Source organism: Streptoalloteichus tenebrarius, assembly GCF_024171885.1.
In the GTDB taxonomy this organism is placed as follows: Bacteria; Actinomycetota; Actinomycetes; order Mycobacteriales; family Pseudonocardiaceae; genus Streptoalloteichus; species Streptoalloteichus tenebrarius.
The window spans coordinates 1-115,343 of record NZ_JAMTCP010000018.1 but is presented as its reverse complement, the minus strand read 5'-3'; the positions used below and the strand labels follow the sequence as shown (position 1 = coordinate 115,343).

Genomic DNA, 115,343 nt, shown 5'->3' with positions numbered 1-115,343 from the left:
CCCAGCTCTTCTACTTCGGACAGGACTTCGGGGCCGTCTACGTGGACTCGACGGCCGAGGCCCTGCCGTGGTCCCTGCTCGGCGTGGCGCTGCTGCTGCTCACCGGCTACCTGGCCCGCAAGGCGCTGTCCGCGCACGTGGGCGTGGCCACGGCGTTGCTGCGGCCGACCAGGGCGGCCGAGCTGGCGGCCAGGGCGGAGCACCTCCAGGCCAGCCGGGCCAGGGGCGTGGACGCCGCCGAGGCGGAGCGGCGACGGATCGAGCGCGACCTGCACGACGGCGCGCAGCAGCGGCTGGTGGCGCTGGCGATGGACCTGGGCAGGGCCAAGGCGAAGCTGGACAAGGACCCGGAGGGGGCGCGCGAGCTGATCGAGGAGGCGCACGTCGAGGCGAAGCAGGCCATCGCGGAGCTGCGCGACCTCGCCAGGGGCATCTACCCCGCGATCCTGACCGACCGGGGCCTGGACGCGGCGTTGTCCCCGTTGGCCGCGCGCTGCCCCGTGCCGGTGCACGTCACGGTCGAGCTGCCGCAACGCCCGCCCGCGGCGGTGGAGAGCATCGCGTACTTCACCGTGGCCGAGGCGCTGACCAACGTGGCGAAGTACGCGGAGGCCACCGCGGCGGCGGTCACCGTGCTCGGCACCGGGACCAGGGTCTACGTGGAGATCTTCGACGACGGGCGGGGCGGGGCCTCGGTGCGGCCGGGAGGGGGGCTTGCCGGGCTGGCCGACCGGGCTGCGACGATTGACGGCGTCGTGACCGTGGACAGCCCGCCGGGCGGGCCGACCAAGATCCGCGCGGAGCTGCCTTGCGTGTGGTGATCGCGGAGGACTCCGTCCTCCTGCGGGCCGGCGTCGAGAGACTGCTGGCCGACGAGGGGATCGAGACCGTCGCCGCCGTCGGCGACGGTCCCGGCCTGTTGGAGGCCGTGGACGAGCACCGACCCGACCTGGCGATCGTCGACGTGCGGATGCCGCCGACGTTCCGGGACGAGGGGCTGAGGGCGGCGCTGGAGGCCCGGCAGCGGTTCCCCGAGACCGCCGTGCTGGTGCTGTCGCAGTACGTGGAGGAGCGCTACGCCGTCGAGCTGATCGGCTCCGGCGCGTCCGGGGTGGGCTACCTGCTCAAGGAGCGGGTGGCCGACGTGGCGGACTTCGTCGACGCGGTGCAGCGGGTGGCGGACGGCGGCACGTCGATCGACCCCGAGGTGATCTCGCAGCTCCTGGGCCGGCGTCGCAACCCGCTGGACGCGTTGACCCCGCGCGAGTTGGAGGTGCTGGGGCTGATGGCCGAGGGGCGCTCCAACGCGGCGATCGCCAGGGGGCTGGTCGTCTCGGACGGCGCGGTGGAGAAGCACATCGGCAACATCTTCGCCAAGCTGGGCCTGGAGCCGACCTCCGACGAGCACCGCAGGGTGCGGGCGGTCCTCACCTACCTCAGCCACAGCTAGGACGCCCCGCGTCCCCTCTTCTCTCCCCCACACCCTCAGGTCAGCCCCCACCCGCCCTGGGGGGCGAGCCCTGCTCCAGCCTATCCGCCAACCACGGAGCGTCCAACAGCATCACGCTCCGCTGTGGATAACTCAGGCACCTGTGGATAACTCGCCCGCGCACCCCCTCGCGCGGCTCGCGATTCACCCGGCGAGGCTCACCATTCACCTCACAGGGCTCGCCACTTCACGTTGCGCCGACCCGTGTTTCGCTCGTTCGTGCAGCCAGACACCAGACCAGCACCCCCATAGGCGCTCCCGCCCCAGCACCCCACCGCTCCCGCACGCATCCAGCTTGACCTCGGCATCACACCCCGGGGTGTCACCCCCGCCGTGTCACAAGTGCGGCACCGGCCCTCTCCTCCTCACGCCCCCGGCTCCCGTCCCTGAGGCCGTCCCCTAGCCCGTTCGCGCGTCTCGGGGTGGGGCTGGCTCCACCCCGAGACCGGGGTTCGCTCCACCCTCCGAGGAGAGGCAGGCTCACCAGCGAAAACGGGCGCCAGCGGGCGTGTTTCGAGATCACTTCCTCGACAGGGTTGTGGGTGTCGAGACCCCGCCCCGAGGAGTGCGCACCGTGCTCGCCACGATCCCGAGACCCCAGCCCACCGCCGCCCGGACAACAGCCCTCCGGACGACCGCGCGCGATCCCCTGATCGACGTCCTGCGCACCGGCGCGCTGGCTCTCGTGGTGATCCAGCACTGGCTGCTGCCCGTCCTCGCCTTCGACGGCCGCGAACTCACGGCCGGCAACGCGCTGACCAGCCCGGGGTGGTGGGCGCTGACCTGGATCACCCAGGTCATGCCCCTCGTCTTCCTCGCGGGTGGCGCGGCCAACGCCCTGTCCTACCGCCGTCACCTTGCCAAGGGCGGCAACCCCGCGGAGTGGCTGTCCCGACGGGTGCGCCGGCTCGCCCTGCCGGTGCTCCCCCTGGCCGCGGTGTGGGTCCCGCTCCCCCACCTGCTGCTGGCGCTGGGCGCGCCGGAGCAGCCGGTCCGGTTGGCCGCCGGCATCGTCCCGCAGTTGCTGTGGTTCCTGGCCGCCTACCTGGGCGCGGTGGCGTTGACCCCGTGGGCCGTCCGCTGGCACGACCGGTCGGGGCTCTCGGTGCTGCTCGCCCTCTGCGGTGGCGCGCTGGTCGTCGACAGCCTCCAGTTCGGCGGCTTCCCGCCCGAGATCGGGTTCGCCAACGTCCTGCTGGTGTGGGGCGCCGTCCACCAGGTCGGTATCGCCTACGGCTCCCGGCGGGAGCCGGTCGTCCCGACGGCCCGGCAGGGCCTGCTGCTCGCCGGCGCCGGTTACGGGCTCCTGGCGCTGATGGTGGCGTTCGGCCCCTACCCGACGAGCATGATCGGACTGCCCGGGGCCGCGACGTCCAACATGAGCCCGCCCACCGCCTGCCTGCTCGCGCTGACCGTCGGCCAGCTCGGCCTCGTCGCGCTGGCGCGTCCCGCCCTGCTCGCGCTCGTTGCCCGTCGGCCCGTCGCCACCGCGCTCCGCTGGGCCGCTCCCCGCATGATGACGGTCTACCTGTGGCACATGACGGCGTTGACGCTGGTCGCCGGCGTGCTCGTGCTGGGCTTCGGTGTCGCGACGCCCACCCCGGGCAGCCTCGGCTGGGTGGTGGGGCTGGTGCCGTGGCTGGTGCTGCTGGCAATCACGCTGCGCCCGCTGTTGTCGCTGTTCGCCCGGTTCGAGCAGGAGCGCCCGTTCACGCCGGAGACCCGGACGTGGCCGGTCGCCGCCGGCGCCGGTCTGGTCGCCGCCGGCCTGCTCGGCCTGACCGTCGGGGGCTTCGCGCCGGCGACCGCGCCGGGCCTCACGGCCGAACTCGTCGAGGGTCCCCTGGTCTGGGTGGCCGCCGTGGCCGCCGGGGTGGCCCTGGTGAGCCGGCGGGCGGCCGAGCGCCGGCGCTGATCAGCGCCGGCCCTTGGCCGCCCTGCCGACCGCCCTGGCCATGTACCGCTGCGCGTCCCGCCTGGCCAGGTCCTGGCGCTTGTCGTAGGACTTCTTGCCCTTGGCCAGCGCCAGCTCGACCTTGACCTTGCCGTCCTTGAAGTACATCGACAGCGGGACCAGGCTGAGCCCGGACTCCTTGGTCTTGCCGATCAGCCGCAGGATCTCGTTGCGGTGCAGCAGCAGCTTGCGGTTGCGCCGGGGCTCGTGGTTGGTCCACGTGCCCTGGTCGTACTCGGGGATGTGCACGCCGCGCAGCCACACCTCGCCGTCGTCGACGGTGGCGAACGCGTCGACCAGGGAGGCACGCCCGGCGCGCAGGCTCTTCACCTCGGTGCCGACCAGCACGACGCCGGCCTCGTAGGTGTCCAGCACCGCGTAGTCGTGACGCGCCTTGCGGTTCGTCACGATCACCTTGTGCCCGCGTTCCCTGACCATGCCACCGACTCTACGTGCTTCGACCAGCGGTTTTCATCCCGACGCGCGACTCAGAGCCGCACGTAGAGGCGCAGCGTGACGTACCCGGTGATGGCCGAGACGACCATGGCGACCAGGATCAGGATCGGGGACACGTAGGCCACGTCCGCCATGCCCAGCTTGGGCACGATGCCCGCCTGGATGGGCGCCTCCAGCACCTTGTCGAGGAAGGTGGCCTTGCCGAGGAAGAGCCCGCCCACGGCGAGCACGGCGCCGATGAGGCCCGCGACCACCGCCTCGATGAGGAACGGGAGCTGGGTGTACCACCGTGTCGCGCCGACCAGCCGCATGATGCCGACCTCGGTCCGTCGGGTGAACGCGGAGAGCTGGATCGTGTTGGAGATCAGCAGCAGCGCGGCGAGCGCCTGGACCAGGGCGATCACGAACGTGGCGTTGCGGACGCCGGTCAGCACGCTGAACAGGCGCTTGAGGAACTCGCCCTGGTCGACGACGCGCTGCACGCCCGGCTTGCCGGAGAACTCCTGGCTGAGGGCGTCGAAGCGCTGGGTGTCCTTCAGCTTGACCCGGAACGAGGCGGGCAGCGCCTCCGGACGGGCCAGCTCGACCAGCTCGGGGTTGCCCTCGAAGATCCGCTTGAACCGGTCGTAGGCGGCGTCGCGGCTCTCGAACTCGACCGCCTCGACGTTGGAGTTGCCCTGGAGCGCCCTGCGCAGGCCCGAGCACGGGTCCTTCGCGCAGGTCTTGTCGTTCGCGCTGACGTCGTTGTTGAGGTAGACCGACACCTCGACCTTGTCCCGGTAGCGGTCGTCCATCTTGTCGATCAGCCGGACGACGAGCAGGCCACCGCCGAGCAGGCCCAGCGAGATCGCGGTCGTCAGGATCATCGCGATGGTCATCGTCACGTTCCGGCGCAGGCCGGTGATGACCTCGCTGAACACGAAACTGGCGCGCATCGGGGGAGGGTTCCTCAGGGGGTCGGGGGCGGGGGACGCTCTCGGGGGCCTCGACGTCAGCGACCGACGCCGTACACGCCGCGGCTGTCGTCGCGGATGACCTTGCCGAGCTGGAGCTCGACCACGCGGCGACGCATCGAGTCGACGATGGAGTGGTCGTGGGTGGCCATCAGCACGGTCGTGCCGGTGCGGTTGATCCGCTCCAGCAGCAGCATGATGTCCTGGCTGGTGTCGGGGTCCAGGTTTCCGGTCGGCTCGTCGGCCAGCAGCACCAGGGGCCGGTTCACGAACGCGCGGGCGATGGCCACCCGCTGCTGCTCGCCGCCGGACAGCTCGTGCGGCATCCGGTCCGCCTTGCCCTCCAGCCCGACCAGCTCCAGCACCTCGGGCACCACCTTCCTGATGGTGGGCCGGGGCTTGCCGATCACCTCGAGGGCGAAGGCGACGTTCTCGGCGACCGTCTTGTTCTGGAGGAGCCGGAAGTCCTGGAACACGCAGCCGATGCGTTGACGCAGCTTCGGCACGCGACGGCGCGGCAGCTTGGCCACGTCCCAGTCGGCGACCTCGACGACGCCCTTGGTGGGCACCTCCTCGCGCAGCAGCAGGCGCAGGAACGTGGACTTGCCGGACCCGGACGGACCGATCAAGAACACGAACTCGCCCTTGTCGACCCGCACGGAGACGTCCTGCAACGCGGGCCTCGTCGAGGTCTTGTAGACCTTGGTGACGTGTTCGAGCCGGATCACGAGGCGCGAGTCTACCTGCGACCGAACGGAGGACCCCGCCTCGCCCGTCCGAGTCAAGTTGACAGGACAGACGTCATCGCCCTGTGACCACTTCGCCGCACGCGTCCGGTCACCAGCCCGTTTCCCTCCGTCACCAAACTCACGATTGAGTGAACGGAGCGTGATCGGCGGCGCGCGGGAGGGCCGGGTCGGTCAGGCCTGGGTCTGGAGCTGGCGGCGCCAGCGGATGCCGGCCTCCAGGAAGCCGTCGATGTCCCCGTCGAGCACCGCGGTCGGGTTGCCCACCTCGTGCTCGGTGCGCAGGTCCTTGACCATCTGATAGGGGTGCAGCACGTAGGAGCGCATCTGGTTGCCCCAGCTCGACCCGCCGTCGCCCTTCAGGGCGTCGATCTTGGCCTGCTCCTCCTGGCGCTGCCGCTCCAGCAGCTTCGCCTGGAGGACGGCCATGGCGGTCGCCTTGTTCTGGAGCTGCGAGCGCTCGTTCTGGCAGGACACGACGATGCCGGTCGGGATGTGCGTGATGCGCACCGCCGAGTCGGTGGTGTTCACGCCCTGGCCGCCGGGGCCGGAGGAGCGGTAGACGTCGACGCGCAGGTCCTTCTCGTCGATGTCGACGTGGTCGGACTGCTCGACGACCGGGATCACCTCGACGCCGGCGAACGAGGTCTGGCGACGGCCCTGGTTGTCGAAGGGCGAGATGCGGACGAGCCGGTGCGTGCCCTGCTCCACGGACAGGGTGCCGTAGGCGTAGGGCGCCTTGACCCGGAACGTGGCGGACTTGATGCCGGCCTCCTCCGCGTAGGAGGTGTCGTAGACCTCCACGGGGTGGCCGTGCCGCTCGGCCCAGCGCAGGTACATGCGCATGAGCATCTCGGCGAAGTCGGCGGCGTCCACGCCACCGGCTTCGGCGCGGACCGTGACGAGCGCCTCGCGCTCGTCGTACTCGCCGGAGAGCAGCGTGCGGACCTCCAGCGAGGAGATCTCCTCGCGGAGCCGGGCCTGCTCGGCGTCGGCCTCGGCGACCATGTCGGCGTCGTCCTCGGCCTCGGCGAGCTCGTACATGACCTCGAGGTCGTCGAGGCGCTGCCGCAGCTCGGTCACCCTGCGCAGCTCGCCCTGCTTGTGGGAGAGCCGGCTGGTGACCTTCTGCGCGTTCTCCTGGTCGTCCCACAGGTCGGGGCGGGCGGCCTCGGCCTCCAGCGCCTCGACGTCAGCGCGCAGCTTCGCGAGGTCCATCACCGCCTCGACGCTGGCCAGCGTGGCGGAGAGGTCCTTGATGTCGGCGGCGACGTCCGGGTTCACAACACCCAAGGGTACGTGAGGCACGCCAGTCCTGACCGGGGGATGGCACCAACGACCGCGGGCGCGCCCCGCGCCCGTCTCCGCCGGCGCCCGGCGACCCGGTCCACCGGGCCCGCGCCCCTCACCCAGGTCAGCCCCCACCCGCCCTGGGGGGCGAGCCCCGCTCCACCCTACCGCCGATCAAGGCCGGAGCCGGCCCACCGCCCGTCGCCTGTGGAGGAATTCGGGTGACTGTGGATAGTCGTGGAAAGTCACGGAGCGTTGCCCACAGTCACCGGGAGACAGTGCGAGCGAGCAGAGACAACGCCACGAACAACCACGCACAACGCAGACAGACAGATGCGAGACACAGGACAGATTCAGACGGACAGGGATGGACACGGCCCGTCGCCCCAGGACAGTCGGGCCCGGCCTAACCAGCCCGCGAGGTCGAACACCGAGGCCCCTCCCCCAGACCAACGCGACTGACCACACCGCACCGGTCGACGTGGACTCCGAGCCCCAACCGCGCCAGGAACACTGACAGAAGGACAAAGAAAAGCTGTCAGGGCGTCACGGAGGCGAAGGCCCAGGACGGCACAGGCGACAACAAGACGCGATCGGCTCGCGTGAGCTCCTCACCAACGGTCCAATCTGGCATGTCCGCCCCAGCGGAGCGGACGCCGAGGCGCAACGGACACGAACCACGACGCGCCGGACACAACCACGAACGAAGAGCCACGCAGCCCGCGCACAGCGGAGGCCGGGCCGACCCGCGACAACGGATCGACCCGGCCTCCCGAGACCAGAACGGCCGACGACTGTCCGAAGGCGACAGTGCCGCTGCCCCTCGCGCCGGGAACCCCGGCGGAGCCGGACCCCCAGGAGAGCGGACCAGCCCCGACGGGGACCGCGTGACGCTCCCCCGCCGGGTCCGACCGGCTCACCGACGTCCGGCGCGGGCCCGCCGACTCACTTGCTGACGGCGTCCAGCAGCTTCAGCACGGCCCGGATGTGCGCCACGGTGAAGTCCGCCGCGGCCTTGGCGTACGGGTCCTCCAGCGCCTTCGCGGCGGCCTTCGCCTCGTCCAGCTTGGCGGTGTAGGCGGCCCGCGCGGAGTCCACCAGGGCCACGCGCTGCTTCGGGCTCAGGCTCCCGGCGTGCACCAGCCGCAGGATGAGCGGGCTGCGGAGCTGGTCGGGGCCCGGCTCGGCGGCCAGCCAGTTCTTGAAGGCGCGCTTGCCGGCCGCCGTGATCACGTACTGCTGGCTCGACCGCGGGCCCTGCTTGCCCAGGCGCAGCAGACCGGCGTCGGCCAGCGCGGGCAGCTCGCGGTACACCTGGCTCCTGGTGACGCTGAAGAAGCCGCCGAACCGCTCGGTGGCCGCGGCCACGAGCTGGCCGCCCGTCATCGGACCCTCGTGCAGCAGGCCCAGCAGGGCCGCAGCGGTGGCGTTCAGCGTGTTCAGCTCGGTCACCTTTCCCACGGTGCCACGGCTTTCCCCGGCTGTCCACAGTGGTCGGCCGGTGTGTCCACTGTGGTTCGACGAGGTTGCGCCAACCGGCGGACGACACGCCCACGTTCGTCGGCCACCACTTGTCGCATACGGTGTGTGCCCAGCCGACCGCGCTCCGCGTCCAACAGCTCCGGTCCCCCGCTGGTCACCGACGACCCGAGAGGGGCGGGGACCCCGGAGGGGAACGCCGCCGCGACCTCCACGGGCCGCGCCGCGTTTCCCCCCGATCGGCCCTACCGTCGGATGCGGAGTGTGACATTAACCTCACCGGGTGATTCTGCGGGCCGGGCCGCGGTGCGGGTGCTTCCGGCTGGTAGACGACCTGCCGAGACGGACCGTGGAGGTGGCGGAACGTGGCCGGTTTCCTGCTGCGCCGACTGGCCAACTACGTCGTGCTGTGCCTGGTCGCGACGTTCCTCGCCTTCACCCTGGCCTCGCTGACCTTCGACCCGCTGGCCAAGCTCAACGAGCGCAACCCGCCCCCGCCGGCGAGCGTGATCGAGGCCAAGCGCAGGGACCTGCGCCTCGACGAGCCCGTCCCCCAGCGCTTCGTCGCGTGGATGAGCGGGGTGGCGCGCGGGGACTTCGGCAACACGGCCACCGACCAGCCGATCACCGCCGAGCTGGGCCGGCGCGTGGGCGTGAGCCTGCGGCTGTTCCTGATCGGCACCCTCCTCGGCGTCACGCTCGGCGTGCTGGTGGGCGTGGTGAGCGCGGTGCGGCAGTACCGCTTCGGCGACTACTTCGCGACGCTGTTCTCGTTCCTGGTCCTGTCCACACCGGTCTTCCTGATCGGAACGTTGCTCAAGTTCGGCGCGTTGCGGCTCAACCAGGGGTTCGGCTTCACGGTCCTCTACTTCACCGGTGAGGCGGACCCGAGCTTCCAGGGCGGTTGGGCCGCCGCGCTGCTGGACCGGTTGCGGCACCTCGTGCTGCCGACGCTGGCGATCGCGCTGCACCAGATCGCCTTCTACAGCCGCTACCAACGCAGCGCGATGCTCGACGTGCTGGGCAGCGACTTCCTCCGCACCGCGCAGGCGAAGGGCCTCACGCGGCGCAGGGCGCTGTTCCGGCACGGCCTGCGCACCGCGCTGATCCCGATGGCCACCCTGTTCGCGTTCAGCTTCGGGCTCCTGATCACCGGTGGCGTGTTCACCGAGCGGATCTTCGGCTGGTTCGGCATGGGCGACTGGCTCGTCTACGGGGTGGAGCAGCAGGACACCAACATCGTCGCCACCGTCACCCTGTTCGTCGCGGTGCTGGTCCTGGTCTCCGGGTGGCTGTCCGACGTGCTCTACGCGGCGCTGGACCCCCGGGTCCGTGTCTGAGGGGCCCGAGGGAGGGGGAGGAACCTTGTCCGTGACACTCGACGACACCGACTCCGCGGGGACGTCCGGCGCGGCCGGCGGCGGACCGGTGGACGCGTCGGTGGAGCCGACCCGCGCGCTCACCAGGAGCCGCCTGGTCGTCCGCCGCTTCCTGCGCAACCGGCTGGCCCTGGTGGGGCTGGTCGTGATCGCGCTGCTCTACGTGCTGGCGTTCGCCTCCCCGATGTTCGCGCCGTGGACCCACGCGCAGCAGGACTACACGGCCTTCCTGCGGCCACCGGGCGGCAGCCACTGGTTCGGCACCACGCAGATCGGCGAGGACGTCTTCGCGCAGACCATGCGCGGCCTCCAGAAGTCGCTGACCATCGGCCTGCTCGTCGGGGTGATCTCCACGGCCATGGCCGCGCTGGTCGGCGCGACCGCCGGGTACTTCGGCGGGTGGGTGGACCGCGTTCTCATGTGGCTGGTCGACCTGCTGCTCGTGCTGCCGTCCTTCCTGATCATCTCGATCGCCAGCCCGGCCTTCCGGGGGCGGTCGTGGTTGTTGTTCGTCGTGCTGCTGGCCCTGTTCGGCTGGATGATGACCGCGCGCATCGTGCGCGGCATGACGATGACGTTGCGGGAGCGGGAGTTCGTCAAGGCCGCGCGGTTCATGGGCCAGTCGCCGCTGCGCATCATCGTGCGGCACATCGTGCCCAACATGGCCTCCCTGCTCATCATCGACGCGACGATCAACGTGGGCGCGGCGGTGCTGGCCGAGACGGGGCTGAGCTACTTCGGCTTCGGCGTGCAGCCGCCGGACGTCTCGCTGGGCACGCTCATCGCGGCCGGGACGCGGTCCGCGCTCACGTTCCCGTGGCTGTTCCTGTTCGCCGGCGGGTTCCTGGTCGTGACGGTGCTCTCGGTGAACTGGGTGGGCGACGGGCTGCGGGACGCCCTCGACCCGACCTCGACCAGGGCACGGCGGCGGGAACGGCGGCGGCGCCGGGTGGACGCCGGGCCGACCACGCCGACCACGCAGTCCGCGCCGACCACGCAGTCCGCGTCGACCGCGCCGTCCGCGTCGACCCCGTCGATCGGATCGAGCCACCGTCCACAGAGCACCGACGACGGGAGCGCCGGATGACCGCCGCCGACACCCTCCTCGACCCCGACGGGCCGGGGACGACCGGCCCCGTGCTGGAGGTCAGCGACCTCACGGTCTCCTTCCCGAGCGAGGCCGGCCGGGTGCGGGCCGTGCGCGGCCTGAGCTACCACGTGAACGCCGGCGAGGTGCTGGGCGTCGTCGGCGAGTCCGGCTCCGGCAAGTCGGTGTCGTCGATGGCGGTGATGGGCCTGTTGCCGGACACCGCCCGCGTCTCCGGCTCGATCCGGTTCCGGGGCAGGGAGCTGCTCGGCCTGTCCGACGTGGAGCTGTCCCGCGTCCGCGGCCACCAGGTCGCGATGGTGTTCCAGGACCCGCTGTCCGCGCTCACCCCGGTGTACACGGTGGGCGAGCAGGTCGCCGAGGCCGTGCTGGTGCACGGGCGTGGCCGGGTGTCGCGGGCCGAGGCGGCCCGCCGCGCGGTCGAGCTGCTCGACCTGGTCGGCATCCCCCGCGCCGCGGAGCGGGCCAGGGCGTTCCCGCACGAGTTCTCCGGCGGCATGCGGCAGCGGGTGGTGATCGCGATGGCGATCGCCAACGACCCCGACCTGATCATCGCCGACGAGCCGACCACGGCGTTGGACGTCACGGTGCAGGCGCAGGTGCTGGAGGTCCTCAAGACCGCGCAGGAGGTGACGGGCGCGGCGATCGTGCTCATCACCCACGACCTGGGCGTGGTCGCGGGCTTCGCGGACCGGCTGATGGTCATGTACGCGGGCAGGGCGGTGGAGACCGGTTCGGTCGACGAGATCTACCGGCACCCCCGCATGCCCTACACCCTGGGCCTGCTCGGGGCGCTGCCCCGGCTCGACGCGACGGGCCGGCAGCCGCTGGTGCCGATCGAGGGGCAGCCGCCCTCCCTGGTGGACCTGCCGCCGGGCTGCCCGTTCGCCCCGCGCTGCCCCATGGCGGCCCCGGAGTGCACGGCGGAGGAGCCGGCGCTGGTCCCGGTGCCCGACGCCGAGGCTGCCGCCCCGACCCCGCACCGCGCGGCGTGCGTCCGGATGGGCGAGATCGCCCGCGTCGACGCGACACCGGAGGAGGTCTACGAGGTCGAGGCCGAGGTGCCCGAGCCGGAGATCGCCCGGGTTCCCCGCGCCGAGCGCACGACCGTGCTCGACGTGCGCGACCTCGTCAAGCACTTCCCGCTCACCAGGGGGACGCTGTTCCGGCGTCGGGTGGGCACGGTGCGGGCGGTGGACGGCGTCAGCTTCGACATCCGGGAGGGCGAGACGCTGGGCCTGGTCGGCGAGTCCGGCTGCGGCAAGACCACGACGCTGCTGGAGATCCTCGGCCTTGAGCCGCCCATGGGCGGCAGCGTCACCGTCCTCGGCAAGGACGTGTCCACTTTGGACAGGAAGGCGCGCAAGGCCGTCCGGGCGGACCTCCAGGTGGTGTTCCAGGACCCGATGGCCTCGCTGGACCCCCGGATGCCGGTCGGCGACATCCTCGCCGAGCCGCTGCGGGTCCACGGCCACGACCGGCGGAGCATCGCCCGGCGGGTGCCGGAGCTGCTGCGGCTGGTGGGCCTGCGCCCCGAGCACGCCGAGCGCTACCCCGCCGAGTTCTCGGGCGGCCAGCGCCAACGGATCGGGATCGCGCGGGCGCTGGCGCTGGAACCCCGGCTGGTCGTGTTGGACGAGCCGGTGTCCGCGCTGGACGTCTCCATCCAGGCCGGCGTCATCAACCTGCTCGACGAGCTGAGGGCCGAGCTGGGCCTGGCCTACCTGTTCGTCGCCCACGACCTGTCGGTGGTGCGGCACATCGCCGACCGCGTCGCCGTGATGTACCTGGGCAGGATCGTCGAGATCGGCGCGGTGGACGCGGTCTTCGACACCCCGGGCCACCCCTACACCCAGGCCCTGTTGTCCGCGATCCCGATCCCGGACCCGGAGCGGGAGCGCCGCAGGGAACGGATCATCCTCGCCGGCGACCTGCCCAGTCCGGCCGACCCGCCGTCGGGCTGTCGCTTCCGGACCCGGTGCTTCCTGCACGCCGGGTTGTCCGAGAAGGACCGGAGGCGGTGTGTGGAGGTCGACCCGGTGCTGGAGCGGCACACCGACGCCACGGGGCCCGTCGACCACGAGGTCGCCTGTCACTTCACGACCGTCCGCCGGGTGGTCTGAACCTCACGGTGGTCTGAACGGGTAAATGATCGCCGAACCTCCTGCCGCGCCACCCGTGCCGCGCCTAGGTTGGCGCCGGCCGACCCCCCGGGGCGGGGACACCCGCGGGGCGGCGTCTGGAGAGGGAGGTTCGACAGGTGAGACGGGCACGACGTGGCCTCGTCCTGGCACTCGCCCCGCTGACGGCCGTCGTGATGGCGGTGTCCGGGTGCTCCGGGGACTCCGGCGGCGGCGAGATCAAGGGCGCCCAGGAACAACCCAAGGGCGTCAACGACATCAACCCCCGGGACCCGGGGTCCCTCAAGGACGGAGGAGACCTGCGGTGGCCGCTGGACCGGCTGCCGGACAACTTCAACCGCAACCAGGTCGACGGCACCGACGGCTACGCCAAGCGCGTCATGGACGCTCTGATGCCCCATGCGTTCCGGGCCAAGGCTGACGGCGGCGTCGCGGTGGACACCAACTACTTCGAGTCCATCGAGCTGACGTCGAAGCAGCCGCAGGTGGTCACCTACCGGATCAACCCGAAGGCGAGCTGGGACGACGGCACGCCGATCACGTGGGAGGACCTCGCCGCCCAGGCGCGGGCGCTCAGCGGCACGGACCCCGCGTTCCGGGTGGGCAGCAGCTCGGGGTACCGGGAGGTCGAGCGGGTCGAGAAGGGGCGGGACGACCGGGAGGCCAAGGTCACCTTCCGCGCTCCCTACGGCGAGTGGCGCGCGTTGTTCGCCGACCTGTACCCGAAGTCGACCAACACCGATCCCGCCGTGTTCAACCAGGGCTGGGTGGAGCGACCGGTGCTGACCGCGGGGCCGTTCCGGGTGGAGTCGGTGGACCGCACGGGGAAGACGATCATCCTGGCGCGCAACGACCGGTGGTGGGGCCCCCGGCCCCGCCTGGACCGCATCGTGTTCCGGGTGCTGGAGCGCGGCGCGCTGCCCGACGCGCTGGCCAACAAGGAGATCGACTTCTACGAGATCGGCTCCAACGTCGACCTGTTCCAGCGGGCGAAGGGCATCGCGGACGTCCAGATCCGGCAGGCGCTGCAACCGAAGTACAACCTGACGTTGTTCAACGGCGCCCCCGGTTCGGTGTTCGCCGACCCGAAACTGCGCGTGGCGGTGCAGCGCGGGATCAACCGCGAGGTGCTCACCAGGGCTCTGGTCGGGCAGATCCTGCCGGACGCCAAACCGCTGGGGAACCACGTCTTCGCCGAGGGGACGAAGGACTACCGGGACCACTCGGGCGAGGTCGGCTTCGACCCCGACCGGGCGCGGCGGGAACTCGACGAGCTGGGTTGGAAGGCGGAGGGCGACGTCCGCCGCAAGGACGGCCGCGAGCTGGCCGTGCGATTCGTGATGTCGGCCAACAACCCGTTCAACGAGCAGGTGTCCAAGCTCTACCAGGACCAGCTCCGGCAGATCGGGGTGAAGCTGGTGATCCAGCCGGTGCCCAGCTCGGAGTTCAGCAAGAACCACCTCGTCGTGGGCAACTTCGACATCGCGCCGATCGCGTGGGAGCTCTCCCCGTTCCCGATCGACGGCAACACCTCGGTCTACCGCCTCGCGAACGACGTGCAGCAGAACTACGGCAGGGTTGGCAACGACTCGATCAACCGCCTGTTCGAGGAGGCCGGCAGGGAGCTGGACGACGCCCGCCGCGCCGAGCTGGCCAACCGGATCGACGAGGAGGTCTGGCGGGCGGGGCACAGCGTCCCGCTGTACCAGGTCCCCGACGCGGTGGCGGTCAGGAGCACGCTCGCCAACACCGGGGCGTTCGGCTTCGCCGACCGTGACTACACGGCGATCGGCTTCACCGGCTGACACCGTCGGTCTCCCCCGTTCGGGTCCGGGTGCTCAGCCACCCGGACCCGATTCTTTCGGTGGTCGCCGAAAACTCCGCGGAGTGCTTGACCAGAAAAGCGGACGCCGAAACGTCGGCGCGCGAACTGTTATGTCGCCGTGCCCCGACTCCACCCCCGCTCTCCTAGAGTGACGCGGACCACTCGACCCGCCGATTTCCGTGCGGGGAAACGAGGAAAGGGGACGACGCGTGAGCCGAGCACGACACCGCTGGTCCGTCATGGTCGTCCCGCTCGTCGCGGCCGCCTTGCTGGCGAGCGCCTGCGGCGGCGGGACGGGAGAGGGCGCCACCCAGCCCCAGCAGGCCGGCCGCAACGACATCAACCCCCGGCCGGTGGCGGAGCTGAAGGACGGCGGGGAGCTGAAGCTGGCCGTCAACGGCTACCCGGTGACGTTCAACTATCTCCACGTCAACGGCAACGAGGCCGACATCTTCGACGTCGTCACGTCGCTCATGCCGACGCCGGTCCGGTTCGAGGCGGACGGCACCGCGGTGGCGGACGGGAACTACCTGGAGTCCATGGAGCTGACCTCCAGGGACCCGCAGGTGGTGACCTTCCGGCTCAACCAGAAGGCCCACTGGTCCGACGGCACGCCGATCACCTGGGAGGACTACCGCTCCCAGTGGCGGGCGATGAACAGGTCCAACCCGGAGTACCAGATCTCGGCGGCCAACGGGTACGAGGCGATCGGCTCGGTCGAGCGCGGCCGGGACGACTTCGAGGCGGTCATCACCTTCTCCCGGAAGTTCGCCGACTGGAAGTCGATCTACGAGATCCTCTACCCGAAGTCGATGACGGGCGACCCCGCCTCGTTCAACACCGGGTGGAAGGACCGCCCCCTGCTGACCGGCGGGGCCTTCCGGGTCGCCGAGGTGAATCCCGGCGCGAAGACCGTCAGCGTGGTGCGCGACGAGTCCTGGTGGGGAGACAAGCCCAAACTCGACCGCATCGTCTTCCGCACGGTGCCCAACGACGGCCAGATCGACGCGCTGGCCAACGGTGAGCTGGACGTCGTCGACATCGCCGACGACCTGAACGCCTACCAGCGGGCGACGGCGCTGTCCACGATCGACCTCCGCAGGGCGCTCGCGCCCAACTACCGGCACATCACCTTCAACGGCGCCAAGGGCGCGATCCTGGAGGACGTCGAACTCCGGCTGGCCCTCCAGAAGGCCATCGACCGCACGGTGATGACGAACGCGATGGTCGGGCAGATCAGCCCCGGCATCAAACCGCTCAACAACCACATCTACGTGGAGGGTCTGAAGCACTACAAGGACAACTCCGGTCTGGTCGCCCACGACCCCGAGGCGGCGAAACGCAAACTCGACGAGCTGGGCTGGAAACTGGAGGGCGAGGTCAGGAAGAAGGACGGCAGGGAACTGCGGATCCGCGACCTGATCCCGGCGAACAAGACCAGCAGCGAGCAGGAGGCCAAGCTGGTGCAGCAGCAGCTCGGCCAGATCGGGGTGAAGGTCGAGATCGTCTCGGTCCCGATCGGCGACTTCTTCGAGAAGCACGTGAAGAAGGGCAACTTCGACCTCACCCACTTCGCGTGGATCGGCACGCCGTTCCCCATCACCTCCTCCGGCGGGATCTACAAGCTCCAGGACCAGATGCAGCAGAACTACGGGAGGATCGGGAACGAGAAGATCAACGAGCTGTACGAGCGGGCCACCGAGGAACTCGACGAGCAGAAGGCCGCGGACCTGGCCAACCAGCTCGACGAGGAGATCTGGAAGTCGGGCCACTCGCTGGTCACCTACCAGCGCCCCGACGTCGTCGCGGTCCGCAAGGGCCTGGCGAACGTCGGCGCCCACGGCTTCCAGCGCCCCACGCCCTACTCGAAGATCGGCTATGTGAACGGCTGAGCCGCCGGCGGGTCGGGTCCGTCCTCGGATGGACCCGACCCGCCAACGCGGCCCACGTCAGCCGCCCCTTGAGGAGGAGACAGCGTGTCGACGGCACGGCCGGGAGTGGGCCAGGTGTGGCGGGTGCGGGCGGTGCGCCACGACGTCCTCGCCACGGCGCTCGTCCTCGGGGTGTGCCTGGTCGTGGGCCTGTTCTCCTGGTTGACCTTCGACGAGGCGCGCGGCGGTGTGCGACCGCTGACCGCCAGGGCGACCGGCGAGGTCCTCCGCGTCGCAGACGGCGCGGTGGACGTCACGTGGTCGCTTCCCGACGGCGGGGTCGGCGCCGCCTCGGTCCCCCTCGCGGTCGCGCCACCGCCCGCGGGCGCCCGGGTCGAGGTCGCCTACGCCCCGGACGACCCCCGCCTGGCGATCGTGCCCGGCGCGGCGGTGCTGGCCAGCATGGACCGCGGCGCGAGCGGGATCGCCTTCAGTGCCCTGGTGGCGGCCGGCGTGGTCGCCGTCGGGGCGTGGCGTCTCGTCACCCGCGCCCGGCTCCGGCGCCGACCCGCCCTGCCCGCCGTCGTGCGCCGCGTCCGGCTGCGCCGGGGCCTGATGGCGCGGTCGTGGCTGGAGACCGAGTCCGACCCCCCGCGCTGGATCCCGGTGTGCTTCGACCCCGCGCTGGTCACGATGCCCTCCCCCGCCGAGGTGCTGCTGCTCGGTGACCCGGCGCGGGACCGGCTCGTCGGGGCCAGGGTCGACGGCGTCCTCCTGCTCCCGTCCGGCCGGGTCACGTCCCGTGAGCCCCGGGGCGGTCGCACCGACTTCCCGACCCGCCCCGACGACGAGGCCCCGGCCAGGGCGGCGGTGGCGGGCCGGCTGCGCCGGCAGCTCCGGGTGGACGCCGCGCTCCTGGTGCCCGCGCCCCTCGTCGGCCTGTTCTGGGCCTATCTCGACGGCGGCGGCCTCGGGGTCTGGGTGGCGGCCACGGCCGTGGCCGCCACCGTGGCCCTGTGGTGGGCGAGCGTGCGCGGCTCCGACCCCACCTGACGGGCGCACGCGGGTGACCCCTGGAGGAGTGAGCGGCTCAGCCACCCGTCCCGCATCCGTGCGTCCCCCACACGTCAGGGCTAGTCGCGGCCACGTGGGTGACCCCCTCCTCGGGGCAATTGCCACTGCCCGTGGTGCCCGCCCCGGCTCCCCCTAGCGCCACCAGGTGCAACTCACCCGCCCAGCCCGGTGATCTCCCCGGCCCTCGCTGGCTCCGCTGCTCCGATCGCGTCAACCTCGTGGCGTCGGCGGTTTCCCTCACACGACGGCAGGCGCGAGTCGGGAGGTTGACATGCAGGTCAGGTGGTTGCAGGACAAGGTGCAGACCAAGCTCCACGACAAGATGCAGAAGAAGTGGGTGGCGCGGACCAGGGCCTGGGTCTCCGGGATGCCCCAGGGCGACGTGGGCTCCCCCGACCGGTGCATGGTGTGCGGGAAGCAGCTCAAGCGGCACCGCACCGTCGCGGGCGAGGGCAGGGTGTGCTCGCCGGAGTGCGCGCTCACGTGGGCGGAGACGCTGGAGAGCTGACCGGGGTGGATTTCGACCACGCGACGATATTCGGGACCCGCTGAGGAAAAACCACGACAAAAGCGGAGAGACCCCCACCGGAAATCGGTGGGGGTCTCTCCGTACCTGGTAGCGGGGGCAGGATTCGAACCTGCGACCTCTGGGTTATGAGCCCAGCGAGCTACCGAGCTGCTCCACCCCGCGTTGACAGGTCATACTTTACGTGGCGGTGGCGGGGAAGTGCAAATCAGATGGCCGCCAGGTGGTGTGACGCCGCACTCACCTCGTCGGGGTGGGCGTCGGCGGAGCCGCCGAGGGCGACGGCGAGGAACCGCCCCCACCCTGCGGCCGCGCCTGCTCGAACCGCTTCGTGGCCTCGTCCAACTCCTTGTACGCCTGGCCCAGGGCCGCGAAGTCCCCGGCCTGCTGCGCCTTGCGCACCTTCTCCAACGCGGCGGAGATGTCCTGCACCGCCTTGCCCAGCTCCGGGCTCACCTGCTGCCCACCCGGCGGCGGCGGCGTGCTCGTGTTCGGCGGCTGCGTCGTCGTCGTGGGCTGCTGGCCCTGCTGGCCCTGTTGGCCCGGGTTGGTCGTGGACGACCCGGCGCCCGCACCGAACACCTGCTCCAGCGCCTCGGCGAGGGTGGCCGCGTAGCCGACCTTGCCGCCGAAACTCACCAACACCCGAGCGAGCTGCGGGAAGGACGACGCCTGCTGGCTGCGTTCGATGTAGACCGGCTCGACGTAGAGCAGGCCGCCGCCGACCGGCAGCGTGAGCAGGTTGCCGTACTGCACCCTGGTCTGCTGCTGCCGGAGCAGGTTCAGCTCACTGGACACGTTGGACGAGGAGACGAACTGGGTCTGCACCTGCTGCGGACCCTTCGTCTGGGTGTCGGATGGGAGTTGCAGCACCGTGATCCGCCCGTAGTTCTCCGGGTCAGAGCTGACGGTCACATAGGCCGACATGAACTCCCGGCGCAGGCTGACCAGGGCGCTGGTGAGCTGGAACTCGACCTTGCCGGTGCGCGGGTTGCCGGCCAGCACGTAGTACGGCGGCTGCTGCGCCGGCTGCTGGCCCTGCCCGTCCACGGTCGGGTCCGACGGCACGTCCCAGAAGGACACCGTCGAGTAGAACTCCTTGGGGTTCGACACGTGGTACTTGGACAGCAGCTCGCGCTGGACCTTGAACAGGTCCTCCGGGTAGCGGAAGTGCGAGCGCAGCGAGGGGGAGATCTCGCTCGCGGGCTTCACCACGCCGGGGAAGACGCCCATCCACGCCTTCAGCACCGGGTCCCGCTCGTCGACCGCGTACATCGACACCGAGCCGTCGTAGGCGTCGACGACCGCCTTGACCGAGTTGCGGATGTAGCTGATCTGCCGGTTGGGCTGCTTGCGCACGCCGGCGAGGGTGTCGGTGGTCGCCTCGCCCAGCGGGGTCCGCTGTGCGTAGGGGTAGTTGTCCAGGGTCGTGTAGCCGTCGACGATCCAGACGATCCGGCCGTCGACGACCGCCGGGTACGGGTCGCCGTCCACGGTCAGCCACGGCGCGACCTTGCTGACCCTGTCCCTGGGGTCCCGCTCGAAGATGATCTTCGAGTTGTCCCCGATCGCGTCGGAGAACAGCAGGTTCCGCTCGCCGTAGGAGGCGGCGAAGGCCAGCCGGTTGAACCAGCCGCCGATCGGCACGCCGCCCTTGCCGGTGTAGGTGTAGCTGGTCTTCTCCGTGTCGTACTCGCGGGGGGCCTCGCCGGCCTGGGCGCCCACGATCGCGTAGTCGGTGACCAGCTCGCCGTAGTACACCCGGGGCTGGTCGACCTTGATGTCGCCCTGGCTGACCGGGTTGTCCTTGTTCTCGGTCAGCTCGCTGACGGTGAAGACCGGGTAGCCGCCCTCACCGCCCGCGTCCTTGAGCGCCGAGTTCACCGTGTTCGCCGGGGCGGCCACGAACCCGTTGCCGTGCGTGTACACCAGGTGCCGGTTGATCCAGTCCCGCTGGTTCTCGGCCAGGCCGCCGGTGTTGATCTCCCGCGCGGCGACGATGTAGTCCTGCGTCCTGCCGTTGACCGTGTACCGGTCGATGTCCAGCTTCGCGGGGAAGCCGTAGAAGTTCTTGCGCTGCTGGAGCTGCGTGAACGTCTGCGACAACGCGTTCGGGTCGAGCAGGCGCACGTTGGGGACGGTGACCTTGTCTTCCTTGATCTCCGCGAGCGAGACGTCGGACTTCCCCGCGTAGGGCTCGTAGGTCACCTTGTCCTCGGTGAGCCCGAACGCCTGACGGGTGGCGGCGATGTTGCGCTCGATCGACGCCGCCTCCTTCTCGTTGGCGTTCGGCTTGACCGAGAACTGCTCCAGCACCGCCGGCCACGCCGCGCCGACGAGGATGCTCGACAGCAGGAGCAGCACCGCCGCGATGGCGGGGAGCTGAAGGTTGCGCAGGAACGCGCCGACGAAGAAGGCGATCGCGCAGAACACGGCGATGCACAGCAGGATCAGCTTCGCCGGGAGCACCGCGTGCAGGTCGGTGTAGCTGGCTCCGGTGAACCGCTCGCTGCCGCCCGAGCTGAGCAGCTCGTAGCGGTCCAGGAAGTACGCGACGGCCTTGAGCAGCACGAACACGCCGGCGAGCACGGCGAGCTGGACTCTGGCCGGCACGGCGAGCTGCCCGCCGCCCCTGCTGCCGAACCGGATGCCGCCGAACAGGTAGTGCGCGACCAGCGCGCCGAAGAACGACACCGCGACGGCGACGAACGCCCACGACAGCAGCCAGCGGTAGAACGGGAGCTGGAAGGCGTAGAAGCCGATGTCGTGGCCGAACTCGGGGTCGGTGACGTTGAAGTCCGTCGCGTTGAGGAAGAGCTGGGTGACCTGCCACTCGCCCTGCCCCGCCACGGCGGCGACCAGACCCACCAGCAGCGGGATCCCGACGCCGAGCAGCCGCAGCCGGGAGACGACGAACGAGCGGTACCGCGACACCGGGTCGTCCGGCCCCGACACCGGCACGAAGACCGGCCGGGTGCGGTAGGCGATCACCAGGTTCAGCGCCACCAGCCCGCCGACCAGCACGCCGACCGCGGCGAACACCGCCAGCCTGGTGAAGATGATCGTGCCGAACACCGAGCGGTAGCCGACCTCGCCGAACCACAGCCAGTCGATGTAGGTGTCGAGCAGCCGCGAGCCGCTCACCAGCCCGAGCAACAGCAGGACGCCGATCACGAGCAGGATCCGGCTGCGCTTGGACAACCTCGGCAGTCCGACCGGGGGCCGCATGGCCACGGGGCACGCTCCTGGGTCGCGTTTCGGGGCTGGATGCGAACGAGGGCGCGACGAAGCGCCCCACCCGTCCGCGATGTCCAACTCTAGAGAGGCGTTCCCGGTTCCCCGACCGCCCCGTCACCTGACCATCGGTGCAACGATGGGGCATGGCCTCGCTCCCGTCGCCCGACGACCTGTCCGCCGCCCTGCCCAGCGCCGTCCGTGAGGTGGAGGACTTCGTCTCCACCTCGGGCTGGGACCAGGCTCCGCAACTGTTCGCCCTGGTCGCGACCGCCGACCTCCTGGCGCGCCAACCCGGGCTGGCCGGCCAGCTCGACCCCGACGCCCCGCTGACCCCGATCGCCCAGGACCCGCTGCCCGCCGGCGACCTGGGCGAGGCGCTGGCCGCGATCGAGTGGCCGGACATCGTGGCCGGCTGCGCGCTGTCCCAGGAGATCGTGGTGCTCCCGCCGGAGGCGGAGGCCGAGATCGCCGAGGCCGACTCGGACCTGGGCCGCATCCAGCGCCTGGCCGCCGAGCACCCGCAGCGGCAGGAGGCGCGCCTGGTGGCCGCGGTCCTGCGCAACGGCGCGGGCGCGTGCGTGCTGCGCGTGCGGGGCGGCGGCGACGAGCCCGACCAGCTCATCGAGCGGCCGGACCTCGCGCCGAACCTGGTCTCCGCCCTCTACGACACCCTGTCCTGACAGTGCTCTGAGGACCCCTGGGGCGTCCTGACGGCCGCCCGCCCGTTCCCGAGCGTTCCCGAGCGGGCGGCCAGTCCCGGCCGGCGGTCCCCCGCCGGCTCAGCAGCCGGGGACGTCGCGGCCGTTCTGGAGGTCCTGGAGGGCCTTCACGGCCTCGGCCAGCGAGGAGACCTTGACCAACCGCAGGCCGTCCGGCGTGCGGCTCTTGGCCTCCGTGCAGTTGGCGGCGGGCGTCAGGAACACCTCGGCACCCGCCTCCTTCGCGGCGGCCATCTTGAACGGGATGCCGCCGATCGCGCTGACCCTGCCCTCCGGGTCGATCTCCCCGGTGCCGGCGATCGACCGGCCGCCGGTCAGCTCGCCCGGCGTCAGCTTGTCCACGATGGCCAGCGCGAGCATCAGGCCGGCGGACGGGCCGCCCACCGCGTGCAGGCCGATCTTGATCTGGAAGGGCACGTCGGGCCGGTCCACGGGCACCAGCCCGAGCAGGCCCTCCTCGCGGTCGTCGGCCCGGCCCAGGGTCACCTGCGCGGTGTGCCTCGGCTGGTCGCCGCGCTGGAACACCACCTGCGCCCGCTGGCCGGGGCGCGTGCCCTTCAGCGCCGCCTTCACCTCGTCGGCCTTGGCCACCTTCTGGCCGTTGACCTCGAACAGCCGGTCGCCTGGCTCGATGGTCCCGTCGACGGCCCCGCCCTTGACGATCTCGCCGGCGAGCACCTTCGTCGGGTAGTTGAGGTACCGCAGCGCGGCCACCTCGGCGCTGCTCTGCGAGTCGCGGAACGCCTTGGTGTTCTCCTGGTCGATGTCCTTCTCGGACTTGTCCGGCGGGTAGAACTCCTCCCTCGGCGCCAGCGCGTACCGCCCGCTGGCCCACAGCCCGAGGGCGCCGAACATCGAGACGTCGTCGGTCACCGAGACCGTGGTCATGGTGAGCCGGCCGCCGGTCTGCTGCTCCCGCTCGCCCTCCAGTCGCACCACCTCGGTCCCGCCGTACTCCCCCAGCGTGTCGTAGGTGGGACCGGGTCCGAGGGCGACGTAGGGCACCCTGACGAACCCACCGAGCAGGCCCAGCGCCGCGACGAGCGCGAAGCTGACCACCAGCGTCCAGGTACGGCGACTCACGGTCCGAAAGCCTACGGGCCGAACGCTCCGCTCACCGCGAACCGGCGGGCGCGACCCCCGGACGCCCCGCGTACGGTGGACATATGAGCGATGTGCCGTTCGGGTTCCAGCCGCCGGACCCCGACGACCGCGAGCGCCGGGGGGACGCGGAGAAGCAGCCCGGTGGCGAGCGACCCGGCGGGTCCGGCCCCCAGGGTCTGCCGCCGGGCGGCGGGTTCCCCCCGGGATTCGGGTCGTTCCCCGGCGGCGCCGGCGCGTTCGACTTCGGCCAGTTGGGCCAGATGTTGACGCAGCTCGGGCAGATGCTGAGCCACGCGACCACCTCCGGCGGGCCGGTCAACTACGACCTGGCCAAGCAGTTGGCCGTGCAGCGGCTGGCCACAGAAGGCGCCGCGGGCGCCGGCTCGTCGGCCTCCGACCAGGCCGGCGCGGTGGCCGACTCCGTGCGCCTGGCCGAGCTGTGGCTGGACGCGGCGACGGCGTTGCCGGCCGGCGCGCGGGTCACGCAGGCGTGGACCGGCGAGGAGTGGATCAACCGGACGCTGCCGACCTGGCAACGCCTGTGCGACCCGGTCGCGCAGCGGGTCGCCGGGGCGTGGGTCGACGCGATGCCGGCCGAGGCCAAGCAGGCCGCCGGCCCGCTGCTGTCGATGCTCGGCCAGATGGGCGGTCTCGCGTTCGGCTCGCAGCTCGGCAACGCGCTGGGGCAGCTCGCCGCCGAGGTGCTGACGTCGACCGACGTGGGCCTGCCGCTGGGCGAGGAGGGCGTGGCGGCGCTGCTGCCGGGCAACATCGAGCGGTTCACCGCCGGCCTGGAGCGCCCGGCCAGCGAGGTCATGGTCTTCCTCGCCGCGCGGGAGGCCGCGCACCAGCGGCTGTTCACCCACGTGCCGTGGCTGCGGCAGCGGCTGCTGGCCACCGTCGAGGAGTACGCGCGGGGCATCCGGGTCGACACGTCGGCGCTGGAGCAGCTCGCCGGCCAGGTCGACCCGTCCAACCCGGCCTCGATCGAGGAGGCCATGCGGTCCGGGCTGCTGGAGCCGCAGACCACGCCGGAGCAGAAGGCCGCGCTGGCCCGACTGGAAACGTTGCTGGCCCTGGTCGAGGGCTGGGTGGACGTCGTCGTGGGCGACGCGGTCGGCGAGCGGCTGCCCGGCGCGGACGCGCTGCGGGAGACCCTGCGCCGCCGGCGGGCCAGCGGCGGCCCCGCCGAGCAGACCTTCGCCACGTTGGTGGGCCTTGAGCTGCGGCCGCGCCGGCTGCGGGCGGCCGCGGCGCTGTGGCGGCTGGTCGGCGACCAGCACGGCCTGGAGGCCAGGGACGGCGTCTGGGCCCACCCCGACCTGGTGCCCACCGCCGAGGACCTGGACGACCCGTTCGCCTTCTCCGAGCGGCTCGGCGCGGGCGCGAACGAGCTGGAGGACCCGCTCGCCGCACTGGAACGGGAGAAGCAGCGGCGCGAGGCCGAGGGCCGACCCGAGCCGGGCGCGTCCGACGAGCGGCCCGACGAGGGCCCGGGCGCGGACGGCCGCTGACGCCCGAACCGTCCGAACCAGAAGCCGACGACGGCCCGCCTCCTCCTGGAGGCGGGCCGTCGCGAAATCAGGAGCGGCTTCCCGAGGAGGCGCCACGGTGGACCACCGGCCCCACCGAACCCAAAGTCACGTTTTGGTCACGCCCTCCTGTTAGCCCAGGTCGCGAAGGGTCCTCCCCGCGCACGCGGGGGTGAGTCGGAACTCCGCGACCTCGGGCAGCTCGGTGGCGGGTCCTCCCCGCGCACGCGGGGGTGAGTCGGGTGCGCACGTGACGTACCGGGACCTGGATATGTCCTCCCCGCGCACGCGGGGGTGAGTCGCCCGCAAGGGAACCCGATGGTGGGAGCTGAAGGTCCTCCCCGCGCACGCGGGGGTGAGTCCGTCGCCACCTGGTCCACCTTGAAGTTCGTGATGTCCTCCCCGCGCATGCGGGGATGATTCGACAACCTTGCTTCGGGCGCTGGCCTCGGAGATTTACTCCCCCGCGCGCGGGGGTGAGTCCTGGATCCGGCCGCGGCACGTATCGCAGCTCGGGCGCTCCCGCGCATGCGGGGGGTGAGTCTCTAGGGGCTCCTACGACGTTTTCCCTGGTCGTGTCCTCCCCGCGCACGCGCGGGGTGCGTCACGAGGTGGTCAGCGATGGCGTCCTCCCCGCGCACGCGGGGTGAGTCCGTGGTCGTCGCGGTGTCCACGGGCAGGGTGAGGTGCTCCCCACGCACATGGGTGCATGATCCCCTGACCCAATTCACCGTGTATGGCCCCGCTGACTGCTCCCCACACATGTGGGGAGTGAGTCCTGTCCCCGGCTCGGCTCCTACCCCGGCCGGGGGTGCTCCGCGAGCACGCCGGGGGCGAGTCAATCACCTCGTCGATGGCCCGCCAGGAGATCTGGTGTTCCCCGCGCCCGGGGGTGAGTCGAAGATCCGCACGCGGGTACGAGGCGCACGAGTGCTCCGCGTACGCGGGAGTGAGTCCACACGCCGGGTGCGCAGCACCAGCACATGGCGGCGCTCCCCGCATAAGCGGGAGTGAGTCCCTGCCCTCGCACGGTGTATTGCCCCCTGAGTACTTTCCGCGCACGCGGGAGGTGAGTGCCCCCGCCTGATCGACCCGACCACCGGGTCCGGGTTCTCCCCGCACACGCGGGGATGAGTCTGACGGGGTAGCCAAGGTAAGGAACGCTCGCGGGTGCTTCCCGCGCGCGGGAGTGAGTCCGTGTTGGCGGATGCCGGCCCAGGCGGCATGGTGTTCCCCGCGCGGGCCGGGGGTGAATCCACACGCCGGGTTGCACGGCACCAGCACACGGCCGCGCTCCCCTGCATACACCGGGTGCCCCTCACCCTATGCACGGTGTATGGCCCGCTGAGTTCTCCCTGCGCACACGGAGCGAGTCGGACAGCTATCTCACCGCCAAGTTTCTCGGTCGGTGTTCCCCGCACCCGGGGGTGAGTCCCGCATGAGGAACTGGCTGGTGTTGATGGCTTCGTCCTCCCCGCGCAGGCGGGGGTGAGACGTGACCCTGCGGGTCGAGGTCGACGAGCAACACGTGCTCCCCGCGCAGGCGGGGTAAGTCACTGCCGGTGCCCAGCGACGGGGCGCCCCCGCGCAGGCGGGGTGTGCCCCTGACCCCTATGCACGGTGTATAGCGCCGCTGAGTGCTCCCTGCGGGCGCGGGGGTGATTCGTCATCCAGCTCCGACCTCAGTTCGGCAGCGCCGTGCTCCCCGTGGACGCGGGGGTGAGTGCCGCCATTGCAGCGCGCGGCACGCGTAGGAGCCGCTCGGGTCCTGGTGCCGCGTGGCCGTCAGCGGCCAGCGTTCCCTGGGCCGTCTTCGCAGGGCTGGGCACGGCTACGACGTGTCTCCCGGACGGCCCGGCGGTCGGTCCTCGGCGGCCGGTTTGCGGAGTCGGTCGCCGCCGACCAGTCCGGTCGGGTCTGTCAGGCCGATCAGGCTGATCAGTCTTCGGCCGTGCCGTCCGCGCACGCCGCGACGCCCGGCGCGTCTTCGGCCGGGTCGGCGTCGTCGGGGCCGTTCTCGACGTCGCCGCCGATCCCCCAGCCCGCCGCCGCCGACAGCCCCTCCAGGTAGCCGATGGCCCGTTCCGTGCGGGGGTAGTCGTGCACCAGGGCCCAGAAGTCGGGGCCGTGGCCCGGCACGAGCAGGTGGGCCAGCTCGTGCACCAGCACGTAGTCGAGGACCCAGGCCGGGACGTTCCGCAGGCGCTCGCTGACCCGGATGGTGCGGTCGGCGGGGGTGCAGGAGGCCCACCGGGTGCGCATCGGGGGCACCCAGCGGACGCTGCGCGGCACCGCACGCCCCCGGAAGTGGCGTTGGGACAGCTCCCGGCACCGCGCGAGCAACGCGGCGTCGGAGGCGCGGGCGGGCGAGCGGCGCCGGGTCTCGCTGCGCTGGAGACGCCGCAGCATCTCCGCCACCCAGTGTTCCTCCTCGGCCCTGGTCATCCGGGCCGGGATGAGCACCACCACCGTGTCGCCCTCCCGGTAGGCGCTCACGGTCCGACTCCGCCGGCGACTCCGGCGGACCTCCACCCTCGGCTCTGCCGCCGGGGTCCCGCAGCTTTCGGCCACGGCGACCACCGTAGGCGGCGACCCTGACGCGAGGGGGCCGTTCCCCACCGGTCCGGGTGAACAAGACCGCCCCGATCCCCGCCTGCCTGCGCGCATGCGGGAACGACCATGAGTGCGGAGGTAGCGTGGCCGGCAGGTGGCCCTCCGCGGAACTTCACCGGTGGGGAGAGGGGCGGCCGCGGCGGCGGCCGGAGGGATGCGCCGAGGGCGCCTGGAGGTCCCCGAGCGCGGCACGCGGTCCGTGCTCAGCCCGGCCGCACCGGCCGGGGCCCGTCTCGGAAGGGAGGCAGCCGTGGCTCAGACGTCGACATCCACCTACAACGGCTACTGCGTGAAGTGCCGCGAGAAGCGTGACTTCGAGGGAAAGGTCGAGGAGAAGAACGGCCGGCGCATGGCCAAGGGAGTGTGCCCGGTCTGCGGCACCAAGATGACACGCATCCTGGGCAAGGAGTCCTGACGCCTCGTCCACGACGCGGGGGCGGTCCGCCACGCGCGGGCCGCCCCCGCGTGCCTGTGGATAACTCGGCACTGCCTGTGGACAACCGTTTCACGATCCGTGCCGACCGGTGGGACCCTCCCCGCCATGAGCGCGAACGAGACTCGTGTCACACCGCCCCGGCGGCCCCGACTGCTGCCCGGCCTCTGCCTTCTCTGGCGTGCACCGGACACCGCCCAGGTCGGGCTGGACCCCGTTCGGGCGGCGGTCGTCAGCGGGCTCACGCCCGGCCAGGCGGACGTCCTGCGGGAGTTGGACGGCCGGCACAGCCTGGCGGAGCTGCTCCGTCGCGGCGAGGCGGGCGGCGCGTCCGCCCGCGAGGTGGTCGAGCTGCTCGCCCTGCTCGACCGGGGCGGGCTGGTCGAGGACATGGCGCCGCCGGCGCGTCCGACCCCGCCCGCGTCGCCGACCGTGCGGGCGGCCGAACCGGCGGTGCTGCCGCCCCGGCTGGCTCCGGACGCCCTCGCCTGGACCCTCCGGACAGGTCGCCCCGGGCAGCCGGCCCTGGCCGACCGGGCCAGGGCGACGGTGGTGGTGCGGGGCGACGGCCGGTTGGCGATCGCGACGGCGACACTGCTGGCGGCCGCCGGCGTCGGCCGGGTCCACGTGCTGGCCGAGGGCGACGTCCGCCCCGAGGACACCGGCTGCGGTTACCTGCCCTGCGACGTCGGGCGGGAGCGCGGCCTGGCGGCGGTCGACGCCGTGGCCAGGGCCGCGCCCGGAGTGCGGGCCGGCCGCACCCCGCCGTCCCGGCCCGCCGAGCTGGTGGTGCTGGCGGACGCGGCGGTGCCCGACCCCCGGCTCGTGCGGCGGCTCACCCTCGCCGGCGTCCCCCACCTGCTGGTCCGGGTCCGGGACGGGGCCGGGGTGGTGGGGCCGCTGGTGCTCCCTGGCAGGTCGAGCTGCCTGACCTGCCACGACCTGATCCGGACCGAGCGGGACCCCCGGTGGCCGGCGCTGGCGGCGCAGCTCGCCGGGCGCGTCCAGCCCGTCGACGTCGGCTGCGCGATGGCCACGGCCGGCCTGGCCGTGAGCCAGGCCCTGGTCGCGCTGGGCTGGCGACACGCGGGAGCCGTCCCACCCGCGACCGTCGACGGGACGCTGGAACTCGACCCGCTGCGCGGAACGGTGTTGCGGCGCTCCTGGCACCGGCACGCCGACTGCCCCTGCTGGCGGATCGGGCCGCGATGACCCCGCCCCCAGGGGAGACCCGCCAGCCCCGCCCCGACACGACGAAGCCGGGCCCGGCGTTGGGCCAGTTGGGGGAAGCAGCACGGCGCACTCATGGGTAGCGTGACGAGACAACGCCGGCGCGGCCCGGACTGTGGTGCGTCGACGTGACCGCTCAAGGGAGAATCGCCGCGTGACCGACATCCCGCGCCGGACCGTGCAGCGCACCGCCAAGCTCGCCAGCCTGCCGATCGGAGTCGCGGGACGGGTCGCGGCCGGCTGGGGCAAACGCCTGGTCGGCCGCAGCGCCGAGGAGGTGTCCGCCGAGGTCTCCGCCAAGACCGCCGAGCAGGTCTTCGCGGTCCTGGGGCAGCTCAAGGGCGGCGCGATGAAGTTCGGGCAGGCGCTGAGCGTCTTCGAGGCCGCGGTGCCCGACGAGCTGGCGGCCCCCTACCGCGAGGCGCTGACCAAGCTCCAGTCCGCCGCCCCGCCGATGCCCACCCGGGCCGTGCACCGCGTGCTCGCCGAGCAGCTCGGCCGGAGCTGGGCCCGTCGGTTCGCGGAGTTCGACGACACGCCCTCGGCGGCGGCGAGCATCGGGCAGGTGCACCGCGCGGTCTGGCACGACGGCAGGGAGGTCGCGGTCAAGGTCCAGTACCCGGGCGCCGACGAGGCGCTGCTGGCCGACCTGCGGCAGCTCCAGCGGTTCAGCCGGCTGTTCCAGGCCCTGGTGCCGGGCACCGAGGTCAAGCCGCTGCTGGAGGAGCTGCGGGAGCGGATGGTGGAGGAGCTGGACTACCGGGGCGAGGCCGACAGCCAGCGGGCCTTCGCCGCGGCCTTCGCCGACGACCCGAACGTGCGGGTGCCCCGGGTGGTGGCCAGCGCGCCCAAGGTGATGGTCACCGAGTGGGTCAGCGGCCGCCCGCTGTCGCGGATCATCCAGGACGGCGGGCGCGCCGAGCGGGACGAGGCGGGGCGGCTGCTCGCGGAGTTCCACTTCTCCTCGCCGGCCAGGGCGGGCCTGCTGCACGCCGACCCGCACCCCGGCAACTTCATGATGCTCGACGACGGCCGGCTGTGCGTGATCGACTATGGCGCGGTCGCGCGGCTGCCCGAGGGCCTGCCGCGCACGCTGGGCCTGATGGTGAAGCTCGCGTTGCGGGGCGAGTCCGCCGAGCTGCTCCAGTTGCTGCGCGACGAGCGGTTCGTCCGCCCGGGGACCGAGCTGGACCCCGAGGAGGTCCTGGCCTACCTGTCCCCGTTCGTCGACCCGATGCGGTGCGAGCGGTTCCGCTTCACGCGGCGGTGGCTCCAGTCGCAGGCCGAACGGATCGGCGACCTCCAGGGCCGGGACTTCCACACCGGGCGGTCGCTGAACCTGCCGCCCAACTACCTGATGATCCACCGGGTGACGTTCGGCGCGATCGGGATCCTGTGCCAGCTCGACGCGGAGGTGCCCGCGCGGGAGATCGTCGCCCGGTGGCAGCCCGGCTTCGCCGACGACGAGCCGGAGATCGCCGGCTGAGGCGGGCCGCTCACCACCACTCGGCGGGGAGCTTGCCCTCGATGTCGCGGACGTGCCGTCGGGCGCAGTCGGGGCAGAGCCACCAGGTTCCGGTGGGCGTGCGCTCCGCCACCCAGGTGAGCGCGGCCAGCGCGTCGTCAGGGTCGCGCCGCGCTCCGCACCGGCCGCACACCACCGCCTGATCGGTCACGCTCGCGGACGATACGCCGTTTTCCGTCCGGCACGGGGAAAGGGCCCACAACGGCGCCGGCCGGCGTCACCCGCGGTAGGTGACGCCGGCCGGTGTGGAACGGGTCAGGCCCCGACCGGGATGGCGACGGCCCGCCCGGTCCACCGGGTGGTGGACCGGGCCAGCCGCGCTCCGTCATCGGCCGGGGTCATCGGCCGGGGTCGTCGATCGGGACCGGGCGGCGGGCCAGCGGTTACTGGCCCGCCCAACGTTGCGCCTCGCGCATCCGGGTTCTGGCCATGGCTTCGTGCATCAGCATCGGGTTCGTGGCCCAGAGCACGTGGACGGTCGGTATCGCCTGGTTGCTCATGCCGCTGCCTCCTGCTCGCGCGTCTGCTCGGCCCGCACCTCACGGGCGCGGTCCTCCTTGCGCGGCCGACCCCGCGGCCGCTTGCGGGCGATGACCGCGCCGCGTTCGAAGATCTCGCCGCCCCAGACCCCCCAGGGCTCCCGGCGCGCGAGGGCGCCGGCCAGGCACTGGGCCTTGACCGGGCAGTCGGCGCAGAGCTGCTTGGCGCGCTCCAGCTCGGTCGGGGCCTCGGCGAACCAGAGGTCGGGGTTGTTCACCCGGCAGGGCAAGGCGAGCTCGTCCTCCGGCACGGCGGTCGCCAGCTCGGCCACGCCGACGGTGGACCCTCCCACGGTCGGGGCGACGGGCAGCGTTCCGCCGGTCAGCGGAACGTTGGCGGTGAACATGAAGGAGTCCTCCATTCGATCACGCGGTGGCGCGTCTCGGTATGGGTGGTGCGTTTCGGAGTGGTGCATCTCGGGTTGGTGGTGCTGTCCCCCGGCGAACCGGAGAAACACGAAGGCCGCGGATCCGGTGATCGGGTCCGCGGCCTTCGTGAGCCTGGTCGTCCTGACTAGGTCAGGGGCTTGTCTCCAGGGCGCGCGAAGGGCGACGGACAGTGACGGACGGCAGATCTGCGCCGGCGGTGGTCGGCAGCAGAACGGTGGGAACGATCGCGACGAAGCGCTGGCGGGCGGCGTACTGCTCGCTCCGCTGCGCCCAGAGCTGACCCTGTTCGATCACCTGGGGGACGTCGTTCACACCGGAAGCCCCGGGCAGCAGGTGGCCGGGGGTCAACCGCATCAGCGTGTTCACCATCGGGGCCACCTCCCTTCCCAGGGTCTCGATCTCGTCCGCGCGGGCCTTCGCGCCCGGGCCCCTGCAGGCTATTGGCAGGAGCGCGTTCGGGGCAACAGTTTTTTTCGCACTACTCACGATCCGGTGGGAAAGTACCGTTGACCAGGGCGATCACGTCCGCCCCGTAGCGGTCGAGCTTCGCCGCGCCAATCCCGGGGATGGCGACCAGGCCGGCCTCGTCGGCCGGTCGCTGCTCCGCGATCGCGGTCAGTGTCGCGTCGGTGAACACGACGTAGGCGGGCACCTTGAGCTGGCGGGCGCGCTCGGTGCGCCAGGCGCGGAGCCGCGCCAGCAGCTCCTCGTCCACGTCGGACGGGCAGTCCGCGCACCGACCCAGCTTCACCGCCATCGTGCCGACGAGCGGTCCGCCGCAGTTGCGGCACCGGCGCCGCGCCTCGTCGCGCAGACTGGCGCGGGACGCCGCCCCGTCGCGGCCCCGCCCCCGCGCGGGCAGCGCCGCCGGATGGTTGTCCGGCACGAGGCCGTAGAGGAACCGGCTGCGCCTCCGGTGCCGCCGGCCGCCCGGCGAGCGCGACAGCGCCCAGGTCAACGACAGGAACTCCCTGGCCCGGGTGACGCCGACGTACAACAGCCGGCGCTCCTCCTCCACGGCCTCGTCGTCGCCGTCGGCGTGCTGGATCGGCAGCGTCCCCTCGACCAGGCCGACGAGGAACACCGCGTCCCACTCCAGGCCCTTGGCGGCGTGCAGCGAGGCCAGGGTGACACCCTCCACGGTCGGCGGGTGCTGGGCCTCCGCCCGCATGTCCAGCTCCTGGGCGAACCGCGCCAGGTCGGCCTCGGGCAGCGCGGTCGCCAGCTCCTCGGCCAGCTCCACCAGCGCCCGCAACGACTCCCAGCGCTCCCTGGTCGCGCCGCCGGCCGGGGGACGCTCGGTCAGACCCAGCGGCTCCAACACGGCCCGCACCCGGGCGTCCAACGCCCCCTCCCCCGGAGCGCCCGCGGCCACCCGCAACGCCTGCATGGCCTGCCGCACCTCGGGCCGGGCGAAGAACCGCTCCCCGCCCCGGACCTGGTACGGGATGTCCTGCTCGGCCAACGCCTGCTCGTAGACCTCGGACTGCGCGTTGACCCGGAACAGGACGGCGATCTCGCTGGCCGGCACGCCCTCGTCGAGCAGCTTCCTGATCCGCAGCGCGACGGCCGCCGCCTCGGCCGGCTCGTCGTCGTACTCGGCGAACTCCGGTTCCGGGCCGGGCGGGCGCTGGCCGACCAGCCGCAGGCGGGCACCGGCCGGGCGGCCCCGCGCCGCGCCGATCACGCGGTTGGCCAGGGACACCACCTGCGGCGTGGACCGGTAGTCGCGTTCCAACCGCACCGTCGTCGCCTCGGGGAACCGGCGGGAGAAGTCCAGCAGCCAGCGCGGCGTCGCGCCGGCGAAGGAGTAGATGGTCTGGTTGGCGTCGCCGACGACGGTCAGGTCGTCCCGGTTGCCCAGCCACGCGTCCAGCACCCGCTGCTGGAGCGGTGTCACGTCCTGGTATTCGTCGACGACGAAACACCGGTACCGGTCGCGGAACTCGCCGGCGACGTCGGGGTGCTCCTCCAGCGCGGCGGCGGTGTGGAGCAGCAGGTCGTCGAAGTCAAGCACGCGGGAACGCATCTTGAGCTGCTCGTACGTCGCGTAGACCTGGGCGACCTGCTCGGGCGGGCCGGGGGTGTCGCGGTGCGCGCGCGCGGCGACGGCCGGGTAGTCCTCCGGCGTCACCAGCGACGCCTTCGACCACTCGATCTCGCTGGCGAGGTCGCGCAGCGACTCCGCCTCGGTCGACGCGCCCACGCGGTGCGCGGCCTGGCCGACCAGCCGCAGCTTGTGCTCCACGAGCTGCCACGGCTCGTCGTCGACCACGCGGGGCCAGAAGTAGCGGAGCTGCCGCAACGCGGCCGCGTGGAAGGTCCTGGCCTGGACGCCGTGCGCGCCGAGCGCCCGCAACCGGGTGCGCATCTCCCCCGCCGCCCGCGCGGTGAACGTGACCGCGAGCACCTGGCCGGGCGCGACGTGGCCCCGGTGCACGAGGTGGGCGATGCGGCGGGTGATGGTGCGGGTCTTGCCGGTGCCGGCGCCGGCGAGCACGCACACCGGCCCGCGCGGCGCGACCACCGCGGCCCGCTGCTCCGGATCGAGACCCTCCAGCAGCTTGTTCCCGGCGTCCATGGGGCCATCCTCGCACCAGCCCCCGACCGCCCCGGCCGACCCCCGAGATCACCGCTTCGGCAGGGGACCGCCACCTCGGGAGGCGACGCGACGCGCCCCGTGACCCGTTCTCGCTGGTCAGCCCTGTTGTCCTGGAACGGAGGGTCCCGGCAGAACTCATTCGGCCGTTGTTTTCCCCGCTTTTCCGCCCGGTCGGGCGAATCGCGGAGCCCGTTTTTGTCAGACCCCTGTGAGACGTTGGAAAAGGGGGTTCCCCCTATAACTCAGGTCTGAGGATATGCGCAGAGCAGGCGCGGACGACGTGTGCGCGATGACTGGACGTCAGGCGCAGGTCGTCCGGTCCTCGCGCATTGGCGACAACCCGCGCATGGGTGATACGGGGACTGCGTGTCGCGGACGAACGGGGCGGGACAGCGCACGGCCCGGCCTCCCTCTGGTGAGCGGGGTGAGGCCGGGCCGTGTGTGAACCTGTGACCGTGTCGACCACCGGGGCTACCCGGAGGCGTTGGCCCATCCCTCCAGCATCTGGCGGGCGATGGACGCCCGGCCCGGGAGGATGAGCCCGGGGACGGAGCCGCCCGCCGCCAGGGCGGCGCGCACCTCGTCGCGGTGCACCCAGTGGGCCTCCTCGATCTCGCCGTCCCTCGGCTGGAGCGGCGTCTCGCGCGAGGCCACCGCCGCGAAGCCCACCATGAGCGAGCGCGGGAGCGGCCACGGCTGGCTGCCGAGGTACCGCACGCCGCGCACGGCGACGCCGACCTCCTCGGCGATCTCCCGGGCGACGCACGCCTCCAGCGACTCCCCCGCCTCCACGAAACCGGCCAGCACCGAGTAGCGCTCCGCCGGCCACACCGCCTGCCGCGCCAGCAACACGTGCTCGCCGTTGACGCCCTCCTCGTCGTGGACGAGGCAGATCACGGCGGGGTCCGTCCTCGGGTACTCCTCGCGCCCACAGGCGGGGCAGTCACGGGCCCAGCCCGCCTTCACACGCCGGGTCGGCGATCCGCAGGCGGAGCAGAAACCCGCGGCGTCGTGCCAGTTGAGCAGGGCGACGGCGGCCGTGAGCAGACCGGCGTCGGTGTCGCCGAGCAGGGCCCCGACCGCCCGCAGGTCCGCCCAGGACGGGTCGTCCCGATCCGCTCGCTCGTCGACCCGCAGGGCCCAGTACACGTCGTCGCCGCTCTCCCCGAGCAGCACGGCCCTCTCGGGCGGGGTCGGGCCGAACCCCGCGGTGTCCTGGAAGGACAGGGCGTAGTCACCGCCGCCGCCCGACGACGCGCCGGGGTCGCCCCAGCCGGAGAGCGGAGCCCGCCCCTCGACGCCGCCCAGCGTGCGCACCGGCGTCCGGCCGCGCGGGTCCACCAGCACCAGCTTCGCGCCGGGCCACCGCTCGGCCAACCGCCGCGCGTCGGTCCGCACCGCCTCGTCTCTGTCCACTGTGGATCGAGAGAGCATCGGGGGACCGGCGAGCCGGAAGGGCTCGCCCCGACCCGCGCCCTCCCGTGTCGAACAGCCCCCAGGAAGGACGCTCACGGCAGCCGGACACCTCCCAGCGCGGTCAGCGGGGCGGACAACCGGTCCGCGTCGCCCACGAGGACCCCGGTCCACCGGCTCGGCGTGAACAGCCGGAGCGCGGCCTCGGCGACCTCGTCCACCGTCACCCGCTGGAGCCGGCCAGGGTGCTCCCGCAGCCACTCGGGGCCGAGCCCCATGCCGGCCAACGACATCAACATCGACGCCAGTCCCGCCTGCGAGGCCGTGGACGTGAGCAGCCCGCCGACGGCGTACCGGCGCGCGGAGTCCACTTCGGACTCCGACGGCGGGACGACGGCCATGCGGGCGATCTCGTAGCGGGTCTCCAGGAGCGCGGGCGCGGTGGCCTCGCTCGCCGTGTCCGCGTCGACCAGCACGGTCGCGCCGCCCGGCGTGAACTCCGGGTACGAGTGGGCGCTGTAGGTGTAGCCCTTGTCCTCGCGGATGTTCTCCACCAGGCGCGAGGAGAAGTAGCCGCCGAACACCAGGTTCGCGAGCTGGAGCGCCGGGTAGGCCGGGTCGGTGCGGGACACGAACGGCGCCGACAGCCGGATCTGCGACTGGACGGCGCCGGGGCGGTGCACCAGGAGCAGGTCGCCGCCGGGCACCTCGGGCAGCGGCGGCAACTCGACCGCAGAGCGGTCGGAGTTCCAGCCGTGGAACGCGGCGGCCACGGCGTCGACCGCGCGCTGCGGGTCGATGTCGCCCACGAGCACCATCGCGGACCCCCGCGGCAGGACGGCGCGCGCGTGCAGCTCGCGGACGTCCTCGGCGGTCACCCGCGCCACGTCCTCGGCCGACGGCATCTCCCTGGTGAACGGGTGGTCGCCGTACCGGTGGCGCTGCAACGCCTCCCTGGCGATGACCCTGGGCTGCGACCGCGCGACCGTGATCCGCTCGACCAGCCGCTCCCGCTCCCGCCGCACCTCGTCGTCGGGGTAGGTCGCGCCGGTCAGGACGTCCGCGAGCACGTCGAACAACACGTCCATGCCGTCGACCAGCGCGCTGCCGCCGATGCTCAGCCGCTCCGGGTCGACCACGGCGTCCAGCTCGCCGCCGACGCGCGCCAGGTCGGTGTCCACCCGCACGCGGTCACGCCGCTGGGTCCCGGTCAGCATCGTGGTGGACAACAGCTCGGCGCGGGCGGAGTGCGTGCTCTCCTCCCCGGCGAACGGGATGCGCAGCCGCAGCTCGACCATGGGCACGGCGGGGCGGTGGACCGCGAGGACCCGCAACCCGTTGGGCAGCACGGTGTCCACGGTCAGCGGCTCGGACGCGGCGCGCTGCTCGCCCAGCGGCGGCAGCGGGCGCGGCCCCTGCGTCGTGCGGCCGATCTCCTCGGCGCTGCGGTGGGTGGCGGGCGCGGTCACTCGGTACCTCCCTGGGGGACGACGGTCAGCACCGCGCGGGAGTCGGGGCGCATGGCCTTGGCGGCGGCGGCCACGTCGGCGGCGGTCACGGCGGCGATGCGCCTCGGCAGCTCGCCGATCAGCTCGGCCCTGCCGTGCAGCAGCTCCATCGCGCCGAACGCGAGGGTCCTGGACACCAGGCGGTCGTGCTCCCGGTGCAGCCCGGCCACCCAGCGCGCGGTGACCCTGGCCAGCTCGTCGGCGTCCGGGCCGTCCCCGGCCAGCCGCTCCAGCTCCTCGTCGAGGGCGGTCAGCACGCGGTCGGGCGCCACGGCCGGCGGGAAGATCGCGGTGACGGTGAAGGTGTCCGGGTCGCGGGCGTCCAGCGGGCTGAACAGGCCGCAGCCCGCCGAGACCTCGGTGACCAGGGCGTCCCGGTGCACCAGGCGCTGCTGGAGCCGGGCGGAGTCGCCGTCGCTGAGCACGGCGGCCAGCACGACGTGCGTCAGGTAGGCGTCCAGCTCGGTGACCGGGTCGGGCAGCCGGTAGCCGACGGCCAGCGCGGGCAGCGGGGCGTGCGGGTCGACGTGCTCGGCGCGCCGCTCGCCGACCGGCGGCGGTTCGGCGAAGGACGGCCGGGTCGGCACCTCGCGCGCGGGCACGTCGCCGAAGTGCCGGTGCACCAGCTCGGTCGTCGCGGCCACGTCCAGGTCGCCGGCGACGGTCAGCACGGCGTTGCCGGGGGCGTAGTAGGTGTCGAAGAAGGCCGCGCAGTCCTCGACCGTGGCCTGCTCCAGGTCGGTGAAGTCGCCGTAGCCGTTGTGGGCGTTGGCGAAGGTCCGGTAGAGCACCGGCGGGAGCAGGATCCACGGGAACCCGCCGTAGGGCCGGTTCAGCACGTTGAGCCGGATCTCCTCCTTGACCACGTCGACCTGGTTGCGGAGGTTCTCCTCGGTGATGCGCGGCGCGCGCATCCGGTCGGCCTCCAGGAACAACGCGCGTTCCAGGGCCGCCGACGGCAGCACCTCGAAGTAGTCGGTGTAGTCGGGGTGGGTGGACCCGTTGAAGCTGCCGCCGGAGCCCTGGACGTGCCGGAAGTGGGCCAGCTTCTCCAGGCTCTCGCTGCCCTGGAACATCAGGTGCTCGAACAGGTGCGCGAAGCCGGTGCGGCCCTCCGGCTCGGAGCGGAACCCGACGTCGTAGTGCACGCTGACGGCGATCACCGGCGCCGAGCGGTCCGGCGCGAGCAGGACGCGCAGCCCGTTGGGCAGGGTGAACCGGTGAAGCTGGGGTGCGGCCATGCCAGCAGCCTACGTGCGTCACCCTCGGTCAGCTCAGCAGATCGGGAACACCCTGCCGAGTGACGCGGGTGGTCAGGACCGCAGGGATCGCAGGTGGCCCGCCTGGGCCAGCGCCCCGTCGAGCGCGGCGAGGAACGCGGGGAAGTGGCCGGCGAAGCGTCGCAGGTCGTCGGCGGCGTTGGTGCCGTCGGTGTCGGTCGTTCCGGCCCCGTACCAGTAGAGGCCCGGCGTGCCGTCGGCCCCGGCGTCGAGCGAGGCGAAGGCCTCCAGCCACCGGTCGGCCTCCCCCAGCACCACCGCGTAGGGCAGCGAGCGGGAGAAGACCATCTCCCGGTCGGCGGGCGGGATCTGCTCCGGCGTGGCCGTGCGCAGGTACTCCCGCAGCCCCCTGACCTGCTCGATCAGGGCGCTGCCCCGACCGGTGCGGGCCGGCATCCAGCGGGAGCCCACGGCCAGCGCGACCCCGCCGACGATCACCGCGAGGCCGAGCAGCGCGACCTGGGTGGTCAGCGCGAGGACGACCGTGAGCGCCACGCCGGCGACGCCGATCCCCGTGCCCACCCACCACCAGCGGCTGCGCTCGGCGTCGGGGCGGCGCTGGAACCAGTGCGCGTCCACCACGTCGGCGTACAGCGCCTCGCGCACGGCGGTGAGGTCGAGGCCGGCGGCGCGGAGCTCGGACAGCAGAACGTGGTCGCGGGCGTGCTCGCCGGAGGAGGGCAGCAGCGCCTCGTACACCGCGCGCTCGTAGCGCCGGAGGTGCTCGTCGGCCGGGTTCCGGCGCACGACGCGCCAGTCCGGGGCGGAGCCGGGGATCTCCTCGATCCACACGTAGTTGCGGACGGCGAGGTCGACGACCGTGGCCGCGACGTCCACGACGTCGACGTGCTCGTCCACCACCGTGCCCACCTGGCCGGGCAGCACGCCGTCGGGCGAGGCGAACCCCACCCGGCCGGCGTCGTCGGCGACCAGCACGTCCACCGGCCCGATGTCGGTCGCCAACGCGCGCGCGTCGCGGCCCCGGGCCCACCACAGCAGGGCGACCCCGCCGAGCAGCAGCAGCGTCAACCCACCGAGGGCGGCCCCGCTGACCGGGGTGAGCGCGAAGGCCCGCGCCAGGGTGAAGGTCTCGTCGAACCGGGCGTTGGCCGGAACCGTGCCCGCCTCCATCCCCACCGCAAGGTCCATCCGGTGGCCCGCCTTGAGCCCGATCTCCTGGGCACGGGCGACCTGGCGCGATTCGATCTGCGAAAGGTCACACGCACCCGTCGAACCCGGCGGACCGGCGAGACAGGTGATCGACTTAGGCGGGTTGGGGGAGACGGCGGAGACAGTGATCTTGTCGAGATCCACGCTCCAGCCGCCCGAGACCTGCCAGCGCATCTCCTGCTTGTCGTCGACGTCGGCGACGACACCGTCCACCTTGTACCGCACCGTCGAGGTGCCTGCGTCGAGCTGGACGGTGAGCCGCTCCTCGGTGACCTCGACGCGACCCTTGCCCTCCACTGTGGCGTCGCTCACCGAGAAGACCCGGTCGAGGTCGTCGCGGACGGCTTGGCGCAACGGGACCGTACGGGTGACCGACCGCCCCACCGGGACGGTGACCTGCTCCGTCACGGTGAGCTTGCCGTCGCGTTCCAGCCGCAGTTTCACGTCGACGGCGACGGCATCGGGCAACGCCGCCGAGGTGCTGGGACCAGCATCTCCCGTCGGGGACGGTGGCGGTGGCGACAGGACGAACCCGGCCGCCGTGACAAGGACCGCCGCCGCGGCCGCACCCCAGTTTCGCAACACGGCTGCGGAGGATAACGAAGTGTTCCTATGCTCTGGGGCCGATCGCCGATCTCCGGTCCAGCCCGTCCCGTCCGGACGATCAGCGTCGTCGCGTTTCGAGGGGGAACACGCTTCATGACGCCGCCGCGCCCTTTCGGGCCACCGCACAACTCCTGGCCTCCGCCGGCGCCGGTGGCGCCGCCGCCGGTCGCCCGGCCCCTGGGGTCGCCTCCACCACCGGCCCGACGAACACCACCGCCGCGACCGCCGCTTCCACCGGCACCAGCCACGCGTCCCCCGATGCCACCACCCAACGCCGGCCCGTTGCCGCCGTCCGGCCGGCGCCCGTTCGGAGCCCCGCCAGCGGCTCCGCCCGGCCCGGTCATGCCTCCACCACGTGCGGTCATGCCACCGCCACGCCCCACCGCCGGACCCCGGCCCGGCATGCCACCGCCGCCGTTCTCCGGGCAAGGCCGCCCGGCCGGGCCCCCATGGGCGCCTGCCGGCCCCCGACCCTACGGCACCGTCATGCACAGCCCCCGGAAGTCCAACACCGGGCCGCTGGTCGCCGTCGCGCTGGTCCTCGTTGCCGTGGTCGGGGTCGGCTTCGTCGGTGTCGCCGCCTCGTTCAACAGCTCCACGCGGTTGGCGGAACCGGGCTATGACCGCTACCCCACCTCGTCGTTCACGCTGTCATTGACGCCGTCGCCCACGACGACCCCGGCATGGCCGACGACCTCGGAGGCGTCGGCGATCTCCACGCCCACGACCACCACGACGCTCTCGCCCACGCAGCGCGCCGAGCGCACCGGGGGCGGCTCCACACCCCGCACGGGCACCCAGCAGACCCAGACGAGCAAGGAACCGTCCAAGCCGAGACCCGTTCTCAAGCTCGCCGACAACCCGCTGCACAACCCCAACCTCGGAGTACCCAAGACGAACTGCTCGCTGCCCCGGTGGAACGCTGACCCTGGAGCCCAGCACACCTACTACATGGCCGTGGTGGAGTGCCTGGCCAGGGCGTGGGACCCGGTGCTCGCCGCCGCCGGCCTGCCGACCGGCGCGCCCCGCGTGTTCACGCCGACCAGCCCGTTCAACAGCCCCTGCGGCAACAACATGCCGCCAACCACGAACGCGTTTTACTGCCAGGGCAACATCTACATGACACCGCTGTACTTCGCCCAGGTCGAGCAGCGGGCCACCGACAAGCCGGACTCGTACCTCGGCACCCTCTCCCACGAGTACGGGCACCACATCCAGGAGCTCAGTGGCGTGTTGGCCGCGGAGTCGCGGCTGGCGTACGACCACGGTGTGGGCAGCCCGGCCGCTCTGGAGCTCTCGCGCCGGCGGGAGTTGCAGGCGAACTGCCTCGGCGGCATGTTCTTCGCCGGCGTCGTCGGGAACGGCTCGGTCAGCCGGGCGACCTACGAAGGGACGCTGCGCGACAGGTCCCACCGGGGCGACTCACCGCGCAACGGTCCCCGGGACCATGGCAACTCCCAAAACAACGGCGCGTGGTTCCAGCAGGGCGCCGAGAAGAACCGCACCTCCCAGTGCAACACCTGGGCGGCTCCCGCCGACGCGGTGAGCTGAGGGGAGGCGACGCGGCCGGGACGGTGGGCAACCGCTCTATGCTCGGCGGCCAGCCACAAAGGATCATCGAGGAGAGCCAGCTCCATGACGCCGCCGTCGGGACCGCACGGCTCGTCGCCACGGCCGACGCCGGTCCCGCCGCCCCCGGCCGCGTTGCCGCTCCCGCCGACCACGACGCCTCCACCGGACCAGCCGGCGCGTGGCGGCCCACCGAACCCGCCCGCACCCCGCCCCGGCGATCCCCGAGCGCGCTGCCGCACCGACACCGCCCGGCTCCCCGCCCAGCCACAACCACCGAGACCGCCGGCCGCCCGGCCAGGACCGCCACGACCGGGCACGGCTCCCCAGGGCGCGGGGACCCAGCCCCGCCCCGCAGCACCGACACCCGCCGGCAACGGACAGTCCCGTGGCCCGTTCCCCGGCGAAGCCGGCACGCGGGACCACCGCCGCCCCGGGCCGCCGGCGTCGGGACACCACCGCCCACCGGCCCCGGGCCGCGCCCCCACGCCCGGAGCCACGACGCGATTCGTGCCCGGCCTGAGAGCGCACGGCGCGCCACGGCCTCCGCTGCCCGCGCCTCCTCTCCCCCCACCGAGACCGGTCATGCCGCCGCCGGCCGGGGCCCGCCCCGTGCCCACCCACCCCGGGTTCGCCACCGCGCCCACTGTCCGTATCCCCCGCACGGCACCACCCGCAGGGTCACCGCCGGGGCTCGTCCCCGCTGCTCCTCCCGGCCTGGGTCAGGCCGCCGCCCGCCAGTCCCCGGCAACGCCGCTGCTGGCCCTGGCGCTGATCGTCGTGTCGGTCCTCGGCATCGGTGTGATCGGCCTGCTCGCGGTGAGCACGTCCACCCGCACGGCCGAACCCGGCTACGACCGGTACCCCACCCACACCCCGACGCCCGGCCCCAGCGCGACCACCACGGGCGCGTCGCCCACCACCACGCACACCGGCCGGACATCCACCGGCACGACAGCCACGTCCACCACCCCCGCCGAGCCCAAACCGGTCCACCGCACCGGGGACAACCCGTTGAGCGCCCAGGGGATCAGCACCGGGCAGGTCACCTGTCAGCTCCCCCGGTTCAGCCCCGACCCAGCGGGCCAGGACGCGTTCTACCGCGCGGCCCTGCCCTGCCTGGAGGCCGCGTGGGCACCGGCATTCCGGGCGGCCGGGCTGCCGCTGAAGCCGGTGGAGCTGCGCACGATCACCGGTTCCGTGAAGACGCCGTGCGGCAACCTCACGCAGGAGGACACCGCCTACTACTGCGACGGCGTCATCTACATGACCGCGCTCTACTACTCGCAGCGGGAGAAGCTCGGCAACCGGGCCGGCAAGTACCTGGCGGTGCTGGCCCACGAGTACGGCCACCACGTGCAGGAGTCCAGTGGAATCCTGAAGGCCGGCTGGGACCGGATGTACGAGGTCGGACCGGAGACCCCGGCGGGGTTGGAGCTGTCCCGCCGCAAGGAGCTCCAGGCCACCTGCTTCGGCGCGATGTTCATCGCCGCGGTGGGCGGGAAGGGGTCGGTGGACCGGACGATGGTCAACGACGCCGTCCAGGACTTCGGCGACCGCGGCGACTGGCCCAACAACGGCAAACCCCGCGACCACGGCAGACCCGAGGTCAACAAGGCCTGGGCGAACCAGGGACTGCGGACCAACAGCACCGCCCAGTGCAACACCTGGGTGGCCACCCCGGACTCCGTGTCCTGACCCGGTTCCCGCCCCTGGTTTCCCGGCCTCGGTTTCCTGGCCGGGGGACCCTGCCCCGGGTTTCTGGCTCTGGGCACCCAGCTCGAGGTGCCCTGGCACGGACCGGAGGCTGGTCGCGCGGTCCTCACCGAGCCCGGCAGTCCGCCCGGCCTCACATGAGCCGCCCCCGCAGCACATGAACCGCCCCGCAGCCAGGCTGGGCAGCAACGAACACGCCGCCCCCTGCTCCTCGGCCCCTCTCTTCCTTCCACCCTGTAGTTCAGTTCCTTAAAGGGGGGGGACCCCCTCCCCCCACCCCTCCCCTCCCCCCGTCCCCCTTGGTTGTTATTTGGTTCGGTTGCCGACGGGCTGGGGCCAGGCCGGGTTCGGTGCGGGGCCGACCATCGTCGGCTCCGCTGTCGTTGGCCGGGCCGGTGGGGTGGCCGTCGGTGGGGCTGCGGACGCTGGCATCGGCTGTGGCTTCGGTTCCGGCCTCGTCGGCGTGCGCCGACGGACCAGGAAGGCGAAGAGCGCACCCGACACGGCGGCCAACGCGAGCAGCACCGACCGGAGCCGGGACTCCAGGTCGGGCCCCGCGCCCGCGGCGCCGGTCCCCGCCAACCACACCCGCAGGTCGCCGGTGGGTGGGACCGACGAGGGGAGCTCCACGTCGAACGTCTCACCCTGGCGATGGCCGCAGCCGTCGAGCGTGGCCCGGCGGGTCTTCCCGTCGACCTGCACCTCGACCACGTCGCTCGCCGCGGCCGTGCCACACGGGGCCGAGGTGACCACCGTCGCCCCGACCCGCCGCCCCGCGTACCCGCCGCCGGTCCACGTACCCGACAGCGGCCACCACACGGCAACCGCCGCACCGATCCCGACCAGCCCGATGACCATCAGGACCAGCAGCCATCGAACCGGCCTATGCCGCACCGCCACGACCCCGATCGTGGCAGATGCCCCATCCCACCCCGTTCCCCGGCCTGAGGTCCGGCGTCTCCGTCCGGGCCCGCGCCCCGCCGCACCACCCAGCACCGACCCCGCTCCTCGCCGCGCCCTGGGCGCGGCGACGTCGCGCCCCAGCGGGACCGGTGTCCTCAGAGGACGGACGCGAAGTCCGGCCTCGCGAGGTCGGGGCGGACCCCGAACGGCTCTCGCACCCTGGCCCCCTCCCTCCTGCGGTCCTCCGCCGCCGGCCGCGCCGTCGTCAGCCGCCGGTGCGGGGCAGCATGCGCACCTCCGTCACCTTCAGGGTGCCGCCGCCCTCGGTGGGCGTTCCCCGCACCGCGACGAGATCACCGACCTTGGGCGCGTCCCGCACGCCCGACAGGTCCAGGGCGAGGGTGAGGCCGTCGCCTCTGAGGAGGGTCCCCCGGCCACCGTTGATCGCGGTCACCGTCCCCACCGCGTGGGCCGCCGGCACCCGGACCGAGAGCGCCCTGTTCTCCCGGTCGACTCGGACCACCACCCGTTGCCCCTGGCGCAGCGCGGCCAGCGAGTCCACACCGGACCCCCGCACCTTCGTGCCTCCGTTCGTGGTCACGGTCACCTGGCCGCCGCCGTCCCGGTTGACCACGAGCCGGTCGTCCTTCGCCTCCTGAACCGTGCCCGCCAGGATCGTCTGCCCTTCCCGCACCTGGCCGCGACGTGGCTTGCCGTGGTCGCCCTCTCCGCCGGCTCGTTCGGCGGCCGGGGCGAGGCGTCCCTCGGCCGTGTCCCCGGCGAGGGGGAGATCCACCAGTCGCGAGCCGCTCGCGGCGGCCGGTGTCCCGGTGAGGGCCCCGGCTCCGAGCACCACGGCGGCGGTCACTCCGGCGAGGCTGACGCCGGTCGCCACTGGCCACAGCCATCCGCGTCGCCTCGGTCGCGCCGTCCCGATCGCCGGCTGATGCCCCGGTTCGTGCCCGGCCTCCGGCCGGTCCGTCATGTCCTCCATTGGTCCTCTCCTGTTGTGTCGCTCGTGTCGCTCCGGCCTCGTCCCCGGCCTCATCCCGTCTGTGCGCTGGGTTCCGCCGTGGCGGTTCCGGATTCGACGATGGCCGGCGAACCTGAAGGCGGGCTGAAGGAGTGGGGAGCGCCGTCGTCTTCAGCCGTCCTTCAGGTCGAGGACCGCAGAATGGGCAGGTGAGCGCGGCGAGGGTGCTGGTGGTGGAGGACGCGGAGGCGATCCGCGTCGCCGTGGAGTCCGCGCTGCGCGACGCCGGGCTCGTGGTGTCGGGCCAGCGGGATGGGCGCGGGCTGGAGGCCGTGCTTGACGGGTTCCGGCCCGACCTGGTGGTGCTGGACGTGATGCTGCCGGGCCGGGACGGGTTCGCCCTGCTGGAGGTGGTGCGGCGGCGGACCGACGCCGGCGTGGTGCTGCTGACCGCCAGGGACGGCGTCCACGACCGGGTGCGCGGCCTGCGCGGCGGGGCCGACGACTACGTCGTCAAGCCGTTCGAGCTGGCCGAGCTGGTCGCCAGGGTGGGGGCGGTCCTGCGCCGCCTGCGCCGGGTTCCCGCCACGGTGCAGGTCGGCGACCTGGTGATCGACGCCGACGCCGGGGTGGTGCTGCGGGCGGGGAACCGGATCGAGCTGACGGGCACGGAGTGGCGGCTGCTGGGTTACCTGGCGGGGCAACGGGGACGGGTGGTGAACAAGGTGCAGATCCTGACGGCGGTGTGGGGCTACGACGAGTACGACCCGAACCTGGTCGAGGTCCACGTCAGCGCCCTGCGCCGGAAGCTGGAGGCCCATGGTTCCCGGCTGCTGCACACCGTGCGCGGTCTCGGCTACGTGCTCAGGGCGGAGTCACCGTGAGCGCCGGACGGGCCGACCGGCCGCTGCGCACCTCGTCCCTGCGCCGTCGGGTGGCGTTGTACTCGGTCGCCGTGGTGTCGGTGGCCATGTTCCTGGTCATGGTGCTGGTGGACGCGTTGTTCGACCTCCAGACCCGGCGGGACGTCACCGCGCGGATGCGGGACAGGGCGCAGTTCGCGGAGCAGTTGGCCCGGCAGCGCGTGCGGCCCGCCGAGCTGGCGCGGCGGCTCGACGGCGGGGGCATCCGGGCCAGGCTGACCACGGCCGACGGCCGGGAGTTCGGCGGAGAGGCCCCAGAGGCGGAGAGCGGCCCCGGCCGACGGCTGGAGCCGGTGCGGCGCCGGCTCGCCGACGGCTCGCACCTGGTCCTGACCGCCGACCAGGACCAGGTGAGCGCGGCGCAGCGCCGGTTGCGCCGGGTGGTGGGGCTGGTCGGGCTCGGCGCGATCGTGGTGACCGGGGTGGCCCTGGTGGGGACGGTCCGGGTCTCCCTGCGGCCGTTGGAGACGATGGCCGAGGTCGCGCGCTCGATCGCCCGGGGTGACCGGGGACGCCGGCTGGCTCCGGACGAGCCGGACACCGAGCTGGGGCGCACGGCCGTGGCGTTCGACCAGATGGTGGACGCGTTGGAGGGGGCGGAGCGCCAGGCGCGGGAGTCCGAGGCCAGGACCCGCCGGTTCCTGGCGGACGCGGCGCACGAGCTGCGCACGCCGATCGCCGGCGTGCAGGCGGCGGCCGAGGTGCTGGTGCAGGCCGGGCCGGAGGCCGACCCGGCCGAACGGGAGCGGATGCAGGTCCTGTTGGCGCGCGAGGCGCGCCGGGCCGGCCGGCTCGTGACGGACCTGTTGGCGCTGGCCAGGATCGACGCCGGGCTGGAGCTGCGCGGTGAGCGCGTCGACCTGCTGGCGCTGGCCGAGCACGAGGCGGAGCGGGTTCGCCTGCTGTCGCCCGGCCTCACGGTGACGGTGGTGGGCGAGCCGACCCCGGTGGTGGCCGATCCGGACCATCTCGCCCAGGTCCTGGCCAACCTGCTGGACAACGCCCGACGTCACGCGCCGGGCGACGGCGAGGTCACCGTGCGGGTGTCCCGGCGGGACGGGAACGCGGTGGTCGAGGTCGTCGACGACGGCCCCGGCGTGCCGCCCGAGTCCCGTGAGCGGATCTTCGAACGGTTGGTCCGGCTGGACGCCGCCCGGGATCGGAGCGTGGGTGGCGCCGGCCTGGGCCTGTCCATCGCCCGGGGCCTGGCCCGGGCGCACGGCGGTGAGCTGGTCTGCGCCGAGCCCGTGGGAGGGCGCGGCGCGGTGTTCCGGCTCACCCTGCCCGTCGAGTCGCCGGCGGTGTCGTCGGCGGTGTTGTCGGCGTCTCCCGCGGTCCGCCCGCCGCCGACCGCCTCGCCCCGTGCCAGCCCGCCCGAACTGCTCACGCCGTCGGGGTGAGGCCGGCGGCGTGGTCAGCTCTCGCCGGCCGGTGTCACCTTGCGGACGTAGAGCAGCTTGTCCCCCGGGTCGAGCGCGTCGACCTCGGGCGCGTCCACCCGGTAGAGGCGGCCCTGCCGCACCACGCCCAGCACGATGTCGGACAGGTGGCGCGGCGAGCCTCCGACCTCGCCCGGCTCGATCTCCCGCTCGGCGATGGCCAGGCCGGCGTCCGGGGTGAGCAGGTCCTCGAACATCTCCACCAGCGACGGGGTCGAGGTGGCCATGCCGAGCAGGCGGCCCGCCGTCTCACTGGACACCACGACGGAGTCGGCGCCCGACTGGCGCAGCAGGTGGACGTTCTCGGCCTCGCGGACGGCCACCACGATCTGCGCCCGGGGGGCCAGCTCCCGCGCGGTCAGCGTGACCAGCACGGCGGTGTCGTCGCGGTTGGCGGCGACGACGATCGACCGGGCGTCCGGCACCCCGGCCACCCGTAGGACGTCGGACCGGGTGCCGGAGCCGCTGACCGTCACCAGCCCCAGGGAGGACGCGGCGTCCAACGCGGTCTTGTCCGTGTCCACCACGACGATCCGCGCGGGGTCGGCCCCGTCGCCGAGCAGGGCGCTGACGGCCGACCGCCCCTTGGTGCCGAAGCCGATGACCACCACGTGGTCGCGCACCTTGCGCCTCCACTTCTGGATCCGGAGAGCCTGCCGGGACCGCTCGGTGAGCACCTCGAGTGTGGTTCCGACCAGGACGATGAGGAACAGCACCCGCAGGGGGGTGATGACGAGGACGTTCACCAGCCGGGCCGAGGACGACACCGGGGTGATGTCGCCGTAGCCCGTCGTGGACAGCGACACCGTCGCGTAGTACACGCAGTCGAGCAGGGACAGCCCGTCCTCGTTGACGTCGCGGTAGCCGTCCCGGTCCCAGTAGACGATCAGGATCGCCGCGGTGAGCGCGAGCAGCGCGCCGACCACCCGGCGGATGATCGACCGCAACGGCCCGACGCCGCTCTCCGGCATCCGGATCACGCCCACCAGGGCGTGGTCGGGGCGGTCCGTCAGCCGGTCGGACGTGTTCCACCGTCGCCTCATGCCGCTCGCTCCTCGGTGACGCCGTCCCGCGTCCGGAGCCGGACCGGTTCCGGACGACCGGCGCGGCTCACGGCGGTCTGTCGTGACACCACGGTGCTCACCCCGGAGCCCGTGTACCCGCTGGGGGACGCGTTCAGCTCGGCTCCGCCTCGCGGCCAGTGACAGGAACCGGCGAGGACAACCGGGGACGGGTCGCCCACGGCACCGCCAGCCGCTCCCGGAAGGGAGGCGGAACGGAGGTCCTCGGCGTTCCCCGCGCCGGGATGGTGGTCGTCGCTCACGGCGCAGCAGGGTAGCCGCCAACAGGCCCAGTCGGCACGCGATCTGTTGGCGCCACACCCAACCCCCTCGTCCGGTTCGTCCCGATCCGCACCCCTCCGCACGTCACCCGTTGAGCCCAGAGGAGGTGCGCGAGGGAAGGTTCGGGATCGCGGCGCGTTCTCGGAATCGTCCGCGTGGCCGCCAGGGGCGCCGGCCGCGCCGGCGCCACGGCCACGCCACCTTCGTCCACTGTGGAGGGAGCAGGACGTCGGGAACGCCGTCGGGGCGGTGATGTCCGACACCGACCGGAGCCACCGATCGACGCCCTTGCCACGAGACCACCCACCTCGGAGGCCGGCGATCAGGTGGTTTGTCGGCGGACGTCACCGCGGCCACGCCGGGACGAGTCCACCTGGCTGACTCCGCAGCGCGCACTGCCGCTCACGCTTGGCAACTGTTGTGGATCAGGCCCTAGGATGCCCGAGTGCTGGCTCTTCAGCACGCCGCGTTCGCACTGGGTTGGCGCGGCGTCGTCATCGCCGATGTGGCGGTCCTCGGCCAACGGGTGTCCGCGGTGGTGCGCGTGCGCAAGGACGTGCACCGCTGGCGCGTGCGCAACGGCTGGCCCCCGGAGACCGACCCGAACTGGTTCCGGTCGTGGTTCGACCCCACCTTCCACGACCGCCTGCCCGTGCCCGCGGTCGACCTGGTCGGGGTGCTGGTCGAGGAGACGGCGCTGTCCAGGGCGCTGGAGTCGTGCGGCACGCTCATGACGCTCGCGCCGTGCGCCGTCGTGTTGCCCACGCCGCAGGACGACGAGTGGCCGCTGATCGAACTCGACTACTACGGCGTGGGAGTGGTCACCACCCTCGCCGACGGCAACTCGGCCGTGTCGGTGCTCCCGGAGGACCGCTCCCGGGAGTTCGGCCCCTCGCTGTTCGGCCGGTGGCTGCTGGAGGTCCTCTACGACCGGGTGCTCAAGGCCGAGGTGGCGCGGGCCCAGGCCCGCCGCTGACCACGTCCCCCCAGCGCCGGCCCAGGCGGTCGACGTGGGCCCCGATCCTGCCGAGCAGGTCGTGCAGCGTCGCCAGCTCCTCGTCGTCCAGGGGCGCCGCGAGTTCGGCGTCCCCGGCCGCGACCGCCCGTTCGACCTCGCCCAGCAGTCGACCGCCGCGCTCGGACAGCGACAGCCGCACGGCCCGCCGGTCGCCGTCGGGCACCGAGCGCTCCACGAGCCCGGCCCGCACGAGCCGGTTGACCTGCCGGGTGAGCGTGGGCGCCTCGATGTCGAGCCGGGCGGCCAGCTCGCCGTTGCCGACCGGGCCGGCGGCCAGGCCGCGCAACACGAGGAACCCGGCGAACGTCACCCCGTACCGGGCCAGCACCCGGTCGAGGTGGGCCCGCGCGCCCCGCGCCACGACGCCGAGCTCCTGGCCGAGGCACCGCCAACCGGGGTCCGCGCTGGCTCCCATCCGCCCAGGGTATCCGTGATCGGCGGCCACCTCACGGCAACCGGAGCACGAGGGGGAACGGTCCGCCGACCCGCACCGCACCGGTGGCGGGTCGGCGGACCGGAGACGATCGGGGTCAGCCGCGGGTGAAGCGGTAGCTCTCCCACTGCTGGGCGTCGTGGTGCCACTCCACGCCCTCGCCGGGCTCCAGCGCGAGCACCACGGGCAGGGAGTGCGGCCACCGGCGCACCGCGTCGGCGAGGGGCACCAGCAGGTAGTCCTCGGGGTTGGGCTCGGCGGTCTGCTCCGGCCCGACGTAGGAGAAGCCCTCCTCGTCGCGTTGGATGTCGGTCAACGGGCGCTCGCCGGTGACGACGGCGCGCTCGACGACGGCGTGCGAGTCCGGGCCGAGTAGCGGCCACCGGTCCTCGTCCAGATCGACGGCCTTGGGCGGGGCGGTCGAGACGGGGAATCCGATCTGCCATCCGTTGCCCGCCCAGTCCCAGAGGGCGACCGCGCCGGGGCGCAGTTCGTCCAGGGACGCCACGTGGGGCCAGGCGTTGACGACGTCGGCCAGGGTCATGGCGGTGACCTGGTCGTCGCCCGCGCCGGGGCCGCGGAACGTCCAGTCGCCCTCGTCGTCCCGGCTCACGTTGACCAGCGGAGCACGGAGTTCCACGAGTTCCTGGGCCACCGCGACCTTGATTCCCGGCGGGCTGTCCAGGGGCCAGTTCTGAGCTAGCGGCATTGCGCCATGCTTCTCGCCTCCGGGGCGCGGCGGCAAACCGGCTGCTCAGCGGGTCGCGATCGGCTGGTCCGTCGGGTTCCGCCCCCCTCCGTCGCCGCGCCGGGAGGCGGCGGGGAGCGGGGTGCGCCCCCGTTTCCCTTCCCAGAAGGGAAATCCACGGCGCCGCGGCGGGCCGGCTGCCCGCCGGTCGTCAGTTCCGGGGAACGGAACGCAGGAGCGCGCGCAGCCCGTCGGCGTCGAGCAGGTCGGCGGGGCGCAGGGTGCGGTCGTGCCGCACGTAGTGGAACGCGGCCCTCACCCGGTCCAGCGGCGCCCCGGACAACGCCGACCAGGCGAGGCGGTAGGCCGCGAGCTGCACGGAGACGGCGGGCAACCGCGTCTCGTCGGGGAGCGCGCCGGTCTTCCAGTCCACCACGGTCCACCCGCCGTCCGGGTCGGCGAAGACCGCGTCCATCCGGCCGCGCACGGCGATGCCGTCGATCTCGGTCTCGAACGCCACCTCCACGTCGTGCGGGGTGCGCTCGGCCCACTGGCTGGCGAGGAACGCCTCCTGCAACGCCGCCAGGTGCTCGTCGGGCGCGGTGTCCGCGTCGGCCGCTCCTGGCAGTTCGTCGAGGTCGAGCAGCCGGCTGGCCGAGAAGCGTTGTTCGAGCCAGGTGTGGAAGGCGGTGCCCCGGCGGGCGAAGGGGTTCGGCGGGAACGGCAGGGGTCGCCGCAGTCGGCGGGCGAGGGCGTCGGGGTCGGCCGCCAGCTCCACGAGCTGGCTGACCGAGAGCTGCGCGGGCAGCGTGACCTGCTCGCGCCGGTCGGCGGCGGCGCGGCGCTCCTCCAGCAGCACGGTGACGTCCCGCGCCCAGCCCTCGGGGTCGTCCTCGCCCGGGTCGCCGGCGCCGGCTCCGTCCAGCTCGTCCACGGTGAACAACGCCTCGTCGTCCACTGTGGACTGAGCAAGGGCGGCGCGGACCAGTTCCGCGCCCTCGGCGACGGCGGCGCGGCGCGGACCGAGCGGGTCGACGGGCCACCGCACGGAGCGGACCTGTTCGGTGAGCGGGTTCTGCTCGTCGTCGGCGGGCTCGTCCGCCCAGTGCTCGACCACGCCCACGCCGGGCGTCGTCGTGAGCACCTCGTGGATCTCCTTGAGGAAACCGGAGGGACCGCGCCGACCCTTCGGCCCCCACCAGTGCCCGGAGACCAGCAGCGCCCGTTCGGCGCGGGTGAGCGCCACGTAGAGCAGGCGGCGCTCCTCGAGCAGCCGCCGCTCGTCGAACGCCTTCTCGTGCCGGACGAACGCCTCCTCGATCTCCTTGCGGTTGGCGCACTCCTCCAGTCGCAGGGTGGGCAGGTCGCTGGCGTCGCCCCGCAACTCGGCGGGGAGCTGCGCGACGGTGCGCAGCCAGCTCGACTCCTTCTTCGTGCCGGGGAAGACCCCGGCGACCAGGTTCGGGACCGCGACCACCTCCCACTCCAGCCCCTTGGCGGCGTGGACGGTGAGGACCTGGACGCGGTCCTCGGCGACCTCGACCTCGCCGGGCTCCAGGCCGTCCTCGGCCTGTTCGGCCGTGGCGAGGTAGTCCAGGAACGCGGGGAGGGTCGCGGCCGGGCTGGCGGCGGTGTACTCGGCGACGACGTCGGCGAACGCGTCGAGCTGGGCGCGGCCGACGCCACCGGGGCGGGACAGGGCCTCGATGTCGAGCAGCAGGCTGCGTTCGACGTCGGCGACCAGCTCGGGCAACGGCTGGTCCAGCCGGCGCCGCAGCGCGGCCAGCTCGCGCCCCAGCCGGCGGATCCGGCGGTGGCCCTCCGCCGAGTACCGCTCGGCCGGCCCGGGGTCGTCCAGCGCGTCCACCAGGCCGGCGCGCTCGGCGTGCTCCCCGGGGACCGCCTCGGTCAGCGCCACCAGTGGATCGTCCACATCGGACTGTCCAGGGCGGGAGCCGCCGGCCAGCTCGCCGGCCCGCGCCCACAGCGCCGCGAGGTCGGCGGCGCCCAGCCGCCAGCGGGAGCCGGTGAGGAGCCGGACCGCCGCGCTGCCGGCGAGCGGGTCGACCAGCATGCGCAGGGCGCTCACCAGGTCCCGGACCTCCGGCTCGTCGAGCAGGCCGCCCAGGCCGACGACCTCGACCGGCAGCCCGTGCTCGCGCAGGGCGGCGGCCACGTCCGCCATGTCCTGGCGTCGCCGCACCAGCACGGCCGCGGTCGGCGGACGCCCTGTCTCGTCCACAGTGGACTTCCACCTGGCGGCGACCGCCGAGGCCATCCACTCCAGCTCGGTCCGGCGGTCGGACAGCAGGGCGCACCGGACGTCGCCGGGGCCGGCGTCGTCCCTCGGGCGCAGCTCGTCGACCTCGACCCCGTCGGAGCGCAACGGCGCGGAGACCGCGTTCGCCAGCACCAGGACCTCGGGCGGGTTCCGGAAGCTGGTCAGCAGGCCGTAGCGGGTCGCGGGCACGCGCTCGCCGCCGCGTCGGCCGGGGAAGTCCGTGGCGAAGCGGGGCAGGTTCGCCGCGCTCGCCCCCCGCCAGCCGTAGATCGCCTGGGCCGGGTCGCCCACGGCCGTGACCGGCATCGGCCGGCCCCGGCCGAACAAGCCGCGCAGCAACACCCGCTGCGCGTGCCCGGTGTCCTGGTACTCGTCGAGCAGCACCGCCCCGTAGCGCTCGCGTTCGCTGGCCACCACCTCCGGGTGCTCGTCGGCGAGCTGGGCGGCCAGCGCCATCTGGTCTGCGAAGTCCATCGCGCCCTCGCGGCGCTTCCGCTGCGCGTAGGACTCCAGCAGCGGCAACAGGGCGAGCCGCAGGCGCTGGGTGGCCAGCACCTTCCGCAGGTCCTGCTTCAGCTCGCCGCGCTGACCCTTCGCCCGGGGCGCCTCCTCCACGGCCGCGCAGAACGCCACCGCGTGCTCGCGGAGCCGGTCCGGGGTGACCAGGTGCTCGGCCATCTCCCCGGCGAGCGCGAGCACGTACCCGGTGACCGTGGCTGGGACGAGGTCGGTGTCCAGGTCCTCCGTCCACGTGCTGACCACGCGGTGGGCGAGCTGCCAGGTGGCGGTCTCGCTGAGCAGCCGGGCGCCCGGCTCCACGGGCAGGCGCAGGCCGTGCTCGGCGACCAGCCGGCCGGCGTAGGCGTGGTAGGTCAACACGGTGGGCTCGCCGGCCAGGACCTGGGCGCGCAGCTCCCCGCTCGGGTCGACCCGGTCCAGCAACGGCGAGCCGGCCAGCCGGCGCAGCCGGGCGCGCACCCGGTCGGCGAGCTGCCGGGCCGCCTTCCTGGTGAAGGTCAGGCCCAGCACGCGTTCCGGCGTGACGTAGCGGTTGGCGACCAACCACACCACCCTGGCGGCCATGGTCTCGGTCTTGCCGGCGCCCGCCCCGGCGACGACCAGCGCCGGCTCGGCGGGCGCGGCGATCACGGCCGCCTGCTCGGCCGTGGGCGGGTGCAGGCCGAGGGCGGCGGCCAGCTCGCGCGGGCTGACCACCGGCTCGGGCACGCCGGCGCGGGCGGGGCCGGCCCAGCCGCCCTCCAGCGGCAGGACGTCGCCCCCGGAGGACCCCGGGTGCTCGACGATCTCGGTCACGAGCCCACCTGCCGGCCGGACGGCTGGAGGGGGCAGCAGGTGCGGGCGATGCACCGGGGGCAGTCGGTGCTCTCGTTCGCGTCGAACTCGGGGCCGGTGCTCGCGACGGCGGCGGCGCGGACGGCGTCCTCCCAGGCCGCCAGCCGCCCGGCGTCCAGCGGGGACTGCACCCGTTCCTTGGCCATCCCGGCCCGGTCGGCGTTGGCGACGTAGAGCAGCCGCGCGCCGCCGGGCTCGCCGTCGACGCCGAGCGCGCGGTAGGCGCCCAGCGCGGCGGCGAGCTGGTAGACCGCGAGCTGCGGGTGCTCCTCGGCCTCCGCCGGGCCCAGCGCGGTCTTGCCGGTCTTGATGTCCACCACGACGGGCCGGCCCTGCCGGTCGACCTCCAGCCGGTCGACGCGGCCGCGCACCCGCACGCGGGGTCCGCCGTCCCTGGCCGGAAGGTCGACGCTGAGGTCGTGTTCCACGGCGAGCTGCGTCAGGTCGCCCCTGGTGCGGGACAGCCAGCCGCGGAAGGTGTCGAGCATGGCCTCGACCCGCTGCCGCTCCCTGCGGGAGAACCACGGCGCGCCGGCGTCGACCACGGCCCAGGCCTCGTCCAGCGCGCGCCGCACCTCGGCCTCGTCCGCGCCGCTGGCCACCGCCTGGGTGAGGGCGTGCACGAGGGAGCCGGTCACGCTGGCCAGTGCGGCGCCGTCCTCGCCCCCGTGCTTCTCGACCAGCCACCGCAGCGGGCACTTGAGGAGCTTCTCCACGGCGGAGGGCGACACGCGCACCACATCCTCCGTCCACAGTGGAGCGTCAGTGGACACGTCCGGCAGGCCGTACCAGGTGTCCGGGTGCGCCCCGGGCACGCCGGCCGCGGCGAGCCGGGCGAGCTGGCGGGCCGCGCGCCGGCGCCGCGCCGGGTCGGCCTCCTGGTCGCACACCGCGCGCCGCAGCTCGCCGACCAGCTCCGCCAGCACCAGGCCCCGCTCCGGCCGGAACACCGGCCGGACGGCGGCGTCCGGGTCGGTCGCGGTGTCGTCGAGCTCGTCGAGGAACCGGGACGGCTGCTCCTCCTCGCCCCGCACCGCGCTGACCAGCAGCGTGCGGCGGGCGCGGCTGGCGGCGACGAGGAGCAGCCGGCGCTCCTCGGCCAGCAGCGGCGCGGTGGTCGAGACGGTCTCGTCGACCGCGACGCCCGCGAGCAGGTCGACCAGGCGTTCCACACCGAGCAGGGATCCCCGGGACCGCAGGTCGGGCCAGATCCCCTCCTGCACCCCCGGCACGGCGACGACCGTCCACTCGCGACCCGCGGCGGCGTGCGCGGTGAGCACCGCGACGGCCTCGCCCTGCGGCGCGGCGGGCGCGAGGGAGTCACCGCTGATCCGCTGCACCGACAGGTGCTCGGCGAAACCGGTGACGCTCGCGCCGGGCAGGGCGTCGGCGTAGCGGGCCGCGGCGTCGAACAGGGCGACCACGGCGTCCAGGTCGCGGTCGGCCTGCGCGCCGGCCGTGCCGCCCCGCGCCGACTGGGCGACCCACCGCCGTTCGAGGCCGCTGGCCTGCCACACCGCCCAGAGCACCTGCTCGACGCCGGCGCCCTCGGCGAGCGCCTCGCGCGCCGTCCGCAGCAACGTCGCGAGCTGACGCGCCGGCTCCGCCTCGGCGTCGTCGAGCGCCGTCAGCCGCTCGTCGCTGGTGAGCGCCTCGACCAGCAGCTCGCCGCTGGGCCGGTCGCCACCGGCGGCCAGTTCGAGGCGACGCAGCCCCCGGCGCAGCCGCCGCAGGGCCAGGGCGTCCGCCCCACCCAGCGGCGACACCAGCAACGCGGCCGCGGTGTCGGGGTCCAGCTCCTCGGGCCGGGCCGCGACCCGCAGGAGGGTGAGCAACGGCCACACCGCGCCCTGCTGGGCCAGCGGCACGTGGTCGGCGGGCACCGTCACCGGCACCCCGGCCGCGAGCAGGGCGCGGCGCAGCACCGGCAGGCTCCTGGTCGCCGAGCGGGCCAGCACGGCCATCTCCGACCATGGCACGCCGTCGAGGAGGTGGGCGCGGCGGAGCTGGTCGGCCACCCAGCTCGCCTCCTGCGCCTCGGACGCGAGCAGCCGGACCTGGACCTGGCCGGCGAGCGCGGCCAGCTCGCCCGACTCGCCCTCGGGGCCGACGAGGTCGCGTTGCGGCCCGGCGCCGGGCAGGCGCGCGGCGAGCCGCCGCACCGCCGCGCGGACGGCCGGCGCCATCCGGTGGTCGACGGTGAGCACGACGGTGCGCTCGCCGGTCGGGTCGGCGTCGACGAGACGGCCGGGGTCGGCTCCCCGGAAGCCGAACACCGACTGGTCGGGGTCGCCGGCCATCACGAACTCGGTGGCGGCCTCGCCGAGTCGCCGCACCAGCTCGTGGGCCTGCGGGTCCAGGTGCTGGGCGTCGTCGACCAGCAGGTACCGGACCCGGGCGCGCTCGGCGGCCAACAGCTCCGGGTCAACGTCCAGCGCCAGCAACGCGGACGCGATCAGCTCGGCCGCGTCGAGGGCGGGGGCGGTCACCTGCGGGCCTCCCGCGCCCCGCAGCAGGGTGACCTGCTCGTAGGTCTGGAAGAACTGGCCGGCGGCCACCCACTCGTCCCGGTCGTGCCGTCGGCCGAGCTCGATCAGGTCCTCGGGGCCGAGGCCCCGTTCGGCGGCGCGCAGCAGCAGGTCCCGCAGCTCCTCGGCGAAGCCGGGCAGGGTCAGGGCGGGACGCAGCCGCTCCGGCCAGTAGTCCGCGCCGGACTCCACGTCACCGAGCAGCAGTTCCCGCACGACGGCGTCCTGCTCCGGGCCGGAGAGCAGCTTGGGCGGTGGTTCGCCGTGCGAGGCGGCCTGGAGGCGCAGCACCCCGAAGGCGTAGGAGTGGACCGTGCGGACCAGCGGTTGACGGACCGTGCGCACCTGGCCGCCGTCGGGCTGGTCGGCCGTGAGCAACGCGGTGATCCGCTCCCGCATGGCGTTGGCCGCCCTGCGGTTGGCGGTGAGGACCAGCACGTTCTCCGGGTCCACCGCCCTGTGGGCGATGCGGTCGGCCGCGACCTGCGCGAGCAGGGTGGTCTTGCCGGTGCCCGGCCCGCCGAGGACGCGCAGGAAGCCCCGCGCGTGCGCCAGGACCCGGCGTCCGGCGTCGTCCCACTCCGGCTCGTGACCGGGGGCGGCTGGCCGGCGCACCAGGAGGGGGGCTGGCGTCGCGGGGGGCACGCCGCCGATGGAACCACGTCGCTCCGACATTCGGGTGCACCACCCGCCCCGCGCGTCTCCCCTGGTCAATTACCTGACCGGGTGACGGTAGCGGCCGGCGCGCACCGGTCCGAGCCGGGGGGGGTGGCGAGCCGACGGGCGTGTCGGCGACGGGTGATAGAACCCGCGCGTGACCGAAGGTTCGCTGTACGTCCACGAACTGGGTGACCCCGCCGGCCCACCGCTGATCGCCCTGCACGGCATCACCGGCCACGGGGCGCGGTGGCGGAGACTGGTCGCCGAGCACCTCGCCGACCTCAGGGTGATCGCCCCCGACCTGCGGGGACACGGCCGCTCGCCCCACGTGCCGCCGTGGACGCTGGAGCGGCACGCCCAGGACGTGCTCGCCGTGCTCGACGCGCTGGACCTGGGACGCGTGCCGGTGCTCGCCCACTCCTTCGGGGGCGCGGTGGCGCTCCACCTCGCCCGGTTGGCGCCCGAGCGGGTGGCGGGCCTGGTGCTGCTCGACCCCGCGATCGGCATGGACCCGCAGGTGGCGCTGGAGCAGGCCGAGTGCTGGGTGCGGCCGGACGCGTACGAGGACCGGGCGGAGGCCCGCCGGGAGCAGGCCGGGCTGTGGCCCACGGCGGCCGAGGAGGTCGTGGAGCAGGAGCTGGACGACAACCTCGTCCTCGGCGAGGACGGGCGCTGGCGCTGGCGGTTCTGCTCGGCGTCGATCACGACCGCGTGGTCGGAGATCGCCCGCCCCCACGTGGTTCCCCCCGCCGGAACCCGGACGCTGCTGGTGCCCGCCGAGGGGACGGACTTCGTCCGGCCCGGGTTCGTCGCCGACTGCCGGGACGCGCTGGGGGACGCGTTGGCCGTGGAGCCGCTGGACTGCGGGCACATGATCTACCTGGAGCGGCCGGCCGAGGTCGCGAAGCTGGTCCGCGACTTCGTGGGAGGCTGAGGTTCCGTGGGAAGCTGGGGCATGGACGAGGCGTTGGTGGAACGGGTGCGCGCCGTGGTGTTGGACATCCCCTCGGGGCGGGTGTTGGCCTACGGCGACGTCGCCGAACTGGCGGGCGCGCCCTCCCCCCGGCTGGTCGGCCGGATCCTCGCGGAGGACGGACACGACCTGCCGTGGCACCGGGTGCTGCGTTCCGACGGCTCCGTGGCCACCCACCTGGCGCACGAGCAGCTCGAACGGCTGCGCGCCGAGGGCGTGCTCGCCGACGGGGAGCGGGTCGACATGCGGCGGTACCGGTGGGCCGAGGCGCTGCCCCAGCGGGAGGAGCCGCAGCTCGGGCTCTGGGACTGACACCCTCGACCACGCTGGGGGCGCGGACTTCCCCCACCGGTCGTTTTCCTGCCCTCAGGACAGCCCCCCACCCACCCGGGGGGCGAGCCCCGCGTCCAGCCTATCGGCCCACGAGGCGAAGTCCCAGCGCAAAACCGGGGCCTGTGGATAGATCGGGGGCTTGTGGATAGATCGCGATCAAGTAGGTCGACATCACCCGACAGTCAGGTCGACATGACCCGATAATCAGGTCATCGCCGGAGAACCGCGGTTCCCTGTGGACAACGACTTGACAAGAACCGGCTCGCCGCTCAACGGCCGATCGCCGGATGCCGGCCAGGAGACAGCACGGACCCCTTGAGCGGACGGGCCGCGAGATCACCAGATCGGTGGGCTCGCGGCCCGTCTTTCGTATGACATCCCATCCGGCGAGCCTGGCCGTCACCATCACCATCACCGTCACCGACCAGGGGATCTCGAATGCGATAAGCGATCCCGCCTGGGGCCGGCTGCCGCCCGGTAGCCAGGCTCGTATGCGATAGGCGATCTCGCCGTCAGCGGTTGCCGCCCATTCCAGCCAGCCGTTCCAGCCACCCGCGTCTTTCGTATACGAAAAACAAAAGCATGGCCACGGCCCCCTCCACTCCAGACCGCCCGCGCTTCGTATACGAGAGTCGACCCCCGCGACCGTCGCGCGACCGTCCCGCCCCGCTCCGTCAGGCGGCGCGGTCGCCGGAGAAGCGCGCGTCGACGTAGCGCCGCACCACGAGATCCACCACCCGAGGATGGGCGCCCAGCGGGTCGGCCACGGCGTCGGCGCCCGATCCGACGAGCGCGCGGTGGAACACTCCGGGCGCGAGCAGCCAGGAGGAGATCACCACCCGCTGGTGCTCCGCGCGCAGCTCGGCCACGACGTCCTCCACCCGGGGCCGGGACGTGGTGATGAACGCGGTGCGCACGCGCTCCCCGGTCCACGCCTCCAGCAGGAGAGCCGCCCGACGCACGTCGCCCAGCGCCCGGGGGTCGGAGGAGCCGGCCGCCGCCAACACGATCGCGTCTCCGGGGCGGCGGCCGGCCACCCGCAGCCGCTCGGCCGCCGCGGCCACGAGGGCGGGATGCGGCCCCAGCGCCGGGGTCACCACGGCGTCGGGGCGCTCACTGGCCGCGATCTGCCCGGGCAGGTCCACCCGCACGTGATAGCCCGCCGCGAGGAAGGCCGGAACGACCACCGCCGGGCCACGCACCCGCCGGAGCACCTCACCCAGCGTCGGGCGCGCCACGTCGGCGAAGGCCACCCGGACCGACACCCCCGCGAGGCGCTCCCGCAGGCTCGCGGCGATCCGCCGCACCACCGTGCCGCCCACCGGGTCCCGGGAGCCGTGTGCCACCAGTACGAGCGTCATCCGACCACCATCCGTCCCTTCGAGGTCTTCTCCGGTCGCCACGCGCCGAGTTCGCGGGCGCCACGCGTCTAGTCCGCGCGCGCCCGCACCGAGGCAGAACGTGGTCGCCCACACGAAGCGTCCGCTTCGACGGCCAACCGGTAGCCGCGCTTGACCACGGTGCGCACCAGGCGGGGTTCGCCGAGCGCGCCGCGCAGCCGGCCCACCGCCGTCTCGACCGCATGCTCGTCGGCCACCGCGTCCCGCCCCGAGTTGCCGCGCAGGGCGGCGAGCAGTTCCGCGCGCGGCACCACGTGTCCGGCGTGGGCGGCCAGCACCCGCAGGACCGCCATCGGCGCGGGAGCGACGGGCCGGAGTTCTCCGTCCAGCACCACCGCGTGCCCCCGCAGCTCGAAGTCGCGCCCCGCCACCCGCAGCCGCACCGCCCGGGACACCAACACCTCGACCACCGTGCGCGCGAGCGCGCCGATGCGGGCTCGTTCCGGGCACACCGTGGGCACACCAGCGCGCTCCAGGGGCGCCGCCGTGACCGAGCCGACGCAGGCGGCGACCACGTTGGCGCGCAACGCGTCTCTCAGGCCCTCTCCTCGCCCGGTCATCTCGGCGCGCCGCAACAGGTTCGCCGCGGCGGGCGCGCTGGTGAAGGTGAGGGCGTCGACCTGGCCGACGAGTGCGGCGTCGATGAGCCGATCCAGCGGCGCGCTGTCCTCCGGGGTCGTCCACCGGTAGACGGGGACCTCCACGACCGTCGCCCCGGCCGCCCGCAACGGCTCGACCAGAGCCGGCACGGGTTCGCCGTGCTGCTGCACGACGATCCGTCGGCCGGCGACGCCCCGCGCCAGCAGGTGGGACAGCACCTCGGCGGAGCACTCCGACTCCGGCGACCACGACTCCACCAGGCCGGCCGCCCGCACCGCGCCACGCGCCTTGGGTCCCCGCGCGAGCACCGGTGTCGAGGCCAGACGGCGCGACAACGCGGGCCCCATGCCCCATCCCTCGGCCGCCTCCAGCCAGCCGCGGAACCCGATGCCGGTGGTGACCACGACGGCGTCCACCGGTTCGGCCAACACCTGCTGGGTGGCGGCCAGCAGTTCGGCGTCGTCGGCCAACGGCACGATCCGGATGGCGGGCGCGTGCAGCACCGTCGCCCCGCGCCGCTCCAGCAGCGCGCCCAGCTCGTCAGCGCGTCGCGAGGCGGTCACGCCGACGGTGTAACCGGACAGGGGTGTCCTGTCCGTGGCCGTCCCGCCTGTCGTGTGCGAGGCGGCGGTCACCCGACCGCCACCTCCACCACGCCGTCGACGACCCGGACCGGGTAGGTGGGCACCCCCGTCCGGTCGTCGTCGAGGCACCGTCCCGTCCGCAGGTCGAACGCCTGCTTGTGCATGGGCGAGGCCACCATCGGCACGCCGTGGCGGTCGCCGACGATGCCTCGTGCGAGCACCATCGCGCCACTGAACGGGTCCAGGTTGGACAACGCGTGCACCGTGTCGTCGCTGGTTCGGAAGAGCGCGACCTGGGTGCCGTCGGGCAGCAACACCGCGACGCCGTTCTCCGGTTCGAGTGCCGCGTAGCCGCAGACCCGGACCCACACCCGCTCGTCGACCGCCGCCGTCATCGCCTCACCTCCGCAGGCTCCGTCCTCGCTGACACGTCCGGGACGGGCAGCAGCACGGGGACGCGCTGGCCCCGCTCGGCCCGGAACGAGATGCTCGGGTCCGGCACGCCGGGGGCGTTGACGAAGGACGTGAACCGGGCCAGCTTCTCCGGGTCCTCCAGCACGCCGCGCCACTCGTCGGTGTAGCCGGCCACGTGCGCGGCCATGGCCTCCTCCAGCTCGGCGCAGATGCCGAGGCGGTCCTCGACGACGACCTCCCGCAGGTGGTCCAGGCCGCCCTCCATCGCCTCGATCCACGCCGAGGTGCGCTGGAGCCGGTCGGCGGTGCGCACGTAGAACATGAGGAACCGGTCGATGATCCGGACCAGGGTGTCCTTGTCCACCCCGGACACCAGCAGGTCGGCGTGCCGGGGCCGGAAACCGCCGTTGCCGCCGACGTAGAGGTTCCAGCCCTCCTCCGTGGCGATCACGCCGAAGTCCTTGCTCCTGGCCTCCGCGCACTCCCGCGCGCAGCCGGACACCGCCGCCTTGATCTTGTGCGGCGAGCGCAGCCCCCGGTAGCGCAGCTCCAGCTCGATCGCCAGCCCCACGGAGTCCTGGACGCCGTAGCGGCACCACGTGCTGCCGACGCAGGACTTCACTGTGCGCAGGGCCTTGCCGTACGCGTGCCCCGACTCGAAGCCGGCGTCGACCAGGCGGCGCCAGATCCGGGGGAGCTGGTCGACGGTGGCGCCGAACAGGTCGATGCGCTGCCCGCCGGTGATCTTCGTGTAGAGCCCGAAGTCGCGGGCGACCTCGGCGATGGCGATCAGCCCGTCCGGGGTGATCTCCCCACCCGGGACGCGCGGCACCACGGAGTACGTCCCGTTGCGCTGCATGTTCGCCAGGAACCGGTCGTTGGTGTCCTGCAACGACGCCTGTTCGCCCTCCAGCACGTGTCCGGCTCCCAGCGACGCCAGGATCGACGCCACGACCGGCTTGCAGATGTCGCAACCGCGCCCCCTGCCGTGCCGGGCCACCAGTTCGCTGAACGTGCGCACCCTCGTCGCCCTGACGATCTCGAACAACTCGGCGCGGGACTGCTCGAAGTGCTCGCACAGCGCCTTCGACTGCTCGACGCCGCACGAGGCGAGCAACTGCTTGAGCATGGGCACGCAGGAACCGCACGCGGTGCCCGCCCTGGTGCACGCCTTGATGGCCGGCACGTCCGCGCAGCCGTCGACCACGATCGCGTCCTGGATGCGGCCCTTGGTCACCCCGTTGCAGGAGCAGACCTGCGCGTCGGCGGGCAGGGCGTCCACACCGACACCGGAGCCGGCCGCGCCCGCCGGCGCGATGAGCGAACCGGGGTCGGCGGGGAGGGGGCGGCCGACCAGGGGGCGCAACGTCGCGTAGGACGAGGCGTCGCCGACCAACACGCCGCCGAGCAGCGTTCCCGCGTCGTCGGAGACGACGAGCTTCTTGTAGCAGCCGGAGACCGGGTCGTTGTGGACGACCTCCAGCGCTCCCTCGCTGGTGGCGTGCGCGTCGCCGAAGCTGGCCACGTCCACGCCGAGGAGCTTGAGCTTGGTGGCGGTGTCCGCCCCGGGAAAGGTGGCCGTGCCGCCCACCAGGCGGTCCGCGACCACCTCGGCCATCGCGTATCCCGGTCCCACCAGGCCGTAGCAGCGGCCCTCCACGGCCGCGACCTCGCCGACCGCGTAGATGTCGGGGTCGCTGGTGCGGCAGGCGAGGTCGACGAGGACGCCGCCGCGTTCCGCCACCGCGAGGCCGCTCGCCCTGGCCAACTCGTCCCTGGGGCGGACGCCGGCGGAGAACACGACCACCCCGGCCGGCAGCTCGGTGTCGTCGGACAAGGCGACCCGCAACCCGTCGCCCTTCGCCGTGACCTCCCGCGTGGACACTCCACAATGGACAGTGATGTCGAGCTGCTCCACCAACCGGCGCAGCACGGCGCCGCCGCCCTCGTCCACCTGCAACGGCATCAACCGGGGCGCCAGCTCGACCACGTGCGTGCGCAGGCCGAGGCGTCGCAACAGGTTCGCCGCCTCCAGGCCGAGCAGGCCGCCGCCGACCACCACCCCGACGCCTCCCCCGGCGCCGGCGGCGGCCCGGATCGCGTCCAGGTCCTCGATCGTGCGGTAGGTGAAACACCCCGGGAGATCGTGGCCGGGCACCGGCGGCACGAACGGCCGCGAGCCGGTCGCCAGCACGAGCGCGTCGTAGGGCTGCCGGACGCCGCCGGCCGTGGTCACCACGCGGTTCTCCCGGTCGACCTCGACCACCGGGTCACCCAGACGGAGGTCGACCCCCTCGTCCCCCGAGTACTCACACCCGTCCAGGGCGAGCTGGGCGGCGTCCCACGAGTCGGCGTAGGAGGACAGCCCGACCCGGTCGTAAGCCGCCCTGGGCTCCTCCGCGAGCACCACGATCCGCCAGGCGCCCGCGCGGTCGCGGTCCCGCAGCGCCCGCACCAGGCGGTGGCCCACCATGCCGTGGCCCACGACGACAAGAGTGCGTGTCATCCGCTCCTCCTTCGTTGCCGCCACTATCCGAGGGCGTCGTGTCGCCGCCTTCTCCTCGCTGTGACAGCGGTGTTACGAGTTCCGCACCCACCCCGAAGATCACTTGTGCGCTCAGACCCCGGCGTGCGCGAGGCTCGGCGCCCTGGCCACCCACAGCCGTCGCCGCAGGTAGAACCACCAGGTGACGCCCGCGCCCAGCAGGTAGACGGCGAAGAACACCCACACGGCGGGTACGACCGACCCCAGGTTCACGTGCGCGACCCTGAACACCTGGTTGACGAGGAACCCACCGAGCGCGCCGACCGCGCCGGCGACGCCGATCACGGCGGCCGACTGGCGCTTGGCCGCCCGCAGCTCCTCGTCGACCGGTGTGCCCCGCTCGGTCGCGCGCCGGCGTGCGCGTGCGCCGAAGATGGCCGGGATCATGCGATAGGTCGCGCCGTTGCCGGCCCCGGACATGACGAACAACCACACGAACGACCCGAGGAACAGCGGGAAGTGGTGCGCGCCCAGGCTCACCACGACGCCCACGGCGCCGACGGCCATGCCCACGAAGGTGAGCAGGGTGACGCGACCACCGCCGAACCGGTCGGCCAGCCACCCGCCGAGCGGACGGGCCACCGACCCGACCAACGCGCCGGCGAAGGCGAGGTAACCGAGGCGGACCAGCGCCGGCACCGAGTCCAGTTCGGGGAACGTGCTCCTGACGAGCAGCGGCAGCACGAACGAGTAGCCGATGAACGAGCCGAACGTGCCGACGTAGAGGAACGACACGACCCAGGTGTGCCGGTCGCGCAGGGCGACGCCGTACGACCGGGTGTCCGCCCTGGCCTCGGTGAGGCTGTCCATCCGGAACCACGCGCACACGGCGGCCGCGACGACGAATGGGAGCCACAGCAGTCCGGCCAGGGCGAGGTGGGTCCCGCCGCCGAGGGAGATCACGACCGGCACGGCGAGCTGGGTGACGGCCACCCCGATGTTGCCGCCCGCCGCGTTGAGGCCGAGCGCGAACCCCTTCCTCCGCTCGGGGAAGAAGAAGGAGATGTTGGCCATCGACGACGAGAAGGTGCCGCCGCCCACGCCGGCGGTCGCCGCGGCGAGCAGGAAGAACCAGTACGGGGTGCTCTGGTCCCGCACGGCGACGACCAGCAGCAGGCAGGGCACCACCAGCAGCGAGGCGCTGATGACTGTCCACAGTCGACCGCCGAACCGGGGGACCGCGAACGTGTAGGGGACGCGGAGGACGGCGCCCACCAGGTTGGGCGCCGCGATCAGCCAGAAGAGTTGGTCGGCGGTGAAGTCGAACCCGGCGGGCCGCAGGCTCACCACCACGACGCTCCAGAGAATCCACACGTTGAAGCCCAGGTGTTCGGTCAGCACCGACAGCGCGAGGTTGCGGTGGGCGACGCGGCGGCCCGTGCGCCGCCAGAACTCCGGGTCCTCCGGTTCCCAGTGCTCGATCCAGCGCCCGCGTCGAGGCGGGTGGGGCGCAACGGGCGGCGGGGCGTCGATCTCGACCGTGCTGCTCATCGCTGACCTCCCGGTGTCGCGTTGCGGCGACGGTAGGAAGCGCGCGTTACCCGGACGTGCCAGCGCGTGACGGCGAAGGGAACTCCTGCTCACCCGGTGGCCGCGCCCCGGTGAGGTGGAGGAGCAGGAGCGAGCCGACGGGGACGAGGCGCGCGAGGCCGGATCGCCTTCCCGAAGCGACCTGCCTGTCCCGCGCGAACCATCCTTGGGTGCGAGCCGCCATTCAGTGCGCGCCACCTTGTCAATGCGGGCCGCCTTGTCAATGCGGGCCGCCTTTCTGGTGTGGGCCGCCGTTCCGGAGCGACGGACCCGCCCTCCCGACGCGCGCCGCCGTCCCCGGTGATGTGCGAGCACAGGCGCGACACCACCGGGGACGCCGGGAAAGCGAGGTCAGGAGACGGCCGGACGCGGCACCGCGGGCTCCTCGTCCGGGTCGACGCGCGCGAGCCAGTCCGCGATGCCCTGGAGGGACTCCGCGCAGCCGCCGCACCCGGTGCTCGCCCTGGTCGCCGCGGCCAACCCGGACGCGCCCCGCGCCCCCGCGCGCCACGCGGTCATCAACTGGCCCTTGCTGACCGTGTTGCACCGACAGACCACCGCCGAGGCGGGCAGGTCCGCCGGCGACGTGGGCGCTCCGGACGGCAGCGCCCTGCCGAGCAGCAACGCCAACCGGTCGGACGGCGCCGGCGTCCCGGCGTCGTAGAGCTGGGTGATCGTGGCCGCCGCGTCCGGGGCGCCCAGCACGATCGCGCCGGCGACCCGCTCGTCCCGCAGCACGAGCTTGGCGTACCGGCCCCGGGCCGGGTCCTGGAGGCACAGCACCTCGGCGTCCGGCTCGTCGACGTCGACGTGCACCTCGCCGAGCGCCGCCAGGTCGACGTCCCTGGCCTTGAGCCGGGTCACGACCGGTGTGCCCCGGTAGCGCGCGGCGGGGTCGGCCCCGGTGAGCAGGTCGGCCAGCACGGCGGCCTGGTCCCACGCTGGCTGCACGAGCCCGCCGACGGTGCCCGCGTGCTGGGCGCAGTCGCCGATCGCGCGCACCTGCGGGTCCGAGGTGCGCAGCTCGTCGTCCACGAGCACGCCGCGGTCCACCGCCAGCCCCGCCGCGGTGGCCAGTCCGGTCTCGGCCCGCACTCCCGCCGACACCACGACCAGCTCCGCGGGCAGCTCGCCGCCGTCCGAGAGCACCAGCCCGCGGCCCGGCGCGTACCGCTGGGCCGTGACGTTGAGCCGCACCGCGATCCCGAGCCGCGCGAGGGTGCGCGCGAGGACCCGCCCGCAGCCCGCGTCGAGCTGGCGTTCCATGAGGTGGCCCACGGGGTGGATGACCGTCACCGGGTGGCCGCGCCCGGCCAGCCCCCTGGCCGCCTCCAGCCCGAGCAGGCCGCCACCGAGCACCGCCACGGGCGCGCCCGCCCTGGCGCGCGTCAGGATGCGCCGGCAGTCGTCGAGCGTGCGGAACACGGCGACGCCGTCAGCCGGAGTCCCGGTTCCGTCGAGCAGGCCGTCTGTGGGCGGCACCCACGCGCGGCTCCCGGTCGCCAACACGAGCACGTCGTAGCCCAGCACGGCGCCGTCGGCGAGTTCGAGTTTGCGGGAGCCCACATCGATCCTCCGCACGGCCGTCCCGGTGCGCAGATCCACGCGCTGTCGGTCCGCCCACCCGTCGTCGTGCAGCCGCACCGCCTCCGGGGAGAGCGAGCCGGCCAGGACGCTGGAGAGCAGGACCCGGTTGTAGGCGGGGTGGTCCTCCGCGCCGATCACGGTGAGCGCCACGCGCGCGCCCTCGGGGTCCCGGCGCCGCACCTCCTCTGCGAGGCGCGCCCCGGCCATGCCGTAGCCCACCACGACGACCTGGCTGGCGCTCATGCGGTCTCCTCGGACGGGTCGCTCGGACGGCGGCGCCGGGGTTCCCCGGCGAGGGGCTCCAGGCGGACGGCGCACACCTTGAACTCGGGCATCCGGCTGGTCGGGTCGAGCGCGGGGTTGGTGACCAGGTTCGCCCGCTGGTCGTCCCCGAAGTGGAACGGCAGGAACACGGTGTCCTGACGGATCGTGGGCGTGTGCCGGACCCTGGCGACCGCGCTGCCGCGCCGCGAGACCACGCGAGCCAGCTCGCCGTCGCCGAGCCCGGCGCGCGCGGCGGTGTCCGGGTGGACCTCGACGAACGACTCCGGCGCCGCCGAGACCAGCTCCGCGACCCGACGCGTCTGCGCCCCGGACTGGTAGTGCTGGAGCACGCGCCCGGTGGTGGCGTGCAGCGGGTACTCGGCGTCCGGCGGCTCCGCCGGCCCCCGGTGGTCCACGGCGGCGAACCGGGCCCGTCCGTCGGGGTGGGCGAAGCGGTCCAGGAAGAGACGGGGCGTGCCGGGATGGCCGGGCGAGGGCACCGGCCAGTGGAGCTGTTCCCCGGCGCGCAGCCGCTCCCACGTCACGCCGGAGTAGTCGGCGGGGCCGCCGGCCGAGGCGCGGCGCAGCTCCTCGAACACCGTCTCCGCGTCGGTCGGGAAGCGGTCGGCGGGTTGGCCGAGGCGCACGGCCAACCCGTGCAGGACGTCCAGGTCGGTGCGGACGCCGGGCGGAGGGTCGAGCGCGCGGCGGCGCAGCAGCACCCTGCCCTCCAGGTTCGTCAGGGTGCCGTCCTCCTCCGCCCACTGCGTCACGGGCAGCACCACGTCGGCTGCCCGCGCGGTCTCCGACAGCACGACGTCGGCCACGACGAGGAGGTCCAGCGCCGCCAACCGCTCGGCGACGTGACCGGCGCGGGGCGCGGAGACCACGGGGTTGCTGCCGAACACCAGCAACGCCCTGGGGCCACCGTCAGTGCCGAGGGAGTCGAGCAGCTCGTACGCGGAGCGCCCCGGCCCCGGCAGGTTTTCGGGGTCGACGCCCCACACCGCCGCGACGTGGGCGCGGGCCTCGGGGTCGTCGATCCGGCGGTAGCCGGGAAGCTGGTCGGCCTTCTGCCCGTGCTCCCGGCCGCCCTGGCCGTTGCCCTGGCCGGTCAGGCAGCCGAAGCCCGAGCCGACTCTGCCGGGCAGGCCGAGCGCGAGCGCGAGGTTGATCCACGCGGACGCCGTGTCGACACCGCTGGCGTGCTGTTCCGCGCCACGGGCGGTGAGCACGTACGCGTTGGCGGCCTGCGCCAGGATGCGCACGGCGGCGCGCTGGTCGGCCGCGGCGACGCCGGTGACGCGCTCCGCCCTTTCCGGCCACCACCTCGCGGCGACGCGCCACGCCGCGTCGAAGCCGGTGGTGCGTTCGGTGATGTAGGCGTGGTCGAGGTGGCCGTCGGCGACGGCGGCGTGCAGCATGCCCAGGGCGAGCGCGAGGTCCGTGCCGGGAGCGGGGCGCAGGTGCAGCGCCGCCTGCTCGGCGGTGGCGGTGCGCCGGGGGTCCACGACGACGAGTCCCCCGTTGTCGACGGCTCGCCGCAGGTGCTGCGTGAACGGGGGCATGGTCTCGGCGACGTTCGCTCCGACCAACACGACGGCGTCGGCCCCGTCGAGGTCGGTGACCGGGAACGGCAGCCCCCGGTCGAGGCCGAAGGCCCGGATCCCGGCCGCCGCTGCCGAGGACATGCAGAACCTGCCGTTGTAGTCCACCTGCGACGTGCCCAGCGCGACCCTGGCGAACTTGCCCAGCGCGTAGGCCTTCTCGTTCGTGAGCCCGCCGCCGCCGAACACCGCGATGGCGTCCCGCCCGTGGGCGGCCTGGATCTGGCGGAGGCGGTGGGCGACGTGTCCCAGGGCGACGTCCCAGGACACCGGGCGCAACGGCGCGGCCCTGTGCGGGCGGAGCAGCGGTCGGGTCAGGCGGCCCGGCGCGGTGAGGACGCTGGCCGAGGTCCACCCCTTCTGGCACAGGCCGCCCCGGTTGGTGGGAAAGTCACGGGGCGCCACGGTGACCAATCCGGCACCGGTCGACGATTCGACCGTATTTGTCCCGTTGGCGGCCGTGAGCGCCATTCCGCATTGGAGCGCGCAGTAGGGGCAGTGCGTTTCGGTGGGCGCGGACGCGGCAAGCGCAGGCATCCGTTGGGCCATTTCGACGACCTCCGCTTCCCCAGCGTGGCCGCGTGCCGGGCCTTCCCCCACCCCTTGCGGGATGTCATCACGCGAACGGCCGAGCACGCTGAGAGATGAACCCGACAAGGCAGGAGCACCTGTCATCCCGACGAATGCCGACGCTAACCAGGGTCTGTTACCCCGAGGTGGCGTCGGGTTTCGGCCATGCGAACTCGTCCGCGCACGACGGGGTCGCGACGGTGAGGGTAACGGAGGTTCTCGTCCGGCCTAGAGCAGCGGGTGCACCACGTGGTAGGTCCGTTGGAGGCCTTCCAGCGACTCCGGCGTGGCCCTCGGGTGCAGGGCGTTGACCGCCAGGCGGAACAACAAGGCGCGCAGCAGCACCTGCGGCCAGTCGGCCAGGTGGGCCCAGCGCTCGACCAGACCGGGGTCCGCGCCGCCCCAGGCCAGCGAGTCCACGACGACGACCGCGGCGGCCCACTCCGCCGGACGCCAGTACGGCGTGAAGTCGATGACCGCCGGCGGGCCGTCCCCGTGGAACAGCACGTTGCCGAACAGGTCGCCGTGCACGACCTGCGGGTCGAGGCCGAGCGGGCGGCGCAGCGCCGCCAGCATCTCGAACAGCCGGCCGCCCCGGTCCATCGCCAGGGGGTGGTCCTCCTCGCCCCAGGCCATCCGGTCGGCCAGGGAGAACACGTCCCGCCTCGCGTCGACGAACCGGGGGCGGGGCAGGCCGGCGGTGGCGGCGTGCAACCGCAGCGACACCGCGACGACCTCGTCGTGCCGGGGCTCCGGGCGGCCCTCCAGGTACCGGGTGGCCGACCAGCCCGCCACCACCCACCGGCCGTCGGTGGACCGCAGGGGTCGGGCCAGGCGCAGGTCGGGCAGGCGCATCGTGTCGAGCGTCTGGGCGATCCACGCGGCCTCGGCGGGGTTGGTGACGGGCTTGAGGACCACGTCACCGCAAACCCACGCCGGGCCGCCGTCGATCAGCTCGGGCTGGACGCCACGTGCGCCGAACGCGGCGCACACGTGCTGCGGGGGCGGCTCCGGTCTAGGGCTCACGGCTCGGGACCGTACCTTGTGCCGACGACGGGACGGGGGATGGCGCGCCAGGGCCGGGGCACGCGTCGCCCCGCACGGTCCGGCGTTGCCGCACCTCACGGGCCTGGTCGCGCCCTGGCTCCCCTCACTCGGGCGTGCCGGCCGGAGGGGTCGCCGGGGGCGTCTGCCGCCGCGTGTTCTGGAAGTGCGCGAACCGCCAGCCCTCCGGCCGGCGCACCGCGACGAGCGACACCGTGGAGAGCCGGTCCGGCGTCAGCTCCTGCCCGGGGAGGGCGACCCCGCCCTCGGTGGACACGAGCAGCGCGACGTCCGGGGTCAGGAACCGCACCCCCGCCTCGGCGCCGAAGCCGGTCATCCGCGAGCCGCGCAGCACGGTCGCGAACAACCACCGGTGGCTCTCGACGATCTCCCGGCGGCCCCGCGCCAGGTCCCCCATGAAGGTGACGTACTCCGCGTCCTCGGTGAACGCCGCGCCGTAGGCGTCGGCGTCCCCCTGGTCCCACGCCCGCGCCAGCGAGGCGGCGAGCGCCCGGACGGCGGCCTCGTCGGTGCCGTGCTGTCCCATCCGTCTCCCCCTAGGATCATCACAAGATGTCATCTTCTGCACGGACACAATATCTGCACGCGTGCAGATATTGAGGCTAGGAGAGGTGGTTGGAGGTGTCAACGTCCGCGCACCTGCCCGAGGACGCGGAGCGCGTCTACCGGGAGTACCTGAGCGCGGTGGTGCTGCACGGCCAGGCGGTCGCGGAGGCCGTGGGCATGCACACGACCGACGCCTACGCCCTGAACGTCCTCGGGGTGCACGGAGCGCTGACGGCCGGGGAGCTGGCGGAGCGCACGGGGCTCACGACGGGCGCGGTCACCCGGCTGATCGACCGACTGGAGCGGGCCGGCGCCGTGCGCCGCGTCAGGGACCCCGGGGACCGGCGCCGGGTGATCATCGAGGCCGTCCCCCGGGAGGACGACCCCACCGAGAAGCTCGTCGCGCCGGCGCGACGCCGCGTCGCGGAGGTGTTCGAGGGCTACGACGAGGAGCAGGTCCGCGTCCTGTTTGACTACTTCGCCAAGGCCGCCGCCGCCCTGCGCGAGGCGACCGAGGAGATGCGCGGGACCACCCGACGCCGCCGCACCTCCTGACACGGGCACGCCAGGGCGGCGGCGCACCCACGCGATGGCGCGCGCATGCGATTGCGCGCCCACATGATGGCGCCCACGCGATGGCGCGCCCACGTGATGGCGTGCCTATGACGAGGGCCGCCCCCGGACCAGGTCCGGAAGCGGCCCCGCTCGGCCCGTCGGCGTCCCCTCAGTACGTCGGCAGGCTCGGGTCGATCTGGCGCGCCCAGCCCAGCACGCCGCCACCCACGTGGACGGCGTCGGCGAACCCGGCGCGGTGGAGGGCGGCCAGCGCCTCCGCCGACCGCTGCCCCGACTTGCAGTGCAGCACGATCGGCCGGTCCTGCGGCAGCTCGGCCAGCGCGTCGCCGTTGAGGATGCGGTCCTTGGGGATCAGGACCGACCCCGGGATGCTCACGATCTCGTACTCGTGCGGCTCCCTGACGTCGACCAGCAGGAAGTCGTCGCCCCGGTCGAACTTCTGCTTCAGCTCCAGCGGGGTGATCGTGTGGTTGGCCGCGGCCTCCTGCGCGGCGTCCGAGACCACGCCGCAGAACGCCTCGTAGTCGATCAGCTCGGTGACCGGCGTCGCCTGCGGGTCCTTCCGGATGCGGATCGTCCGGTAGGTCATCTCCAGCGCGTCGTACACCATGAGCCGGCCGAGCAGCGTCTCCCCGATGCCGGTGATCAGCTTGATCGCCTCGGTGACCATGATCGAGCCGATCGACGCGCACAGCACGCCGAGCACGCCGCCCTCGGCGCAGGAGGGGACCATGCCGGGGGGCGGCGGCTCCGGGTACAGGTCGCGGTACTGCGGGCCGTGCTCGGCCCAGAACACGCTGACCTGGCCCTCGAACCGGAAGATCGAGCCCCACACGTACGGCTTGCCCAGCAGCACGCAGGCGTCGTTGACCAGGTAGCGGGTGGCGAAGTTGTCGGTGCCGTCCAGGATCAGGTCGTAGTCCCGGAAGACGTCCAGCACGTTGGTGGAGTCCAGCCGGAGCTGGTGCAGGTTGACCTTGACGAACGGGTTGATGTCGGCGATCGAGTCCCTGGCCGACTCCGCCTTGGGCCGTCCGATGTCGGACTGCCCGTGAATGACCTGGCGCTGGAGGTTGGACTCGTCGACCACGTCGAACTCGACGATGCCGAGCGTGCCCACCCCCGCCGCGGCCAGGTACAGCAGCGCCGGGCTGCCCAGTCCCCCTGCCCCGACCACCAGCACCTTGGCGTTCTTCAGCCGCTTCTGCCCGTCCACCCCGACGTCCGGGATGATCAGGTGACGGCTGTACCGCGCGACCTCCTCCTTGCTGAGCTCCGCGGCGGGCTCCACGAGCGGCGGTAGCGGCATGCGCTCCTCCTCGTCGTCTACTGGAGGTGCCGGTGGGCGGCCGCCGCGCGCTGTCGTGCGCCGCCGCCCTCCGACACCGACCGGGTGCGGGCGTCCCGCACCGGGTGGTGGCAGGGACTCCCAGTGTCCCGGAACGGACAACGCGGGGGAGCCCGCCGCCCTTCCCCGCTCCCAGACCCTGGAACGGCGCAGGTCGGCGGTTGCGGCGTCGCCGCAGGTGAGGGGCTCAGTTCACGGTCGGGTACGGCCAGGGGTTGGGCCGACAGGTCTTTCCGTCAGCCTTCACGTTGTCCGTCCCCAGCGTCGCGAGGTAGTCGTTGGAGACGCCCCAGCTCTGCTGCATCATGATCGGCGCGAGCTGGCCGTCGGTCTGGCAGGGCTTGTGCCCGTAGCCCAGCCCGTGCCCCACCTCGTGGTTGATCACGTAGGTCTTGTAGTCCACCAGCGAGCCCTGGTAGACGACCGCGCCCCTGGTCCACCGGGCGATGTTGATCGTCACGCGCTTGGACGGCGGGTCGTAGCAGGAGCCCTCGAACGGGATGTCCCACCCGCAGATCTCCCTGGTCGTCATCTGCGAGGTGAGGCTGATCCGCAGGTCGGCCCTGCCCGAGTCCTCGATCCGCTGGAAGCCGTGCTGCTTGTCGCCGATCCAGCTCCGGGTGTCGTGCAGGATCTGCTCGACGTGGTGGGCGAAGTCCGTCCCCGCCTCCGGCAGGTCGATGCCGTTCTCGACCTCGACCGTGTACTTGAACATCCGGGGGCCGCCGTACGGGTCGCCCTTGCCGGGCACGACGGACCAGCTCTTCTGGCCGCGCTCGGTGAACGGGCCGCCGCCGGGCAGCTCCGCCGACGCCTTGGCCGCGTCGTACAGCTTGGGGTCGGGGTTGGGCACGGGCGGGACCCTGCTGGTCGGGGTCTCGCTGTCGGCCTTCGCCTGGTTCTGCACCCCAGCGGCCTGCGCGCCGCCCTCCTGGCCCGAGTTCACCGTGTTCATCAGGGCGAGCGCGGTCACGACCACCAGCACCGGCAGCGCGTAGACCCGCCACCCGTAGGTGGACAGCAGGCCGGCCAGGCCGGTCCTGCGCTCACCGCGCGCGCGCCGCGACGCCGTGGCGGCGTTCGCCGCCGACTCCTCGACGTCGGCGGCCTCGGGCGCGTCCTCGTCGCGCGCGGCGCGGGCGGCCAGGGGGTCCCAGGAGGCGGCCAGCGGTTCGGCGCTGGTCCTCCGGCTCCCCCTGCGGAACCGCTCCTCGCCCTGGCGCGGACGGGACGCGGGGCGACGAGGCGCGGACGCTTCGTGGTCACGCTTGGCAACGCCCTCACGAGGTCCCTGCGGCGTCCGGGTCACGGGCCCAGACTGCCACACCACTCGATCAGAGCCGTGCAGCGGCACGTCACCACTCCGTGCGGTCGGCGGCCTCCCACATGCCCAGGACGGCGCGGGCCACCGAGCGCGGGCGCTCCATCTGCGCGACATGCCCCGTGCGGGGCAGGACGAGCAGCCGCCCGCGCGGCAGCAACATCGCCGTCCGGGGCGCCTTGCGCACGCTGACCAGGCGGTCCTGCGTGCCCCACACCACCAGCGCCGGCGCGTGGACCTGTGGGAGCACCCGCCACAGCGAGCGCGCCCTCGGCGCCAGCCACGCCTTGATCAGTCCGATGGTGGTGCGGCCCAGGGCGTCACCCGCCCATGGCATCCCGTTGCGTTCCGTGTACTCCTCGACGGCCTGCGCCAGCCGGTGCTCGGGCACGTCGTCGGGGTTGGCGAAGCACAGCCGCAGCATCTGCTCGACGCGTTGGCTGGGGGTGACCGCGGCCAGCATCTCCCGGTAGCGCCGCCCGACGGCTCCCGGCAGCAACGCCAGCGGCAGCCGCCGGTCGGACAGCCGCCCGAGGGAGGGGCGGCGGTCGGGCACGGCCGGGGAGACCAGCGTGAGGGTGCGCACGAGGTCGGGCCGGGTGGCGGCGGTGAGGATCGCCACCGTGCCGCCGAAGGAGTTGCCGAGCAGGTGCACGGGGCCGGCGCCCAGGCCGGACAGGAAGCGCACCAGCACGTCGGTGTGGGCGAGCACGGAGAAGTCGTGCCCCTCCGGCGGTGGGGTGCGCCCGAAGCCGGGCAGGTCCACCGCCAAGCCCTGGCAGCGGACGGCGAGCTGGCCGGCCAGGTCCGTCCAGTTCGTGGACGAACCGGCCAGTCCGTGCACGTAGACCGCGGTCTCGCTGGTCGGCCCCCTGGTGTGCCGGACGTGCAGCCGCACCCCGCCGGAGGTGACGAACTGGCCGGGCCAGGGCGCCTGCTGCGGGTCGATCGGCGGCAGCGCGGCCGTGGACAGCGGCACCCTGGTGAGGGGTGCCCGCGTCCCCGGACCGGGGGGACCGGTCGGCCGGATGAGCGTCACCCTTCCAGGATGCTCCGGAGCCGCCGAGACCGCTCGGGAGCGGCCAGGGCGCCCGCCGGCACCCCGCCGGACAGCGCGACACTACTACTGCCGAGTAAGGTCGGTGCCCCGGTTGGAGTCCTTCCGTCGTGGCTCCGGCCAGGGACGACGTGGCTGGAGGCAGGACATGACCGAGACGGCGCAGCAGGGCACCGGACAGGTGGGGCGTGGCGTGCGGTTGCCGCGTTCGGCGCGACGCGCCCAGCTCCTCGCCGCCGCCCAGGACGTGTTCGTGGCCAACGGCTACCACGCCGCGGCCATGGACGAGATCGCCGAGCGGGCCGGGGTCAGCAAGCCCGTGCTCTACCAGCACTTCCCCGGGAAGCTGGAGCTGTACCTGGCGTTGCTGGAGACCCATGTCGACCAGCTCGTGAAGCGGGTGCGGGACGCGATCGAGTCGACGCACGACAACAAGCTGCGGGTGCGGGCGGCGGTGGCCGCCTACTTCGACTTCGTCGACAACGGCCAGGCGTTCCGCCTGGTGTTCGAGTCGGACCTGCGCAGCGAGCCGGCGGTGCAGGACGCGGTGGAGCGGGCGACCTCGGCGTGCGTGGACGCCATCACCGAGACCATCACCGCCGACGCAGGCCTGGACGAGGAACGCGCCCGCCTGCTCGCGGTCGGGCTGGTGGGCCTGAGCCAGGTGACCGCCCGGTTCTGGCTGGACGCGGGCAGCGCGGTGCCCAAGGACGAGGCGATCGCCCTGATCTCCACCCTGGCGTGGAAGGGCATCGGCGGTGGGTTCCCGCTCCAGCACCCCTGAGCCCCGGGCCTCCCACAGGGCCCGCGTTTCCTCAGGTGACGGAATGTCCGCTGTCCGGCGCACCGCCAGGCGGCGGTCCCGTTATGCCGCGGCAATGACCCGGACGCCCGCCTACCATCATCCTTCAGAGTGAAATCGTCGCGCCCCTCCCCCACCAGAGGGAACAAGGGAACCAGAAATGTCAGTGCCCCATGCGACGTTTGTAATGGGGGGTTCCCCCTACGAAACTCTGAACATGATGCCAAGAAATAGGCGGCATCTCAGGACGACGTGAACACCCGCACGGCACACGAGCCGAAACTCGTGTGCCGTGCGGGTGTTCGTCGTCCAGGGAATATCCGAATGCGCCTCGCTTGCGCGAACGCACCCCGCCAGATGTCACCCCGCGGACTTCTGCTCGTCCTCCACCACTCCGGTCGACGCCGGCGCCGAGGCGGCGGCGTGCCGCACGAGGCCGGCGATCCGCTCGGTCACCTCGATCGCCCGCTCGAACGGCAGCATGTGCCCCGCGCCGCCGTAGACCACCAGTTCCGCGCCGGGCAGCGCGTCCGCGATCACGCGGGAGTGCGAGGGCGGGGTCAGCCGGTCCATCCCGCCGGCCAGCACCACCACCGGCCGCCCGCGCAGCACCTTCAGCGCGTGCCACCGCTCGTGCTCGTCCAACGCCACCCGGAACCCGGCCAACGCGACCGGGTGACAGCAGGCCACCTGCCGCGCGGCGTCCACGAGGTCGCCGCGCTCCACCCGGTCGCCGAACAGCAGCCACCGCAGCGCCGGACGCAGCGGCTTCGACCGGGGCGCGAGCACCGGCCGTCGGCTCCGCCCGATCCGACGCGTCACCCGGCGCTCCACGGCGAGCACCGCCCTTCCGAGCACGCCCGGTAGGCCGAGCGTGATCCCCCGCAGTCCGCCGCTGGACGTGTTCACCAGGGCCACGCCGGCCACGCGCGTGAACAGCTCGGGGTGCCGGTCGGCCAACGCCATGATCGTCATGCCGCCCATGGAGTGCCCCGCGAGCACCAGCGGCCCCTCGGGGGCCAACGCGGCGATCAGCTCGGCCGCGTCGTCGGCGATCCGGTCGAGCGTCGCGCCCTCCGCACCCGTCGGCGTCGACCGGCCGTGCCCCCGGATGTCGTACCGCAGCACGCGCGCCCCGGCGCCGTCCCGGCTCGCCAGCTCGCCGGCGACCCACCGCCAGGTGTCGCTGGTGAGGGTCCAGCCGTGCAGGAGCACCACGGTGACCTCGGCGTCGGCCGGCCCCTGGCTGACGACGTGCAGCTCGGTCCCGTCGGAGACGCGGAACACCTCCGCCCGCCCGCTCACGCGAGGAAGAACGACTTCCGCCACAGCGCCATCCCCGGCTTCCCGACCAACCCGATCTCGTCGAAGTACTTCATCATCCGTTCGGCCGCCCACCGCACGGTCCGCTGCCAGTGCGGGTTCGCCAGCGCGACCCTGGTCGTCGACGCCGGGTCGAGCCCGACCGACCGGTAGACCTCGGGCCGGACCAGGCCGCGCGAGAAGATCAACGCGACCGTGGCGGTGACCAGCCGGTGGAACGCCAGCGCCGGCGCCGGCAGGTCGACCATGGAGCGCGCCAGCTCCTCCCTGGCGAACCGGACGTGCCGGGCCTCCTCGACCACGTGGATCCGGTTGACCATGCGCACCAGGGGCTGGAGCCGCTCGTCGTTCATCATCTCCCGCTGCATCCGGTCGAGCAGCTCCTCGCCGATCAGCGTCGCCGCGAACATCGACGGCCCCCAGGCCACGCCCTTGAACAGCCGGCCCAGCTCGTGGGTCATCCGCCACTGCGGGTACCTCGGGCAGCCGAGGCGCTCGATCATGCGGCCGAACATGACCGTGTGCCGGCACTCGTCGCCGATCTCGGTCAGCGCGTACTGCACGTGCCTGGTGCGCGGGTCCTTGCTGTAGACGAGCCGGAGCAGCATCTGCATGAGGATCTCCTCCAGCCAGATGCCGGCGCTGGCGATGCTGGCCGCGACGTGCCGGCTCAGCTCGACGCGCTGCTCGTGGCCCAACCGGTCCCACAGCACCGTGCCGTAGATCGGCACGTACTCGGGGCTGACGAAGAACATCCCGTCGACCAGCGGGGCGTCCCAGTCCAGGTCGAGTTCGGGGTCGTAGGAGTTCTTCGCCGACGAGCCGAGCAGCCGCTCCGCGGTCCGCTCCCGGTCGGTGATCCGTAGTGCTCGTGTCATGACCTCGCCACCCTCTCCGCGCCGTCGCGGACCATGCGCACCATCCGTTCGGCGATCGGCACGCCGTCGTAGGCCCCTCTGGCCACGTCCCTGCGGTGCCGCGCCAGCACCACCCGGTCGACCAGGGCCGGCAGGACGCGGCCGAGCCGGATCGCCCCGCCGCCCCAGCGGGTGGTCCCGGTGTCCCTCGGCGGCCGGGCCGCCGCGATCACCCGCAGCAGGGTGCCGACGACGTCCTCGACCCGTTCGGCCGGCACCTTGCCCTCCAACGTGACCCCGGCCCTGCGGCTCGCCTCGTGGATGGGCGTGCGCACGTAGCCGGGGTAGACGGTGGTCACCCGGAGCCGGCCGCCGTACTCGACGCGCAGGCAGTCGGCGTAGGCGGACAGACCCCGCTTGGCGACGGTGTAGGCCGAGGCGAAGGGCACGGTGACGAAGGCCAGCCCCGAGGCGACGAACACCGCCCTGGGGTCGGGTGAGCGCAGCAGGTCGGGCAGCGCCGCCGCGGTGACCCGCCACGCGCCGAGCAGGTTCACCTCGACGGTGCGGCGCACCGCCTCGTCCACGGGTCCGCCCGCGTCGGCGGGCAGGCCGACGCCGGCGTTGTTGACCACGACGTCCAGGCCGCCGAGCCGCTCGACGGCCTCGGCAACGCCCCGCCGCACCGACTCGTCGTCGGTGAGGTCGCACCGGACGACCTCCGGGGTGTCGTCGTCGGCCGCGACGTCGAGCCCGACCACCCTGGCGCCGCGGGCGCGCAGCGCCGCGGCCGTCGCGGACCCGAACGCGCCGGCGGCGCCGGTGATCAGCACGCGGCGCCCGGCCAGCGGTTGCCCGCCCATCGCCCACCTCCTTCCGCGCGCCCTGGGGACGGGGGCACCCGCGGCGGCGCCGCGCACCAGGACGTCACTTAGGTGTTACTCGAAGTAACGGATACTCGTGGTAGCGTGCGTCACATGGAGGGCTCTGTCAAGCGGCAATCGGGGGACCAGCCGGAGCGGCGGCCCGACGCCCGCCGGGAACGGTGGCGGGCGCACCGGGCGGCGCGGCGCGCCGAGTTCGTCGAGGCCGCGATCCGGGCGATCACCCGGCACGGCGCCGGCGTCGGCATGGACGAGATCGCGGCCGAGGCCGGGGTCAGCAAGCCGGTGCTCTACCGGCACTTCGCCGACAAGGCCGACGTGTACCTGGCCGTGGGCCAGCGCGGCACCGAGATGCTCATGGACCGGCTGGGGCCGGCGCTGGCCAGGATCGAGCGGGGGGACCACACGCCGAGGGACTGGATCAGGGGCGCGGTCGGCGCCTACATCGGGTTCGTCGCCGACCACCCCGAGCTGTACCACTTCGTGGTGCGGCGCCGGTTCGTCGAGGCGCCGGAGGACGACAGGGCGGCCCCGGCGACCCCGGACGTCGTCGCCGAGGACAAGGCGCTGATCGCGGCCGTGCTGTCCCGCGTGATCGGCGACTACCTGCGGCTGTTCGAGATGGACTCCGGCGGCGCCGAGGTGTGGGGCTACGGCCTCGTCGGCATGGTGCAGGCGGCCGGGGACTGGTGGCTGGAGCGCCGGTCGATGAGCCGCGAGGCGGTCACGGACTACCTGACCCAGATCATCTGGCACGCCGTCGACGGCGTGCTGCGCTCGGGCGGCATCCACCTCGAACCCGACGTCCCGTTCGCGGAGGCCTTCGGCGCGGCGGCGGCCCGCTCGCCCCGCCTGCGCCTGCTCAGCGGCGGGACCGACGGGGACGCGGAGGAGGCCCGCACCGACCCTGACGACCCGGCCAGCACCGGGTGAGGTCGACGACGAGGGGAGCGACAGCCATGGACGCGCACGACCACGACGCCCACGACCACGACGACGAGGAGTTCCGCGGCGACGGCACGTTGGTGGCCGGCGGCAGGGAGGTCCCAGCCCGGCTCCGGCTCCGCGGCTACTTCCAGCCGATCGACGGCCGGTTCCACTGGTACGGCCGGGTCGAGGCGAGCCAGGACGTGACGGAACTCGCCGGGAAGGGGAACCAGCGGGTGCTGGTGCGCACCGCCGACGGCGAGGCCGAGGGCGTGCTGAGCGACCCGGACACCTGGAACCGCTACCGGATCAGCGGCACGGGTCGTCCCCCGTTCGCGGTCGAGGCGGACCTGCCCACCCTCGACTGACCCCGCCCCCGACCAGCGCTGATCCTCCGACCATGCCCAGCCGTCGCCACCGGCGACGGTCGGCGAGCCGTCGCGGGCCTCGGCCGAGGCCCGCGACGCGGACCCCCGGCGGGCGTGCCCCACCCGTCGGTCCCATGAGGGAGCCGCGGGGCGACGTCGAGACGTCGCCCCGCGGCTCCCCTGCTTCCGGAGGCGCTGGTCGCGCCCTACTTGCCCACGGCGAAACCGATCGGCCGCCGGTCGGCGGGCGCGATCTCGATGTAGGCGACCTTCGACGACGGGACCATGTACCGGCGGCCCTTGTCGTCGACCAGCACCAGCAGCCCGTTCGTCTCCCGCAGCGCGTCGTTGACCAGCGCCTCGACCTCGTCCGGCGACTGCCCGCTCGACACCACGAGCTCGCGCGGGCTGTCCGCGACGCCGATCTTGACCTCCACGCCGACCTCCGGTCAGGGTTTGGCTCCTCGCCGGTCCGGACGGACCGGCCCAGTTCAGCAGTCAGGCTAGTCGAGCCGACCGCGCCGGCACGCGCGAAGCCCGTGCGCCGTCGGCGAACAGCCCGGTGAACAGGGCGGCGAGCAGGCTGACGACCGGGCGCGGCGCGACGCCGGCGCTCAGCCGAGGCCCAGCGCCTGCATCCGCTTGGTGTGGCTGTTCTGCAACCGCTTGAACAGCGCGGCGATGCCGGCGAGGTCCCCGGAGCCGCGCACGATCAGCTCGGCGAGCCCGTCCCGCTCGGCCACCACGTACTGCGCCTGGGTCACGGCCTCGCCCAGCAGCCGCCGACCCCACAGCACCAGCCGGTCCCGCACCTTCCGGTCCTCGCACGCCGCGCGCACCTCGCGCTCGGCGAACGCCGAGTGGCCGGTGTCGGCCAACACGGTGAGCACCAGCTCCCGGGTCTCCGGGTCCAGCCACTCCGCGACCTCGCGGTAGAAGTCGGCGGCCAGCCCGTCGCCCACGTACGCCTTGACCAGGGACTCCAGCCACGTCTTGGGCGCGGTGGACGCGTGGAAGGCGTCGATGGCGCGCACGAACGGGCGCATCGCCTCCTCGACGGCCACGCCCCTGTCCGCGAGGTGGCGCTCCAGCAGCGCGTAGTGGCCGATCTCGGCCGCCGCCATGCTGGCCAGGGCGGCGCGCCCGGTCAGCGTGGGCGCGGTCCTGGCGTCCTCGGCCAGCCGGTCGAACGCCGAGAGCTCGCCGTAGGCCAGCACGCCCAGCAGGTCGATGACGCCCTCGGGGACGCCCACCGGCGTCCGCTCCGCCTCGCTCATGAACGCGAGCGTATCCGCCGACCGGGGCCGCGCCCGGCGCAGCACCGGCCACGCCGGCGTCGGGGCAGGTAGACTGCGCGTGATGCCCGGTGCGGCCGCCCACGCGGCACCACCCGGCCGTGCCCGCGGTTCCCGCTGGCCGGCAACCGCCGGCCGGCACGTCCGGCGCCCCTCGGCGGTGGTCACGCGGGCCGGCCGAGGCGTGGTCGCCTCCCCAGGTGGCCGTCCCCGGTTGTGTCGGCGCCCACCTGTCGCGGCGCCGACGGACGAGGGTGCGCGCACCGCTACGCCGGCCCTCCCACGCATCGCGCAGGCGGGACCGCCCGGTCCGGCCGCGGCGGCGTGGTCGAGCGCCCGTGAAGGGGCCCGTGCGCGCTGGTACGAGAGAGGCGATCACCCTGACGCTCAGCAACACCCACCAGGACACCGTCGACCCCCGGTCGCTGGACCACAGCGACTCCGGCCTGGCCGACGACACCGACACCTCCGAGCCGTTGCACGCCGGCGCCCCGGTCCCGCCGGCCGCGCCGACCTTCGCCGAGCTGGGCGTGCGCGAGGAGATCGTGCGCGCGCTGGCCGAGGCCGGCATCGAGCGGACCTTCGCCATCCAGGAGCTGACCCTGCCGCTGGCGCTGCGCGGCGAGGACGTCATCGGCCAGGCGCGCACCGGCACCGGCAAGACCCTCGGCTTCGGCGTCCCGATCCTGCACCGGCTCACCACGCCGGGCGACGGCGTGCCGCAGGCCCTGGTCGTCGTCCCCACGCGGGAGCTGTGCCTCCAGGTCTCGCACGACCTGATCGACGCCGGCAAGCACCTCGGCGTGCGCGTGCTCGCCGTCTACGGCGGCCGGCCCTACGAGCCGCAGATCGAGGCCCTGCGGGGTGGGGTCGACGTGGTCGTCGGCACCCCCGGCCGGCTGCTGGACCTCGCCGAGCAGCGGCACCTGGTGCTGGGCAAGGTCAGCGCGCTGGTGCTGGACGAGGCCGACGAGATGCTCGACCTGGGCTTCCTGCCCGACGTCGAGCGCATCCTGCGCATGGTGCCCGAGAAGCGGCAGACGATGCTGTTCTCGGCGACCATGCCGGGCCCGATCATCACGCTGGCCAGGACCTTCCTCACCCAGCCGACGCACATCAGGGCCGAGGAGCCGCACAGCGGCGCGGTGCACGAGCGCACCCAGCAGTTCGTCTACCGCGCGCACGCCCTCGACAAGATCGAGCTGATCGCGCGGGTGCTCCAGGCCGAGGGCCGCGGCCTGAGCATGATCTTCACCAGGACCAAGCGCACGGCCCAGAAGATCGCCGACGAGCTGACCGAGCGCGGGTTCGCCGCCGGCGCGGTGCACGGCGACCTGGGCCAGGGCGCCAGGGAGCAGGCGCTGCGCGCGTTCCGCTCCGGCAAGGTGGACGTGCTGGTCTGCACCGACGTCGCGGCCAGGGGCATCGACGTCGAGGGCGTCACGCACGTCATCAACTACCAGTGCCCCGAGGACGAGAAGACCTACGTCCACCGGATCGGCCGGACCGGAAGGGCCGGCAGGGAGGGCGTCGCGGTGACCCTCGTCGACTGGGACGAGGAGCCGCGCTGGAAGCTGATCAACGACGCGCTCGGCCTCGACCGGCCGGAGCCGGTGGAGACCTACTCCACCTCGGACCACCTGTTCCACGACCTGGGCATCCCCAGGGAGACCACCGGCCGGTTGCCGCTGGCCAAGCGGACCAGGGCCGGGCTGGACGCCGAGCCGGTCGAGGAGGACGAGCGGAAGCGGCGGCGCAAGCGCACGCGCTCGACCGCGACCGGAGCGTCCGGCTCCTCTCCCGCCAAGGCGGGGGCCGAGGCGGCCGAGGGCGAGGAGCGGGCCGAGGGCCGGCAGCCCCGCCGCCGGCGGCGCACCCGGGGAGGCGCGGCGTCCGGCGAGGCCGCGCCGAAGGCCGCCAAGCCGGCGAAGGCGAAGGCGGGCGGCGAGGACCGCCAGGACGACGCTGGAGACGCGGCCGGCGGTGAGCGCCCGGCCCGGCGTCGCCGGCGCACGCGACGCGGCGAGTCCGCCGAGTCCTCGGCCGCGAACGGGGCGGACGGCGGCCAGTCCGGCGAGTCGGCCTGACCGACACGACCTCTGGTGACGACGACGGCGGCGGGCCTGGCCCGCCGCCGTCGCTGTTTCTCCCCTTCTCCCGCCGACGTCGGCGTTCCTCCCCACTCCCCTCCTGCCCCCTTGACGACGGCGCGCGCCGGTGCGGCGACTTCGACCGAGACCTGACATGCGGGCTGCGATGATGGCGGCGTGGTTCGACCCGAGCGCCGGAAGAAGAGCGACCTGGTCGCCGTCGTGTTGCTGGTCGTCGGCGTGCTGGTGGCCGGGACGGTGATCTGGTGGCGCGGCGACGCCAGGGCGACGACCTCGCAGACCGCGCCCGCCGGCGTGGTCGCGCCGGCCCCGCCCACCTCGGTGCCGCCGTCGTTGGCCGAGGTGTGGCGCGCGCCCAGCGGGGCGACGACCAGCCCGGTCGTCGTCGGGCCCACCGTGGTGACCGCGCACGGCGGCGAGGTGGTCGGCCACGACCCGGTGACCGGCGACGTGCGCTGGCGCTACGCCAGGGACCTGGAGCTGTGCACCGTGGGCTCCGCGTGGGAGCGGGCGCTGGCGGTCTACCGCAAGTCCCGGAACTGTAGCGAGGTCACCGCGCTGGACGGGGTGACCGGCGAGCGCGCGGCGCAGCGCAACGGTGACAGCGAGCTGGGCACCCGGCTGCTGACCGACGGCGTGCACGTCACGACCACCGGCGGCGAGCTGGTGGAGGTGTGGCGCTCGGACCTGGTGCGCACGATGCAGTACGGCGAGGTCCCGGCGATCGTCAACCCGAACAAGCAGCCCCGCCCCCAGTGCTCGTACGGCTCGTTCGCGGTGGCCAGCAACCGGATCGGCGTGCTGGAGCGCTGCCCGGAGGACCCGACCGACCGGCTCACCGTGCTCCGGCCGAACCCCAAGGAGTCGGACCAGCCCGAGCAGATCTGGACGACGTTGACCGCGGGGCGGAACGCGCGGATCGTGGCGATGAGCGGCGAGCTGGTCGCCGTCGCGCTGCCCGACCCCGCGCGGCTGACGGTCCTGGACAACGGTGGCCGCCAGATCGCGGAGTACCCGCTCTCGCTGCCGGCGGGGGAGCTGGCCGGGGACCCGCCAGGCCGGGTGGTGGCGACGACCGCCGGGACGAGCGCGATCTACTGGTTCACCGGCTCGCGCACGATCGCGCTGTCCCCGACCGATCTCCGTCCTCTGTGGACAGTGGAGAACACGCTCGGCCCCGGCACGATCCTCGCCGGCCGGCTCATGCTGCCGGTGTCCGGCGGCCTGGCCGTGCACGACGCGGCGAGCGGCGCCCGGCTCGGCGTGCTGCCCGTGGACCGGGCGGGCTACACCGGCCCGGTCTCGGTGGCCTCACTGGGGCCGGTGCTGCTCGAACAACGCGGGGACACCCTGGTCGCCCTCCGCTAGGGCCTGCTCTCAAAGCCAGATGAGCAGGGCGGCCAGATCGATCATCTCTCGGTACGGGATGGCGGTCTTGTCGAACCGGGTCGCGAGGGCACGGAACCGCTGAAGCCGGTCGAAGCAGGACCCAACCACGACGCGGCTTGGACAGGCGGTGGGTCGAACGCGGATGACGGCCGGGACACCCCGTCTACGCAGGCAGGTCCGGATCACGGGACTGGAGAAACCCCCCCTGCCCGCGCTCACCCGACTCAGCCGGATGACAGGCCCTCCCCAGGCCAGGGCAACAGAACGAGACGCCCTGCCATGACCAGGGTGAACACAGCGCGGTCGTCGACGTTGCCGCCAACCACCACCAAGTAGCGACCTGCCATCCCCCATCACAGGCCAGGTGGATCCTCGTGGCCGGTCCACCACGGGGACGACCGATAACGTGATCACCTGATTCGGGGCCGACGGTGTGCTGGTGGACGCGCACAGGTGCTGACGCCGACCCAGACCTCCCGGCCGCATTCGCTGATCACCTCGGCGATCATCCCCGCCTCGGTCGCCACAGTCAGGGTGCCGGCACGACCACCGCCAAAACCGGTGGCCGACACCACTTCCACGGCCTACGCCCTACCGGCAGGCCACACCCGTCTTCGCCCCGACCAACCATCCCATTGATCACCCGACGCCTCACCCCCCTTGGGCGCCCCATCACAGCCGGAGACAGGCAACAGCGGCTCGGCCGGCTGCCTCCACTCGTCGGCCACCTCGCGCCCGCGCAACACGCCCCAGGATCGAACAGATCAACCACCCGCCTTGAGAACGGACCCTAGATCTGCCCTCAAAGCCAGATGATCAAGACGGCCAGATCGAACACCCCTGGGGTGGGAGATAGCGGCCTTGTCAACGCGGGCGGCGATGGGTTCAACCACGACGCGGCGCGGGCAGGCAACGGAATCCGAACGCCGGAGGACGACCGAGGGCGTGAACACCTGACCTCCCGGTGCCCACCGCACGATCTGCCCCCTGTGGGGGACGCGGAGCGGCGGGGGCTACCGCGCCGGGCCTGCGCAGCGTGCTGGTAGGCACAAGCATCCCGCTGATCACACGACACCTCATCCACGCCCCGGGATCACCAGATCAACCACACCCGCCTGGAGAACGGACCCTAGGCCTACCCTCAAAGCCAAATGATCAGGCCGGCCAGATCGAACATCCTCGGGTGGGGAGATAGCGGCCTTGTCATCGCGAGTGGCGATGGGTTCAACCACGACGCGGCGCGGGCAGGCAACGGAGTCCCAACGCCGGGCAACAGCCGAGGGCGTGAAGACCTGACTCCCGATGCCCACCGCACGACCTGCCCCCTTGTGGGGGTCACGGAGCGGCGAGCCCTACCGCGCCGGGCCTGCGCAGCGCGCTGGCGGGCGCAAGCATCCCGCTGCTCACACGACACCTCACCCACCCGTGGGCGCCCCATCACAGCCGGGGACGGGCAACAGCGGCTTGATCGGCTGCCAACCCCTGGCACCAGGGCCGATTCGGCACCGACGACACCGACGGAGCGACCACCCGGCCCCGACGGGTTGACCCGGACCACAGTCCGATCTTCGTCGACACCCTCCCGGTTTGGGGCAGACTCGATGGCGTGAGCACCACGCCGTCGCAGATCACCCCGCACCGCGCGACCCGTGTCGACGTGCCGGCGCGGTGGGGTCCGCTGGCCGCGCTGCACGCGCCGGCCGTGGGCGGCGGCACGGGCAGCGGAGGCAAGGGCGCCGACGGCGCCGACCACGACGCGCTGGTGGTGTTCCTCCCCGGCTACACCGGTTCCAAGGAGGACTTCGCGCCGCTGCTCGACCCGGTCGCCGAGAGCGGCTTCTCGGTGCTGGCCCTCGACCTGCCGGGACAGCACGAGTCGGCCGGCCCGTCGGACGAGGCGGACTACCTCCCCGACCCGCTCGGCCGGGCACTGGCCGAGGTGCTGACCGCGCTGGCCAACGGGCAGGGCGTGGCGGGGTCGCGCCAGCCGCGCCCGGTGCTGCTCGTCGGCCACTCCTACGGGGGACTTGTCGCGCGCTCCGCCGTCCTGGCCGGCGCTCCCGTCCACGGCCTGGTGCTGCTCGACTCCGGCCCCGCCGCACTGCCCGACGGCGACCGCCGGCGGCTGCTGGACCTCGGGGAGCCGTTGCTGCGGGCGCACGGCGTCGAGGCGGTCCAACGCATCCGCGAGGCCCAGGACGCCAACGACCCCCGCTGGGCGGAGCGGCCCGCCGAGCTGAAGGAGCTGCTGCGGCGACGCTTCGTCGAGTCGGTGCCCGCCGGCCTGCTCGGCATGGCGACCGGGCTGCGCTCCGAACCCGACCGGGTCTCCGCGCTGGCCGACGCGCTCCGGGAGCGGGCCATCCCCTGCGCGGTCGTCTGCGGCGAGCACGACGACGCCTGGGCGGTGGAGACCCAACGCGCCATGGCCGAACGGTTGGGCGCGGACTTCACCGTGCTCCCTGGCGCCGCGCACTCCCCGAACATCGAGGCGCCCGAGGCCCTGCTCGCCACGCTGCTCCCGACCTGGCGCGCCTGGCTCACCCGCTGACGCGCGCCGCCAGCGCCGTCAGCGGTACCAGCCGTACCAGAGCACGAGGGCCACGACGACGAGCACGCCGAGTCCGGCGGCCCACGCGCGGGCGCCCCGGCCCCTGTCGACCTGGCGTTGCAGGGCGACCGCGGCGGCGGCGCCGAGGACGTGGCCGGTCACGACGAGCCAGCCCGGCCCGGCCTCGCCGTCGCCCAGCGCCATGGCCTGGGCGCCGACGAGGACCAGGGCGAGCAGCACGAGGCCGACGGCCAACGAGCCGACGAGCCCGCGCAGCAACCGGCCGACCCTGGCCAGGACGCCGGGTCGGGTGGTCGGGGAGCTGAGGTCCGGGGAAGTGTTCACGGTGGGTCTGGGCGTGGGGGTCGATCCGGGCAAGGCGTCACCGCTCCAACTCAGGGTGCCAGCAGGGCCCAGGGGTCCAGGTCGGGCGCCGCGCGCTGTCCCTCGGCGCAGTGCCGCCGGAAGTCGCACCACGAGCACTGCCGCCCAGGGCGGGGAGGGAACAGGACGTCGGGGTCGCCGCCGGCGGCCAGCGTGTCCGCCGCGAGCTGGAGGTCGTCCGCGGCCTCCTCGGCCCGCCGCACGTGCCTGGCCAGGGACTCCTCGGTGTGTTCCCAGGTCAGCACCTGGCCGCTGGGCAGGTGGTGCAGCTCGACCCGGCGGCACGGCCGGCGCAGCGTGCGGCGCGCCGCCACGGCGTACAGGGCCAGCGCCTGCGACCCCCTGGCGTCGTCGGCGGTCAGCACGTGCCGCCCGGTCTTGTAATCGACGATGACCAGCTCGCCGTCCCTGGCGTCGATGCGGTCCACCCGTCCCTCGGCGACGATCCGCGAGGTGGGCGTCGACACCCAGCGCTCCAGGCCGACCGGGTCGACCGTCGGGTCCAGCCCGTCGACGTAGGCCGCCACCCAGCCCCGCGCCCGCTCCCGGTGCTCGGCGGCCTGGTCGGCGTCGCGGAAACCGTCGCTCTTCCAGTACCGGCGGACCAGGTCGCTGGCCACCTCGACCGTCCGGCGCGTCGGGGGCAGCTCGAAGAACGCCCGCAGGGCGTTGTGCACGACCGCGCCCAGGGTGTTGTGCGCCCAGGCGCCGCCCCGCGCCGGCGTCGGGCGGTCCAGGTACGCCATGCGGTAGCGACGAGGACAGTCCGACCAGGTGGCCAGCTTCGCCGGCGTGACGCGGACCAGCTTCCTCGGCATACCCTCCAGCCCGAGCTGACCTTCCACGTCCACCACCGTACGCAGTGTTGTGCGGGACACCCGCACCCGGTCAGCGCCCGCGGGCGGAGAAGAACCAGGACCACCCACGACCGCCTGCGGTGCCGTGCGCGACACCCGCACCCGGTCAGCGCCCGCGGGCGGAGAAAGACCAGGATCGCCCACGACCGCCTGCGGTGCCATGCGGGACACCCGCACCCGGTCGGCGCCCGCAGGCGAAGAAAGACCAGGATCGCCCACGACCGCCTCCAGGTGTTCTTGCGGGACAACCCGCACCCGGTCAGCGGCCATGGGCGGGAGAACCACATCCTGGACCAGGGCCAGGCTGGAGTCGCCCCGCGACACCCCACCCGATCCGGCGGCGTCGCCGACGCCCGGGGCAGCGGGCCGGTGCGGGCACAATCGGCGGCGTGGAGATCTGGCACAACCCGCGCTGCTCGAAGTCCCGCGCCGCCAAGCAGGCCCTCGACGGTGCCGGCCGCGAGTACACCGAGCGCAGTTACCTCGACCAGCCGCCGCCCGCCGTCGAGCTGGACGCGGTGCTGGACCGGCTCGGGAAGCAGCCCTGGGAGATCACCCGGATGAACGAGCCCGTCGCCAGGGAGCTGGGCATGGCGACGTGGGAGCACGACCGGGAGCGGTGGATCGCGGCGCTCGTCGCCCACCCGGTGCTGATCCAACGCCCGATCGTGCTCACCGACGACGGCCGCGCGGTGCTGGCCCGCACGCCCGAGGAGGTCGAGGAGGCGTTGGGCTAGGCGGCGGTCAGGAAGCCGCGCACGGCGTTGGCGACGAGCTGGACCGCGATCGCCGCGACCAGCAGGCCGGCGATCTTGGCGAGCAGCAGGATGCCGCTCTGCCGCAACACGCGGATCACCAGGCCGGAGTAGCGGAGGAACAGCCACAGCGCCAGGTGCACGACCACGATGGCGGCGGCCAGCGCCAGGTACGCGCCGAGCCGGTGGTCGGTCTGCCGCACGAAGACGATGGTCGCGGCGATGGCGCCGGGCCCGGCCAGCAACGGCGTGCCCAGCGGCACCAACGCCACGTTGACGTCCTCGACCTCCTCCGGCCGGGTGCTCTCCCTCCCGGTGAGCAGGTCCAGCGCGACCAGGAGCAGCAGCAGGCCCCCCGCGCCCTGGAGGGCGGGGATGCCGATGCCGAGGTACCGCAGGATGGCCTCGCCGGTGAGGGCGAACAACGCGATGACGCCCAGTGAGACCAGCACCGCCTGTCGGGCCGCCCTGCGGCGCGACTCCGCGCTCCGTCTGCCCACCAGCCCGAGGAAGATCGGAATGGTCCCCGGAGGGTCCATGATCACGAACAGCGTGATCGCGGCCTCGACGAAGAGCGGGACGTCGAACATGGCTCACCCCGTCACGACACGGTCAGCCCCCGCCCGGTCCAGCAGCCGCTCGAACGCCTCCGGCGCGGTGGTCTCCTGACCGAGCCGCACGGTCTTGTTCGTGCCGTGGTAGTCACTGGATCCGGTGATGATCAGGTCCAGGTCGGTCGCCAGCGCCCGCAGTTCGGCCCTGGTGGGGGCGTCCTGGTCGGGGTGGTCGACCTCCAGCCCGGCCAGTCCCCTGCCGGCCAGCTCCACCACCACCTCGGGCGTCACCACCGGCCCCCGCGTCCTGGCGAACGGGTGGGCCAGCACGGTCACCCCGCCGGCCTCGGCGATCATGTCGATCGCCGTGTGGACCGGGGTGTCGGTGCGGCCGAGGTAGTACGGGCCTCCGGTGCCCAGGTACCGGGCGAACGCCTCGTCCACGCTGGACACGACCCCGGCGGCGACCAGCGCCCGCGCCAGGTGCGGCCGGCCCGCGGTCGCCCCGGTCGGCAGCGCGGCCATCAGCTCGTCCGCGTCGACCGGGAACCCGTCCGCGGCCATCCGCTCCGCCATCCGCCGCAGCCGCTCCCTCCGCTCCAACCGCAACCGGGTCTGCTCGGCCACGACGGCCGGCGAGTCGGGGTCGAACAGGTAGGCCAGCAGGTGCACGGTGGCCTGCCCGCCCCGTCCGTCGGGTGAGACGCAGGACAGCTCCGCGCCGGGGACCAGGCGCAGCCCGGGGGGCAGCGCGGCCGACGCGAGGTCCCAGCCGGCGGTGGTGTCGTGGTCGGTCAACGCGACGACGTCGAGCCCGGCCGCCGCGGCGGCGGCCACGAGCGCGTCCGGCGTGTCGGTGCCGTCGGACGCGGTGGAGTGGACGTGCAGGTCGATGCGCACGCCCACCAGTGTGAGGGATCTCCGGTCATCCGGCCGGGCCGCCTCGGTGACGCGCCGGCCGCCCGCGCCCCGGTCGTCCGGGGCGGGTCGAGACGCGCGAGGACCCCGGCGGCCACGCCGCCGGGGTCCTCGACACGCCGCTCACATGGTGACCTTGCCGGGCATCGCCCGTTTCGCCTTGGTCATGGTGAACCGCTCGGCCTGCTTCTTCTTGTCGCCGAACACCAGCTCGGAGATCGCGTCGTAGACCTCCTCCGGGTTCGGCAGGTACTCGATGCGGTTCAGCGCCTGGATCTGTCCCGCCGACTCCACGACCAGCGTGCCGAACCCGCACATCCGGCCGATGAAGCTGCGTTCGTAGGTGAGGTCGGTGACCTTGGTGACCGGCATCATCGCGACCTTCGTGGTGAACACCCCTGAGGTGATCATGAAGCGCTTGTCGGTGACGACGATGCGCTCCACCCACCACTCGATCACGAAGTACGCGAACCGCAGCACCACGAACAGCGCGGCGTACCAGATCAGGTTCTGGAGGATCCAGGCCCCCTGGGGCAGCAGGTAGGAGATCATCACGGCGCCGGCCAGCAGGGCCACCGCCTCGAAGATGTCCCACAGCAGGCACGCCCAGTGGCGCCGCACCCGGATCACCCGCCGCTCGGTGTCGAGCAGGTACTCGTCCGGATCCCGGGGCGCGAACACGGCTATGCCCTTCGCCCGCGGCTCAGAACAGCGACCGCACGAACGTGATCAACGCCTCCGCCGCCTCCTTGAGCGTCCGGAGGATGCCGTTGACCAGGTCCGCGGACTGCGTCGGCTGGGTGATCAGGAAGAAGAGCAGAAGGGCGATCCCGGCCCACGTGAGGATCTTCTTCAGGTTCACGATGACCCACCCCGTCCCTTACCTGCGCCCACGACTGGGCACCTGCGTGATCCGTTGTACCGCACTCGACCGCCGGACGGCAGGGTTGTACCGCACTTGGGTCAGCGCGTGGCCCGGCCCCGTCACCCGAATTACGCTCCGTGGTCATGACGGGGAGTGAGCATTGGATCATACGGTGCGTCGGCGCGATCGTCCATGACGCCGATGGGCGGTTACTGCTCGTACAGCGCGGCAACGACCCTGGTCGGGGCCGGTGGTCGGTGCCGGGCGGCCGGGTCGAGCCCGGCGAGTCGGACGCGGCGGCGGTGGCCAGGGAGGTCGAGGAGGAGACCGGGCTGTCCGTGCGGGTCGGGCCCTCCGTCGGCGTCGTGCGCCGGCCCGCTCCGACCGGCACGTACCTGATCGTCGACTACGCCGCCGAGGTGAGCGGCGGGACCCTCCGCGCGGGTGATGACGCGCTCGCCGTCCGGTGGGTGGACGATGTGATCTTCGACGCACTCGATCGGTCCGGGATGCTTACGGAGGGTCTCGCCGCCGCCCTGCGCGAGTGGGGCCAGCTCCCCCGCCCCTCCCGTCGGTGACCCGCGCGACACGGGGCCGGCCCTCCACCGTCACTCCCGGCATCGCCGCGCCCGTGGATGCGCCCCGCGACGACGCCCGCCCTTCGCCCCTCTGACGGGTCAGAAATCCCTTCACCGGAACGGTGAACAAGCACAGCGGGCGACAAGATTCGTGGACAGCACCGCCGAAAGCTCCGCCAGGCGGCGAACCTCCCCTGCCACGACCCACCACAGTGGACAGTCACGGCCCTGGTTCCCGTTCGTCGGACCCGTTTCGGAATCAGGTGACTGGAGGGCTTCAGAGAAACGACCAGAAGGGGGACAACTGGTGAAGGTCTCGTGCGCGAGCGCCGGGGCGGGAGGCAGGACCGACGCGGCGGCCCCGTGCGCCGGGCAGACGAGAGAACCGGACAGACGAGAACCACAGACGAGAACCGGGGTGCGCGACGCCCTCACCCCGGTTCTCCGACAACACCTCGTTCGATCAGGACTTGGGCTCGGGGCGCCCCGGCTGCTCCCCGCCGCGGCTCTCGCCGTAGCTGCGGCGCGGGACCATCACCTTGCGCCGGAACACGCACACGACCGTGCCGTCCTGCTTGTACCCACGGGTCTCCACGTAGACCACGCCGCGGTCGTCCTTGGACTTTGACGGCGTCTTGTCCAGGACCTCGGTCTCGCCGTAGATGGTGTCGCCGTGGAAGGTCGGCGCGACGTGCCGGAGCGACTCGACCTCCAGGTTGGCGATGGCCTTGCCGGAGACGTCGGGCACGGACATCCCGAGGAGCAGCGAGTAGACGTAGTTGCCCACCACGACGTTCCTGCCGAAGTCCGTGGTCTTCTCGGCGTAGTTGGCGTCCATGTGGAGCGGGTGGTGGTTCATCGTGAGCAGGCAGAACAGGTGGTCGTCGTACTCGGTGACCGTCTTGCCCGGCCAGTGCTTGTAGACCGCCCCGACCTCGAACTCCTCGAAGTAACGCCCGAACTGCACCGCTGCCTCCCGCGAATGTGATGGGCACCCCGTCGACCGGGGACGACAGTCTGAACCCGACGGGAGTACCCTCGACAACTGGTCTGTGAGCGACTCCACCCCTTCAGGGGTCCGGCAAGAGGAGGTGAGGAACGCGATGAGTAGTGCTGATACCGCGCTTCCGTGCAGTACCACCCGCGTCCTCGCCGGAGGGACCTGGCTCGCCAGCTAGGCCCCGTCGATCCCGGCCGGGACGCCTCCGCCAGCGCTGGGGCAGTCGGCTCCGGCGCGTCGTTCGCCCCGACGTGAGCGCTTGGAGGCCGTGATGCCGTCGCTGTCCAACCTCGGTCTGCGTGGTCGCACCCCACGCAACAATGGACGCCCCATCCCCCCGATCCGGGTCCCGCTGTCGGCCTACGTGGTCGACTGCGGGGTCTACGTGGACGGGCGCCGACTCCCGGGGCGGTTCACCCACACGGAGGCCGTGCGCACGGTCAGGGAGAAGGGTGAGGGCTTCGTCTGGATCGGGCTGCACGAACCGGACGAGGAGCAGATCAAGGGCGTCGCCGACACCTTCGGCCTGCACGAGCTGGCCGTCGAGGACGCGGTGCACGCGCACCAGCGGCCCAAGCTGGAGCGCTACGACGACGTTCTGTTCATGGTGCTCAAGACGGTCAGCTACGCCGGCCACGAGGACCCCACGACCGCCAGCGAGCTGGTCGAGACCGGCGAGATCATGGTGTTCGTCGGCAAGGACTTCGTGGTGACCGTGCGGCACGGCCGGCACTCCGGCCTGCGCCGGCTGCGCCAGCAGCTCGAGGAGGACCCCGAGCAGCTCGCCCTCGGCCCGGCCGCGGTGCTGCACGCCATCGCCGACCAGGTCGTCGACACCTACCTGGAGGTCACCCACCAGGTGGACGACGACGTGGAGCGGGCCGAGACCGACGTGTTCGCCCAGCGCAGCCACATGTCGATGGACCAGCTCTACATGCTCAAGCGCGAGGTGCTGGAGTTCCGGCGCGCCGTGCAGCCGCTGGCGCAGCCGCTGCGCCGGCTCGCCGAGGGCTACACCCCGCTGGTGCCCGCCGAGGTGCGGTCGTACTTCCGCAACGTCGAGGACCACCTCACGACCGTCGCCGAGAAGGTGAACGGGTTCAACGAGTTGCTGGACGCGTTGCTGGACGCCGCGGCCGCGAAGATCAACCTCCGCGCGAACACCGACATGCGCAAGATCACCGCGTGGGCCGCCATCATCTCGGTGCCCACGATGATCGCCGGCATCTACGGCATGAACTTCGAGTACATGCCGGAGACGAAGATGAAGTACGGCTATCCGGCCGTCGTGATCATCATCGTCATCGCGTGCGTAACGCTCTACCGGATTTTCCGACGGAACAAGTGGTTGTAGCCCCGCTCAGCCCGGCCGTCGCCTTCACCACCCCGCACTCACGCCCAGCACGACGGGAGGTCGTCCGACGTGGCTCGCCTGCTCACCAACCTGCGTTTCTGGATCATGACCGCGATCATCGGATGGGTGTCCATGGTCATCTACCTGATCCACTCCCAGCCCTGACCGCCGCACGTCCTGTTCGGACTGTCCCGGCCGCGCCGGGACAGTCCGAAGAGGACGGTCATCCGTCACCTCCCGCCGGGACCGCCCCGTCGGGTCGCCGCGCGCGCCACGGCGTGGACCGCGCCCGCCACGAGCGGGAACAACGCCATGCCCACCGCGGCGCCGCGCCCACCCTCGCGCACGACCCCGGCGCGGCGGAGCGTCCGCCACGCCCACCACGAGAACGGCGCGACCACGGTCGGCGCGGTGAGCACGCCCGGCGTGTACCGGCGTAGCGCCGCGGCCTGCGCGACGTGGGTGAGCGCGTGCCACCCGAAGGCCGCGAGCACCGTCTGGTACCACCCGGACCGCCCACCGGTCCTCGCCCCGGCCGCGGCGGCGCTCGCGAACACCACGCCCATCAGTCCGATCGCCACGGCGGCCTGAGCCCGGCTCATCTCCAGCGCCGACCACACGCGCCCTGGCACCCACGGGTGGCGCCGCCGCAGCTCCGGCAGGTGGCGGCGGGACCACTCCGCCATCGTCAGCAGCTCCTCGGCGTCGTGGGCCGCCCACGCGGCGAACAGTCCCCAGGTGGCCGCCTTCGGCACGGTCGAGTCGGACATGCCCACCTCGCCTAACGTTACATTCTGGAATGTAATTGTGGGCGTACCCTACCCCGCATGACCGGCAGGCGGGGACGACCGCGCAGCGCGGCGGTGGACTGGGCCGTGGAACAGGCGACCCTGGACCTGCTCGCCCGCGTCGGCTACCACGGGCTGACCATCGAGGCGGTGGCGGCCAGGGCCGGGGTGGGCCGGCCGACCGTCTACCGGCGCTGGCCCACCAAGGACGACCTGGTGGTGGACGTCCTGAGCCGCGCGGTGCCCGTCCTGGCCGACCCCGACACCGGCGACGCCCTCCGCGACCTGGAGCTGCTCGCCTCGGAGGTGCTGGAACGGCTGGTCGCGGCGGGCGTCGGGCCGGTCGTGCTCGCGGTGCTCGGTGCCGCCGTCGACCGGCCCGAGCTGGCGAGCCGGCTGGAGGAGCGCTACCTGTCGCCCCGCCTCGGCGTGCTCGGCGAGGTGATCGCCCGAGGGGTGCGGACCGGACGGGTCCGCGACGACCTCGACGTCACGGTGATCAGGGACCTCGTGCTCGGGCCGCTGGTCTACCGGGTGCTGCTCAGCGGGCGGGTGTGGGACAGGGCGGAGCGGGCCGCGGCGACGGCCGCCGTCCGGCGCGCCATCGCCGCCCCCGGCGTCGCCGAGGACGCGCCGCCCTCCCCCGCCGGGAAACCGGTCACGGCTCCTCCTCGTCGTCGCCGACGCGCCAGCTCACCGAGCTGATGCCCGGCTCCAGCGACAACCGGCTCACCGCCTGTTCGAGCTGGCCCGAGTCCTGCCCCACGAGCCGGGCGGTGACCGCCACCCGACCCGTGCCGCCGATGTCCTCGCTGTCGAGGGCGCACAGGGCGAACCCGCCGGCGGCCACCGACTGCACCACCAGGGCGCGGATGTGCGCCTCCTCCGCGTCCCGGCAGACCGCGCGGAGCCGGAAGCTCCTCGGCCGGGCGTCCCGCTGGACCTCGCGGCGGTCCACCCGCTGCGCCACCGGCCGCAGCACCACGTTGGCGAGCACGATCGTGACGGCCCCCAGCGCGGCCACCGGGTAGTGCCCGCCGCCGGCCATCACGCCGACCCCCGCCGTGCCCCACACCGTCGCCGCGGTGTTGATGCCCCGCAGGTTCCCCCGGTCCCGGATGATCACACCGGCTCCGAGGAAGCCGACGCCGGACACCACGTAGGACGCGATCCTGGTCGGGCTGTTGTCCCCGGGGGTGAGCGCGCTGAACAACACGAACAACGCCGCGCCCGTGGAGACCAGGGCGTTGGTGCGCAGGCCGGCCATCCGCGACCGCCACTGCCGTTCCAACCCGATTCCCGCGCCGAGCGCCAACGCGAGCCCCAACCGGGCCGGCACCTCCCACCACGCGAGTGTCCCCATCTCACCCCTCCGTTCACGCGTCGGAAGACGGCTCCGCACGGGAGCCGCCCCATGGCCGGTCGCGTCGTGGACGACCGCTCGCCGTGGCGACCGAAATGTCCGTTCAGTCTGGGCCGCGCGGGTTGGTTCCTGGCCTACACGGCGGGAGCGCGTGGAACCAGACTCCACTTCCCTGACGGAATGCGCTCACCCAGCGGCGCCGGAGGCGCCGGGGGTGTTCCACGACGCCGAGAACACCCACTGTGGACAGTGCGGGCAACAGGGAAACCCGCGGTGCGGAACGCTGTCACCCGCGTTTTGACGTGCCTGACTCCGGATTCACCACGGAAAGGAAGGCCAAACGCGACCGCGTGCTCCCCTGACGGGAAGTCCGGTCGTCGCGAGCGGCCGTTGCCGGCGCTTTCACCGTGACAATGCCCGCGTCGCGGAGAACGACCGCGACGCGACACGAGGGCCGCGCGTCGGGTCGGCGTCGGCCAGGGTCCGAGTCCGAGTCCGGATCTGGGTCTGGGTCCGGGTCAGCGCGGAGAACTGGGGGGATCGGCGAGACTCATCGCGATCACCTCCCGAGTCCGCGTGCGGCACGATTCGGGACCAGGGTAGGCCCGGTGGCGTGGCCCGCGTGTGAAGAACCGGCGAGCGCCTCGGCCCGGCCGGTCAGCCCGGGTCCGCTCGCTCGGTCAGTCCCAGGTCCGCTCGTTCCAGGTGAACGGGATGCCGTGTCCCCCACCGCTCCCCAGGTGCAGCGACAGCCCGGCCGGCCACAACCGCAACAACAGGTCGAACCGGTACGGCCCGCCCTCGCTGGCCGGCACGCGGCGCGGCTCGTAGACCAGCAGCGCCAACGGCGCGTCCGGCGTGGCGTGGGCGGCGGCCTCGGCCAGCGCCGAGCGGCCCCGCGCCCGGTCGCCGGGCCGGACGTACTGCCAGACCACGGAGTGCCACACCACGGTGAGGACCCCGGGGCGGCGCTGCGCGAGCCGCCGGCCCAGCCAGTCGGGTCCGGTCATCGGCTCCACCGCGACCGGCTCGGCGACGGCCAGGCGGATGGCCTCCCGCAACCGGGCCCAGCGGTCGAGCTGGTCCGGCCACACGAAGCTCGACAGGTGCAACCGGCCGTCCTCGGTCGTCACGTCCACCGGGTGGGTGTCGCAGCCGGCCCGCTCGACCACGCGCGCCGGTCGGGACAGGTCGGCGGGCGGCAGCCCGGTCCAGCACGGGTCCAACCGCAGCGGGCTGTCCGGGTCGCCGAGCACGTCCCCGTTCGCCAGGGGCACGGCGACCCGGTCGGGGCGCAGGTTCAGCCCGCCGCTCGCGCCGATCTCCAGCAGGCGGACCGGGAACGGCTCGTCCCTGCCGACCTCGCGCGCGGCCCGTTCGGCGGCGACGAGCAGGCCGCCGAGCATCGGAGCCATGCGACCCGGCTCGTTGGTCTGCACCACGGTCGCCCGCACCCGCCGGCGCAGTTCGTCGACGTGCTCGCGCAGGACCGGCTCGACGTCGCCCCACAGCTCGTCGAGGCGGGGCCGGCCGCCGACGTTCGGGTAGTGCCGCGCCAGTTCCGGCGCCCGCCCCTCCAGCACCAGGCGGTGCACGGCGCCGGCGAAACGCAGGCCGGGGACGGTGCCACCGCGGTCCCGCTCCGCGCCCGCCATCACCTCCGCGGTGACCCCGCCGGCGTCCAGGTCGTCGGCGGCGGCGGACAACAACGCGTGGGTGAGCGGGCTCCCGGGAAGGCAGGTTCTGGCCTGGCTGCGGAACAGCGCCGGAAGCTCGCTGAGCGCGGTGAGCACGTCCCGACGCTAACTCCGAACGGACGAGTCCGGACACCCCCTGAGCGACGGAACTACGCGCTGACACCGGTGACCCTCGCCACCGACCACGGACGGCGTCTTCTCTTTCTTCCAGGAACACCACAGGTCACACGAGCGTGCCCACTTCCCGTGGGCCACTCTCCTTCGTGGCTCCCGGAAGAGGCGCGGGGGCCGGAACCGGCGCCGTCGGGCTCGTGCCCTCGCACCCGACGGCGCCGACCGCCGGCCCGCGGTCCGTGTCGGTGTCCGTGCCGGTGTCCGTGCCGGTGTCCGTGTCGGTGTCGGTGTTCGCCTCCCCTTGCTAGTGCTGGACGACCCAGTCCCTTGCTAGTGCTGGACGACCCAGTGGTCGTTGGCGTGACGCACGTGGAAGCGCAGCGACGGGCACTGGTAGTCGGCCGGGTCGGGCTTCTCCGGCACGAACGGGGACTCCACCGGGCTGGCCGCGACCCAGCTCCCGCCCTTCCTGAGCTTGATGTCGTTGCTCTCGAAGGGTTTGCCGACCGAGGCGGCGCAGTAGTAGCCGCGCCCGGTCGACGGGTCGACGGCCGAATAGATCTCGAAGACGTCCCACCCGTACGTCGTGTCGCTCCGGTCGCGCCCGGAGCTGGTGAACAGGACGTCCCATTTCCGCGTCGCGTGGTTGTAGAGGTACGCGGTCCACGTGTTGTTCGCCGCGTTCGTCCGGATGTTCTGGACCGTGTAGGCCCGGTGCCCGTTCACCGTCGTCGTGTAGGTGTCGAGGAACCTGTCGTCGACCGGCACCTGTTTGGCCAGGTTCCCGGTCCGGCACCAGTCCCACGCCCAGATCTGGGGGCCGTAGTACTTCGAGTACGACGTCACGACCTCCACGCAGGAGTCGTTGCCTGGCTTGGACGTGGGCGCGTAGACGAAGTCCTCGTTGTTGGGGATGCGCAGGTCCGGGTGGACGGAGTGGGTGGCCATCATGCCGTCGCCGGCTCCGGTGTCGGGCGGCATGACGCCCCAGAAGTGGTGGATCTGGGCCGCTCCGGCCGCCTCGCCGCGCGGCCCGCCGGAGCGGCGTGACTCCCGGAACCGCGCCGCCGCCGTCCCCGCCGCGCGTTCCGCCGGCGCTCCCTCCACCCCCGGCACCTCGCCGCCCACCGGGGCGTGCGGGTCAGGAGGACCGGCGGCGGGCTCCCCCACCGCCGTCAGGCCGGCCGCCAGGCCGGACAACACCACCGCCGCGGCCAGGACGGCCACGCGTCGCGTTGTGCGCCGCATCGACAACTCCCTCGTCGTTCGTGCTGCTTGGCGCGGCGGCGGGGCGCGCGGGCGGGAACCGGCGGCCCTCCAAGAACATGACCACCGGTGCGGCCCCGGGTCAATGCGGCAAACGTGGTCAGCGCGACGGCCGGGCGGCCCCGCCCGCCCGTACCCTCGGCGGTGTGCCCAGGGTGCTGGCGGTGGCCGACGAGGTCGTCGAGGGTCTCTGGACCGAGCGGGTCCGGCGGCTCGGCGTCGACCTGGTGCTGGCCGCCGGCGACCTGCCGTTCGAGTACCTGGAGTACCTGGCCACCACCGTGGACCGGCCGTGCGTGTTCGTGCCGGGCAACCACGACCCCGACCTGTCCGGTTACCGCGAGGCGCGCGGGTTGTGGACCAGGGCCGGGATGCCGGCGCGCTGGCCGGGGCCGGCGGGCGCGGTCAACGCCGACGGCCGCGTGGTCGACGTCGCCGGGCTGCGGATCGCCGGGCTCGGCGGGTCCCTCCGCTACGGCGGCGGCCCCAACCAGTGGACCGAGCGGCAGCAGGCCCGACGGGTGCGCCGGCTGGTCGGCCTGGCCGCGTGGCGGCGGATGCGGGACGGCAGGGACGTCGACGTGTTGCTCACCCACTCCCCGCCCCGGGGCTGCGGCGACGGCGAGGACGCGCCGCACCGCGGCTTCGAGTGCCTGCACGAGGCGGTGCGCCGGCTGCGCCCCCGGGTGCTCGTGCACGGCCACGTCCACCCGCACGGGCACCCCGCGCCCGACCGCGCGGCGCGGGGCACGCTGGTGCTCAACGTCGTCGGCCACCGAGTCCTGGAGATCGCCCCGGCGGAGGAGGTGAGGGATGCGCCGTGACACGGGGTTCCCCGTGGCGGACGCGGAGAGCGACTTCCTGCGGGCCCGACGGCGCCAGGTGTTGTCCCGGCTCGCGGCCTGGCTGCGCAGGGAGCCGGACGACGTCAACATCATGCTGCCGTTCGACGAGGTGGTCGGCGCGCTGGGCCGCGCGGGCGAGCGGCGGCTCGGGCTCCAGGTGATCCGGCTGGACACGATCGTCGGCAGCGTGGACCGCACGCGCGACTTCGACCGGCGGTTCCGGCCCACCTCCGCGCGGGTGCGGGAGCGGTGGCAGCGGCTGGCCCTGGCCACGCGGCGGGGCGAGTCCGTCCCGCCGATCGACGTGTACCGCGTCGGCGAGCTGCACTTCGTGCAGGACGGCCACCACCGGGTCTCGGTGGCGCACGCGTTGGGGCTGCGCACGATCGACGCCTACGTGACCGAGGTGTTGACCCGGATCGACCCGCACGGCATCCGCTTCAGGGGCGATCTGATCGTCAAGGACTACCGGCGGATCTTCCTGGAGCGGGTGCCCCTGCCCGGCGAGGCCCGCGCGGCGGTCGTGGTCACCGACCCGTGGGACTACGCCGAACTGGGCGAGGCCGTGGAGGCGTGGGGGTTCCGGCTGATGCAGGACGAGGGCGTCCTGCTGGACCGCGCGACGGTGGCCCGCCGCTGGTACGCCGAGGAGTACCTGCCGGTGGTGCGGATGCTGGAGCAGGCCGACCTCGTCGGGCAGCGCACCGAGGCCGAGGCGTACCTGTGGGTCATCGGTGAGCGTTACCGGCTCATCCGCACGCACCGCTGGGACGAGGAGGTCATCGACGCGCTCCGCGTGCACACCCGGCGACGCCCCAGCGGCCCGTGAGGGCTGACCACGGACAGACGAACGCCCTCCGGCGCGGTGGCACTGGCCCGCGCCGTCCCTGGCCCGCGCTGTGACTGATCGGCTGTGTCTGGTCGGCTGTATCTGGTCGGCGCTGTCAGGACATCCGGTGACACTGGCGTCGGTCCCCACGACGTTCGGTCCCCACGGTGTCCGGTCCCACTGGCGTTCGGTGTCCCTGGCTTCAGTGCCGGGTGGACGCCGTCGGCTCGGGTGGCAGCGGCTTGGCACTGTCCATGATCCGCTGCGCGTGCGCGTCCAGCAGCCGGGTGCTCACCTGCTGGCCGTAGCCCAGCACCACCGCCCACAGCAGCAGCGCCGGCCGCGAGTGCGGGCTCACCGCGTCGCCGACCACCTCGGCGCCCAGCGCCAGCAGGCCGAGCAACGCCAGGGTCGCCCCGAGCAGGATCTTGATCAGCGCCTGGTACCCGGACAGCCGGTAGGTGGTCAGGGTCGGCCGCTGTCTGGCCAGCATCACCACGACGGCGACCGCGGCACCGAGCACGCCGAGCAACTGGACCAGCCACACGTCCACGGCGCCGGGCGCGCCGACGCGACCGGGGCAGATCAACTCGCCCGAGGGCACGCACAGCGGCAGCAGGCCGGGCCAGAGCGTGCCGAGCACCCCCACGAGGACGTTCAGCACGCCCAGCGCGAGCCCGGCCAGCATGAGCTTGTTGCGCAGCGCGCGGACCGCGTTGTGCGCGTCGTCGGAGGCGTCGAAGGTGGCCCGCAGCGCCGCCTCCACCACCGGGCGGACGGCGACCACCGGGGCCTCGGCCAGGTTCAGCTCGTCGAGGGCGCGCCGGCGCATGTCGTCGGCGGGCAGGTGCTTGGCGACCCGCTGCCGCAGGTCGACCAGCCGGCCGGCCAGGTCGGGGCTGGCGGCCAGCAGGCGCGCCTCGGCGTCGTGCAGGGCCCGCCAGCACCGCTCGATGTGCCATCCCGACCACCACGCGCCGAGGCGACGCCGGCCCCGGGTGCTGGCCGCCTGGTCGAGGGTGCGGCGCACGACGTCCAGCGCGCCGGAGACCGCGAGGTCGCTGCCGCCCTGCTTGGTGTGCTCGGCCGCGAGGACCCGCAGCCGGTCCTCCACGGCGAGCCGCCAGTCGGTGGTGCTGCGGCTGCGCCCCCGCGCGCGGGGCTGCTTCTCACCGCCGGACACGCCGTTGCCCAACGGCGTCTTGACGACGATCTCGGGCTCCGCGCGCGACTCGGAGACCGGATCGGGTGTGACGGGAACCGGGACCGTACCGCTGGGCACGACGACTACCCCCTGACGGCCGCCTCTGTCGGGTCCCGCCGATGATCGCACCCCGGGCAACCCCGCCGGTCCGGTTCCGCGCGCTCCCCGCCCACCCGGCCGCGCCGCCGTTCCGCCAGCGCACGCCGCGTCTGGCCGCCCCGCGCGGCAACCGCGACGCCGCCGGCCGGGCCCGACCAAGATCACCCAGTCGGGTTGTGCTCGGCGTGGTCCTCCACCGGGAGCGCGGAGCGGGAGGGAGCGGGAGACGGGTCGGCCCCACGCGCGACGTCGGACGCGCGTGGGGCCGTCTGCTCCCGGGGGCCGGTCAGTCGCCGGCGTAGGTGAGGTTGCGCCCGCTGTTCGGGTCGAACAACTGCACCTTGTCCGGGTCGAAGAACACCTCGACCCGCTCGCCCTCCCTGGCCGCCGAGGCGGCCGACAGGCGGGTCACCACGGTGCCGACCCCGGAGGAGGACAGGTCGGCGACGCCCGCGTCGGCCGCCAGCTCCTCCAGCTCGGCCGAGCGCGCCCGCTCCCCCTCCACCGAGAAGTAGGCGTACTTGTCCGAGCCCATCGACTCCAGCACGTCCACCTGGCCCCGGTAGACCACGCCGCGCGCCAGCGACTGCTCGTCGACCAGCGCCGCGTCCTCGAAGTGCTCCGGCCGCACACCCATGATCACCTCGCGCGGCGCGCCGGCGTCGGTCAGCAGCCGGCGGACCCGGTCGGTCACGGTGATGTCGCCGAGCGGGCTGCGCAGCACGCCCTCCTCCAGCGTGGCGGGCAGGAAGTTCATCGCCGGGGAGCCGATGAACCCGGCGACGAACAGGTTGGCGGGGTGGTCGTAGAGGAACTGCGGTGAGCCGACCTGCTGCACCACGCCGGCCCGCATCACCACGACCCGGTCGCCCAGGGTCATCGCCTCGGTCTGGTCGTGCGTCACGTACACGGTCGTGGTGCCCAGCTTCCGCTGGAGCCGGGACACCTCGGTGCGCATCTGCACCCGCAGCTTGGCGTCCAAATTGGACAGTGGCTCGTCCATCAGGAACGCCTTGGGGTTGCGCACGATCGCCCGGCCCATCGCCACCCGCTGCCGCTGCCCGCCGGACAGGTTGGCCGGGCGGCGGTCCAGGTGCTGGGTCAGGTCGAGCACGCGCGCCGCCTCCTCGACCTTGCGGCGCACCGTCTCCTTGTCCACCTTGGCCAGCCGCAGCGGGAAGGCCATGTTCTCCCGCACGGTCAGGTGCGGGTAGAGCGCGTAGGACTGGAACACCATGGCGATGTCCCTGTCCTTGGGCGCCCGCTCGTTCACCCGCTGGCCGCCGATGCGCAGCTCACCCGAGGTGATGTCCTCCAGTCCGGCGATCATGTTCAGCGTCGTGGACTTCCCGCAGCCCGACGGCCCGACCAGGATGACGAACTCGCCGTCGGCGATCTCCAGGTCCACGTCGCGGACGGCCACGGCGCCGTCGGGGTACCGCTTGGTCACCTTGTCCAGGACGATGTCGGCCATGCCCCGTCCTCACCTCATCCCTTGACCGCGCCGGACGTCAGGCCCGCGACGATGCGACGCTGGAAGAACAACACGAACAGAATGATCGGCACGGTGATCACCACGGCCGCCGCGCAGATCGTCCCGGTGGGGTCCTCGAACTGCGAGCTGCCGGTGAAGAACGACAACGCCGCCGGCACGGTCCGCGACCGCTCGGTGGAGGTCAGCGAGATCGCGAACAGGAAGTCGTTCCAGCAGAAGATGAACACCAGGATCGCGGTGGTGAACACGCCGGGCGCGGCCAGCGGGGCGATCACCTTCAGGAACGCCTGCGCCGGGGTGGCGCCGTCCATCTTCGCCGCCTTCTCCAGCTCCCACGGGATCTCCCGGAAGAACGCCGAGAGCGTGTAGATCGCCAGCGGCAGCGCGAAGGTGATGTACGGCAGGATCAGGCCGGGCCAGGTGTCGAACAGCCCCAGCCCGCGCTCCATCTCGAACAGCGGCGACACCAGCGAGACCTGCGGGAACATCGCGATGAGCAGCGAGACGCCGACCAGCGCGCGCTTGCCGGGGAAGTCGAGCCGCGCGATCGCGTAGGCGGCCATCGTGCCCAGCACCACGGCGATCGCCGTGGCGATCAGCGCGATCCCGATGGAGTTCACCAGCGCCCTGACGAACTCCGAGGTCCCGAAGATCGCCCGGTAGTTCTCCAGCGTCCACTCGCGCGGCACGAAGTTGCCGTCGTTGATCGTCTCCTTGGTCTTGAAGGACAGGGAGGCGATCCACAGCACCGGCACCAGCGCGTAGACCACGACGACGGCGTTGACGAACCACCACTTCGCCTTGCGGGCGGTCGTGTCCGCCCCACCCGTGAGGGCCATCAGCGCCTCCCGTCCCTGTCGCTGCCCGGCGCGGCCGTGCCGAACCCCTTGACGAACACGAACGCGATCACGGCCACGGCGATGAAGATCAGCACCGACATGGTCGCGCCGACGCCGAGGTTCAGCCCCTTGATCAGGTTGTTGTAGGTCAGCATCGACACCGACGAGGTGCCCTGCGCGCCGGCCGTGAGCACGAAGATGTTGTCGAAGACGCGGAACGCGTCGAGCGTGCGGAACAGCAACGCGACCAGGATCGCCGGCTTCATCACCGGCACGATCACCTTGGTGAACCGCTGCCACGCGCTCGCGCCGTCCATCGCGGCGGCCCGCAGCAGCTCGCCCGGCACGAGCGCGAGCCCGGCCATCAGCAGCAACGCCATGAACGGCGTGGTCTTCCAGACCTCGGCCAGCACGATGATCGCCAGCGCCGAGGCGCGTTCGGTCAGCGGCGCGCCCTCCGGGGAGAACAGGCGGGCCAGGTAGCCGAGGTCCTGGCTCCACGCGAACCGCCAACTGAACGCGGCGACGACCGTGACGATGCCGTACGGCACGAGCGTGACCGTCCTGACCAGGCCCCTGCCGACGATCGCCCAGTGCATCACCAGCGCCAGCGCCATGCCGAGCACCAGCTCGATGGCCACCGACACCACCGTGATCAGCAGGGTGACGCCGAACGCCTGCCACCAGTAGGAGCTGGTCAGCACGGTGACGTAGTTGGCGAGGCCGACGAACTCGCGCTCATGCGGGAACCGGAGGTCGTAGCGCTGCAACGACAGCCAGACCGAGTAGATGATCGGCCAGCCCGTGACGGCGAGCATCACGATCGCGGCGGGGGCGCACAGCAACCAGCCCAGCCGACGCTCGGCCCGCTTCCCCTCGCTGAGGCGGTGCCGGCCGGAGCGCCGCGTGGACTCGTCCGGCGCGGTGGGCGTCGCGGTGGCGCTCACGGCAGCACCCCCTTGGACTCGATGGCCGCCTGGAGTTCCTCACGCAGCCGGTCGGCGGTGGCCTTCGGGTCGATCGCCGAGGGCGGGGAGAGCACGGTGGACATCACCGTGGACACGTTCTGGTAGGCCGGCGTCATCGGGCGCAGCGCGGGGTCGCGGAGCTGCTCCCGGATCACGTCGCGCATCGGGTAGGCCTCCGCCATCTCCGGCTCGTCGTAGACCGAGGCCAGGGTCGGCGGCAGGCCGTCCTTGACCGCCTGGAACTTCTGGTTCTCCGCGTCGCGCAGGCACAGCACCGCGTCGAACGCCTCCTCCGGGTGCCGCGAGTACGCGCTGACGCCGTAGTTCGCGCCGCCGATCGTGGCCCTGCCCGGCTTCCCCGGCTCGACTCCCGGCAGTGGTGCCCACTTCATGTTCTGGAACACCTGCGGGTTGCCGGCCTTCGTGGCGGGGTGCACGAACGGCCAGTTGATCTGGAACGCCGCGTTCCCGCTCTGGAAGGCCAGCCGGACGTCGTCCTCGCGCTGGTTGGTCAGCGACGGGCTGGTGACCCCGGACCGCGCGAAGTCCCTGAGCACCTCCAGCGCCTTGACGGTCGCGTCGTCCATCACCGCGCGGCTGCCGTCCTCGGAGAGAATGTGCCCGTCGAGGGCGCCCACGATGTTGTTGTAGTTGACGAAGAGCCCCTCGTACTGCGCGCCGGTCAGCAGGACCGTGCCCGGCTTGCCCTGCTGTTGCAGCCGCTGCGCGGTGCTGATCATGTCCTGCCAGGTGGCCGGCGGCTGGTCGACGAGGTCGGAGCGGTACCAGAGGAGCTGCACGTTGCTGTTCTTGGCGGCGGCGTAGGACCTGCCCTTCCACCGCGTGGAGGCCAGCGGGCCGGGCAGCACGTCCCGCTCCGCCTCCTCCTTGTGCCGGCCGGTCCACTCCCTGATCCAGCCCGCCTCCGCGAACTCGGGGGTCCACGTGATGTCGAGCCCGAGCACGTCCATGTCGGAGTCGTGGGCGGCCAGCCGGCGCACCAACTGCTCCCGCTGGCCGTCCGCGCCCCGGGGCAGGGTGTTGAGGACGATCCGGTACCGCCCGGCCGCGCGCTGGTTGCAGGTCTCGACGACCTTGCCCAGGTTCTGCTCCGGCGCGTTGTACAGGTTGATGACGATCCCGTCATCGGTCGCGGCCCCGCAGGCCGCCAGGGCTGGCGCGACGAGCGCGGCGACCCCCAGCATCGCGGCCGCCCTCCGCCCCCCACGCGTGGGGCCCCCCATGGCCTCCTCCTTCCACCAGCGGTCGCGGAGGCCGTCGGGCAGCACGGTGCCGGCCCGGACGACGCCTCGTCGCGACCGGCACGTCGTCGTGCGCCGTGGTCAGTGGCGGGCGCCCACGTGTGACCGCGCACACCTCACCCGCCGGTGGCCCGAACCTAGGCCGCTTGATCAGCTCCCGCAACCGGTTCGGACAACGATCACGTGACGCCTGGTCGCCGCGCGGTCACGCGGTGCGGCGACCGGGTGCGGGGGCCGGGCTCCGGGGGTCGGGTCCCGGGGGCCGGGTCCCGGAGGCCTGGTCCCGGAGGCCGGGTCCCGGAGGCCGGATCAGCCCGTCGTGCCGCCCTCGCTCGGCGGGCGCATGGCCAGCCTGGCGAGCATGTCCCTGCCGCGCTCGGCGTTCCTTGGCTGGCAGAGCACGTCATAGCGGCCGGCGACGAGCTGGCTGGCCGAGCTGAAGTCCCGCACTCCCCTCGCGGATGCGTACCCGGCGGCGGCGAAGACGATGCCGAACACGACGCCGGTCACCAGGCCGACCAGGATCGGCCCGAAGGCGGGGCCGGGGCCGGAGGTGAACAGGCTGAGCAGGACGCCGACGAACAGGCCGAACCACGCGCCGGAGGCGGCGCCGGTGCCGAGGACGCGGCCCCAGGTCAGCCGGCCGGTGACCCGCTCGACGAGCATGAGGTCGACGCCGACGATGGTCACGTCCTCGACGGGGAAGTCGTTGTCGGCGAGGTGGTCGACCGCCCGCTGCGCCTCCTCGTAACGGGAGTAGGAGCCGATCGGCCACCCCGAGGGCGGCGTCGGCAGGCGCGGCGGACCACCCGACGGGCGGTCCGGGCCGGAGAACGGGCTCGACACTTCCATCACCTCCGCGACAACCGCCCCCATCCTGCCAACGATCTCCCCCGGCGGCAGGTTCAATACGCGCCGGCATTGACCCGGCGTGTCGGATTCGCCGCGTCCGCGGTGGAGGGTTTCCCCTCCGGGGTGTCCTCCATGCGTGGCGGCGGCGCGTCGCGCGAGCGGCCGACCCCGGGGCCGCGACCGGGCCCGGGAACGGGACGGCGCGGGCGCGGTGGTCCCACGCCCGCGCCGGTCCAGGCGGGTCAGCCGCGCTGCCGGTACTCGCGCAGCAGGCCCCGACTGATGATCATCTTCTGGATCTCGCTGGTGCCCTCGCCGATGAGCAGGAAGGGCGCCTCGCGCATGAGGCGCTCGATCTCGTACTCCTTGGAGTAGCCGTAGCCGCCGTGGATGCGGAACGCGTCCTGCGTGACCTCGGCGCAGTACTCGGACGCGAGGAGCTTGGCCATGCCGGCCTCGACGTCGTTGCGCTGACCCGAGTCCTTCAGGCGCGCCGCGTTCACCATCATCAGGTGGGCGGCCTCGACCTTGGTGGCCATCTCGGCCAACTTGAACGCCACCGCCTGGTGCTCGGCGATCGGCTTGCCGAAGGTCTTCCGCTGCTGCGCGTAGGCCACGGCCAACTCGAAGGCGCGGATGGCGATGCCGCAGGCGCGGGCGGCGACGTTGACCCGGCCGACCTCGACGCCGTCCATCATGTGCCGGAAGCCCCGGCCGGGGACGCCGCCGAGGATCTGGTCCGCCGCGACCCGGTGGCCGTCGAGCACCAGCTCGGTGGTGTCGACGCCCTTGTAACCCATCTTGGCGATCTTGCCGGGGACGACGAGGCCCGGCGCGACCTCGCCGTAGCCCTCCGGCTTCTCCACCAGGAAGGTCGTGAGGTTCTCGTGCGGCTTCTCCGCGCCCTCGTCGGTGCGCACGAGCAGGGCGACCAGGTTCGAGGTGCCGCCGTTGGTGAGCCACATCTTCTGGCCGTCGATGACGTAGCCGTCGCCGTCGCGGCGCGCCCGGGTCTTGATGGCGGCGACGTCGGAGCCCAGGTCGGGCTCGGACATCGAGAACGCGCCGCGCACCTCGCCGGTGGCCATGCGCGGGAGGAAGTGGCGGCGCTGCTCCTCGGTGCCGTGCCTGGAGATCATGTACGCGGTGATGAAGTGCGTGTTGATCACGCCGGAGACGCTCATCCAGCCGCGCGCGATCTCCTCGACCACGAGGGCGTAGGTCAGCAGCGACTCGCCGAGGCCGCCGTACTCCTCGGGGATGGTGAGGCCGAACAGCCCCATCTCCTTCATGCCCTCGACGATGTCGGTGGGGTAGGCGTCGTCGTGCTCCAGCGCCTGGGCGTGCGGGATGACCTCCTTCTCGACGAAGTCGCGGACCGTCGAGAGGATCTCCTGCTGGACGTCGGTGAGACCGGCGGTCTGGGCGAGCCGGGCCATTGCGCGCTCCCCTTTCGTCATGTCGCAAGCCGGGGAGGGCGAGCGCCCCGGCGCTGGGTTACCGGCGAGTATCGAGGCTGCTCCGGTCAGACGGAAGGGTCTGGCGCAGGTGCGGCGCAGGTCACGCCCGACCGGGCACACCCGGCCGAGGGACCCCCCTTTGTCCGTATCGATTCACGGGGTGGTGATCGATGCACGTGGGGTCGTCTTCACGTGGTCCACGCCGTCGGCGAGTTCAGCGACGAAACGAACGGAATCGTCGTGGGAAAGCGCGTGACGGAGCAGGGACCGCGCCAGACCGCGATAGGTCCGCACCTCGTGCGACTCTTCCAGATAGAGGAAGCTCGTGGCGGACTCCAACGCCACCAGCGCCGGCGCGGCAGCGAAGTCCATGAGCGCGAAAGCGCCTCCACAGGCGGCCTGAGCCGCGCTGTTGGGCACGACCCTGAGCGTGACGCACGGGCGGTGCGCCATGAGCGTCAGGTGGAGGAACTGGTCAGCCACGACCTCGCGCGCGGCGGCGGCGCACCGCAACGCGGTTTCTCCGACAAGCGCGGTGTAGCGAGGTGGAAAATCGCGGTTCAGGCTGCCGCGACGCGCCACTCCGAGCCTGATCCCGCGTTCGACCTCGCTCGGCGCGAGGCCACTCGACTCCAGGGTCGCCCGCAGGTACTCCGGTGTCTGGAGGAGAACCGGAATGGCCAGCGGCTGGTATTCGGTGATCGCGGTCGCCCAGCTCTCGAACCGGGTGTGGACGGCCACCCGCTCCTCGTGGGCGGACGCGCGGAGCCACCACCCCCGTTCGGCCCCCTCCCGGCACAGCCGCAGCAGGTTCTCCCTTGCCGGGCCGGTCACCCGGTACAGCGCGAGCAACGCGGCGGCGTCCTCCACCTTGATCCGGCGTTTGCCGCCCTCCAGCCGGCTGAGCTTGGCCAGTGACATCCCCACCAGGCTCGCGACCTCCACCTGCGAGCCGTACCCCGCCGCCTCGCGCAACCGGCGCAGTTCCGCGCCCAGCCAGCGCGCCCGCACGGTCGCGGCGTGGTCCCTTGCGGCACCCGTCACCGCTCCTCCCGGTCCTTCAGGACCTCGATCCTCAGGGGCTGAGGTTCGAGCATCGGCAGCGCCAACACCCTGCGCCCGCCCATGGGCCACCTCCTGACATGTCTACTGTGCGTCCACTGTGGAGAGTTCGCGGAATGTCCACTGTGGAATCCCTCTCTGTGGACGGAGGAGGGACGGACGGCCCCTCGGGGCACCGACGCCCTGCGATGGCGGCGACATGGACGGCGTGCCGCCACGCGGGCAGGTCGTGACTGGCGTAAGAGGCCCCGGCACCGGAAGGCACCGGGGCCTCCTGCTCCCTACCCATCACTTCTTGCCTGGGGGCGGGGGCACCTTCGGGATCTGCTCCGTGGGGTTGTTGTCGCCCTTGAAGTCGTCGCTGTTGCCGGACATGGTCACCTCCTTCCCGCGGTCGGATGCTGAACCACGACAGCAGTGGTGTCATCGTTGCTTTTCTCGCGCCCCGCCTTCACCAGGAGCTCGGCCGCAAGCCGCGCATTGTCCACGTTCTCCTTGAGAAACGCCTCGATGGCGGATTCTTCGAGCCGAAGACCATCAGACGCCAGGACGATCCATTTCGCCTCAGTCGACACTGCCGACACTCCCACGAACGGCGCTGCGGCGAGGCTGTTGTAGGGCTGGTGGTCGTGTCGGCGTGCCGTCTCCTCCGGCTCCCCCTGATCACGCAGGAGTTGCCCGTGCGTGTGGGGGGTGGTCAGCCGCCACACGCCGTCCTCATCGTCGTTCCATCCGTAGGCCGCTGCGTCGCCAGCCCATGCGACGTACCAGATATCCGGCCATGCTGCGGCGACAACGACGCTGCCGGTGGGAGTGGAGGGGTCGAGGGTGGGCGGCTCGCCCGTCAGCCGGGATGCGTCCATGATGGCGCGGGCAGGAGCGGTCATCGCGGCAGTGGTCGCGCTGAAGTCGGCGGCCATGCGCGCAAGTCGCGCCACCTCTGGCGTGGAACCGGTTCCGTCGACGACGGCGACGGCGAGTCGACCGTTGTGGACGTGGTGCGCGTAGGCGTCCGCGTTGAGCGGGCGCTTCGGCCCCTTCTCGCTGGCAGCGCCAATGACGGGGGCAGGATTGTCAGCCATGGTCACGCTTTCTACCGGACTTGGTGAGTGAGATGAGAATGTCGCGCCGCACGGGGACGAACAATCCGTCATCCGGGTAGTGAAGAATGGCCAAAAATGGGAAACGCACTGTTACCCGCCAGGCCCGGACCCGGCGGGTAACAGCGCGGTATGAAGGAACAGCCGCCACCCTCTCGTGGCAGACGATCCCCGGCGGGTCCTCGTCGGTCATGCGCAAGCCGGTGTCGTGGGTGAGTGACCGGACCCCGATCACGTCGTGACTGGTGTAAGAGGCCCCGGCACCGGAAGGCAACGAAGCCTCTTGCTCGCTACCCATCACTTCTTGATCGGCTTGAGCGGCTGCGTCTTCTCGTTGTCGCCCTCGTAGTCGCCGTCGTTTCCGTGGCGGATCATCTGGTCACCTCCCCTCGGTGTGGGGATTCGGGTGTGGCACCACCAGTACGGTGATGTCGTCGTTGCTGTGCTCCCGCCCGGCCTTCACGAGCTGTTGCGCGCAGGTTTCCAGGTCACCGGAGTGCTCCCGCACGATCGCGGTCAACTCGTCGTCGGTGACCCGGTGAAGTCCATCGGACGCGAGAATGAGGAGGGGGCGATTGGTCACGAAGCTTTCCACGCCGTGATACGTGGCACGAGTCAGGCTGTTGGTGATGACGTTGTCGTACTTCCGGGCCTCCTCGTCGGAAAACCCCTCCTCGCGAAGCATCTGCCCCTGCGTATGTGGCGTCGTCAGCCGCGTGACTTCCCGGGCCTCCGGGTTGTAGCCGTAGGCGGCCGCGTCTCCCGCCCACGCGACGAGGGACTCGCCGTTGGGGAGCATGGTGGCGACGACGATGGTTCCGCTCGGGTCCGGGTACTCCACCGTCGGGTCCTCACACAGCTCGGCGGCGGCCATCACGCCCCGCACTGGGGTGCGGCGCGCGGCGACCCGAACGGCCACCTGGGCCGCGAGTTGGGCGAACTCCGCGACCTCCGGTGTGGAACCGGTTCCGTCGACGACGGCGACGGCGAGTCGACCGTTGTGAACGTGGTGCGCGTAGGCGTCCGCGTTGAGCGGGCGCTTCGGCCCCTTCTCGCTGGCGGCACCGAGGACGGGGGCAGGATTGTCGGTCATGGTCACGCTTTCTACCGGACTCGGTAAGTGAGATGAGAATGTCGCGCCGCACCGGAACGAACAATCCGTCATCCGGGTGGTGAAGAATGGCCAAAAATGGGAAACGCACTGTTACCCGCCAGGCCCGGACCCGGCGGGTAACAGCGCGGTATGAAGGAAGTCGTCGTCCTCTCGTGGGGCGAGAATGCGACGACCATGGCCACCACATGGTGTGCTGTGCGGCTCGCGGTCTCGCGGTGGTGGCCAGACGCAGTGTCGTGAGGCGCCTCCTCTCTCTCCGCGCACGCGGATCACAGGCCGATTGGAGAAATCGGTGACCACAGGGTGGGGCCGGTCGCCACGACCAGCCGGGGAGCCAACCGATCCCCGGGCGGGGGCAGGGTGAGCAGGGTGGCCACGACTTCACCCAGGTGGCCGTCGTGTTCCCAGACGATCCCCGGTGGGTCCTCATCCGTCATCCGCAGGCCGGTGACGTCAGTGGGTGAGCGGACCCCGATCACGTCGCGCCACCCGCCCGGCCACTCCCGGAACCCGTCGACCTCCACTGGCCGACCATCCCGGGTCAGGGGCGGGAGGAACCGCCACCCGCCGTTGCGCAGGGTGATGAGGTGGGCGAGTTCGGGGAAGGCGTCGACGGCGGCCTGGTCGGTGGCGTTCACCGCGTCACCTCGCGAGCCGGAACAGCGGTGCTGCGCATTCAGATCCTCCGATGTGCGCTGGAGTTTCGGGTCTGGTGGCAGCGGGACCGGGCCAAGGGATGGGAGGGGACCCGATCCCGCCGCCGAAGCCCCGCTCCACCAACGGGGCCTCATCCCCGCGCCTCGCCCGCTACTGGGCAGCCCGCGGCGCACGAGGAACGCCAAGGGGCTGAACGAACAAGACGTGGCGGCCTGTCG

97 protein-coding genes, 1 tRNA gene and 1 CRISPR repeat array (1 of these 99 running past the window's edge) are annotated in these 115,343 nt (G+C 73.0%); of the genes, 35 read left to right on the top strand and 63 right to left on the bottom strand.

The window, feature by feature from the left end; genetic code table 11:
• From LX15_RS16835 to LX15_RS16825, 3 genes are all read left to right on the top strand, one after another.
• Nucleotides 1-821, top strand: partial view of a sensor histidine kinase gene (locus tag LX15_RS16835; RefSeq protein ID WP_253670543.1) — the 3' portion only. Its footprint begins 454 nt before the window's first position; 821 of the gene's 1,275 nt are visible here — the last part of the coding sequence; the start codon falls outside the window, past its left edge; its stop codon occupies nucleotides 819-821.
• Nucleotides 809-1,450, top strand: a complete 642-nt coding sequence (locus LX15_RS16830; protein WP_253670542.1) for a response regulator — start codon at nucleotides 809-811, stop codon at nucleotides 1,448-1,450. Before LX15_RS16835 ends, LX15_RS16830 begins: the two co-directional genes overlap by 13 nt.
• Nucleotides 1,451-2,063: 613 nt before the next feature.
• Nucleotides 2,064-3,404: an acyltransferase family protein gene (locus LX15_RS16825; RefSeq protein ID WP_253670541.1), complete on the top strand. Its 1,341-nt coding sequence runs from the start codon at nucleotides 2,064-2,066 to the stop codon at nucleotides 3,402-3,404.
• Here the strand turns inward: LX15_RS16825 and smpB are convergent, their stop codons facing one another.
• The 5 genes from smpB to LX15_RS16800 form a co-directional block, all read right to left on the bottom strand.
• A complete protein-coding gene (smpB, locus tag LX15_RS16820; protein ID WP_253670540.1) occupies nucleotides 3,405-3,881 on the bottom strand; it encodes an SsrA-binding protein SmpB in 477 nt (158 codons plus the stop codon).
• 50 nt (nucleotides 3,882-3,931) lie between these two features.
• Nucleotides 3,932-4,834, bottom strand: coding sequence for a permease-like cell division protein FtsX (gene ftsX / locus LX15_RS16815; RefSeq protein WP_253670539.1), 903 nt, complete (start codon nucleotides 4,832-4,834; stop codon nucleotides 3,932-3,934).
• Between the two features lie 56 nt (nucleotides 4,835-4,890).
• Nucleotides 4,891-5,580, bottom strand: a complete 690-nt coding sequence (ftsE, locus tag LX15_RS16810) for a cell division ATP-binding protein FtsE (RefSeq protein ID WP_253670538.1) — start codon at nucleotides 5,578-5,580, stop codon at nucleotides 4,891-4,893.
• Between the two features lie 192 nt (nucleotides 5,581-5,772).
• Entirely contained in the window at nucleotides 5,773-6,882 is a 1,110-nt protein-coding gene (prfB, locus tag LX15_RS16805) for a peptide chain release factor 2 (protein ID WP_253670537.1), read from the bottom strand.
• A 951-nt stretch (nucleotides 6,883-7,833) separates the two neighbouring features.
• Nucleotides 7,834-8,331, bottom strand: coding sequence for a PadR family transcriptional regulator (locus LX15_RS16800; protein ID WP_253670554.1), 498 nt, complete (start codon nucleotides 8,329-8,331; stop codon nucleotides 7,834-7,836).
• A gap of 401 nt (nucleotides 8,332-8,732) precedes the next feature.
• Here LX15_RS16800 and LX15_RS16795 point away from each other — a divergent pair, with 401 nt between their 5' ends.
• The 7 genes from LX15_RS16795 to LX15_RS16765 all read left to right on the top strand — a co-directional run bounded on the left by LX15_RS16795 (nucleotide 8,733) and on the right by LX15_RS16765 (nucleotide 18,273).
• The gene (locus tag LX15_RS16795; RefSeq protein ID WP_253670536.1) at nucleotides 8,733-9,707 is read left to right on the top strand and encodes an ABC transporter permease; all 975 of its coding nucleotides are present in this window, start codon (nucleotides 8,733-8,735) and stop codon (nucleotides 9,705-9,707) included.
• A 31-nt stretch (nucleotides 9,708-9,738) separates the two neighbouring features.
• Nucleotides 9,739-10,833: an ABC transporter permease gene (locus LX15_RS16790; protein ID WP_253670535.1), complete on the top strand. Its 1,095-nt coding sequence runs from the start codon at nucleotides 9,739-9,741 to the stop codon at nucleotides 10,831-10,833.
• Entirely contained in the window at nucleotides 10,830-12,977 is a 2,148-nt protein-coding gene (locus LX15_RS16785) for an ABC transporter ATP-binding protein (RefSeq protein ID WP_253670534.1), read from the top strand. Before LX15_RS16790 ends, LX15_RS16785 begins: the two co-directional genes overlap by 4 nt.
• A 137-nt stretch (nucleotides 12,978-13,114) precedes the next feature.
• Entirely contained in the window at nucleotides 13,115-14,800 is a 1,686-nt protein-coding gene (locus LX15_RS16780; protein WP_253670533.1) for an ABC transporter family substrate-binding protein, read from the top strand.
• Nucleotides 14,801-15,029: 229 nt separating this feature from the next.
• Nucleotides 15,030-16,712, top strand: coding sequence for an ABC transporter family substrate-binding protein (locus tag LX15_RS16775; RefSeq protein ID WP_253670532.1), 1,683 nt, complete (start codon nucleotides 15,030-15,032; stop codon nucleotides 16,710-16,712).
• A gap of 84 nt (nucleotides 16,713-16,796) precedes the next feature.
• The gene (locus LX15_RS16770; protein ID WP_253670531.1) at nucleotides 16,797-17,744 is read left to right on the top strand and encodes a hypothetical protein; all 948 of its coding nucleotides are present in this window, start codon (nucleotides 16,797-16,799) and stop codon (nucleotides 17,742-17,744) included.
• A 292-nt stretch (nucleotides 17,745-18,036) separates the two neighbouring features.
• Nucleotides 18,037-18,273 (top strand): hypothetical protein, encoded by a 237-nt coding sequence (locus LX15_RS16765; protein WP_253670530.1) that lies wholly within the window; start codon nucleotides 18,037-18,039, stop codon nucleotides 18,271-18,273.
• A 106-nt stretch (nucleotides 18,274-18,379) separates the two neighbouring features.
• Here the strand turns inward: LX15_RS16765 and LX15_RS16760 are convergent.
• Together LX15_RS16760 and LX15_RS16755 are read right to left on the bottom strand one after the other, a co-directional pair.
• Nucleotides 18,380-18,456 (bottom strand) — tRNA-Met (locus LX15_RS16760).
• 75 nt (nucleotides 18,457-18,531) lie between these two features.
• Nucleotides 18,532-21,525 (bottom strand): UPF0182 family protein, encoded by a 2,994-nt coding sequence (locus LX15_RS16755; protein WP_253670529.1) that lies wholly within the window; start codon nucleotides 21,523-21,525, stop codon nucleotides 18,532-18,534.
• A 146-nt stretch (nucleotides 21,526-21,671) separates the two neighbouring features.
• Between LX15_RS16755 and LX15_RS16750 the strand changes: the two genes are divergently transcribed.
• Entirely contained in the window at nucleotides 21,672-22,208 is a 537-nt protein-coding gene (locus tag LX15_RS16750) for a PPA1309 family protein (protein WP_253670528.1), read from the top strand.
• Nucleotides 22,209-22,307: 99 nt separating this feature from the next.
• On the opposite strand, the gene LX15_RS16745 is transcribed toward LX15_RS16750, so the two are convergent.
• Nucleotides 22,308-23,330: a YlbL family protein gene (locus LX15_RS16745; protein ID WP_253670527.1), complete on the bottom strand. Its 1,023-nt coding sequence runs from the start codon at nucleotides 23,328-23,330 to the stop codon at nucleotides 22,308-22,310.
• An 83-nt stretch (nucleotides 23,331-23,413) separates the two neighbouring features.
• Between LX15_RS16745 and LX15_RS16740 the strand changes: the two genes are divergently transcribed.
• Nucleotides 23,414-24,865, top strand: a complete 1,452-nt coding sequence (locus LX15_RS16740; protein WP_253670526.1) for a zinc-dependent metalloprotease — start codon at nucleotides 23,414-23,416, stop codon at nucleotides 24,863-24,865.
• A gap of 169 nt (nucleotides 24,866-25,034) precedes the next feature.
• Nucleotides 25,035-25,306: a CRISPR direct-repeat array (repeat unit 28 nt; unit sequence GTCCTCCCCGCGCACGCGGGGGTGAGTC).
• A 1,515-nt stretch (nucleotides 25,307-26,821) separates the two neighbouring features.
• On the opposite strand, the gene LX15_RS16735 is transcribed toward LX15_RS16740, so the two are convergent.
• Nucleotides 26,822-27,463 carry a M48 metallopeptidase family protein gene (locus tag LX15_RS16735; protein WP_372502741.1) on the bottom strand — a complete coding sequence of 214 codons (642 nt, stop codon included), beginning with the start codon at nucleotides 27,461-27,463 and terminating at the stop codon, nucleotides 26,822-26,824.
• 283 nt (nucleotides 27,464-27,746) lie between these two features.
• Here LX15_RS16735 and LX15_RS16730 point away from each other — a divergent pair, with 283 nt between their 5' ends.
• The 3 genes from LX15_RS16730 (at nucleotide 27,747) to LX15_RS16720 (ending at nucleotide 30,645) form a co-directional block, all read left to right on the top strand.
• Nucleotides 27,747-27,911, top strand: coding sequence for a DUF5679 domain-containing protein (locus LX15_RS16730; protein WP_253670525.1), 165 nt, complete (start codon nucleotides 27,747-27,749; stop codon nucleotides 27,909-27,911).
• Between the two features lie 126 nt (nucleotides 27,912-28,037).
• Nucleotides 28,038-29,141, top strand: a complete 1,104-nt coding sequence (locus tag LX15_RS16725) for a hypothetical protein (RefSeq protein ID WP_253670524.1) — start codon at nucleotides 28,038-28,040, stop codon at nucleotides 29,139-29,141.
• A 172-nt stretch (nucleotides 29,142-29,313) separates the two neighbouring features.
• Nucleotides 29,314-30,645, top strand: coding sequence for an ABC1 kinase family protein (locus tag LX15_RS16720; RefSeq protein ID WP_253670523.1), 1,332 nt, complete (start codon nucleotides 29,314-29,316; stop codon nucleotides 30,643-30,645).
• Between the two features lie 10 nt (nucleotides 30,646-30,655).
• Here the strand turns inward: LX15_RS16720 and LX15_RS16715 are convergent, their stop codons facing one another.
• The 8 genes from LX15_RS16715 to LX15_RS16680 all read right to left on the bottom strand — a co-directional run bounded on the left by LX15_RS16715 (nucleotide 30,656) and on the right by LX15_RS16680 (nucleotide 40,171).
• Nucleotides 30,656-30,835 carry a hypothetical protein gene (locus LX15_RS16715; RefSeq protein WP_253670522.1) on the bottom strand — a complete coding sequence of 60 codons (180 nt, stop codon included), beginning with the start codon at nucleotides 30,833-30,835 and terminating at the stop codon, nucleotides 30,656-30,658.
• 345 nt (nucleotides 30,836-31,180) lie between these two features.
• Nucleotides 31,181-31,570 (bottom strand): WhiB family transcriptional regulator, encoded by a 390-nt coding sequence (locus LX15_RS16710; RefSeq protein ID WP_253670521.1) that lies wholly within the window; start codon nucleotides 31,568-31,570, stop codon nucleotides 31,181-31,183.
• A gap of 172 nt (nucleotides 31,571-31,742) precedes the next feature.
• Complete coding sequence (locus tag LX15_RS16705; protein ID WP_253670520.1) at nucleotides 31,743-31,982, bottom strand: hypothetical protein; 240 nt, start codon at nucleotides 31,980-31,982, stop codon at nucleotides 31,743-31,745.
• Between the two features lie 109 nt (nucleotides 31,983-32,091).
• Nucleotides 32,092-34,194 (bottom strand): ATP-dependent DNA helicase UvrD2, encoded by a 2,103-nt coding sequence (locus LX15_RS16700; protein ID WP_253670519.1) that lies wholly within the window; start codon nucleotides 34,192-34,194, stop codon nucleotides 32,092-32,094.
• A gap of 492 nt (nucleotides 34,195-34,686) precedes the next feature.
• The gene (gene nudC, locus LX15_RS16695) at nucleotides 34,687-35,649 is read right to left on the bottom strand and encodes an NAD(+) diphosphatase (protein WP_253670552.1); all 963 of its coding nucleotides are present in this window, start codon (nucleotides 35,647-35,649) and stop codon (nucleotides 34,687-34,689) included.
• Between the two features lie 74 nt (nucleotides 35,650-35,723).
• The gene (locus LX15_RS16690; RefSeq protein WP_253670518.1) at nucleotides 35,724-37,097 is read right to left on the bottom strand and encodes a M16 family metallopeptidase; all 1,374 of its coding nucleotides are present in this window, start codon (nucleotides 37,095-37,097) and stop codon (nucleotides 35,724-35,726) included.
• A complete protein-coding gene (locus LX15_RS16685) occupies nucleotides 37,094-38,377 on the bottom strand; it encodes a M16 family metallopeptidase (RefSeq protein WP_253670517.1) in 1,284 nt (427 codons plus the stop codon). Before LX15_RS16685 ends, LX15_RS16690 begins: the two co-directional genes overlap by 4 nt.
• A 72-nt stretch (nucleotides 38,378-38,449) precedes the next feature.
• A complete protein-coding gene (locus tag LX15_RS16680) occupies nucleotides 38,450-40,171 on the bottom strand; it encodes a DUF2207 family protein (RefSeq protein ID WP_253670516.1) in 1,722 nt (573 codons plus the stop codon).
• A 507-nt stretch (nucleotides 40,172-40,678) separates the two neighbouring features.
• Here LX15_RS16680 and LX15_RS16675 point away from each other — a divergent pair.
• Nucleotides 40,679-41,743: a neutral zinc metallopeptidase gene (locus LX15_RS16675; RefSeq protein ID WP_253670515.1), complete on the top strand. Its 1,065-nt coding sequence runs from the start codon at nucleotides 40,679-40,681 to the stop codon at nucleotides 41,741-41,743.
• A 603-nt stretch (nucleotides 41,744-42,346) separates the two neighbouring features.
• Entirely contained in the window at nucleotides 42,347-43,459 is a 1,113-nt protein-coding gene (locus LX15_RS16670) for a neutral zinc metallopeptidase (protein ID WP_253670514.1), read from the top strand.
• Between the two features lie 324 nt (nucleotides 43,460-43,783).
• Here LX15_RS16670 and LX15_RS16665 read toward each other — a convergent pair whose 3' ends face one another.
• Nucleotides 43,784-44,377, bottom strand: a complete 594-nt coding sequence (locus LX15_RS16665) for a hypothetical protein (protein WP_253670513.1) — start codon at nucleotides 44,375-44,377, stop codon at nucleotides 43,784-43,786.
• Nucleotides 44,378-44,645: 268 nt separating this feature from the next.
• Entirely contained in the window at nucleotides 44,646-45,374 is a 729-nt protein-coding gene (locus tag LX15_RS16660) for a DUF5666 domain-containing protein (RefSeq protein ID WP_253670512.1), read from the bottom strand.
• A 188-nt stretch (nucleotides 45,375-45,562) separates the two neighbouring features.
• On the opposite strand from LX15_RS16660, the gene LX15_RS16655 reads away from it, so the two are divergent.
• Nucleotides 45,563-46,237 (top strand): response regulator transcription factor, encoded by a 675-nt coding sequence (locus LX15_RS16655; RefSeq protein WP_253670511.1) that lies wholly within the window; start codon nucleotides 45,563-45,565, stop codon nucleotides 46,235-46,237.
• Nucleotides 46,234-47,676 (top strand): sensor histidine kinase, encoded by a 1,443-nt coding sequence (locus LX15_RS16650; RefSeq protein WP_253670510.1) that lies wholly within the window; start codon nucleotides 46,234-46,236, stop codon nucleotides 47,674-47,676. The genes LX15_RS16655 and LX15_RS16650 overlap by 4 nt, the downstream gene beginning before the upstream one ends.
• 14 nt (nucleotides 47,677-47,690) lie before the next feature.
• Here LX15_RS16650 and LX15_RS16645 read toward each other — a convergent pair whose 3' ends face one another.
• Nucleotides 47,691-48,758: a potassium channel family protein gene (locus tag LX15_RS16645; RefSeq protein ID WP_253670509.1), complete on the bottom strand. Its 1,068-nt coding sequence runs from the start codon at nucleotides 48,756-48,758 to the stop codon at nucleotides 47,691-47,693.
• A 745-nt stretch (nucleotides 48,759-49,503) separates the two neighbouring features.
• Here LX15_RS16645 and LX15_RS16640 point away from each other — a divergent pair.
• Nucleotides 49,504-50,034 carry a hypothetical protein gene (locus LX15_RS16640; protein ID WP_253670508.1) on the top strand — a complete coding sequence of 177 codons (531 nt, stop codon included), beginning with the start codon at nucleotides 49,504-49,506 and terminating at the stop codon, nucleotides 50,032-50,034.
• Here LX15_RS16640 and LX15_RS16635 read toward each other — a convergent pair.
• The 4 genes from LX15_RS16635 to LX15_RS16620 form a co-directional block, all read right to left on the bottom strand.
• Nucleotides 49,997-50,491, bottom strand: a complete 495-nt coding sequence (locus LX15_RS16635) for a MarR family winged helix-turn-helix transcriptional regulator (protein WP_253670507.1) — start codon at nucleotides 50,489-50,491, stop codon at nucleotides 49,997-49,999. The two genes, LX15_RS16640 and LX15_RS16635, sit on opposite strands and share 38 nt — an antisense overlap.
• Nucleotides 50,492-50,606: 115 nt before the next feature.
• Nucleotides 50,607-51,218, bottom strand: a complete 612-nt coding sequence (locus LX15_RS16630) for a hypothetical protein (protein ID WP_253670506.1) — start codon at nucleotides 51,216-51,218, stop codon at nucleotides 50,607-50,609.
• A gap of 190 nt (nucleotides 51,219-51,408) precedes the next feature.
• A complete protein-coding gene (locus LX15_RS16625) occupies nucleotides 51,409-54,693 on the bottom strand; it encodes an ATP-dependent helicase (protein WP_253670551.1) in 3,285 nt (1,094 codons plus the stop codon).
• 95 nt (nucleotides 54,694-54,788) lie between these two features.
• Nucleotides 54,789-58,034, bottom strand: coding sequence for an ATP-dependent helicase (locus LX15_RS16620; RefSeq protein ID WP_253670505.1), 3,246 nt, complete (start codon nucleotides 58,032-58,034; stop codon nucleotides 54,789-54,791).
• A gap of 139 nt (nucleotides 58,035-58,173) precedes the next feature.
• Here LX15_RS16620 and LX15_RS16615 point away from each other — a divergent pair, with 139 nt between their 5' ends.
• Both LX15_RS16615 and LX15_RS16610 read left to right on the top strand, forming a co-directional pair.
• Nucleotides 58,174-58,953, top strand: a complete 780-nt coding sequence (locus LX15_RS16615; RefSeq protein WP_253670504.1) for an alpha/beta fold hydrolase — start codon at nucleotides 58,174-58,176, stop codon at nucleotides 58,951-58,953.
• A gap of 21 nt (nucleotides 58,954-58,974) precedes the next feature.
• The gene (locus LX15_RS16610; RefSeq protein ID WP_253670550.1) at nucleotides 58,975-59,304 is read left to right on the top strand and encodes an MGMT family protein; all 330 of its coding nucleotides are present in this window, start codon (nucleotides 58,975-58,977) and stop codon (nucleotides 59,302-59,304) included.
• A gap of 695 nt (nucleotides 59,305-59,999) precedes the next feature.
• On the opposite strand, the gene LX15_RS16605 is transcribed toward LX15_RS16610, so the two are convergent.
• The 9 genes from LX15_RS16605 to LX15_RS16565 all read right to left on the bottom strand — a co-directional run bounded on the left by LX15_RS16605 (nucleotide 60,000) and on the right by LX15_RS16565 (nucleotide 72,017).
• Complete coding sequence (locus LX15_RS16605) at nucleotides 60,000-60,686, bottom strand: sirohydrochlorin chelatase (protein ID WP_253670503.1); 687 nt, start codon at nucleotides 60,684-60,686, stop codon at nucleotides 60,000-60,002.
• 68 nt (nucleotides 60,687-60,754) lie between these two features.
• Nucleotides 60,755-61,960: a uroporphyrinogen-III synthase gene (locus LX15_RS16600; protein WP_308213476.1), complete on the bottom strand. Its 1,206-nt coding sequence runs from the start codon at nucleotides 61,958-61,960 to the stop codon at nucleotides 60,755-60,757.
• Nucleotides 61,957-62,304 carry a nitrite reductase small subunit NirD gene (gene nirD, locus LX15_RS16595; RefSeq protein ID WP_253670501.1) on the bottom strand — a complete coding sequence of 116 codons (348 nt, stop codon included), beginning with the start codon at nucleotides 62,302-62,304 and terminating at the stop codon, nucleotides 61,957-61,959. The genes LX15_RS16600 and nirD overlap by 4 nt, the downstream gene beginning before the upstream one ends.
• Nucleotides 62,301-64,829, bottom strand: coding sequence for a nitrite reductase large subunit NirB (gene nirB, locus LX15_RS16590; protein WP_253670500.1), 2,529 nt, complete (start codon nucleotides 64,827-64,829; stop codon nucleotides 62,301-62,303). Before nirB ends, nirD begins: the two co-directional genes overlap by 4 nt.
• Before the next feature lie 111 nt (nucleotides 64,830-64,940).
• Nucleotides 64,941-66,359, bottom strand: a complete 1,419-nt coding sequence (locus tag LX15_RS16585) for an MFS transporter (RefSeq protein WP_253670499.1) — start codon at nucleotides 66,357-66,359, stop codon at nucleotides 64,941-64,943.
• Between the two features lie 390 nt (nucleotides 66,360-66,749).
• Nucleotides 66,750-68,228, bottom strand: coding sequence for an FAD-dependent oxidoreductase (locus tag LX15_RS16580; protein WP_253670498.1), 1,479 nt, complete (start codon nucleotides 68,226-68,228; stop codon nucleotides 66,750-66,752).
• Nucleotides 68,225-70,393: a molybdopterin oxidoreductase family protein gene (locus LX15_RS16575; protein ID WP_253670497.1), complete on the bottom strand. Its 2,169-nt coding sequence runs from the start codon at nucleotides 70,391-70,393 to the stop codon at nucleotides 68,225-68,227. Before LX15_RS16575 ends, LX15_RS16580 begins: the two co-directional genes overlap by 4 nt.
• A 261-nt stretch (nucleotides 70,394-70,654) precedes the next feature.
• The gene (locus LX15_RS16570) at nucleotides 70,655-71,452 is read right to left on the bottom strand and encodes a TIGR02569 family protein (protein ID WP_253670496.1); all 798 of its coding nucleotides are present in this window, start codon (nucleotides 71,450-71,452) and stop codon (nucleotides 70,655-70,657) included.
• Between the two features lie 124 nt (nucleotides 71,453-71,576).
• A complete protein-coding gene (locus LX15_RS16565; protein WP_253670495.1) occupies nucleotides 71,577-72,017 on the bottom strand; it encodes an SgcJ/EcaC family oxidoreductase in 441 nt (146 codons plus the stop codon).
• 95 nt (nucleotides 72,018-72,112) lie between these two features.
• On the opposite strand from LX15_RS16565, the gene LX15_RS16560 reads away from it, so the two are divergent.
• Entirely contained in the window at nucleotides 72,113-72,592 is a 480-nt protein-coding gene (locus LX15_RS16560) for a MarR family winged helix-turn-helix transcriptional regulator (RefSeq protein WP_253670494.1), read from the top strand.
• Nucleotides 72,593-72,761: 169 nt separating this feature from the next.
• Here LX15_RS16560 and moeZ read toward each other — a convergent pair whose 3' ends face one another.
• The 3 genes from moeZ to LX15_RS16545 form a co-directional block, all read right to left on the bottom strand.
• Entirely contained in the window at nucleotides 72,762-73,922 is a 1,161-nt protein-coding gene (gene moeZ, locus LX15_RS16555) for an adenylyltransferase/sulfurtransferase MoeZ (RefSeq protein WP_253670493.1), read from the bottom strand.
• Between the two features lie 226 nt (nucleotides 73,923-74,148).
• Nucleotides 74,149-75,270, bottom strand: a complete 1,122-nt coding sequence (locus tag LX15_RS16550; protein WP_253670492.1) for a DUF3152 domain-containing protein — start codon at nucleotides 75,268-75,270, stop codon at nucleotides 74,149-74,151.
• Nucleotides 75,271-75,316: 46 nt separating this feature from the next.
• Nucleotides 75,317-76,321: an alpha/beta fold hydrolase gene (locus LX15_RS16545; RefSeq protein ID WP_253670491.1), complete on the bottom strand. Its 1,005-nt coding sequence runs from the start codon at nucleotides 76,319-76,321 to the stop codon at nucleotides 75,317-75,319.
• A gap of 166 nt (nucleotides 76,322-76,487) precedes the next feature.
• On the opposite strand from LX15_RS16545, the gene LX15_RS16540 reads away from it, so the two are divergent.
• Nucleotides 76,488-77,123 carry a TetR/AcrR family transcriptional regulator gene (locus tag LX15_RS16540; RefSeq protein WP_253670490.1) on the top strand — a complete coding sequence of 212 codons (636 nt, stop codon included), beginning with the start codon at nucleotides 76,488-76,490 and terminating at the stop codon, nucleotides 77,121-77,123.
• 378 nt (nucleotides 77,124-77,501) lie between these two features.
• Here LX15_RS16540 and LX15_RS16535 read toward each other — a convergent pair whose 3' ends face one another.
• The 3 genes from LX15_RS16535 to LX15_RS16525 are packed head-to-tail and all read right to left on the bottom strand — an operon-like array spanning nucleotide 77,502 to nucleotide 80,184.
• On the bottom strand, nucleotides 77,502-78,446 hold the full coding sequence (locus LX15_RS16535) for an alpha/beta fold hydrolase (protein ID WP_253670489.1): 945 nt from the start codon (nucleotides 78,444-78,446) through the stop codon (nucleotides 77,502-77,504).
• A complete protein-coding gene (locus tag LX15_RS16530) occupies nucleotides 78,443-79,342 on the bottom strand; it encodes an AurF N-oxygenase family protein (RefSeq protein ID WP_253670488.1) in 900 nt (299 codons plus the stop codon). Before LX15_RS16530 ends, LX15_RS16535 begins: the two co-directional genes overlap by 4 nt.
• Complete coding sequence (locus LX15_RS16525; protein WP_253670487.1) at nucleotides 79,339-80,184, bottom strand: SDR family NAD(P)-dependent oxidoreductase; 846 nt, start codon at nucleotides 80,182-80,184, stop codon at nucleotides 79,339-79,341. The genes LX15_RS16530 and LX15_RS16525 overlap by 4 nt, the downstream gene beginning before the upstream one ends.
• A gap of 114 nt (nucleotides 80,185-80,298) precedes the next feature.
• Between LX15_RS16525 and LX15_RS16520 the strand changes: the two genes are divergently transcribed.
• Both LX15_RS16520 and LX15_RS16515 read left to right on the top strand, forming a co-directional pair.
• Entirely contained in the window at nucleotides 80,299-81,138 is an 840-nt protein-coding gene (locus LX15_RS16520; protein ID WP_253670486.1) for a TetR/AcrR family transcriptional regulator, read from the top strand.
• A gap of 26 nt (nucleotides 81,139-81,164) precedes the next feature.
• The gene (locus tag LX15_RS16515) at nucleotides 81,165-81,500 is read left to right on the top strand and encodes a DUF4873 domain-containing protein (protein WP_253670485.1); all 336 of its coding nucleotides are present in this window, start codon (nucleotides 81,165-81,167) and stop codon (nucleotides 81,498-81,500) included.
• Nucleotides 81,501-81,706: 206 nt separating this feature from the next.
• Here LX15_RS16515 and LX15_RS16510 read toward each other — a convergent pair whose 3' ends face one another.
• Nucleotides 81,707-81,937 (bottom strand): DUF3107 domain-containing protein, encoded by a 231-nt coding sequence (locus LX15_RS16510; RefSeq protein ID WP_253670484.1) that lies wholly within the window; start codon nucleotides 81,935-81,937, stop codon nucleotides 81,707-81,709.
• A gap of 177 nt (nucleotides 81,938-82,114) precedes the next feature.
• Nucleotides 82,115-82,777 (bottom strand): ferritin-like fold-containing protein, encoded by a 663-nt coding sequence (locus tag LX15_RS16505; protein WP_253670483.1) that lies wholly within the window; start codon nucleotides 82,775-82,777, stop codon nucleotides 82,115-82,117.
• A 368-nt stretch (nucleotides 82,778-83,145) separates the two neighbouring features.
• On the opposite strand from LX15_RS16505, the gene LX15_RS16500 reads away from it, so the two are divergent.
• The 3 genes from LX15_RS16500 (at nucleotide 83,146) to LX15_RS16490 (ending at nucleotide 88,846) form a co-directional block, all read left to right on the top strand.
• A complete protein-coding gene (locus LX15_RS16500) occupies nucleotides 83,146-84,882 on the top strand; it encodes a DEAD/DEAH box helicase (RefSeq protein WP_372502740.1) in 1,737 nt (578 codons plus the stop codon).
• 180 nt (nucleotides 84,883-85,062) lie between these two features.
• The gene (locus tag LX15_RS16495; protein WP_253670482.1) at nucleotides 85,063-86,274 is read left to right on the top strand and encodes an Rv3212 family protein; all 1,212 of its coding nucleotides are present in this window, start codon (nucleotides 85,063-85,065) and stop codon (nucleotides 86,272-86,274) included.
• Between the two features lie 1,627 nt (nucleotides 86,275-87,901).
• Nucleotides 87,902-88,846 carry an alpha/beta fold hydrolase gene (locus LX15_RS16490; RefSeq protein ID WP_253670481.1) on the top strand — a complete coding sequence of 315 codons (945 nt, stop codon included), beginning with the start codon at nucleotides 87,902-87,904 and terminating at the stop codon, nucleotides 88,844-88,846.
• A gap of 18 nt (nucleotides 88,847-88,864) precedes the next feature.
• Here the strand turns inward: LX15_RS16490 and LX15_RS16485 are convergent, their stop codons facing one another.
• Entirely contained in the window at nucleotides 88,865-89,191 is a 327-nt protein-coding gene (locus tag LX15_RS16485) for a hypothetical protein (protein ID WP_253670480.1), read from the bottom strand.
• A 50-nt stretch (nucleotides 89,192-89,241) separates the two neighbouring features.
• Nucleotides 89,242-90,075, bottom strand: a complete 834-nt coding sequence (locus tag LX15_RS16480; RefSeq protein ID WP_372502739.1) for a RecB family exonuclease — start codon at nucleotides 90,073-90,075, stop codon at nucleotides 89,242-89,244.
• 401 nt (nucleotides 90,076-90,476) lie between these two features.
• On the opposite strand from LX15_RS16480, the gene LX15_RS16475 reads away from it, so the two are divergent.
• On the top strand, nucleotides 90,477-90,824 hold the full coding sequence (locus tag LX15_RS16475; protein ID WP_253670479.1) for an arsenate reductase family protein: 348 nt from the start codon (nucleotides 90,477-90,479) through the stop codon (nucleotides 90,822-90,824).
• Here LX15_RS16475 and LX15_RS16470 read toward each other — a convergent pair.
• From LX15_RS16470 to LX15_RS16455, 4 genes are all read right to left on the bottom strand, one after another.
• Nucleotides 90,821-91,432: a MarC family protein gene (locus LX15_RS16470; RefSeq protein WP_253670478.1), complete on the bottom strand. Its 612-nt coding sequence runs from the start codon at nucleotides 91,430-91,432 to the stop codon at nucleotides 90,821-90,823. The two genes, LX15_RS16475 and LX15_RS16470, sit on opposite strands and share 4 nt — an antisense overlap.
• 3 nt (nucleotides 91,433-91,435) lie before the next feature.
• The gene (locus LX15_RS16465; RefSeq protein WP_253670547.1) at nucleotides 91,436-92,305 is read right to left on the bottom strand and encodes a PHP domain-containing protein; all 870 of its coding nucleotides are present in this window, start codon (nucleotides 92,303-92,305) and stop codon (nucleotides 91,436-91,438) included.
• Nucleotides 92,306-92,437: 132 nt separating this feature from the next.
• A complete protein-coding gene (locus tag LX15_RS16460) occupies nucleotides 92,438-92,995 on the bottom strand; it encodes a PH domain-containing protein (RefSeq protein WP_253670477.1) in 558 nt (185 codons plus the stop codon).
• Between the two features lie 22 nt (nucleotides 92,996-93,017).
• Nucleotides 93,018-93,176 (bottom strand): hypothetical protein, encoded by a 159-nt coding sequence (locus LX15_RS16455; RefSeq protein ID WP_253670476.1) that lies wholly within the window; start codon nucleotides 93,174-93,176, stop codon nucleotides 93,018-93,020.
• 146 nt (nucleotides 93,177-93,322) lie between these two features.
• Between LX15_RS16455 and LX15_RS16450 the strand changes: the two genes are divergently transcribed.
• Nucleotides 93,323-93,757 (top strand): NUDIX hydrolase, encoded by a 435-nt coding sequence (locus LX15_RS16450; RefSeq protein WP_253670475.1) that lies wholly within the window; start codon nucleotides 93,323-93,325, stop codon nucleotides 93,755-93,757.
• 463 nt (nucleotides 93,758-94,220) lie between these two features.
• On the opposite strand, the gene LX15_RS16445 is transcribed toward LX15_RS16450, so the two are convergent.
• A complete protein-coding gene (locus LX15_RS16445) occupies nucleotides 94,221-94,724 on the bottom strand; it encodes a MaoC family dehydratase (RefSeq protein ID WP_253670474.1) in 504 nt (167 codons plus the stop codon).
• Between the two features lie 304 nt (nucleotides 94,725-95,028).
• On the opposite strand from LX15_RS16445, the gene corA reads away from it, so the two are divergent.
• Nucleotides 95,029-96,111 carry a magnesium/cobalt transporter CorA gene (corA, locus tag LX15_RS16440; protein WP_253670473.1) on the top strand — a complete coding sequence of 361 codons (1,083 nt, stop codon included), beginning with the start codon at nucleotides 95,029-95,031 and terminating at the stop codon, nucleotides 96,109-96,111.
• A 230-nt stretch (nucleotides 96,112-96,341) separates the two neighbouring features.
• Here corA and LX15_RS16435 read toward each other — a convergent pair whose 3' ends face one another.
• A complete protein-coding gene (locus tag LX15_RS16435; RefSeq protein ID WP_253670472.1) occupies nucleotides 96,342-96,881 on the bottom strand; it encodes an HXXEE domain-containing protein in 540 nt (179 codons plus the stop codon).
• A 57-nt stretch (nucleotides 96,882-96,938) separates the two neighbouring features.
• Here LX15_RS16435 and LX15_RS16430 point away from each other — a divergent pair, with 57 nt between their 5' ends.
• Nucleotides 96,939-97,604: a TetR/AcrR family transcriptional regulator gene (locus tag LX15_RS16430; RefSeq protein ID WP_253670471.1), complete on the top strand. Its 666-nt coding sequence runs from the start codon at nucleotides 96,939-96,941 to the stop codon at nucleotides 97,602-97,604.
• Here LX15_RS16430 and LX15_RS16425 read toward each other — a convergent pair.
• From LX15_RS16425 to LX15_RS16415, 3 genes are all read right to left on the bottom strand, one after another.
• Nucleotides 97,558-98,262 (bottom strand): MgtC/SapB family protein, encoded by a 705-nt coding sequence (locus LX15_RS16425; RefSeq protein WP_253670470.1) that lies wholly within the window; start codon nucleotides 98,260-98,262, stop codon nucleotides 97,558-97,560. The two genes, LX15_RS16430 and LX15_RS16425, sit on opposite strands and share 47 nt — an antisense overlap.
• Nucleotides 98,263-98,942: 680 nt before the next feature.
• A complete protein-coding gene (locus tag LX15_RS16420; RefSeq protein WP_253670469.1) occupies nucleotides 98,943-100,055 on the bottom strand; it encodes a DUF2332 domain-containing protein in 1,113 nt (370 codons plus the stop codon).
• A 348-nt stretch (nucleotides 100,056-100,403) separates the two neighbouring features.
• Nucleotides 100,404-101,321, bottom strand: a complete 918-nt coding sequence (locus LX15_RS16415) for a carbohydrate-binding protein (RefSeq protein ID WP_253670468.1) — start codon at nucleotides 101,319-101,321, stop codon at nucleotides 100,404-100,406.
• A 164-nt stretch (nucleotides 101,322-101,485) separates the two neighbouring features.
• Between LX15_RS16415 and LX15_RS16410 the strand changes: the two genes are divergently transcribed.
• A complete protein-coding gene (locus LX15_RS16410) occupies nucleotides 101,486-102,163 on the top strand; it encodes a metallophosphoesterase family protein (protein ID WP_253670467.1) in 678 nt (225 codons plus the stop codon).
• The gene (locus LX15_RS16405; protein ID WP_253670466.1) at nucleotides 102,153-103,013 is read left to right on the top strand and encodes a chromosome partitioning protein ParB; all 861 of its coding nucleotides are present in this window, start codon (nucleotides 102,153-102,155) and stop codon (nucleotides 103,011-103,013) included. The genes LX15_RS16410 and LX15_RS16405 overlap by 11 nt, the downstream gene beginning before the upstream one ends.
• Nucleotides 103,014-103,215: 202 nt before the next feature.
• On the opposite strand, the gene LX15_RS16400 is transcribed toward LX15_RS16405, so the two are convergent.
• The 11 genes from LX15_RS16400 to LX15_RS16350 all read right to left on the bottom strand — a co-directional run bounded on the left by LX15_RS16400 (nucleotide 103,216) and on the right by LX15_RS16350 (nucleotide 115,106).
• Nucleotides 103,216-104,295 (bottom strand): hypothetical protein, encoded by a 1,080-nt coding sequence (locus LX15_RS16400; RefSeq protein ID WP_253670465.1) that lies wholly within the window; start codon nucleotides 104,293-104,295, stop codon nucleotides 103,216-103,218.
• A gap of 307 nt (nucleotides 104,296-104,602) precedes the next feature.
• Entirely contained in the window at nucleotides 104,603-105,790 is a 1,188-nt protein-coding gene (locus LX15_RS16395; protein ID WP_253670464.1) for an ABC transporter ATP-binding protein, read from the bottom strand.
• A gap of 14 nt (nucleotides 105,791-105,804) precedes the next feature.
• On the bottom strand, nucleotides 105,805-106,650 hold the full coding sequence (locus LX15_RS16390) for a carbohydrate ABC transporter permease (protein WP_253670463.1): 846 nt from the start codon (nucleotides 106,648-106,650) through the stop codon (nucleotides 105,805-105,807).
• Nucleotides 106,650-107,597, bottom strand: coding sequence for a carbohydrate ABC transporter permease (locus LX15_RS16385; protein WP_372502738.1), 948 nt, complete (start codon nucleotides 107,595-107,597; stop codon nucleotides 106,650-106,652). Before LX15_RS16385 ends, LX15_RS16390 begins: the two co-directional genes overlap by 1 nt.
• On the bottom strand, nucleotides 107,594-108,862 hold the full coding sequence (locus LX15_RS16380; RefSeq protein WP_253670462.1) for an ABC transporter substrate-binding protein: 1,269 nt from the start codon (nucleotides 108,860-108,862) through the stop codon (nucleotides 107,594-107,596). Before LX15_RS16380 ends, LX15_RS16385 begins: the two co-directional genes overlap by 4 nt.
• Nucleotides 108,863-109,189: 327 nt before the next feature.
• Complete coding sequence (locus tag LX15_RS16375; RefSeq protein WP_253670545.1) at nucleotides 109,190-109,732, bottom strand: general stress protein; 543 nt, start codon at nucleotides 109,730-109,732, stop codon at nucleotides 109,190-109,192.
• Between the two features lie 242 nt (nucleotides 109,733-109,974).
• Entirely contained in the window at nucleotides 109,975-111,171 is a 1,197-nt protein-coding gene (locus tag LX15_RS16370) for an acyl-CoA dehydrogenase family protein (RefSeq protein ID WP_253670461.1), read from the bottom strand.
• Nucleotides 111,172-111,345: 174 nt separating this feature from the next.
• A complete protein-coding gene (locus tag LX15_RS16365; RefSeq protein WP_253670460.1) occupies nucleotides 111,346-112,236 on the bottom strand; it encodes a helix-turn-helix domain-containing protein in 891 nt (296 codons plus the stop codon).
• Between the two features lie 395 nt (nucleotides 112,237-112,631).
• On the bottom strand, nucleotides 112,632-113,342 hold the full coding sequence (locus tag LX15_RS16360; protein WP_253670459.1) for a PP2C family protein-serine/threonine phosphatase: 711 nt from the start codon (nucleotides 113,340-113,342) through the stop codon (nucleotides 112,632-112,634).
• Between the two features lie 391 nt (nucleotides 113,343-113,733).
• A complete protein-coding gene (locus LX15_RS16355; RefSeq protein WP_253670544.1) occupies nucleotides 113,734-114,447 on the bottom strand; it encodes a PP2C family protein-serine/threonine phosphatase in 714 nt (237 codons plus the stop codon).
• 290 nt (nucleotides 114,448-114,737) lie between these two features.
• Nucleotides 114,738-115,106, bottom strand: a complete 369-nt coding sequence (locus LX15_RS16350) for a hypothetical protein (protein WP_253670458.1) — start codon at nucleotides 115,104-115,106, stop codon at nucleotides 114,738-114,740.
• Nucleotides 115,107-115,343: the final 237 nt, after the last annotated feature.

What these genes read in the sequence shown, in the direction of transcription:
- LX15_RS16685 (WP_253670517.1), bottom strand. Translation starts at nt 38,377, where the DNA reads ATGGCCGCACCCCAGCTTCACCGGTTCACCCTGCCCAACGGGCTGCGC.
- LX15_RS16355 (WP_253670544.1), bottom strand. Translation starts at nt 114,447, where the DNA reads ATGACCGACAATCCTGCCCCCGTCCTCGGTGCCGCCAGCGAGAAGGGG.
- LX15_RS16415 (WP_253670468.1), bottom strand. Translation starts at nt 101,321, where the DNA reads ATGCGGCGCACAACGCGACGCGTGGCCGTCCTGGCCGCGGCGGTGGTG.
- nudC (WP_253670552.1), bottom strand. Translation starts at nt 35,649, where the DNA reads ATGCTCTCTCGATCCACAGTGGACAGAGACGAGGCGGTGCGGACCGAC.
- LX15_RS16630 (WP_253670506.1), bottom strand. Translation starts at nt 51,218, where the DNA reads ATGCCGCTAGCTCAGAACTGGCCCCTGGACAGCCCGCCGGGAATCAAG.
- LX15_RS16375 (WP_253670545.1), bottom strand. Translation starts at nt 109,732, where the DNA reads ATGGAAGTGTCGAGCCCGTTCTCCGGCCCGGACCGCCCGTCGGGTGGT.
- LX15_RS16515 (WP_253670485.1), top strand. Translation starts at nt 81,165, where the DNA reads ATGGACGCGCACGACCACGACGCCCACGACCACGACGACGAGGAGTTC.
- LX15_RS16540 (WP_253670490.1), top strand. Translation starts at nt 76,488, where the DNA reads ATGACCGAGACGGCGCAGCAGGGCACCGGACAGGTGGGGCGTGGCGTG.
- LX15_RS16725 (WP_253670524.1), top strand. Translation starts at nt 28,038, where the DNA reads ATGAGCGCGAACGAGACTCGTGTCACACCGCCCCGGCGGCCCCGACTG.
- LX15_RS16505 (WP_253670483.1), bottom strand. Translation starts at nt 82,777, where the DNA reads ATGAGCGAGGCGGAGCGGACGCCGGTGGGCGTCCCCGAGGGCGTCATC.
- corA (WP_253670473.1), top strand. Translation starts at nt 95,029, where the DNA reads ATGCCGTCGCTGTCCAACCTCGGTCTGCGTGGTCGCACCCCACGCAAC.
- LX15_RS16370 (WP_253670461.1), bottom strand. Translation starts at nt 111,171, where the DNA reads ATGGCCCGGCTCGCCCAGACCGCCGGTCTCACCGACGTCCAGCAGGAG.
- LX15_RS16575 (WP_253670497.1), bottom strand. Translation starts at nt 70,393, where the DNA reads ATGCCTGCGCTTGCCGCGTCCGCGCCCACCGAAACGCACTGCCCCTAC.
- LX15_RS16645 (WP_253670509.1), bottom strand. Translation starts at nt 48,758, where the DNA reads ATGAGGCGACGGTGGAACACGTCCGACCGGCTGACGGACCGCCCCGAC.
- LX15_RS16740 (WP_253670526.1), top strand. Translation starts at nt 23,414, where the DNA reads ATGAGCGATGTGCCGTTCGGGTTCCAGCCGCCGGACCCCGACGACCGC.
- LX15_RS16520 (WP_253670486.1), top strand. Translation starts at nt 80,299, where the DNA reads ATGGAGGGCTCTGTCAAGCGGCAATCGGGGGACCAGCCGGAGCGGCGG.
- LX15_RS16525 (WP_253670487.1), bottom strand. Translation starts at nt 80,184, where the DNA reads ATGGGCGGGCAACCGCTGGCCGGGCGCCGCGTGCTGATCACCGGCGCC.
- LX15_RS16450 (WP_253670475.1), top strand. Translation starts at nt 93,323, where the DNA reads ATGACGGGGAGTGAGCATTGGATCATACGGTGCGTCGGCGCGATCGTC.
- smpB (WP_253670540.1), bottom strand. Translation starts at nt 3,881, where the DNA reads ATGGTCAGGGAACGCGGGCACAAGGTGATCGTGACGAACCGCAAGGCG.
- LX15_RS16430 (WP_253670471.1), top strand. Translation starts at nt 96,939, where the DNA reads ATGACCGGCAGGCGGGGACGACCGCGCAGCGCGGCGGTGGACTGGGCC.
- LX15_RS16395 (WP_253670464.1), bottom strand. Translation starts at nt 105,790, where the DNA reads ATGGCCGACATCGTCCTGGACAAGGTGACCAAGCGGTACCCCGACGGC.
- LX15_RS16425 (WP_253670470.1), bottom strand. Translation starts at nt 98,262, where the DNA reads ATGGGGACACTCGCGTGGTGGGAGGTGCCGGCCCGGTTGGGGCTCGCG.
- LX15_RS16700 (WP_253670519.1), bottom strand. Translation starts at nt 34,194, where the DNA reads ATGGACGCCGGGAACAAGCTGCTGGAGGGTCTCGATCCGGAGCAGCGG.
- LX15_RS16530 (WP_253670488.1), bottom strand. Translation starts at nt 79,342, where the DNA reads ATGACACGAGCACTACGGATCACCGACCGGGAGCGGACCGCGGAGCGG.
- nirB (WP_253670500.1), bottom strand. Translation starts at nt 64,829, where the DNA reads ATGACACGCACTCTTGTCGTCGTGGGCCACGGCATGGTGGGCCACCGC.
- LX15_RS16710 (WP_253670521.1), bottom strand. Translation starts at nt 31,570, where the DNA reads ATGTTCACCGCCAACGTTCCGCTGACCGGCGGAACGCTGCCCGTCGCC.
- LX15_RS16765 (WP_253670530.1), top strand. Translation starts at nt 18,037, where the DNA reads ATGCAGGTCAGGTGGTTGCAGGACAAGGTGCAGACCAAGCTCCACGAC.
- LX15_RS16580 (WP_253670498.1), bottom strand. Translation starts at nt 68,228, where the DNA reads ATGAGCGCCAGCCAGGTCGTCGTGGTGGGCTACGGCATGGCCGGGGCG.
- LX15_RS16435 (WP_253670472.1), bottom strand. Translation starts at nt 96,881, where the DNA reads ATGTCCGACTCGACCGTGCCGAAGGCGGCCACCTGGGGACTGTTCGCC.
- LX15_RS16620 (WP_253670505.1), bottom strand. Translation starts at nt 58,034, where the DNA reads ATGTCGGAGCGACGTGGTTCCATCGGCGGCGTGCCCCCCGCGACGCCA.
- LX15_RS16660 (WP_253670512.1), bottom strand. Translation starts at nt 45,374, where the DNA reads ATGGAGGACATGACGGACCGGCCGGAGGCCGGGCACGAACCGGGGCAT.
- LX15_RS16585 (WP_253670499.1), bottom strand. Translation starts at nt 66,359, where the DNA reads ATGAGCAGCACGGTCGAGATCGACGCCCCGCCGCCCGTTGCGCCCCAC.
- LX15_RS16785 (WP_253670534.1), top strand. Translation starts at nt 10,830, where the DNA reads ATGACCGCCGCCGACACCCTCCTCGACCCCGACGGGCCGGGGACGACC.
- LX15_RS16610 (WP_253670550.1), top strand. Translation starts at nt 58,975, where the DNA reads ATGGACGAGGCGTTGGTGGAACGGGTGCGCGCCGTGGTGTTGGACATC.
- LX15_RS16705 (WP_253670520.1), bottom strand. Translation starts at nt 31,982, where the DNA reads ATGGTGAACACGCTGATGCGGTTGACCCCCGGCCACCTGCTGCCCGGG.
- LX15_RS16670 (WP_253670514.1), top strand. Translation starts at nt 42,347, where the DNA reads ATGCCGCCGCCGGCCGGGGCCCGCCCCGTGCCCACCCACCCCGGGTTC.
- LX15_RS16635 (WP_253670507.1), bottom strand. Translation starts at nt 50,491, where the DNA reads ATGGGAGCCAGCGCGGACCCCGGTTGGCGGTGCCTCGGCCAGGAGCTC.
- LX15_RS16380 (WP_253670462.1), bottom strand. Translation starts at nt 108,862, where the DNA reads ATGGGGGGCCCCACGCGTGGGGGGCGGAGGGCGGCCGCGATGCTGGGG.
- LX15_RS16470 (WP_253670478.1), bottom strand. Translation starts at nt 91,432, where the DNA reads ATGTTCGACGTCCCGCTCTTCGTCGAGGCCGCGATCACGCTGTTCGTG.
- ftsX (WP_253670539.1), bottom strand. Translation starts at nt 4,834, where the DNA reads ATGCGCGCCAGTTTCGTGTTCAGCGAGGTCATCACCGGCCTGCGCCGG.
- moeZ (WP_253670493.1), bottom strand. Translation starts at nt 73,922, where the DNA reads ATGCCGCTACCGCCGCTCGTGGAGCCCGCCGCGGAGCTCAGCAAGGAG.
- nirD (WP_253670501.1), bottom strand. Translation starts at nt 62,304, where the DNA reads ATGACGGCGGCGGTCGACGAGCGGGTGTGGGTCCGGGTCTGCGGCTAC.
- LX15_RS16405 (WP_253670466.1), top strand. Translation starts at nt 102,153, where the DNA reads ATGCGCCGTGACACGGGGTTCCCCGTGGCGGACGCGGAGAGCGACTTC.
- LX15_RS16565 (WP_253670495.1), bottom strand. Translation starts at nt 72,017, where the DNA reads ATGGGACAGCACGGCACCGACGAGGCCGCCGTCCGGGCGCTCGCCGCC.
- LX15_RS16605 (WP_253670503.1), bottom strand. Translation starts at nt 60,686, where the DNA reads ATGACGCTCGTACTGGTGGCACACGGCTCCCGGGACCCGGTGGGCGGC.
- LX15_RS16750 (WP_253670528.1), top strand. Translation starts at nt 21,672, where the DNA reads ATGGCCTCGCTCCCGTCGCCCGACGACCTGTCCGCCGCCCTGCCCAGC.
- LX15_RS16390 (WP_253670463.1), bottom strand. Translation starts at nt 106,650, where the DNA reads ATGGCCCTCACGGGTGGGGCGGACACGACCGCCCGCAAGGCGAAGTGG.
- LX15_RS16675 (WP_253670515.1), top strand. Translation starts at nt 40,679, where the DNA reads ATGCACAGCCCCCGGAAGTCCAACACCGGGCCGCTGGTCGCCGTCGCG.